Annotated in this window: 122 protein-coding genes (2 of these 122 only partly in view); 59 read left to right on the top strand and 63 right to left on the bottom strand. The window is 65.0% G+C overall.

Translation table 11 applies throughout. The features are described from left to right. A protein-coding gene (locus tag WI560_RS17455; RefSeq protein WP_375304183.1) for a phosphodiesterase crosses the window boundary here: on the bottom strand, positions 1 to 539 show its 5' portion. Its footprint begins 310 nt before the window's first position; the window shows 539 of its 849 coding nt (coding positions 1-539); its start codon is at positions 537 to 539; its stop codon lies beyond the left edge, outside the window. A 202-nt stretch (positions 540 to 741) separates the two neighbouring features. Then, on the bottom strand, positions 742 to 2,214 hold the full coding sequence (locus tag WI560_RS17450; protein ID WP_375308861.1) for a YdiU family protein: 1,473 nt from the start codon (positions 2,212 to 2,214) through the stop codon (positions 742 to 744). Between the two features lie 196 nt (positions 2,215 to 2,410). Here WI560_RS17450 and aspS point away from each other — a divergent pair, with 196 nt between their 5' ends. Next, complete coding sequence (gene aspS, locus WI560_RS17445; RefSeq protein ID WP_375304182.1) at positions 2,411 to 4,183, top strand: aspartate--tRNA ligase; 1,773 nt, start codon at positions 2,411 to 2,413, stop codon at positions 4,181 to 4,183. A 131-nt stretch (positions 4,184 to 4,314) separates the two neighbouring features. Here aspS and WI560_RS17440 read toward each other — a convergent pair whose 3' ends face one another. Beyond that, positions 4,315 to 6,279 carry a hypothetical protein gene (locus WI560_RS17440; RefSeq protein WP_375304181.1) on the bottom strand — a complete coding sequence of 655 codons (1,965 nt, stop codon included), beginning with the start codon at positions 6,277 to 6,279 and terminating at the stop codon, positions 4,315 to 4,317. Between the two features lie 245 nt (positions 6,280 to 6,524). Here WI560_RS17440 and WI560_RS17435 point away from each other — a divergent pair, with 245 nt between their 5' ends. Together WI560_RS17435 and WI560_RS17430 are read left to right on the top strand one after the other, a co-directional pair. Continuing rightward, positions 6,525 to 8,834, top strand: a complete 2,310-nt coding sequence (locus WI560_RS17435) for an NADP-dependent malic enzyme (RefSeq protein ID WP_375304180.1) — start codon at positions 6,525 to 6,527, stop codon at positions 8,832 to 8,834. 287 nt (positions 8,835 to 9,121) lie between these two features. After that, entirely contained in the window at positions 9,122 to 9,574 is a 453-nt protein-coding gene (locus WI560_RS17430) for a DoxX family protein (RefSeq protein ID WP_375304179.1), read from the top strand. Between the two features lie 3 nt (positions 9,575 to 9,577). Here the strand turns inward: WI560_RS17430 and WI560_RS17425 are convergent, their stop codons facing one another. The 5 genes from WI560_RS17425 to WI560_RS17405 all read right to left on the bottom strand — a co-directional run bounded on the left by WI560_RS17425 (position 9,578) and on the right by WI560_RS17405 (position 15,106). After that, positions 9,578 to 10,696, bottom strand: coding sequence for a helix-turn-helix domain-containing protein (locus WI560_RS17425; protein WP_375304178.1), 1,119 nt, complete (start codon positions 10,694 to 10,696; stop codon positions 9,578 to 9,580). 408 nt (positions 10,697 to 11,104) lie between these two features. Further along, positions 11,105 to 11,656, bottom strand: a complete 552-nt coding sequence (locus WI560_RS17420; protein ID WP_375304177.1) for a dihydrofolate reductase — start codon at positions 11,654 to 11,656, stop codon at positions 11,105 to 11,107. Between the two features lie 7 nt (positions 11,657 to 11,663). Then, positions 11,664 to 12,683 (bottom strand): polysaccharide deacetylase family protein, encoded by a 1,020-nt coding sequence (locus WI560_RS17415; RefSeq protein ID WP_028136784.1) that lies wholly within the window; start codon positions 12,681 to 12,683, stop codon positions 11,664 to 11,666. A gap of 165 nt (positions 12,684 to 12,848) precedes the next feature. Next, on the bottom strand, positions 12,849 to 13,418 hold the full coding sequence (locus tag WI560_RS17410) for a glutathione peroxidase (RefSeq protein ID WP_375304176.1): 570 nt from the start codon (positions 13,416 to 13,418) through the stop codon (positions 12,849 to 12,851). A 92-nt stretch (positions 13,419 to 13,510) separates the two neighbouring features. Continuing rightward, entirely contained in the window at positions 13,511 to 15,106 is a 1,596-nt protein-coding gene (locus WI560_RS17405; RefSeq protein ID WP_375304175.1) for a L,D-transpeptidase family protein, read from the bottom strand. A gap of 208 nt (positions 15,107 to 15,314) precedes the next feature. On the opposite strand from WI560_RS17405, the gene WI560_RS17400 reads away from it, so the two are divergent. Beyond that, positions 15,315 to 15,863: a CreA family protein gene (locus tag WI560_RS17400; RefSeq protein ID WP_375304174.1), complete on the top strand. Its 549-nt coding sequence runs from the start codon at positions 15,315 to 15,317 to the stop codon at positions 15,861 to 15,863. On the opposite strand, the gene WI560_RS17395 is transcribed toward WI560_RS17400, so the two are convergent. Both WI560_RS17395 and WI560_RS17390 read right to left on the bottom strand, forming a co-directional pair. Beyond that, on the bottom strand, positions 15,853 to 16,038 hold the full coding sequence (locus tag WI560_RS17395; protein ID WP_375304173.1) for a hypothetical protein: 186 nt from the start codon (positions 16,036 to 16,038) through the stop codon (positions 15,853 to 15,855). The two genes, WI560_RS17400 and WI560_RS17395, sit on opposite strands and share 11 nt — an antisense overlap. Positions 16,039 to 16,050: 12 nt before the next feature. Then, positions 16,051 to 16,476, bottom strand: a complete 426-nt coding sequence (locus WI560_RS17390; RefSeq protein WP_375304172.1) for a hypothetical protein — start codon at positions 16,474 to 16,476, stop codon at positions 16,051 to 16,053. On the opposite strand from WI560_RS17390, the gene WI560_RS17385 reads away from it, so the two are divergent. Then, entirely contained in the window at positions 16,457 to 16,621 is a 165-nt protein-coding gene (locus WI560_RS17385) for a hypothetical protein (protein ID WP_375304171.1), read from the top strand. The two genes, WI560_RS17390 and WI560_RS17385, sit on opposite strands and share 20 nt — an antisense overlap. A 34-nt stretch (positions 16,622 to 16,655) precedes the next feature. After that, complete coding sequence (locus tag WI560_RS17380) at positions 16,656 to 17,021, top strand: hypothetical protein (protein WP_257180315.1); 366 nt, start codon at positions 16,656 to 16,658, stop codon at positions 17,019 to 17,021. Here the strand turns inward: WI560_RS17380 and WI560_RS17375 are convergent, their stop codons facing one another. Beyond that, positions 17,022 to 17,267, bottom strand: a complete 246-nt coding sequence (locus tag WI560_RS17375) for a DUF6719 family protein (protein ID WP_135165335.1) — start codon at positions 17,265 to 17,267, stop codon at positions 17,022 to 17,024. It lies immediately after the preceding gene. A 67-nt stretch (positions 17,268 to 17,334) separates the two neighbouring features. Further along, on the bottom strand, positions 17,335 to 18,807 hold the full coding sequence (locus WI560_RS17370) for a PLP-dependent aminotransferase family protein (RefSeq protein WP_375304170.1): 1,473 nt from the start codon (positions 18,805 to 18,807) through the stop codon (positions 17,335 to 17,337). Positions 18,808 to 18,882: 75 nt separating this feature from the next. On the opposite strand from WI560_RS17370, the gene WI560_RS17365 reads away from it, so the two are divergent. The 7 genes from WI560_RS17365 to WI560_RS17335 all read left to right on the top strand — a co-directional run bounded on the left by WI560_RS17365 (position 18,883) and on the right by WI560_RS17335 (position 25,533). After that, complete coding sequence (locus WI560_RS17365) at positions 18,883 to 19,608, top strand: pyridoxamine 5'-phosphate oxidase family protein (protein WP_375304169.1); 726 nt, start codon at positions 18,883 to 18,885, stop codon at positions 19,606 to 19,608. A gap of 53 nt (positions 19,609 to 19,661) precedes the next feature. Continuing rightward, positions 19,662 to 20,939: an ArgE/DapE family deacylase gene (locus WI560_RS17360; protein ID WP_375304168.1), complete on the top strand. Its 1,278-nt coding sequence runs from the start codon at positions 19,662 to 19,664 to the stop codon at positions 20,937 to 20,939. 253 nt (positions 20,940 to 21,192) lie between these two features. Beyond that, complete coding sequence (locus WI560_RS17355) at positions 21,193 to 22,002, top strand: alpha/beta hydrolase (RefSeq protein ID WP_375304167.1); 810 nt, start codon at positions 21,193 to 21,195, stop codon at positions 22,000 to 22,002. A gap of 37 nt (positions 22,003 to 22,039) precedes the next feature. Beyond that, complete coding sequence (kynA, locus tag WI560_RS17350) at positions 22,040 to 22,879, top strand: tryptophan 2,3-dioxygenase (protein WP_126258400.1); 840 nt, start codon at positions 22,040 to 22,042, stop codon at positions 22,877 to 22,879. 20 nt (positions 22,880 to 22,899) lie between these two features. Then, entirely contained in the window at positions 22,900 to 24,102 is a 1,203-nt protein-coding gene (gene kynU / locus WI560_RS17345) for a kynureninase (RefSeq protein ID WP_375308860.1), read from the top strand. Positions 24,103 to 24,376: 274 nt separating this feature from the next. Continuing rightward, positions 24,377 to 24,775 (top strand): PaaI family thioesterase, encoded by a 399-nt coding sequence (locus tag WI560_RS17340; RefSeq protein WP_028136770.1) that lies wholly within the window; start codon positions 24,377 to 24,379, stop codon positions 24,773 to 24,775. A 152-nt stretch (positions 24,776 to 24,927) separates the two neighbouring features. Next, positions 24,928 to 25,533: a GNAT family N-acetyltransferase gene (locus WI560_RS17335; protein WP_257180305.1), complete on the top strand. Its 606-nt coding sequence runs from the start codon at positions 24,928 to 24,930 to the stop codon at positions 25,531 to 25,533. 81 nt (positions 25,534 to 25,614) lie between these two features. Here WI560_RS17335 and WI560_RS17330 read toward each other — a convergent pair whose 3' ends face one another. The 5 genes from WI560_RS17330 to WI560_RS17310 all read right to left on the bottom strand — a co-directional run bounded on the left by WI560_RS17330 (position 25,615) and on the right by WI560_RS17310 (position 28,794). Further along, positions 25,615 to 25,920, bottom strand: coding sequence for a hypothetical protein (locus WI560_RS17330; RefSeq protein WP_028136768.1), 306 nt, complete (start codon positions 25,918 to 25,920; stop codon positions 25,615 to 25,617). Between the two features lie 95 nt (positions 25,921 to 26,015). Next, positions 26,016 to 26,702, bottom strand: coding sequence for a DUF2161 domain-containing phosphodiesterase (locus WI560_RS17325; RefSeq protein WP_375304166.1), 687 nt, complete (start codon positions 26,700 to 26,702; stop codon positions 26,016 to 26,018). 116 nt (positions 26,703 to 26,818) lie between these two features. Further along, positions 26,819 to 27,499, bottom strand: coding sequence for an SDR family oxidoreductase (locus tag WI560_RS17320; RefSeq protein ID WP_375308859.1), 681 nt, complete (start codon positions 27,497 to 27,499; stop codon positions 26,819 to 26,821). After that, positions 27,499 to 28,269 carry a tyrosine-protein phosphatase gene (locus tag WI560_RS17315; protein WP_375308858.1) on the bottom strand — a complete coding sequence of 257 codons (771 nt, stop codon included), beginning with the start codon at positions 28,267 to 28,269 and terminating at the stop codon, positions 27,499 to 27,501. Before WI560_RS17315 ends, WI560_RS17320 begins: the two co-directional genes overlap by 1 nt. A gap of 321 nt (positions 28,270 to 28,590) precedes the next feature. Beyond that, complete coding sequence (locus WI560_RS17310) at positions 28,591 to 28,794, bottom strand: DUF2735 domain-containing protein (RefSeq protein WP_028136764.1); 204 nt, start codon at positions 28,792 to 28,794, stop codon at positions 28,591 to 28,593. A gap of 541 nt (positions 28,795 to 29,335) precedes the next feature. Here WI560_RS17310 and WI560_RS17305 point away from each other — a divergent pair. The 6 genes from WI560_RS17305 (at position 29,336) to WI560_RS17280 (ending at position 33,988) form a co-directional block, all read left to right on the top strand. After that, positions 29,336 to 30,370: a glutamine synthetase beta-grasp domain-containing protein gene (locus WI560_RS17305; protein WP_028136763.1), complete on the top strand. Its 1,035-nt coding sequence runs from the start codon at positions 29,336 to 29,338 to the stop codon at positions 30,368 to 30,370. Positions 30,371 to 30,565: 195 nt separating this feature from the next. Then, a complete protein-coding gene (locus WI560_RS17300) occupies positions 30,566 to 31,267 on the top strand; it encodes a GrlR family regulatory protein (RefSeq protein ID WP_375304165.1) in 702 nt (233 codons plus the stop codon). Between the two features lie 17 nt (positions 31,268 to 31,284). Further along, the gene (locus WI560_RS17295; RefSeq protein WP_375304164.1) at positions 31,285 to 31,968 is read left to right on the top strand and encodes a substrate-binding domain-containing protein; all 684 of its coding nucleotides are present in this window, start codon (positions 31,285 to 31,287) and stop codon (positions 31,966 to 31,968) included. A 32-nt stretch (positions 31,969 to 32,000) separates the two neighbouring features. Continuing rightward, complete coding sequence (locus tag WI560_RS17290; RefSeq protein ID WP_375304163.1) at positions 32,001 to 32,822, top strand: tetratricopeptide repeat protein; 822 nt, start codon at positions 32,001 to 32,003, stop codon at positions 32,820 to 32,822. Positions 32,823 to 32,893: 71 nt separating this feature from the next. After that, positions 32,894 to 33,043 (top strand): hypothetical protein, encoded by a 150-nt coding sequence (locus WI560_RS17285; protein ID WP_007609497.1) that lies wholly within the window; start codon positions 32,894 to 32,896, stop codon positions 33,041 to 33,043. 240 nt (positions 33,044 to 33,283) lie between these two features. Next, positions 33,284 to 33,988 carry a GrlR family regulatory protein gene (locus tag WI560_RS17280; protein WP_375304162.1) on the top strand — a complete coding sequence of 235 codons (705 nt, stop codon included), beginning with the start codon at positions 33,284 to 33,286 and terminating at the stop codon, positions 33,986 to 33,988. A gap of 109 nt (positions 33,989 to 34,097) precedes the next feature. Here WI560_RS17280 and WI560_RS17275 read toward each other — a convergent pair whose 3' ends face one another. Then, positions 34,098 to 35,027: a LysR family transcriptional regulator gene (locus WI560_RS17275; protein WP_375304161.1), complete on the bottom strand. Its 930-nt coding sequence runs from the start codon at positions 35,025 to 35,027 to the stop codon at positions 34,098 to 34,100. Positions 35,028 to 35,134: 107 nt separating this feature from the next. On the opposite strand from WI560_RS17275, the gene WI560_RS17270 reads away from it, so the two are divergent. Then, the gene (locus WI560_RS17270; RefSeq protein ID WP_375304160.1) at positions 35,135 to 36,103 is read left to right on the top strand and encodes a Bug family tripartite tricarboxylate transporter substrate binding protein; all 969 of its coding nucleotides are present in this window, start codon (positions 35,135 to 35,137) and stop codon (positions 36,101 to 36,103) included. Between the two features lie 46 nt (positions 36,104 to 36,149). Next, entirely contained in the window at positions 36,150 to 36,395 is a 246-nt protein-coding gene (locus tag WI560_RS17265; RefSeq protein WP_375304159.1) for an MBL fold metallo-hydrolase, read from the top strand. Positions 36,396 to 36,573: 178 nt separating this feature from the next. Here WI560_RS17265 and WI560_RS17260 read toward each other — a convergent pair whose 3' ends face one another. Further along, the gene (locus WI560_RS17260; RefSeq protein ID WP_375304158.1) at positions 36,574 to 37,350 is read right to left on the bottom strand and encodes a DUF3750 domain-containing protein; all 777 of its coding nucleotides are present in this window, start codon (positions 37,348 to 37,350) and stop codon (positions 36,574 to 36,576) included. Positions 37,351 to 37,430: 80 nt separating this feature from the next. Between WI560_RS17260 and WI560_RS17255 the strand changes: the two genes are divergently transcribed. The 3 genes from WI560_RS17255 (at position 37,431) to WI560_RS17245 (ending at position 39,994) form a co-directional block, all read left to right on the top strand. Next, positions 37,431 to 37,685, top strand: a complete 255-nt coding sequence (locus tag WI560_RS17255; protein WP_375304157.1) for a hypothetical protein — start codon at positions 37,431 to 37,433, stop codon at positions 37,683 to 37,685. A 77-nt stretch (positions 37,686 to 37,762) separates the two neighbouring features. After that, entirely contained in the window at positions 37,763 to 38,116 is a 354-nt protein-coding gene (locus WI560_RS17250; RefSeq protein WP_375304156.1) for a hypothetical protein, read from the top strand. Between the two features lie 255 nt (positions 38,117 to 38,371). Next, positions 38,372 to 39,994: an ABC-F family ATP-binding cassette domain-containing protein gene (locus WI560_RS17245; protein WP_028136757.1), complete on the top strand. Its 1,623-nt coding sequence runs from the start codon at positions 38,372 to 38,374 to the stop codon at positions 39,992 to 39,994. Here WI560_RS17245 and WI560_RS17240 read toward each other — a convergent pair. After that, positions 39,991 to 40,974, bottom strand: a complete 984-nt coding sequence (locus WI560_RS17240) for a glycerophosphodiester phosphodiesterase family protein (RefSeq protein ID WP_375304155.1) — start codon at positions 40,972 to 40,974, stop codon at positions 39,991 to 39,993. The two genes, WI560_RS17245 and WI560_RS17240, sit on opposite strands and share 4 nt — an antisense overlap. 147 nt (positions 40,975 to 41,121) lie before the next feature. Here WI560_RS17240 and WI560_RS17235 point away from each other — a divergent pair, with 147 nt between their 5' ends. Then, positions 41,122 to 41,997, top strand: coding sequence for an MBL fold metallo-hydrolase (locus WI560_RS17235; protein WP_375304154.1), 876 nt, complete (start codon positions 41,122 to 41,124; stop codon positions 41,995 to 41,997). Positions 41,998 to 42,136: 139 nt separating this feature from the next. Here the strand turns inward: WI560_RS17235 and WI560_RS17230 are convergent, their stop codons facing one another. Further along, positions 42,137 to 42,385: a hypothetical protein gene (locus WI560_RS17230; protein WP_049820148.1), complete on the bottom strand. Its 249-nt coding sequence runs from the start codon at positions 42,383 to 42,385 to the stop codon at positions 42,137 to 42,139. 160 nt (positions 42,386 to 42,545) lie between these two features. Here WI560_RS17230 and WI560_RS17225 point away from each other — a divergent pair, with 160 nt between their 5' ends. Beyond that, positions 42,546 to 43,010, top strand: a complete 465-nt coding sequence (locus WI560_RS17225) for a cupin domain-containing protein (RefSeq protein WP_375304153.1) — start codon at positions 42,546 to 42,548, stop codon at positions 43,008 to 43,010. A 6-nt stretch (positions 43,011 to 43,016) separates the two neighbouring features. On the opposite strand, the gene WI560_RS17220 is transcribed toward WI560_RS17225, so the two are convergent. Beyond that, on the bottom strand, positions 43,017 to 43,979 hold the full coding sequence (locus WI560_RS17220; RefSeq protein WP_375304152.1) for an alpha/beta hydrolase: 963 nt from the start codon (positions 43,977 to 43,979) through the stop codon (positions 43,017 to 43,019). 141 nt (positions 43,980 to 44,120) lie between these two features. Here WI560_RS17220 and WI560_RS17215 point away from each other — a divergent pair, with 141 nt between their 5' ends. Then, entirely contained in the window at positions 44,121 to 44,798 is a 678-nt protein-coding gene (locus WI560_RS17215) for a nitroreductase (protein WP_375304151.1), read from the top strand. Positions 44,799 to 45,160: 362 nt separating this feature from the next. On the opposite strand, the gene WI560_RS17210 is transcribed toward WI560_RS17215, so the two are convergent. Genes WI560_RS17210 through WI560_RS17200 form a run of 3 tightly spaced genes read right to left on the bottom strand, consistent with a single transcriptional unit; the run spans position 45,161 to position 47,776 of the window. Next, positions 45,161 to 46,282 carry an HD-GYP domain-containing protein gene (locus WI560_RS17210; RefSeq protein ID WP_375304150.1) on the bottom strand — a complete coding sequence of 374 codons (1,122 nt, stop codon included), beginning with the start codon at positions 46,280 to 46,282 and terminating at the stop codon, positions 45,161 to 45,163. Between the two features lie 58 nt (positions 46,283 to 46,340). Then, a complete protein-coding gene (locus WI560_RS17205) occupies positions 46,341 to 46,670 on the bottom strand; it encodes a PilZ domain-containing protein (RefSeq protein WP_375304149.1) in 330 nt (109 codons plus the stop codon). Further along, positions 46,667 to 47,776: a DUF2336 domain-containing protein gene (locus WI560_RS17200; protein WP_375304148.1), complete on the bottom strand. Its 1,110-nt coding sequence runs from the start codon at positions 47,774 to 47,776 to the stop codon at positions 46,667 to 46,669. Before WI560_RS17200 ends, WI560_RS17205 begins: the two co-directional genes overlap by 4 nt. 299 nt (positions 47,777 to 48,075) lie before the next feature. On the opposite strand from WI560_RS17200, the gene WI560_RS17195 reads away from it, so the two are divergent. Further along, positions 48,076 to 49,023 carry a helix-turn-helix domain-containing protein gene (locus tag WI560_RS17195; RefSeq protein ID WP_375304147.1) on the top strand — a complete coding sequence of 316 codons (948 nt, stop codon included), beginning with the start codon at positions 48,076 to 48,078 and terminating at the stop codon, positions 49,021 to 49,023. A gap of 51 nt (positions 49,024 to 49,074) precedes the next feature. Then, positions 49,075 to 49,665 (top strand): NADPH-dependent FMN reductase, encoded by a 591-nt coding sequence (locus WI560_RS17190; protein ID WP_375304146.1) that lies wholly within the window; start codon positions 49,075 to 49,077, stop codon positions 49,663 to 49,665. Positions 49,666 to 49,734: 69 nt separating this feature from the next. On the opposite strand, the gene WI560_RS17185 is transcribed toward WI560_RS17190, so the two are convergent. Both WI560_RS17185 and WI560_RS17180 read right to left on the bottom strand, forming a co-directional pair. Then, positions 49,735 to 51,816 (bottom strand): methyl-accepting chemotaxis protein, encoded by a 2,082-nt coding sequence (locus WI560_RS17185; protein ID WP_257194415.1) that lies wholly within the window; start codon positions 51,814 to 51,816, stop codon positions 49,735 to 49,737. A 102-nt stretch (positions 51,817 to 51,918) separates the two neighbouring features. After that, positions 51,919 to 52,365, bottom strand: coding sequence for a DUF1810 domain-containing protein (locus tag WI560_RS17180; RefSeq protein WP_375304145.1), 447 nt, complete (start codon positions 52,363 to 52,365; stop codon positions 51,919 to 51,921). Between the two features lie 202 nt (positions 52,366 to 52,567). Between WI560_RS17180 and WI560_RS17175 the strand changes: the two genes are divergently transcribed. The 3 genes from WI560_RS17175 to WI560_RS17165 all read left to right on the top strand — a co-directional run bounded on the left by WI560_RS17175 (position 52,568) and on the right by WI560_RS17165 (position 55,069). Continuing rightward, complete coding sequence (locus tag WI560_RS17175; RefSeq protein WP_375304144.1) at positions 52,568 to 53,536, top strand: DUF2778 domain-containing protein; 969 nt, start codon at positions 52,568 to 52,570, stop codon at positions 53,534 to 53,536. A 68-nt stretch (positions 53,537 to 53,604) separates the two neighbouring features. Continuing rightward, entirely contained in the window at positions 53,605 to 53,862 is a 258-nt protein-coding gene (locus WI560_RS17170) for a hypothetical protein (protein WP_024338019.1), read from the top strand. 115 nt (positions 53,863 to 53,977) lie between these two features. Beyond that, the gene (locus tag WI560_RS17165) at positions 53,978 to 55,069 is read left to right on the top strand and encodes a TRAP transporter substrate-binding protein (RefSeq protein ID WP_375304143.1); all 1,092 of its coding nucleotides are present in this window, start codon (positions 53,978 to 53,980) and stop codon (positions 55,067 to 55,069) included. Between the two features lie 149 nt (positions 55,070 to 55,218). Here the strand turns inward: WI560_RS17165 and WI560_RS17160 are convergent, their stop codons facing one another. The 6 genes from WI560_RS17160 to WI560_RS17135 all read right to left on the bottom strand — a co-directional run bounded on the left by WI560_RS17160 (position 55,219) and on the right by WI560_RS17135 (position 60,424). Next, positions 55,219 to 56,001 carry an ABC transporter ATP-binding protein gene (locus WI560_RS17160; RefSeq protein WP_375304142.1) on the bottom strand — a complete coding sequence of 261 codons (783 nt, stop codon included), beginning with the start codon at positions 55,999 to 56,001 and terminating at the stop codon, positions 55,219 to 55,221. Beyond that, the gene (locus WI560_RS17155) at positions 55,989 to 57,044 is read right to left on the bottom strand and encodes a dihydrodipicolinate synthase family protein (protein WP_375304141.1); all 1,056 of its coding nucleotides are present in this window, start codon (positions 57,042 to 57,044) and stop codon (positions 55,989 to 55,991) included. The genes WI560_RS17160 and WI560_RS17155 overlap by 13 nt, the downstream gene beginning before the upstream one ends. A gap of 6 nt (positions 57,045 to 57,050) precedes the next feature. After that, entirely contained in the window at positions 57,051 to 57,872 is an 822-nt protein-coding gene (locus tag WI560_RS17150; RefSeq protein ID WP_375304140.1) for a GNAT family N-acetyltransferase, read from the bottom strand. Then, positions 57,859 to 58,896 (bottom strand): NAD-dependent epimerase/dehydratase family protein, encoded by a 1,038-nt coding sequence (locus WI560_RS17145; protein WP_375304139.1) that lies wholly within the window; start codon positions 58,894 to 58,896, stop codon positions 57,859 to 57,861. The genes WI560_RS17150 and WI560_RS17145 overlap by 14 nt, the downstream gene beginning before the upstream one ends. Positions 58,897 to 58,922: 26 nt before the next feature. Further along, positions 58,923 to 59,693 (bottom strand): ABC transporter permease, encoded by a 771-nt coding sequence (locus tag WI560_RS17140; protein WP_375304138.1) that lies wholly within the window; start codon positions 59,691 to 59,693, stop codon positions 58,923 to 58,925. 83 nt (positions 59,694 to 59,776) lie between these two features. Continuing rightward, complete coding sequence (locus WI560_RS17135) at positions 59,777 to 60,424, bottom strand: TetR/AcrR family transcriptional regulator (RefSeq protein WP_375304137.1); 648 nt, start codon at positions 60,422 to 60,424, stop codon at positions 59,777 to 59,779. A gap of 100 nt (positions 60,425 to 60,524) precedes the next feature. Between WI560_RS17135 and WI560_RS17130 the strand changes: the two genes are divergently transcribed. From WI560_RS17130 to WI560_RS17110, 5 genes are all read left to right on the top strand, one after another. Then, entirely contained in the window at positions 60,525 to 61,529 is a 1,005-nt protein-coding gene (locus WI560_RS17130; RefSeq protein ID WP_375160106.1) for an ABC transporter substrate-binding protein, read from the top strand. 370 nt (positions 61,530 to 61,899) lie between these two features. Further along, the gene (gene minC / locus WI560_RS17125) at positions 61,900 to 62,598 is read left to right on the top strand and encodes a septum site-determining protein MinC (protein WP_375304136.1); all 699 of its coding nucleotides are present in this window, start codon (positions 61,900 to 61,902) and stop codon (positions 62,596 to 62,598) included. Between the two features lie 19 nt (positions 62,599 to 62,617). After that, positions 62,618 to 63,433: a septum site-determining protein MinD gene (minD, locus tag WI560_RS17120; protein WP_028136733.1), complete on the top strand. Its 816-nt coding sequence runs from the start codon at positions 62,618 to 62,620 to the stop codon at positions 63,431 to 63,433. Continuing rightward, a complete protein-coding gene (gene minE / locus WI560_RS17115; RefSeq protein WP_028136732.1) occupies positions 63,430 to 63,711 on the top strand; it encodes a cell division topological specificity factor MinE in 282 nt (93 codons plus the stop codon). Before minD ends, minE begins: the two co-directional genes overlap by 4 nt. 208 nt (positions 63,712 to 63,919) lie before the next feature. Next, entirely contained in the window at positions 63,920 to 64,105 is a 186-nt protein-coding gene (locus WI560_RS17110) for a hypothetical protein (RefSeq protein ID WP_028136731.1), read from the top strand. Positions 64,106 to 64,126: 21 nt separating this feature from the next. Here WI560_RS17110 and WI560_RS17105 read toward each other — a convergent pair whose 3' ends face one another. Beyond that, complete coding sequence (locus WI560_RS17105) at positions 64,127 to 64,372, bottom strand: hypothetical protein (RefSeq protein ID WP_375304135.1); 246 nt, start codon at positions 64,370 to 64,372, stop codon at positions 64,127 to 64,129. Between the two features lie 104 nt (positions 64,373 to 64,476). After that, entirely contained in the window at positions 64,477 to 64,890 is a 414-nt protein-coding gene (locus WI560_RS17100; protein WP_257180259.1) for a hypothetical protein, read from the bottom strand. A 128-nt stretch (positions 64,891 to 65,018) separates the two neighbouring features. On the opposite strand from WI560_RS17100, the gene WI560_RS17095 reads away from it, so the two are divergent. Next, on the top strand, positions 65,019 to 65,804 hold the full coding sequence (locus WI560_RS17095) for an SDR family NAD(P)-dependent oxidoreductase (protein ID WP_375304134.1): 786 nt from the start codon (positions 65,019 to 65,021) through the stop codon (positions 65,802 to 65,804). Position 65,805: 1 nt separating this feature from the next. On the opposite strand, the gene WI560_RS17090 is transcribed toward WI560_RS17095, so the two are convergent. After that, positions 65,806 to 66,036, bottom strand: coding sequence for a DUF6894 family protein (locus WI560_RS17090; RefSeq protein ID WP_028136727.1), 231 nt, complete (start codon positions 66,034 to 66,036; stop codon positions 65,806 to 65,808). Between the two features lie 464 nt (positions 66,037 to 66,500). Beyond that, positions 66,501 to 67,547 carry a hypothetical protein gene (locus WI560_RS17085; protein ID WP_375304133.1) on the bottom strand — a complete coding sequence of 349 codons (1,047 nt, stop codon included), beginning with the start codon at positions 67,545 to 67,547 and terminating at the stop codon, positions 66,501 to 66,503. A 362-nt stretch (positions 67,548 to 67,909) separates the two neighbouring features. On the opposite strand from WI560_RS17085, the gene WI560_RS17080 reads away from it, so the two are divergent. After that, on the top strand, positions 67,910 to 68,518 hold the full coding sequence (locus WI560_RS17080; RefSeq protein ID WP_257180255.1) for a L,D-transpeptidase: 609 nt from the start codon (positions 67,910 to 67,912) through the stop codon (positions 68,516 to 68,518). Positions 68,519 to 68,545: 27 nt separating this feature from the next. Here WI560_RS17080 and WI560_RS17075 read toward each other — a convergent pair whose 3' ends face one another. Together WI560_RS17075 and WI560_RS17070 are read right to left on the bottom strand one after the other, a co-directional pair. Beyond that, complete coding sequence (locus WI560_RS17075; protein WP_375304132.1) at positions 68,546 to 68,977, bottom strand: hypothetical protein; 432 nt, start codon at positions 68,975 to 68,977, stop codon at positions 68,546 to 68,548. Between the two features lie 115 nt (positions 68,978 to 69,092). Then, the gene (locus WI560_RS17070) at positions 69,093 to 69,557 is read right to left on the bottom strand and encodes a MarR family winged helix-turn-helix transcriptional regulator (RefSeq protein ID WP_257180253.1); all 465 of its coding nucleotides are present in this window, start codon (positions 69,555 to 69,557) and stop codon (positions 69,093 to 69,095) included. Between the two features lie 106 nt (positions 69,558 to 69,663). On the opposite strand from WI560_RS17070, the gene WI560_RS17065 reads away from it, so the two are divergent. From WI560_RS17065 to WI560_RS17045, 5 genes are all read left to right on the top strand, one after another. Further along, positions 69,664 to 71,586, top strand: coding sequence for an FAD-binding monooxygenase (locus tag WI560_RS17065; RefSeq protein WP_375304131.1), 1,923 nt, complete (start codon positions 69,664 to 69,666; stop codon positions 71,584 to 71,586). 157 nt (positions 71,587 to 71,743) lie between these two features. Next, a complete protein-coding gene (locus WI560_RS17060) occupies positions 71,744 to 72,796 on the top strand; it encodes an SH3 domain-containing protein (RefSeq protein WP_375304130.1) in 1,053 nt (350 codons plus the stop codon). A 170-nt stretch (positions 72,797 to 72,966) separates the two neighbouring features. Further along, positions 72,967 to 73,245, top strand: a complete 279-nt coding sequence (locus WI560_RS17055; protein ID WP_028136719.1) for a hypothetical protein — start codon at positions 72,967 to 72,969, stop codon at positions 73,243 to 73,245. A gap of 183 nt (positions 73,246 to 73,428) precedes the next feature. After that, entirely contained in the window at positions 73,429 to 73,635 is a 207-nt protein-coding gene (locus WI560_RS17050; RefSeq protein ID WP_375304129.1) for a hypothetical protein, read from the top strand. 71 nt (positions 73,636 to 73,706) lie between these two features. Further along, positions 73,707 to 74,027 carry a hypothetical protein gene (locus WI560_RS17045; protein ID WP_375308857.1) on the top strand — a complete coding sequence of 107 codons (321 nt, stop codon included), beginning with the start codon at positions 73,707 to 73,709 and terminating at the stop codon, positions 74,025 to 74,027. Positions 74,028 to 74,052: 25 nt separating this feature from the next. Here WI560_RS17045 and WI560_RS17040 read toward each other — a convergent pair whose 3' ends face one another. After that, positions 74,053 to 74,397: a multidrug efflux SMR transporter gene (locus WI560_RS17040; protein ID WP_257194438.1), complete on the bottom strand. Its 345-nt coding sequence runs from the start codon at positions 74,395 to 74,397 to the stop codon at positions 74,053 to 74,055. Between the two features lie 401 nt (positions 74,398 to 74,798). Between WI560_RS17040 and pdxY the strand changes: the two genes are divergently transcribed. Then, positions 74,799 to 75,617, top strand: coding sequence for a pyridoxal kinase (gene pdxY / locus WI560_RS17035; RefSeq protein WP_375304128.1), 819 nt, complete (start codon positions 74,799 to 74,801; stop codon positions 75,615 to 75,617). A 5-nt stretch (positions 75,618 to 75,622) separates the two neighbouring features. On the opposite strand, the gene WI560_RS17030 is transcribed toward pdxY, so the two are convergent. After that, positions 75,623 to 76,936, bottom strand: coding sequence for a hypothetical protein (locus WI560_RS17030; RefSeq protein ID WP_375304127.1), 1,314 nt, complete (start codon positions 76,934 to 76,936; stop codon positions 75,623 to 75,625). Positions 76,937 to 77,058: 122 nt separating this feature from the next. On the opposite strand from WI560_RS17030, the gene WI560_RS17025 reads away from it, so the two are divergent. Next, a complete protein-coding gene (locus WI560_RS17025; protein ID WP_375304126.1) occupies positions 77,059 to 77,400 on the top strand; it encodes a hypothetical protein in 342 nt (113 codons plus the stop codon). Positions 77,401 to 77,571: 171 nt separating this feature from the next. Then, complete coding sequence (locus WI560_RS17020; RefSeq protein ID WP_375304125.1) at positions 77,572 to 77,826, top strand: hypothetical protein; 255 nt, start codon at positions 77,572 to 77,574, stop codon at positions 77,824 to 77,826. Between the two features lie 70 nt (positions 77,827 to 77,896). Here the strand turns inward: WI560_RS17020 and WI560_RS17015 are convergent, their stop codons facing one another. Together WI560_RS17015 and WI560_RS17010 are read right to left on the bottom strand one after the other, a co-directional pair. Beyond that, positions 77,897 to 78,247, bottom strand: coding sequence for a zinc ribbon domain-containing protein YjdM (locus tag WI560_RS17015; RefSeq protein ID WP_375304124.1), 351 nt, complete (start codon positions 78,245 to 78,247; stop codon positions 77,897 to 77,899). Positions 78,248 to 78,367: 120 nt separating this feature from the next. Continuing rightward, on the bottom strand, positions 78,368 to 78,541 hold the full coding sequence (locus WI560_RS17010) for a hypothetical protein (RefSeq protein ID WP_164718698.1): 174 nt from the start codon (positions 78,539 to 78,541) through the stop codon (positions 78,368 to 78,370). A gap of 169 nt (positions 78,542 to 78,710) precedes the next feature. Here WI560_RS17010 and WI560_RS17005 point away from each other — a divergent pair, with 169 nt between their 5' ends. The 5 genes from WI560_RS17005 (at position 78,711) to WI560_RS16985 (ending at position 81,383) form a co-directional block, all read left to right on the top strand. Next, on the top strand, positions 78,711 to 79,163 hold the full coding sequence (locus WI560_RS17005; RefSeq protein WP_375304123.1) for a pyridoxamine 5'-phosphate oxidase family protein: 453 nt from the start codon (positions 78,711 to 78,713) through the stop codon (positions 79,161 to 79,163). A 124-nt stretch (positions 79,164 to 79,287) separates the two neighbouring features. Next, the gene (locus tag WI560_RS17000) at positions 79,288 to 79,647 is read left to right on the top strand and encodes a c-type cytochrome (RefSeq protein ID WP_375304122.1); all 360 of its coding nucleotides are present in this window, start codon (positions 79,288 to 79,290) and stop codon (positions 79,645 to 79,647) included. A gap of 195 nt (positions 79,648 to 79,842) precedes the next feature. Then, positions 79,843 to 80,247 (top strand): VOC family protein, encoded by a 405-nt coding sequence (locus WI560_RS16995; RefSeq protein WP_375304121.1) that lies wholly within the window; start codon positions 79,843 to 79,845, stop codon positions 80,245 to 80,247. Between the two features lie 23 nt (positions 80,248 to 80,270). After that, the gene (locus tag WI560_RS16990) at positions 80,271 to 80,933 is read left to right on the top strand and encodes a cell envelope biogenesis protein TolA (RefSeq protein WP_375304120.1); all 663 of its coding nucleotides are present in this window, start codon (positions 80,271 to 80,273) and stop codon (positions 80,931 to 80,933) included. A gap of 168 nt (positions 80,934 to 81,101) precedes the next feature. Beyond that, complete coding sequence (locus tag WI560_RS16985) at positions 81,102 to 81,383, top strand: hypothetical protein (RefSeq protein ID WP_375304119.1); 282 nt, start codon at positions 81,102 to 81,104, stop codon at positions 81,381 to 81,383. Positions 81,384 to 81,555: 172 nt separating this feature from the next. Here the strand turns inward: WI560_RS16985 and WI560_RS16980 are convergent, their stop codons facing one another. Then, positions 81,556 to 82,338 carry a class I SAM-dependent methyltransferase gene (locus WI560_RS16980; protein WP_375304118.1) on the bottom strand — a complete coding sequence of 261 codons (783 nt, stop codon included), beginning with the start codon at positions 82,336 to 82,338 and terminating at the stop codon, positions 81,556 to 81,558. A gap of 109 nt (positions 82,339 to 82,447) precedes the next feature. Here WI560_RS16980 and WI560_RS16975 point away from each other — a divergent pair, with 109 nt between their 5' ends. Continuing rightward, positions 82,448 to 82,714: a DUF2312 domain-containing protein gene (locus WI560_RS16975; RefSeq protein ID WP_025575662.1), complete on the top strand. Its 267-nt coding sequence runs from the start codon at positions 82,448 to 82,450 to the stop codon at positions 82,712 to 82,714. Positions 82,715 to 82,815: 101 nt separating this feature from the next. On the opposite strand, the gene WI560_RS16970 is transcribed toward WI560_RS16975, so the two are convergent. Continuing rightward, a complete protein-coding gene (locus WI560_RS16970) occupies positions 82,816 to 83,508 on the bottom strand; it encodes a DUF1236 domain-containing protein (RefSeq protein WP_375304117.1) in 693 nt (230 codons plus the stop codon). A 484-nt stretch (positions 83,509 to 83,992) separates the two neighbouring features. On the opposite strand from WI560_RS16970, the gene WI560_RS16965 reads away from it, so the two are divergent. Both WI560_RS16965 and WI560_RS16960 read left to right on the top strand, forming a co-directional pair. After that, entirely contained in the window at positions 83,993 to 84,298 is a 306-nt protein-coding gene (locus tag WI560_RS16965; RefSeq protein WP_375304116.1) for a GlsB/YeaQ/YmgE family stress response membrane protein, read from the top strand. Positions 84,299 to 84,367: 69 nt separating this feature from the next. After that, positions 84,368 to 84,604 (top strand): hypothetical protein, encoded by a 237-nt coding sequence (locus WI560_RS16960; protein ID WP_375308856.1) that lies wholly within the window; start codon positions 84,368 to 84,370, stop codon positions 84,602 to 84,604. 224 nt (positions 84,605 to 84,828) lie between these two features. On the opposite strand, the gene WI560_RS16955 is transcribed toward WI560_RS16960, so the two are convergent. The 7 genes from WI560_RS16955 to WI560_RS16925 form a co-directional block, all read right to left on the bottom strand. Beyond that, positions 84,829 to 85,326, bottom strand: a complete 498-nt coding sequence (locus WI560_RS16955) for a DUF421 domain-containing protein (protein WP_375304115.1) — start codon at positions 85,324 to 85,326, stop codon at positions 84,829 to 84,831. Further along, positions 85,320 to 85,910: a hypothetical protein gene (locus WI560_RS16950; RefSeq protein ID WP_375304114.1), complete on the bottom strand. Its 591-nt coding sequence runs from the start codon at positions 85,908 to 85,910 to the stop codon at positions 85,320 to 85,322. Before WI560_RS16950 ends, WI560_RS16955 begins: the two co-directional genes overlap by 7 nt. Positions 85,911 to 86,049: 139 nt before the next feature. Then, positions 86,050 to 86,562 (bottom strand): ParB N-terminal domain-containing protein, encoded by a 513-nt coding sequence (locus WI560_RS16945; RefSeq protein ID WP_375304113.1) that lies wholly within the window; start codon positions 86,560 to 86,562, stop codon positions 86,050 to 86,052. A gap of 135 nt (positions 86,563 to 86,697) precedes the next feature. Continuing rightward, the gene (locus tag WI560_RS16940) at positions 86,698 to 87,645 is read right to left on the bottom strand and encodes a restriction endonuclease (protein WP_375304112.1); all 948 of its coding nucleotides are present in this window, start codon (positions 87,643 to 87,645) and stop codon (positions 86,698 to 86,700) included. A gap of 157 nt (positions 87,646 to 87,802) precedes the next feature. Next, positions 87,803 to 88,252 carry a hypothetical protein gene (locus WI560_RS16935; RefSeq protein WP_375304111.1) on the bottom strand — a complete coding sequence of 150 codons (450 nt, stop codon included), beginning with the start codon at positions 88,250 to 88,252 and terminating at the stop codon, positions 87,803 to 87,805. Between the two features lie 271 nt (positions 88,253 to 88,523). Next, positions 88,524 to 89,408: a toll/interleukin-1 receptor domain-containing protein gene (locus WI560_RS16930; RefSeq protein ID WP_375304110.1), complete on the bottom strand. Its 885-nt coding sequence runs from the start codon at positions 89,406 to 89,408 to the stop codon at positions 88,524 to 88,526. A 131-nt stretch (positions 89,409 to 89,539) separates the two neighbouring features. After that, positions 89,540 to 93,310 carry a vitamin B12-dependent ribonucleotide reductase gene (locus WI560_RS16925; RefSeq protein ID WP_375304109.1) on the bottom strand — a complete coding sequence of 1,257 codons (3,771 nt, stop codon included), beginning with the start codon at positions 93,308 to 93,310 and terminating at the stop codon, positions 89,540 to 89,542. Positions 93,311 to 94,071: 761 nt separating this feature from the next. Here WI560_RS16925 and WI560_RS16920 point away from each other — a divergent pair. Continuing rightward, the gene (locus WI560_RS16920; protein WP_375304108.1) at positions 94,072 to 94,968 is read left to right on the top strand and encodes a DMT family transporter; all 897 of its coding nucleotides are present in this window, start codon (positions 94,072 to 94,074) and stop codon (positions 94,966 to 94,968) included. A 49-nt stretch (positions 94,969 to 95,017) separates the two neighbouring features. Here WI560_RS16920 and WI560_RS16915 read toward each other — a convergent pair whose 3' ends face one another. From WI560_RS16915 to WI560_RS16905, 3 genes are all read right to left on the bottom strand, one after another. After that, positions 95,018 to 97,258, bottom strand: a complete 2,241-nt coding sequence (locus WI560_RS16915; protein WP_375304107.1) for a CHASE3 domain-containing protein — start codon at positions 97,256 to 97,258, stop codon at positions 95,018 to 95,020. Further along, positions 97,255 to 97,671 carry a response regulator gene (locus WI560_RS16910; protein WP_375304106.1) on the bottom strand — a complete coding sequence of 139 codons (417 nt, stop codon included), beginning with the start codon at positions 97,669 to 97,671 and terminating at the stop codon, positions 97,255 to 97,257. Before WI560_RS16910 ends, WI560_RS16915 begins: the two co-directional genes overlap by 4 nt. Before the next feature lie 245 nt (positions 97,672 to 97,916). Further along, complete coding sequence (locus tag WI560_RS16905) at positions 97,917 to 98,642, bottom strand: BA14K family protein (protein WP_375304105.1); 726 nt, start codon at positions 98,640 to 98,642, stop codon at positions 97,917 to 97,919. Positions 98,643 to 98,886: 244 nt separating this feature from the next. Here WI560_RS16905 and WI560_RS16900 point away from each other — a divergent pair, with 244 nt between their 5' ends. Further along, positions 98,887 to 99,294, top strand: coding sequence for an NADH:ubiquinone oxidoreductase subunit NDUFA12 (locus WI560_RS16900; protein WP_375304104.1), 408 nt, complete (start codon positions 98,887 to 98,889; stop codon positions 99,292 to 99,294). Between the two features lie 375 nt (positions 99,295 to 99,669). Here WI560_RS16900 and WI560_RS16895 read toward each other — a convergent pair whose 3' ends face one another. Further along, positions 99,670 to 100,356 carry a DJ-1/PfpI family protein gene (locus tag WI560_RS16895; protein ID WP_375304103.1) on the bottom strand — a complete coding sequence of 229 codons (687 nt, stop codon included), beginning with the start codon at positions 100,354 to 100,356 and terminating at the stop codon, positions 99,670 to 99,672. Between the two features lie 94 nt (positions 100,357 to 100,450). Between WI560_RS16895 and WI560_RS16890 the strand changes: the two genes are divergently transcribed. Then, on the top strand, positions 100,451 to 101,389 hold the full coding sequence (locus WI560_RS16890) for a GlxA family transcriptional regulator (protein ID WP_375304102.1): 939 nt from the start codon (positions 100,451 to 100,453) through the stop codon (positions 101,387 to 101,389). 82 nt (positions 101,390 to 101,471) lie between these two features. On the opposite strand, the gene WI560_RS16885 is transcribed toward WI560_RS16890, so the two are convergent. From WI560_RS16885 to WI560_RS16875, 3 genes are all read right to left on the bottom strand, one after another. Further along, positions 101,472 to 101,726, bottom strand: coding sequence for a PepSY domain-containing protein (locus WI560_RS16885; protein WP_028136685.1), 255 nt, complete (start codon positions 101,724 to 101,726; stop codon positions 101,472 to 101,474). A gap of 124 nt (positions 101,727 to 101,850) precedes the next feature. After that, positions 101,851 to 102,858, bottom strand: a complete 1,008-nt coding sequence (locus tag WI560_RS16880) for a Na+-dependent transporter (RefSeq protein WP_375304101.1) — start codon at positions 102,856 to 102,858, stop codon at positions 101,851 to 101,853. Positions 102,859 to 102,871: 13 nt separating this feature from the next. Further along, entirely contained in the window at positions 102,872 to 103,819 is a 948-nt protein-coding gene (locus tag WI560_RS16875) for an alpha/beta hydrolase (RefSeq protein WP_375304100.1), read from the bottom strand. A gap of 224 nt (positions 103,820 to 104,043) precedes the next feature. On the opposite strand from WI560_RS16875, the gene WI560_RS16870 reads away from it, so the two are divergent. Next, positions 104,044 to 105,069, top strand: a complete 1,026-nt coding sequence (locus tag WI560_RS16870) for a DUF2155 domain-containing protein (RefSeq protein WP_375304099.1) — start codon at positions 104,044 to 104,046, stop codon at positions 105,067 to 105,069. A 38-nt stretch (positions 105,070 to 105,107) separates the two neighbouring features. On the opposite strand, the gene aat is transcribed toward WI560_RS16870, so the two are convergent. The 4 genes in view from aat to WI560_RS16850 are tightly spaced (at most 60 nt apart) and all read right to left on the bottom strand, a layout consistent with a single transcriptional unit that may run on beyond the window. After that, a complete protein-coding gene (aat, locus tag WI560_RS16865; protein WP_375304098.1) occupies positions 105,108 to 105,788 on the bottom strand; it encodes a leucyl/phenylalanyl-tRNA--protein transferase in 681 nt (226 codons plus the stop codon). A 60-nt stretch (positions 105,789 to 105,848) separates the two neighbouring features. Then, positions 105,849 to 106,952: a sensor histidine kinase gene (locus tag WI560_RS16860; RefSeq protein ID WP_375304097.1), complete on the bottom strand. Its 1,104-nt coding sequence runs from the start codon at positions 106,950 to 106,952 to the stop codon at positions 105,849 to 105,851. Then, the gene (locus WI560_RS16855; protein WP_028136679.1) at positions 106,949 to 107,389 is read right to left on the bottom strand and encodes a response regulator; all 441 of its coding nucleotides are present in this window, start codon (positions 107,387 to 107,389) and stop codon (positions 106,949 to 106,951) included. Before WI560_RS16855 ends, WI560_RS16860 begins: the two co-directional genes overlap by 4 nt. Beyond that, a protein-coding gene (locus WI560_RS16850) for a CHASE3 domain-containing protein (protein WP_375304096.1) crosses the window boundary here: on the bottom strand, positions 107,386 to 107,935 show its final stretch. Its footprint extends 977 nt past the window's final position; the window shows 550 of its 1,527 coding nt (coding positions 978-1,527); its start codon lies beyond the right edge, outside the window — the gene reads right to left on this strand; the stop codon is at positions 107,386 to 107,388. The genes WI560_RS16855 and WI560_RS16850 overlap by 4 nt, the downstream gene beginning before the upstream one ends.

The following is a 107,935-nucleotide window of genomic DNA, read 5'->3' as shown; positions in this document are numbered from 1 at the left end:
ACCTCGGCGAACTCCGCGCTTTGCTTCAGCCCGATGTCGTCCATGGCGTGGACGCCAAGCGGGAAGGGCGGATGGTGCATGAAGACGACGAATTCTTGGTCGGCTGGCGCGGCCGCCAGCGTGCTCGCGAGCCAGCCGAGGCGCTTGGCACACATCTCGCCGGCGTGGCTGGTCTCGTCCAAGGTGTCGAGGAAGACGAACAGGCCGTGCTCGGTGGTCTTCGTGCCCTGCACGAAACCGTTGGCATCGCGCGGCGCGGCCTTCAGCGCCTCGAGGCAGATGACGCGGCGGTCGTGATTGCCGACCATGGCGATGTAGGGAATTGTCAGCGCGGCCATCGCTTCGGCGAAATTGGCATAGGACTCAGCCTCGCCCCAATGGGTGAGGTCGCCGGTCACCACCGCAAAGGCGGCGTCGGACTGATGCTGGTTGATGTCGGCAATCGCCGCATCCAGCCGGGCGCGCGGATCGAGGCCGTAGAGCGTCAAGCCGGGATTGGCGAGATGCGTGTCGGTGAGGTGGATGAATTTGAAGGGCATGGCGCTTGTCAGGATCGTTGGAGGACGGGCGCCTCCGGCAAGACGACCCTGACAGGCGGTTAGAGCGCGTGTGTTTCAGTTTGATGACAGCGGCTCCGGCGGGCGGGACGCGTCCACAACGCCTGCGCGACAGGGTTGGACCGCGCAAGGCGCAATCATGCCCTGGATCAATTAGAGATGGTGGTGCGCGGTCGAACCCGCCTCACGTCCCGCAGAACGTCTGCAACACCCGCTGGTCCGGCAGCGGCGGATCGGCATATGCCGCATATTCCGGCTGGTTCTCGAACGGCCTCGCCAGCACCTTAACCAATTCTTCGAACGGCGCGTAATCGTCGTCATTCACCGCGGCCTGGATCACGGCTTCGACGCGGTGGTTGCGCGGGATGAAGAGCGGATTGACGGCGTGCATGGCGGCCTGCCGCTCGGCTGCGCTCTGCGGCTCCAGCGCGATGCGCGCGCGCCAGCGTCCGGCCCATTCGTCGAAGGCGGCGGGCTCCATGAACTGGGCGCGCACGTCGGTGCCATCGTCGGCCGCGGCATCGCCGAGCTTGCGGAAGGTGAGGGTGAAGTCGGCCTGGTTCTTGGCCATGGCATCCAGCAGGTCCTGGATCAGCGCCTCGTCGCCGTCGCGCTCCGTGAACAGGCCGACCTTCCGGCGCAGGCCCGCCTGATAAGCGGCGCTGAACTGGTCGGAGAAGGCGCCGAGAATGTCCTGGGCTTCGGCGACCGCCTTTTCCTGCTCGTCCGCGAACAGCGGCAGCAGGCATTCGGCGAGCCGGGTCAGATTCCACAACGCAATGCGCGGCTGGTTGGCATAGGCGTAGCGGCCCATCTCGTCGATCGACGAAAACACCTGCGCGGGATTGTAGGCATCCATGAAGGCGCAGGGGCCGTAATCGATGGTCTCGCCTGAAATGGAGCTGTTGTCGGTGTTCATCACGCCGTGGATGAAGCCGACCAGCAGCCAGCACGCGACGAGGTCGGCCTGGCGCGCGACGACCGCCGCGAGCAGCGCGTGATAGGGCCGCTCCACCTCGCGCAGCTCAGGGTAATGTCGCGCAATGACGTGATCGGCGAGGGCGCGGATCGCCTCGGTGTTGCCGCGCGCGGCGAAGAACTGGAAGGTGCCGACGCGGATGTGGCTGGAGGCGATCCGGGTCAGCACCGCGCCGGGCAGCGCGGTCTCGCGGATGACGTGCTCGCCGGTGACGACGGCGGCGAGCGAGCGCGTGGTGGGAATGCCCAAAGCGAACATCGCTTCGCTGACGATGTATTCCCGCAGCACCGGCCCGAGCGCGGCGCGGCCGTCGCCGCGGCGGGAGAAGGGGGTCGGGCCCGAGCCCTTGAGTTGGATATCGCGCCGGACGCCCTCCCTGTCGATGACCTCGCCGAGCAGGATGGCGCGGCCGTCGCCGAGCTGAGGCACGAAATGCCCGAACTGGTGCCCGGCATAGGCCATGGCGATGGGATCGGCGCCTTCGGGAACCGTCTTGCCGGCCAGGATCGCCGCGCCCTCCGGCGTCTCCAGCAGGTCAGGATCGAGCCCGAGCTGGACCGCCAGCGGCCGGTTCAGCTTGATCAGCCGGGGGGCGGCGACCGGCGTCGGCGCGACGCGGGCAAAGAAGCTGTCCGGCAGCGCCGAATAGGAGTTCTGGAAGGGGAAATGCACCGTCATGGTCTCAAGATAGGGCTGGAACGCCTGATGGCAAAGGATCGGTCCCTGATAAGCCAAAAAGGGGCCCTCCGGGTCCAAAACAGCGCGTTCCCTTGGTTGCCGCCTCGGGCCTCGTCGGGTAAACCCTGCCGCAATCTCGGACCGGCCGTTTCCGGCGGTCCGATTCGACTCCTCAGACATCGATTTTGGGACGACCATGCATCGCTACCGGTCACATACATGCGGCGCGCTCCGCGAGAGCAACATCGGCGAGACGGTCCGGCTTTCGGGCTGGGTCCATCGCGTCCGCGACCATGGCGGCGTGCTGTTCATCGACCTGCGCGACCATTACGGCCTGACCCAGTGCGTGGTCGATCCGGACTCGCCGGCGTTCTCGCTGGCCGAGAAGCTGCGCTCGGAATTCGTGGTGCGGATGGACGGCAAGGCCCGCCGCCGCCCCGACGGCACCGACAATGACGACCTGCCGACAGGCAAGGTCGAGGTCTATATCAGCGAGATCGAGGTGCTGGGCCCGGCCGGCGACCTGCCGCTGCCGGTGTTCGGCGACCAGGAATACCCCGAAGACATCCGCCTCAAGTATCGCTTCCTCGACCTGCGTCGCGAAAAACTGCACCAGAACATCATGACGCGCGTCGCGATCATCAAGTCGATGCGCCGGCGCATGGAGGAGCAGGGCTTCTTCGAGTTCAACACCCCGATCCTGACCGCGTCCTCGCCGGAAGGCGCGCGTGACTTCCTCGTCCCGTCGCGCATCCATCCCGGCAAGTTCTACGCGCTGCCGCAGGCGCCGCAGCAATACAAGCAGCTGCTGATGATGTCGGGCTTCGACCGCTATTTCCAGATAGCGCCGTGCTTCCGCGACGAGGACCCGCGCGCCGACCGTCTGCCCGGCGAATTCTACCAGCTCGACGTCGAGATGAGCTTCGTCACGCAGGACGACGTGTTCGCGGCGATGGAGCCGGTCATCACCGGCGTGTTCGAGGAGTTCGCGAAAGGCAAGCCGGTGACCAAGGGCTGGCGCCGGATTCCGTTCGCCGAAGCCTTGCGCAAATATGGCAGCGACAAGCCGGACCTGCGCAACCCCATCGAGATGCAGGACGTCTCCGAGCACTTCCGCGGCTCGGGCTTCAAGGTATTCGCGCGCATGCTCGAGGATCCCAAGAACCAGGTCTGGGCGATCCCGGCGCCGGGCGGTGGCAGCCGCGCGTTCTGCGACCGCATGAACTCGTGGGCGCAGGGCGAGGGTCAGCCCGGCCTCGGCTACATCATGTGGCGCGAGGGCGGCGAGGGCGCAGGCCCGCTCGCCAACAATATCGGTCCCGAGCGCACCGCTGCGATCCGCGCGCAGCTCGGCGTCAAGGAAGGCGATGCCGCCTTCTTCGTCGCCGGCGATCCCGACAAGTTCTGGAAGTTCTCGGGCCTTGCCCGCAACAAGGTCGGCGAGGAATTGAATCTCACCGACAAGGAGCGGTTCGAGCTCGCCTGGATCGTCGATTTCCCGATGTACGAGTACAACGAGGACGACAAGAAGGTCGACTTCTCGCACAACCCGTTCTCGATGCCGCAGGGCGGCCTCGAGGCGCTGAAGGGCCAGGATCCGCTGACCATCAAGGCGTTCCAGTACGACATCACCTGCAACGGCTACGAGATCGCCTCGGGCGGCATCCGCAACCACGTGCCGGAAGCAATGGTGAAGGCGTTCGAGATCGCAGGCTACGGCGAACAGGAGGTGGTCGACCGCTTCGGCGGCATGTACCGCGCCTTCCAGTATGGCGCGCCGCCGCATGGCGGCATGGCCGCAGGCGTCGACCGCATCGTGATGCTGCTCTGTGGCACCACGAATCTGCGCGAGATATCGCTGTTCCCGATGAACCAGCAGGCCATGGACCTCCTGATGGGCGCCCCGTCGGAAGCGACGACCAAGCAGCTCCGTGAGCTGCATGTGCGGGTGAACCTGCCGCAGAAGTAAGTGGCGCGTGCCGTCCCCACAGCGTCATTGCGAGCGTAGCGAAGCAATCCAGAATCTTCCCGCAGGGACAGCCTGGATTGCTTCGTCGCAAGAGCTCCTCGCAATGACGAGCAGAGAGCTGCGCTTCTCTCCTACAGCCCCGTCGATGCCTCGATCCTGAACTGCGCCAGCGCGCTGTCCGGGGCGGTCTGGATCAGCTGCATCAATTGCATCAGCGGCACCTTGGCGCGGGGCGCGAGCTTGAGGCTCAGCGTCTGTCCTGACGTCTCGACGAAGCCGGCGAGCGCATCCACCACGCCCCTCGCGTCGACGCTGGATCCCGCGATCTTCTCGCCCTGCGCGCGGATCATCTCGACGATGGCGCTACGCGCGGTGTCGCGGCGGACATTCTGCATGCGTGCGAACTGCGCCACGACCAGATCGACCACGCCGCTATCGCGCAGCGAGAGCTCGAACGCACCGGTCTCGACCTGCGCCGCCTGACCCATCGCCTGTACCGGATCGGTGGTGAACAGGCCGCGCGGCACGTTGGCGAGCGCGAGGCGGGCCTGTGCCTTGGCAAGGTTGCCGAGATCGATGGTGGCGGGCGCAAGCGCGAATGCGCCGGACGATTCCGTCCAGGCCGCGCCGAGATCGAGGTCGATCGCGAGCTTGTCCACGCCCGCCATGATCAGCGGCTGCAGCGCCGGATTGGCCGGATCGGTCGGCGTGACCATCTTGACGACCAGATTGGCCCGGCTCGGGATCGGCCCGACCAGCTGGCCCCAATTCAGGCTGATCGTGTCGATGGTGAAGAGCTGCCGCGTATTCTTGTAAGGCGACACCACCCCCTTGACCTCGGCGCCTTCGAGCACACGGAACAGGCCGAGCATTTGATCCGGCGAGGGCGGCTGCCCGGACGTCTGGAGGCTCGCCGCCCAGCGCATCAGATTCGGCATGCTGAAGGACTTCAGCGCGAAGCGCTCGATCTTGAGCTGCCCCTGCGGCAGCGGCATGTCGATGCCTTCCAGCGCGACCTTGTCCGGATCGTATTTGACGGCGCTGAGCCGCCACGTTCCTTGCGGCATCTCGACCGTCTGCTTGCCGATTTCGACCTTGCCGATCTGAAAGCCTTCGAAGAAGTCCGCCACTCTCGCGATCATGTCGCGCGACTGCGCCGGCGTCGGGATCGCGCCGTCAGCCGGCACCAGCGCGATGATTTCGGCCGGCCGGAATTTCGAGGGCCGGATGGCAATGTCGTCGAAGGTGAAGCCGTCCACCTGCATGCGCATGCCGGGCGCCGCCGTCACGACATAGGAGTTGACCGAGATGCGCCGATAGATCTTGTGAAAATTGTCGTCGTTCGATCCTTGCTGATCGAGCGCGGCTCTCACAGCGGTTGCGTCGAAATCGTAGATCGCCAGACCGGACAATTCGCCGGTCATCTTCGCGGGCTTGCCCGGTTGGGCCAGATCGATCGCATAGGTGACCCGGTCCATCTTCGCCGTTTCGATCTTGCCCCGGTTGACGTTCTGGACCGATAGACCTGAATAGACATAATCACCGCTGCCGGCATTCCTGCCCGCATCGACGTTGACTGCGAGGGTCGGCACCGCGATCTCCGACGCCGAGATGGTCGCGTATTGCGCGAGGATGAAGCGGTACATGTCGATGATTGAGCCGGACAGCGGCGAGCCGTCTGCGCGGGTCGAGCCGGAAAAATCTCGCGCGCTGATCTGCGGGATCTTGTAGTTCGCCTTCACGGTCATCCGCTCGGTGGATGTGAAGCCGACCTCGACCCCTGACGCCTCGATGCTGTCGGCCGAGAAACGGGCCTCGTCCGGCTGGCGCACACCGACGGCCGTGATCTTGGCGACCTTGAAGGTGGCGACCTGCGGTTGGGCAGGCTCGACATTGATGTCCTCGATCGTCAGCGTCCGGGTCGACAGCGCAAACGTGATCTTGCCGTGGCTGGCTTTGCTGCCGCCAGCGCGAAGCCGCTCGAAGGCCGCCTCGACCTCGCTGCTCGCCCGGTGCTGGACATAGAAATTGAAGCCGAACCACCCGCCCGCGCCGAGCGCGGCTGCCACGATCAGGCCGATCAGGATTCGCTTCATTCCGTGGCTCCAGTTGCTCTTTTGCGCCGCGCAACCTGCCATATTCGGGAAACAGCGCGCGGTCCAGGGAAAGCTTTGGTTTTCAAATATTTGAGCGCGCGCCTTGTTGATGGGCGGGCAATCGGATGTTGCCACCGGGGCACCCGGCGTGCTTCATCCCGTGTCCATGACCCGGAGATCCGGTCCGCTTGGATGGCGGCCCCGGATCGTGCATTTGAGGCCGGTAACGCGAGGCGAGACAAGGCATGTCGTCCTATTCTGATGATCTCCACCAGGCGGCGCTCGCCTACCATCGTCTGCCGCGCCCCGGCAAGCTCGAGATCCAGGCGACCAAGCCGCTTGCCAACCAGCGCGACCTCGCGCTGGCCTATTCGCCGGGCGTCGCCGCGGCCTGCACCGAGATCGCCAAGAATCCGGCCGAGGCCGCCAGCCTGACCACCCGCGCCAATCTGGTTGCCGTGGTCTCGAACGGTACCGCCGTGCTCGGCCTCGGCAATATCGGGCCGCTGGCCTCCAAGCCCGTCATGGAAGGCAAGGCGGTCCTGTTCAAGAAGTTCGCCGGCATCGACGTGTTCGACATCGAGATTGCCGCTGACACCATCGACCGCGTGGTCGAGACCGTGGCGGCGCTCGAGCCGACCTTCGGCGGCATCAATCTGGAGGACATCCGGGGGCCCGAGTGCTTCGAGATCGAGACGCGCTTGAAGGAGCGCATGAAGATCCCGGTCTTCCATGACGACCAGCACGGCACCGCCATCATTGTCGCCGCTGCCATCACCAATGGCCTCAGGCTGAACGGCAAGAAGCTGTCCGACGTCAAGATCGTGGCGTCCGGGGCAGGGGCCGCGGCCATCGCGACGCTCAATCTCCTGGTGTCGATGGGCGCGCAGCGCAAGAATATCTGGGTCTGTGACATCGACGGGCTCGTGCACGAGGGCCGCAATACGTCGATGGACCGCTGGAAGGCTGTCTATGCGCAGAAGACCGACAAGCGCACGCTCGGCGACGTCATCGGCGGCGCTGACATCTTCATCGGTCTCTCGGCACCGGGCGTGCTCAAGCCGGAAATGGCCAAGGCGATGGCGGACAAGCCGTTGATCATGGCGCTCGCCAATCCCACCCCGGAGATCATGCCGGAGGAGGCGCGAAAGGCGCGGCCCGACGCCATGATCTGCACCGGGCGCTCGGATTATCCGAACCAGGTCAACAACGTTCTCTGCTTTCCCTTCATCTTCCGCGGCGCGCTCGATGTCGGCGCCACCGCGATCAACGAGGAGATGAAGCACGCCGCGGTCGAGGCCATCGCGCAGCTCGCACGCGAGGCGCCCTCCGATGCGGTGGCGCTGGGGGTCGAGACCAACGAGATGGGCGGTTTCGGTCCGGGCTCGCTGATCCCGAGCCCGTTCGATCCGCGGCTGATCCTGCGGGTGGCGCCGGCGGTTGCGAAGGCGGCCATGGAGTCGGGTGTCGCGACGCGTCCCATCACCAATTTCGACGAATATGCCGCGCAGCTCATGCGCTTCGCGTTCCGCTCCGGCCTCGTCATGAAGCCGATGTTCGCCAAGGCCAAGACCCAGCCGGTGCGCGTGATCTACGCCGAAGGCGAGGACGAGCGCGTGCTGCGCGCCACGCAGGTGGTGCTGGAGGAGAACCTGGCGCGGCCGATCCTGGTCGGTCGTCCTTCGGTGGTGGAGGCGCGCATCAAGCGCTTCGGCCTCTCGATCCGCGCCGGCAAGGATTTCGACCTCGTCAATCCCGAGGACGATCCGCGCTACCGCTCCTACGTGCAGTCCTATGTCGAGGTCGCCGGCCGCCGCGGCGTGACGCCGGATGCGGCCCGCACCGTGGTGCGCACCAACAACACGGTGATCGCCGCGCTCGCGGTTACGCGCGGCGAGGCGGACGCCATGCTGTGCGGCGTCGAGGGCCGCTATATGAGCCATCTGCGCCATGTCCGCGAGATCGTCGGCTTCTGTCCCGGCATCAGCGACTACGCCGCGCTGGCGCTGCTGATCACGACCAAGGGCGCCTTCTTCATCGCCGACACGCAGGTTCGCCCCAATCCGAGCGCGGAGGAACTGGCCGAGATCGCATCGCTCGCCGCGGTCCACGTCCAACGCTTCAACATCAAGCCGAAGATCGCCTTCGTCTCGCATTCGGATTTCGGCAGCTACGACACCGATTCCTCGCGCAAGATGCGGCTGGCGACCCAGCTGTTGAAGGACAAGCATCCCGAGATCGAGGCCGACGGCGAGATGCAGGGCGATACCGCACTCTCCGCTGCCGCGCGAAGAATGGTGCTGCCACATTCCAAGCTGGAGGGCGAGGCCAACATCCTGATCATGCCGACGCTGGACACCGCCAACGTCGCCTATCAGATGATCAAGTCGCTGGCGGACGCGCTGCCCGTCGGCCCGATCCTGGTCGGCCCGGCGCGCCCCGCACACATCCTCACGCCGTCGGTGACCGCGCGCGGCATCCTCAACATGACAGCCGTGGCAGTGGTGGAAGCGCAGGAGCGCGCCGCAAGGCAGCAGCCGACGTTGTTTACCTGAGGGCGGGCTCTTCGCCTCTCCCCGCTTGCGGGGAGAGGCCGGATCGCATCGATAGATGCGATCCGGGTGAGGGGGACTCTCCGCGAGTCTAGCTCTCACCGCCTCCGCGGAGGCTCCCCCTCATCCCAACCCTCTCCCCGCAAGCGGGGCGAGGGAGCACACCTCCGGCGCATCGGCACTTCAATCTTTTCAAAACCCTTCTCCATTTCCCCGTTTGTAAACCGGCGCACGACTCTTCATAATCCTGCCGAGCATTCCCGCGCTTTGAGCTTGCCAAGAGGCCGATCATGCCAGCGTTCGTGACTTTCGGGCGAATTCTGTTCGCCGTGCTGTTCATCTACACGGGCGCGACCAAGCTCTTTGCCATCCAGGCGACGGCTGACTTCATCGCCACCAAGGTCGCGGTGCCCGACGTCGTCGCGCCCTATGCCAGCCAGATCGAGACCGCCACCGCCATGACCACGCCGCAGCTGCTGGCGATCGCGATAGGCGGGCTCGAGATCCTCGCAGGCCTGATGATCGCGCTGAATTTCGGCGCCCGGTTCTTCGCACTGCTGATGATCGTCTACGTCGCGGTTGCGACCGTGCTGTTCTATGACTTCTGGAACCAGGCGGCGCCCGACAATGCGAAGGTGGTGGTCGACGCGCTGAAGAACCTCTCGATCATCGGCGCATTGTTCATGCTGATGGGCTACGGCCGCACCACGCGTCCGGCCGACGCGGCCTACGGAGACGTGTAGCGATCAATCTGCACTTGGAGGCGCGATCTCGCGCATCCACCGCGAAATCGTTGCGTTGCTCGTTGCGTCCGTGCCCCGGTGCACACCGAGCAGGGCGGCTTCGCGCGCGGCGCGTGGCGTGATGCCATAGGCTGCCTTGAAAGAGCGTGTGAAATGCGCGTCGGTGCCGAGCTGCCAGCGCCGCGCGACTTCGCTGATCCTCAGGGTTCTCGCATCTGAACCGGCGAGGTCGAAGAAGGCGCGGTGCAGCCGCCGGCTGCGGATGTAGTCGGCAATGCCGCCGACCGGTGCGAACAGCCGGTACAGCGAAGCTCGGGACAGTCCGAAATGGGCCGCGATCGAGCCGGCCGACAGCTCCTCGCTGGCAAGGCCGGCTTCGATATATTGGCGAATCCGCATCAAGGATGGACCCGCCGTGACGGCACGGTCGGCGTCGGGATCGCTGCGCTCGAGCTCGTTGCGCAGGCACGCCGCCAGCAGCGAGACTGTGCCCTCGACCACCGATTGGCATTCGTCGAGGCTCATGCGCGGGGCAAATTCGAACAGGGCGGTGAGATGCCCCGCAAGCAGTCTCGCGACCACGCTGCTGCCCGGCAGGACGAGACCATGCAAATCGTCAACCCGCAGCAGATGCGTGCCGAACATCGGGCGCGGAACCACCAGCGTGACATTCTCGAAGGCCGTCGCCTTGGTCTCCAGCGTCTGCGCCAGGTCGAACAGGCAGATGTCGCCGGCGCGCACGCGGATCGGACGATCGCTGGCGATGCCGTCAAAGCCGCCCCTGAGATAGAGCTGGAGGATGATGTGGTCGACTCCGCTGCGCGCGATCGTCTCGGCGGTCCGGCGGAAGCGCTGGCCGCTGGCCCGGCTCAATCCGATCAGCACCGGCCCCATCGCGTAGGAGCTGATGTCGGCGCGGAACGGGCCCGGTTCGTCGGCGGCGAGCTCGTCGACGTCGAACAGCGTGGCGACAGCCTCCCGCCACGCCGCGACGTTGGCACTGGCCTCCATCAGGTCGGCGCGGAAGCCGAATGCCGGAAGCAGGGCTGAAATCGGCGCTGCTTCAGCGGCCGCCCCGGAGGCGTCAGTCGACCCCGTCGTCGTAATAGCGTCGTCGCTCATGGTGGTGGTCGCGTTTTGATCGTCAGTGAAGGAGGGGGAGCCGCAGCGCCGGGACAATCATGCCCGGCTGGAGGTTGATATCCGGCGAAGGGTAAGGGTTCGTTTGCGTGGAAGCCCTGCCGCCTGCGCGGCGGCAGCCGCGGACCGAAGCCGTCCGGTCTTGCGCTTTTGTCTCAGTCTATTGATGCGGTGTTTCGGAATGGTCGGCCCGTATTGACGCAGCGCCACAGAGGTTGGCTATAGCGCCATCACCGCCGTCGGGGCCGATTATCGGTTCTCGGCAGATTTGCTAGCCGGCGTTGCGCTGGCCGGCGGCGGGACCAATTTCAGCATGATATGGGCAGGGTACGGAAAGGTGTCATGATGCCGGTACTGTGCATGGGGTTGTTTTCCCGATTTTGATGCGGGCTAGCCCGGTCGCCACGGCGTCACGGTCACCTCATGCGCCGCGTCGAGCAGATACGGCGCGCCCGGCTTCAGTCCGTGCGAAGCCAGCACCTCGTGCGGCGTCCGCTGGGGCACGCCGACGAAGCAGCCTTCGCCGCCGGGCAGGCGCACATGCGGGGCTTCCGACAGCCAGAACGTGTCGTAGCGGTCCATGAATAGGTCGAACACGACGGGGCCGCCGATCACGGCGACCATGCCGGCGGCGACGTCGGCAAAGGCACACGCGTCCTCGAAGCTCGCATGTTCCGGATTCCACAGCGTCGCGTTCGGCAGTTCCGGATCGACGGTGAGCGCCTTGATCTTGCGGGTCAGGATCAGCCGCTTGCGATTCGGCGAGTTCGGCTGCTGCTCATGCGAGTTGCGGCCATGCACGATCAGCGCGGCGCGATCGAGTGCCTGCTCGAAGAACAGCTTGTCGCCCTCGAACTTCAGGCTGTCGGGCATGACGTGACCGGCGTCGGCAAGCATGCCGTCCGCCGAGACGATGACGTAGCCTTCGATCCGGACAGACAACGGCCGTCTATTCGGAAACGGTCGTCACCACGGAATTGACCGGGCGCTGGCTCACCGTTGGCAGCTTGAGGTCCTTGATCAGCTCCTGGTCGTATTCCGGCAGCGTCGAGGCCGGGAACTTGGCGCGCATCGCCACCACCTTGTAGCCGCCGGCCTTCAGCCGCTTGAGCAGCTCGGGCAGGGCCTCTGCAGTGTGCTTCTGGAAGTCGTGCATCAGGATGATGCCCTTGCCCTTGGTGTCGAGCTTCTTCATCACGGTGTCGACGATCTTCTCCGGCTTGGAGGCCTTGAAGTCGAACGAGTCGATGTCGCAGGAGAAGCTCGCGACATTGCGGTTGCCGAGATAGGTGACCATCTCCGGCGGATGCTGCAGCGCCGGGAAGCGGAAGAACGGCGCGGGCGAGATGCCGCCGAGCGCCCACTTCACCGCTGCAAAGCCCTTCTCGATCTCGTCCTTGCGCTGCGCTTCGTTGAGCTTCTTGTTGTTGAGATTGGCGTGCGACCAGGTGTGGGCACCGACGGTGTGGCCGGCGGCATAGACCTGCTTGAGGATCTCCGGCTCGTAGGTCGCGTGCTTGCCGATGATGAAGAAGATGCCGGTGGTGCATTCATCGGCCAGCGCCTTCAGCACCGCGGGCGTATTGCGCGGCCATGGGCCGTCGTCGAAGGTCAGCACCACCTCCTTGTCGCGCAGGAAGTCGAGCTCCTTGAAGTGCTCGAAGCCGAAGCCCGGACCGCCCGTGGTGTCGATCTCGACGGTGCGGGCGACACCGAGCGCGCCCGGCGTGGTGCAGGCCGCGCGTGCCGGCTGCGGTGCCTGTTTGGGCGGCGGCGGATTGACGAAGCCCGCCGGCGCGGCGCCTGCCGCGGGAGCTGCGGGCGGAGCGGCAGCAGCCGCCGCAGCCGGCGTTGCCGCCGGTGCGGCTTGCGCCGCGGCTGCGGGCTTTGCCGGGGTCTGCGACCACGCCGCGCCGGTCATGGCCAGAGATATCGCGCTTGCCAAAATCAGTCCTGCCGCCACGCGCATAATATTGTCCTCGAGATTGATCCCGTTGTTCCGCCGCGGCTTTTCGCCACCGGCAAACCATCCTGCCCCAAACCAAACCTAGCCTAGATGGTAGGCCATCGCCATTGCAACGGCTGTTTGGCACCTCGCCACGATTGTGCCCAACCCGATTGGGTGCGGCTCGCGTCAAGCGGCGGCCAGCGCCTTGGCAACGGCCGTCTTGATCCGCGTGTCGGCCGGCTCGACCGCCGAGGGAAACACGTCGGCGATATAGCCGTCGCGGCCGATCAGGTATTTGTGGAAGTTCCAGCGCGGAACTTCGCGAGGCCTCGCCTCAGCGGCCCATTTGTAGAATGGATGCGCCTTGGCGCCGACTACCGCAGCCTTGGCCGTGATCGGAAAGGTCACGCCATATTGGTGGTGCGCGGTCGCCGCGATCTCGCTGGTGCCGCCCGGCTCCTGGCCGCCGAAATCGTTGGAGGGCACGCCGATCACGGTGAAGCCGCGTTCGCGAAACTCGTTCCAGAGCTCCTGCAGGCCGGCATATTGCGGCGTGTAGCCACAGAGCGAGGCGGTGTTGACGACCAGCACCGGCTTACCGGTGAAAGCGGCGAGGCGGATGTCGTCGCCGGACAAAGCGGGGAAAGAAAAGGCATAGGCCGAGATGCGGCTCATGCCGCCATCGGCAAACGCACGCGTCGCCGGCGCGAGCACGCCCGCCAGCGCGGCGGTGAGCATGGTCCTGCGGTTCACCATGACGGCATCCCCCGAAATGATCCGGGCCGCATGTTACTCCGCGGCAGCGCCCCGCCTCGTCAACACCGCGTTATCGGACGCCGTGAGGCAGGCTAGTACAAGCGAACGATGAAGTCGGTGCCTTCGCCGGTCTCGCCCTGGTTGATGCCCTGGTCGGAGATGATGATGGAGCCGCCCGACGTCAGCATCTCGTTGATCTTCGCCATGGTGTCGGCGGGGATCGAGATGCGGTCGAGGGCCTGGGCCGGGCTGTCGGGCGTCACCACGGGCTTGGCGACGGGCTTGGCGGCGACGGGGATCACGGCAGCGCCCACCTTGCGGCGCGTGAGGCGGCTGTCGTCCTCGCGTGCCGCGGCACGGGCGGACATGGGCAGCGACACCACCGACCAACGCAGCGTATTGGAATCGGTCTTGTCGAGCTCGGCGGTGAAGACATGCGTGCCGAGCGGACGGTCGCTGGTGGCGATCGTGACCGGGACATCGAACAGCGGCGCAAAATTCTGCCGCACGTAGAGCTTGGAATCCTTGCGGCTGATGAAGACGGCGATCTGGCCGGCTCGCTTGGGGGCTTCCGGCTTCGCAGCCGGCGCCGGTTCGGCAACGCGGCTCTCGTCCTTACTGGCGTCGGGCGAGACGGCGGCCGAAGGTGCCGGTGCATCGGGTGTCTTCGCGGCGTTCGGCTTAGCCCCTTCAGATTTGGCCGGCTCGGCCTGATCGGCGGGCTTGTCCTCATTCGCAGGCTTGGCGGCTTCTTCCGATCGAGGCCTGGCCGCATCGGATGCTTCGGCCGTCCTGACCTCGTCGGCCGCGGCGGCGGCATCGTCGCGGACCGACGCATTGCCCGTCGTCACATCCGACATCACGGTGTGGCCCACGGAGGCGCGCAGCTGGAGCGCGGCATCGGCGCTGGCGGTCTTGGTTTCGATCGGCTTGGTTTCGGTCGGCTTGGCTTCGGCGGCCTTGGTTGGCGCCGTGCCCTTGTCGGCCTTGTCGCCGACATTGGTCTGCGGCTCGAGGCTGACGGTGGGCTGCGGCGGCACGCGCACGGAGGCGAGCAGGGAATGGGAGAAGTTCTGCGGCGTCATCTCGCCGGGCGCGACGATGACGCGCGCGCCCATTCTGGTCCAATTCCACATCTTCATCGCGAACGACATCGGCATGCGGATGCAGCCATGCGAAGCCGGATAGCCCGGCAATACGCCGGCATGCATGGCGACGCCGGACCAGGTGATCCGCTGCATGTACGGCATCGGCGCGCCGCTATAGAGGTTGGAACGGTGGAACTTGTGCTTCTGGATGACGCTGAACACGCCCATCGGCGTCGAATGGCCCTTCATGCCCGTCGACACCGGAGATTCCGCGAACACGCCATTGTTGTCGTAGACCGTGACCTTCTGCCGGTCGATCGAGACCACGATGACCAGCGGTCCTTGAGGCTTGGTGCCTGCTTGCTTCTCGGCGACAATCTGTTTCTTGTCGGTCGCGCTGCGCTTCTGCGGCTTTTGGCGCGGAATCTCGGGAGGCCGGCTCTGACGGGGGTAATAGGATCCGTCGGAATAATCCGTCCAATAGTAAAATGCTGCGTCTGCCTGGCTGGTCGCGCCGATCACACCCGCCGCCGTCAAGATGGCGAGCTGCCAAAGCCGCGCCGGCTTGGCCGAAAAACCCGACCCGATCACGCTGTTCATCCTCGAATCCATAATCCAAATCAGACGTTAGTCTCGCAAAGGGGATACGCGTTCACCAGCAGGGTGGTTCTGCCGTCGGCTACTTTTGTTCAAGACGTAACAAAAAAGCCTCACAGAGCGGTAAACAGCGGCCAGCTCTGGCTGCGCGTCGTCTTCCTGTCGGGCTGACGCGTTCCTACATTGCGGGGACTTGTTAGCGGAGAACTTCATGTCATCTCGTTTCCCTGGTCTTGCCGGCATCCGCTTGAAAGGCTTCGTCTTATTGCTCCTGGTCCTGGCTGTGCCGGCTGCGCCCGTCCAAGCCGCCGACGAGCCCGATCTGATCTTCCGCCGCTCCACCGTGTTCAAATGGATGAGCCCGAACGACAAGCTCGCGACCTATGGTCTCGACGATCCCGAGGTCGAGGGCGTCGCCTGTCATTTCACGGTGCCGGAGAAGGGCGGCTTCAAGGGCTGGCTGGGCCTTGCCGAGGAGGTCTCGGATATCTCGCTGGCCTGCCGCCAGGTCGGCCCGATCAAGTTCAAGAACAAGATGGAGCAGGGCGACGACATGTTCCGCCGGCGCCGCTCACTGTTCTTCAAGAAGATGCAAATCGTGCGCGGCTGCGACACCAAGCGCAACGTGCTGGTCTACATGGTCTATTCGGACCGGATCATCGAGGGCTCGCCGAAGAATTCGACCTCGACGGTGCCGATTATGCCGTGGGGACCGGCGGACGCAAACGTTCAGAAGTGCGGCGAGTTCTTCACGGACTGACGCGCTTGGCGAGATGCGAGCCGGTCAGCCGCACGAAGGCTTGCGGCGCGGCCTCGAAGCCGCGGCCGGACTGCAGCGACATCGCGCCGGCCGAGGCGACGCGGCTGGGCCGTTGACTTCCGCCGTCGGTCCGTTGCTCCGCCTCGCGCGGCGTTGCGCGATCTTGCCCCATCATGATGGCCATCCCTCAGCTGAACGCGCCCGGTGATCCCGGCGTCTCGGTTTCGATGGCTTGGGTCGCAGCCGACGCGCGCTCGGTTCGACGGCCCAGCCTTCGTTCGTCTCTCCTCTTCAGCAGAAAAACGTAAAATGCGTGTGAAGCGCGCAAGGCTGGATCGTGACGACGGCGGCGTAGCACGCGCTCATGCGCCGAATGTGGAACCTGGCAGGCCGCTTTGAGCTCCGGTGCGACCTGTCTGAAATGATTGGCTGTTTTCGAGAATTGTGTCGTCGCCTCGGAGCCGACGAAACAATTCTCAGGCAAGATGAAACCATTTTGCGCTTTTGGCGCATCACGCGCGAAACCGCCCATGGTTATCAACTTCACAACGACGAACGGCGCACCGCCGGCCACGGAATTCGGAGACGACACCATGCGCGCGCTCAGCTTCATCCTTGCTTTCGCTTTCGTGGTTGCCGGCTCCTCGTTCGCAGGCGCGCCGGATGGCAATCTCCCGGGTATCGGCACCTTCCAGTACACCGGCTCGCCGGTGACCGTTGCGACGTCGCAGCCGATCGTGGTTGCCGCGCGCTTCTGATCGACAATAAGAAAATCAGCCGATAAAGGCCGTCATGCTCGTTCGATTTTGCGCCGCTGCTTTCGTGTCCATTCTGACGATCAGCGCCGCCGAGGCGCAGGTGCGGGCGCCCTCCAGATTACCGGATCCCCGCACTGAGTTCGTGCGCCAATGCGCGCCGCGGATGCTTGGGCGCTGGGCCCATCCCGAGGAAGTCTGCGGCTGCCTGCACGACCACGCCGCGGCGGCGGTTGAGGACCGCGATCTGCGCGAAGCGTTGCTGCGCGGCATCAGCGAAACCGGCGTGCCCACCATCGAGACCGACTGGGTGCCGGCTTCGAAGCAAAGCGAGATCGGCCCGACGTTCACCAAGATCGCCAAGCCGACCTTGCAGTGCATGTTCGATCCGGCGAAGCCGTAGCTATTTCGTCTTCGGACCGTATCGCGGCACACAGGTGCTGGTGCGCGCGACGCCCTTGTCGGTCATCCTCGCTCCACGCACTTCCTTGACCTGTCCGGCGGGACAGGTTCCGTCATCCACCTGCACGCGCTGACCCAGCTTGAGATCGACGATGTCCTGCTCGCGTCCAACCGAGCCGGCATGCGCCGTCGCGGCAAGCACGATGGAGATCAGGAACGAGAGGCAGGTCGTCCGTCGTAGCAGCATGGCGAAAGATCTCGGAGACGATGCGGCAATGTAGGGACTGGCCGGCGATTCTCATAGTGAAGCTTCATCACTTGCGCCGAGCGGCTCTGGTTCCCGCGCGCAGGGCTGCGCGCGATTCCCGCGCGAGCCGTTCGGCCGAGGCTTTGAGCTGCGGAACCGCATGGCCGGAAAATCCCAGCACGAAGCCGGGCAGAGGGCGCGCGCGCGAATAGGTGTCGGCCAACAGCCAGCCTTCCGCGTCGCACGCCTGCTTGGCGCGCGCGGCCACCGACGGGTCGACCGACGGATCGAACCTGGCGACCAGATGCAGGCCTTGTGACGGCACCGGCACCGAGAGCGCGCCGTCGGAAGCGGCTTCCAGCGTTTCGGCCAGCACGTCGCGCGCCTCGCGGTAGAGCTTTCGCACCCGCTTGAGGTTTGCGGCGAATGCGCCCGAGTTGAGCATGTCGGCCACCGCGCCTTCCATCAGCGTGCCGGGGAAGCGATCGAGCGCCGCGCGCGCAGCCGTCACGTCGCCGATGAGGCGTTCGGGCAGGGCGCAATAGCCGATACGCAGGCCCGGAAACAACGTCTTGGCGAAGGTGCCGAGGTAGATGACGCGCTGGAGACGGTCGATGCCGGCGAGCGACATCAGCGGTGCGCCGTCGTAGCGAAACTCGCTGTCGTAATCGTCTTCCAGCACGAAGGCGCCGGCCTGCCTGGCCCAGTCCAGAAGCTCGAGCCGCCGCGGCATCGACATCTGCACGCCGAGCGGAAACTGATGCGACGGCGTGACGTAGGCCGCGCGCGCAGACGGCGCCGAGGCGCGGCCCTTGGCGATACGCATGCCGTGCTCATCGACGGGAACGGGCACGGCGCGATAGCCGCAATGCGTGAAGGTCTTTCGCACAGCGGGATAGCCGGGGTCTTCGCACCAGACCTGGTCGCCGGCCTTCAGGATCGCGCTCAGCACGATGCGCAGCGCATGCAGGGTGCCTGACGTCAGCATGATCTGATCGGGATCGCAGCGCAGCCCGCGCGCTGACAACAGATGATCGGCGATGGCGGCGCGCAGCTCGCGGCTGCCGCGCGGATCGCCATAATGCAGATGCTCGGACCCGAAGGCGCGCATGCGCCGGCCGACGAAAGCGCGGAACCGCTGCACGGCACGCGCGTCGATATGGGTGCAGCCGAGGGAGAATGCACCTTGCCTGGGCGCTTCGACAACCGCCTTCGGCTTGTTCGGCGCGGCCGCGCGCGCTGGGATACGCGCGGCGACGAAGGTGCCGGAGCCGACTTTGGCCTCGGCAAAGCCGTCGGCGATCAGGCGCTCATAGGCGATCACGATGGCGTTGCGCCGGAAGCCCGTCTGCCTGGCCAGCGTGCGCGAGGGCGGCAGCGGCTCGCCAGGCTTGACGAGGCCGGAAACGATCATCTCGCACAAGGCCTGATAGAGCCGGTGCGCGGCGGAGAGGCCGGCCGTGACGTGGGGGCCGGCGAGGTCGAGCGGCAGCTCCGTCTTGGCCGGTGACGGCCGGGAATTGGTCGGAATTTTTCGCATGGAATTGGAACTATCGCAGACCAAATGCGCCGCTACAACTCTTCCCGATCTCCCCTAATCCGATCAGGAGCGGCCGTGAGCCAGACCGAGACCTCGAATTCCTATCCGACATCGGCGCGCAACCAGGTGAAGCGCCGGCACGACCGCGGCTTCTACGATCACGAAACGGTCCATCGCATCCTGGATTCCTCGATGCTCTGCCACGTCTCCTACGTGATCGACGGCCAGCCCTATTGCACGCCGACCTTCTTCTGGCGCGAGGGCACCAAGCTGTACTGGCACGGTTCGAGTGCCAGCCGGATGTTGCGCAACCAGACCAAGGGCGAGCGCGTGTGCCTCACGGTCGCTCATCTCGACAGCCTCGTGCTGGCGCGCTGCGGCTTCAACCATTCCGCCGACTACCGCGCTGCGATGGCATTCGGCACCGCCTATCTCGTCACCGATCCCGCGGAGAAGGAACGCGCGGTGATCGCGATGGTCGACCGCTTCTTCCCGGATCGCACGGCGAGCCTTCGGGCCAGCACCGCCCAGGAGGTCAAGGCGACATCCTTCATCGCGATGGAGATCGAGGAAGCCTCGGCCAAGATACGCGCCAAGGGTGTTGCTGACGACGACGAGGACTACGCGTTGCCGATCTATGCCGAGCGCATCCCGGTTCGAACGGTGCTCGGCGCGCCGGAGCCGTGTCCGCGCCTGCTCGACGGCGTGAAACGCCCTGCGACACTGGACGGCTATGCCGAAGGCCGGCTGCTCGAAGATGCATTGCGGGATGCATATTTTGTGGAGTACCCGAACGGCTGAAATCGGCTAGCTTGCGCACTCCTTGGGACCATTGGAATGCCTGGAGTTGCCTGATGAATGCCGAAACGCAGCAGAGGATCCTCGACGCCGTCGATGCCGGCTTCGAAGCCCAGCTAGCCACCACGCGCGATTTCGTCGCGATCCCTTCGACCCGCGGGGCGGAGGGGCCGTGCCAGGACATGATCGGCGATCTCCTGCGCCAGCGCGGCTACGAGGTTGACGATTGGCACATCGACGTCGACGATCTCAAGGATCTGCGCGGCTTCGGCCCGATCGAGCATGATTTCTCCAAGGCGCGTTCGGTGGTGGGGACCTACCGTCCGCAAACGAATGGCGGCAAATCGCTGATCCTGCAGGGCCATTGCGACGTGGTGCCCGCTGGCCCGCTGGAATTGTGGGACACGCCGCCGTTCTCGCCGGTCATCAAGGACGGCAAGATGTTCGGCCGGGGCGCCTGCGACATGAAGTCGGGCACCATCGGCGCCCTCTATGCGCTGGATGCGATCAAGGCCGCGGGCTTCAAGCCGACGGCGCGGATCCATTTCCAATCCGTGATCGAGGAGGAGAGCACCGGTGTCGGCGCGCTCTCGACGCTGCAGCGCGGCTACCGCGCCGATGCCTGCTTCATTCCGGAGCCGACCGGCGGCAAGATGGTGCGCTCGCAGGTCGGCGTGATCTGGTTTCGCCTGCGCGTGAAGGGGCATCCGACCCATGTCGCCTTCGCCGGCTCCGGCGCCAACGCCATCATGGCGGCCTATCATTTGATCCAGGCGCTGCAGAAGCTTGAGGTCGAGTGGAACGAGCGCGCCAAGGCCGACAGGCACTTCAAGACGCTCAATCATCCCATCAACTTCAACCCCGGCATCATCAAGGGCGGCGACTGGGCCTCCAGCGTGCCGGCCTGGTGCGACGTCGACTGCCGGATCGCGGTGTTGCCGGGCTGGTCGATCGCCGATCACCAGAAGGAGATCACGGCCTGCGTCGCGGCCGCGGCGCGCAACCACCGCTTCCTCGCCAACAATCCGCCCGAGATCGAATGGTCGGGCTTCCTGTCGGAAGGCTATGAGCTGACCGACGCCGCCGCCCCCGAAGCTGCCTTCGCCAAGGCGTTCGGCAAGGTCTATGGCGGCATGCCGGAGGATCTCGTCTTCACCGCGCTCACCGACACCCGCTTCTACGGCCTCAACCACGGCATCCCCAGCCTCTGCTTCGGCGCCAGCGGCGGCGAAATGCACGGCTTCAACGAATTCGTCGACCTGGACTCGCTGAAGAAGACCACCAAGGCGATGGCGCTGTTCATCGCGGAATGGTGCGGAGTCGAGAAGGCGTAGCCGCCGCCTCAAATCGCAGCTGTCGTAGGGTGGGCAAAGGCGCGTTAGCGCCTTGCCCACGAGTTGTCTCGAACATGACCAAAGTCGTGGGCACGCTCCGCTTTGCCCACCCTACGGCACCGTGGTTGACGCGCTTGCTTGCACAATCATCAGCCCTCCAAAATCCTTTAAGCTTAAAATAAGCACTAGGATGCGGCTTTGACCGGTGGCAGACTGACGCCTGATCGCAGAGCCCCGAGTCCGAGGAGTGACAATGCGCGATTGGGATGATGCTTACGCCAATTCGGCCCATATCCCCGGCTCTGACAAGATGCCCGGGCTGTGGGCGGAGCGGGCGGCGGCCTACCGGGCCGGGCTGAAGAAATTTCGCGCTGATATCGCCTATGGCGCCGGTGAGCGCCAGAAGCTCGACCTGGTCCTGCCCGACGCCGACAGCAAGGGCCTCGTCGTCTTCGTGCACGGCGGCTACTGGATGCGCTTCGACAAGTCGACCTGGACCGATCTCGCCGAAGGCGCGCGCCGTCACGGCTGGGCCGTGGCACTGCCGAGCTACACGCTTACCCCGGCTGCACGCATCTCCGACATCACTGCCGAAATCACCGCCGCGATCGCGAAAGCGGCGTCGCTCGTCGCAGGACCGATCCGGCTTGCCGGCCATTCCGCCGGCGGCCACCTCGTCACGCGCATGCTGTGCGACGACAGCCGGCTGGAGCCCGCCGTCTATGACCGCATCAGCGGTACGGTCTCGATCAGCGGCCTGCACGACCTGCGGCCACTACTGAAGACCAAAATGAATGACACGCTGCGCATGACGATGGAGGAGGCGGCGCTCGAAAGCGCGGCGCTGCATCTGCCGCGCGGGCGTTCGCCCGTGACCGCCTGGGTCGGTGGCGGCGAGCGGCCCGAATTTATCCGCCAGTCTGATCTGATGGCCAATATCTGGACCGGTTTCGACGTACCGACCAGTCTCGTCGTCGATCCCGGGCTGAACCATTTTACCGTGATCGACGGACTGAAGGATCCGGCCTCGCCGATCACCGCGCGCCTGATCGGCCTCGACTGAGCATTGGCCGGGGAAGATCGATCGAAAGGGCCTGCCCATGACGTCCAGCGATTATGATCCCACCAGCGAAGGCGCTGAGACCGATTTTGCCCGTCGCATGTCCTACGGCGACTATCTCGCGCTGGACGCGATCCTCGGTGCGCAGCATCCGCTGTCGGAAGCACATGACGAGATGCTGTTCATCATCCAGCATCAGACCACGGAGCTGTGGATGCGCCTCGCCATCCACGAGCTCAGTGCCGCACGCCGGGCCATTGCCAGGGACGATGTGTCGCCTGCCATGAAGATGCTGGCGCGGATGTCGCGCATCTTCGAGCAGCTCAACAACGCCTGGGACGTCCTGCGCACGATGACGCCGAGCGAGTACACGCGCTTCCGCTCGCAGCTTGGCCAGTCGTCGGGCTTCCAGTCGCGCCAGTACCGGCTGATCGAATTCCTGCTCGGCAACCGCAACCACGCCATGCTCAAGCCGCACGCGCACGATCCGGAGACGACCAAGCTGCTGGAAGCCGAGCTTGCGACCCCAAGCCTCTATGACGAGGTGCTCAGGCTCGCCGACCGCAACGGGCTGAAGATGCCCGCCGCGGTATTGGCGCGCGATGTCCGTGAGACCCACAGCTTCAACGAAGGCGTGCTGCAGGCCTGGCGCGTCGTCTACGAGGCGCCGGAGACGCATTGGATGCTTTACGAGCTCGCCGAAAAGCTGGTCGACTTCGAGGATTATTTCCGACGCTGGCGTTTCAACCACGTCACCACGGTCGAGCGCGTCATCGGCTTCAAGCGCGGCACCGGCGGCACCGGTGGCGTCAGTTATCTCAAGCGCATGCTGGAGGTGGAGCTGTTCCCCGAGCTCTGGCGCGTCCGCACCATTCTGTAGAAATGCCCAAAGCAATGTCTATGACCAGATATCGCGTCTATGACGAGACCAAAGCTCTGTTCCATCTGCCTGACGGCGTGATCTATCTCGACGGCAATTCGCTCGGTGCGCTGCCGTCGGGCGTTGCCGAACGGGTCAACCGCGTCATCACGACGGAGTGGGGCAATGAGCTGATCCGCGCCTGGAACACCGCGGGCTGGTACGTCCAGCCGCGCCAGCTCGGCGATCGCATCGCCCGGCTGATCGGTGCGGAAGCCGGCTCGGTGATGGTCGGCGACACGCTGTCGCTCAAGGTCTACCAGGCGCTCGCCGCCGCGCTCGACATGAATCCGTCGCGCAAGATCGTCCTGTCGGATACCGGCAATTTCCCGACCGACCTCTACATGGCCGAGGGCCTGATCGCGACGCTCGGGCGGGGTCACCAATTGCGTCTGGTGGCGCCGGATCAAGTCGCGGCGTCGTTGTCGGAGGAGGTCGCGGTGCTCTACATCACCGAGGTCGACTATCGCACCGGCCGCCGCCACGACATGGCGGATCTGACCGCGAAGGCGCACGCGCTCGGTATCGTCACGGTCTGGGATCTCGCGCATTCCGCCGGCGCGCTGCCGGTCGATCTCGCCGGGACCGGCGCCGATTTCGCCGCAGGGTGTACCTACAAATATCTCAACGCCGGGCCGGGCGCGCCGGCCTTCCTCTACGTTGCGCCGCGCCACGCCGACACCGCGCGCGCCGCGCTGTCGGGGTGGATGGGGCACGCCAAGCCGTTCGCGTTCGAGCTTGCCTATGCAGCCGCCGGCGGTGTCGAGCGCATGCGCGTCGGCACGCCACCGGTGCTGGCGATGGCGGCACTGGAGGCTTCGCTCGATATCTGGGACCGCGTCGATATCGCCGAAGTCCGCGCACGCTCGCTGGCGCTCGGCGACTTGCTGATCGCCGAGGTCGAGCGCCGCTGTCCGTCCCTGAAGCTGGTGACACCGCGTGCGCATGACCACCGCGGCTCGCAGGTTTCCTTCGCCTTCGGCGGCGGTTACGCCGCCATGCAGGCGCTGATCGCCCGCGGCGTCATCGGCGATTTTCGCGCGCCTGACATCATGCGGTTCGGGATCACGCCGCTGTACATTGGCGAGGGCGAGATCATCCGTGCCGCCGAAATCATCGAGGAGGTGATCGCAGGCGAGCTGTGGCGGCGGCCGGAATATCAGGTCGTGAATGCGGTGACGTGAAAATCCATCACCGTCACCCTGAGGCGTGAGTTCGGTGGCGCTGATGCGCCGCCGAGCGAGCCTCGAAGGGCGACGGCCCGGCTGCATCGCGGCCGTTCATCCTTCGAGGCTTTCTGCACGGCGCTGCGCACCGCGCAGCTCGCGCCTCAGGATGACGGAACCGAGAAGCCCATGCACTGTGCCGCCGATGTCAGCGCGGCCATTACCTCGGACGTCATTGCTTTGCCGCGTGAAGCAATTCACGCTGAGACAACAACGAATGGGAGAAGATCTGATGACGCCGCTCGAGAAACTCAAAGCGATGAAGATGCCGTTCGCCGAGCTCAAGGGCGTCGAGTTCATCGAGGCCGGGAAGGACCGTGTGGTGGCACGGATGACGGTCCGCCCCGATCTCTGCACGCTGCACCACACCATCCATGGCGGGGCGGTGATGGCGCTGGCCGATTCCGTTGGCGCGGCGGCGACTGTGATCAATCTGCCTGACGACGCCAAGGGCACGACCACGCTGGAGAGCAAGACCAATTTCATTGGCGGGGCCAAGGAGGGAACCACGATCCTTGCCACCGCGACCCCGGTCCATCGCGGCCGGCGGACCCAGGTCTGGACCACCCGCCTGGAGACAGAGGACGGCAAGCTGGTAGCCGTGGTGACCCAGACCCAGCTGGTCCTGTAAGACTACGGGACTTTGATATCATTAACGAATTAGTCGTCTCCCGTGCCTTTAACTTAAGCAGGTCCCTGTCTTGCAAAAGATGCTGCGATGCACAATATAGGGGACCTAGGGATTCGAACGCCTCCTCGAGGGTCACCAAGAGGAGTTTTGACGTGGTACTTGAAGAGACCGTCCGCACTGCTCGGGGCTATGTACGGACCCTGATCCAGCAGGAAGAATTGCCGCTCCTGCGTGATCATTTGCTGAGGCTCGATGCCGCAAGCCGGCACGACCGTTTCAATGGCTATCTCGACGACAGCTTCATCGAGCGTTACGCCGCCCGCTGTGCCGAGGACGGCACCGTGATCGTTGCCTATATCGTCGACGGTGTGGTCCGCGGCGCGGCCGAGCTGCATCCGCCGGAGGCTGACGCCTTGCCTGAAGTCGCCTTCAGCGTCGAAGCTTCGGCGCGGCGCCAGGGTGTCGGCACCGCGTTGTTCCGCCGCCTGATCGCGGAGGCGCGCTGGAAGGGCTACAAGCAGCTGCGCATCACGACCGGCGCCGACAATCACGCGATGAGGGCGCTCGCCAGAAAGTTCGGCGCGCACCTGGCTTTCCGCCAGGGCGAATCGACTGGCACGATCGATCTTGCCAAGACGCCCGAGGCAGAGCTTGCCGATCTCGCGGCTTCGCCCTTCGCGGCCGGACGCGCGCTGCTCAGCCTCAACTCGACCTGCTGGAAGATCATCTCCAGCATGTACGACAATCGCGCGGCCTGACTTCAAATCGCAGGCTGAATCAAAAAAAGCGGACCGGCAGGGCCGGTCCGCTCCGTATTTCGCAGGTCGTGAACGAACGCCTCAGGTGCCGGTGCGCTTGTCGTTGCCGAAACGGCGGACGACGCGGCGTTCGACCACGACGGAGCGCTGTGCACCCTGTTCGCCGGCGATCACGCGCGTCGCAGTGATGCGGCTGTTGGTGCGCGCCTGCTTCTTCACCTCGGCCTGCACGACGTCGAGCGGCATCCCCATCAAGGCTGCGGCGATCTCGGCCTGCTGCCCCTGGTCGTCGGTGATGCCGATGGCGGCGAAGATCGCCTCATCCAGGGTGGGCGGATCGTGGCGCACGCGCCGCGTGCCATATTTGGTATTCCAGTCTGCGCTCATAACGGCCTCGTTTCGATGCCGGGATACCTAGTGCCGCCAATGTTGCATTGCAATATGAAATTGGTGTGGCATCTCAGCTATGCACCGGTCGGGTGTCATGGCGGCGACGCAACAGCGGAATCGACCTCAACCCGCTGCTGTGGCCAGCGTTTCAGGGCGGCGTGTCCGGCCTCGGTGAGCCCGTAGATTCCCCGGTCGGCCCGTTCGAACCAGCCATACACATTGTTAAGCAAGATCTTGCCGGCGTCAGGACAGTGCTCGCGCAATTCGCGGACGCGCCGCGGTCCGTCGGCGAGCGCGGAGGCGCAGGCCAGCGCCTGCTGCCGATAGGCCGTCATGATCGGCGCGCGGGTGCTGCCGCCGAGCACGGGATCGCCCTGGCGGCGCTGATGCTCGATGACGAGGCGCGAGCGCAGCTTCGGCTCGCGGCGCGGCGCTGCCGTCGGCGGCTTCACCAGCACCTCGACCTGGCCGCGATCGGTGACGCCGAGCATGCCGAAGCCGAGGCGGCGGCAGAGATTGCGATAGCGTGCATCGCTCTCGCGCCCCTTGCCTCGGGCCGACATCTTCGCCGCGATCCAGACCTCGTCGCCCGCCGGCGCGCGGTCGACCGCCTGGAGGATCAGCTCGAGATTGAAGGCGAGCTTGAGCTCGCCGATCACCACGACCGGCGGATCGCCCGCGCTGAGGCCGACGAGGTCGCAGCCGCTGATCTCGCCCTTCACGGTGAAGCCGAGCTCTTCGAGGAAGCGTTTGACGGGCAGGTAAAGCGCGGTTTCCAAGGGAAGGTTCCGGGGGCGATGTTCGATCGGAGAATCACTCGCGGCAGTCTAGAGCCTTCTGTGGTCCGATTGAATCAAAGCCGTCGCGCAGGATGATGTGATCGGAAGGCGCGCGCCTAGATCCGCCCGCCCACCGGGATCAGCGCGCCGGTGACGCCGCTCGCGGCGTCGCTGGCGAGGAACAGGATAACCTCGGCGAGTTCCTGCGGCGTCACCCATTTGGAGAAGTCCGCCTTCGGCATGTCGGCACGATTGGCCGCGGTGTCGATGATCGAGGGCAGCACCGCGTTGACCGTGACCTTGCCTTTCCACTCGTTGGCGAGCGCCTCGGTGAGCCGGTGCACACCGGCCTTCGATGCGGCGTACGGGCCCATGCCGCTGCCGGCCTGAAGCGCGCCCATGGCGCCGATATTGACGATGCGGCCTGCCTCGGAAGCGGCGAGATACGGCAGCGCCGCGCGCGAGGTGTTGAGCGCCGTCAGGACATTGAGCGCGTACATGCGCTGCCAGGTCTTGACGTCGCCGTCGCCGACGGCCTCGAATGCGAAGCCGCCGGCGATGTTGATCAGGACATCGAGCCGGCCGAAGTGCTTTGCTGCCACATCCACCGCCGTCTTCGCCTGCATCGCGTCGGACAGGTCGATGCCGCCGATCTCGATACGCTTGGCACTTGCGGGAATCTGCGACGGCGCGTGATCGATGCAGGCTACGCGCGCTCCGCGCGACTGCGCGATCTCGGCGACCACCTTGCCGAGTGCGCCACGTGCGCCCGTCACGATCAAAGCCTTGTCTTGCATCATCGCTCTCCCGCCGCGGCCGCCCCAGGATATTCCAGATAACGCTCCTTCAGTGCGGTCCGTTCGGCCGCGCCGAGCTTGAGTCCATCGCGCAAGTAGGTTTCGAGATCACCGTATTCTTCGCCGACGGCCTCGAAAGCCGCGGCGAGATACGAGGCCTCGACGCTGCCGATGGCGTTGCGGACATCCTCGGGCAGGTCAGCGGCGGCCGTCGCATCGCGTTTGTAGTGACGGTTGGTCAAGAGATAGTCCTCGGCGATGATGTCATCGGGCACGCCGAGCGCATGCAGGATCAGCGCGCTGGCAAAGCCGGTACGGTCCTTGCCGGCGGTGCAGTGAATCACCAGCGGCGCACGGTCTTCCAGCAGATGGCCGAACAGGCTGCGAAAGCTGTGCGTATGGTGGCGGACGTAGTTGCGATAGGACTCGCGCATCAGCTCGAGTGCCACCGGCGCGGTCAGCGTCCCCTTCGCGATCTCGGCGCGCAGCGCAGCCACGACACTCGGCTCGATCGGCAGCGAATGCACATTGATCTCTTTCACCACGCAGACGCCAGCTGTGCGCTCCTCCGGCCCGCGGAAATCGAAGGCGCTTCGCACGCCCAGCGCGCGGACGATCTCGACATCGGCGGCGGTGAGCTGGCCGAGATGGTTGGAGCGGAAGATGTGGCGCCAGCGCGTGGTGCGGCCATCGGCGGTCGGATAACCGCCGAGATCGCGAAAATTGCTGGCGCCTTGCAGGGCCAGGTGACGGGCAGGGGAGTCTCTCAGAGAGGAGTCTTGCATGGGATCGGCTTCGGTTATGGTTCCATTGGACGCGCGAGGGGCGTCCTTGAATCCATTACAGGGGGCGATCATGAGCCGGCACAAGGCCGTTCTTTTGCTGCCGGCTCGATCAGGCTGACCATCGGCAAGGGCGGCGCGCTCGCAGTCAAGCCTCTGAAGTCGCCGGCGACAGCCAGCGCACGGTCCGAACCGCGCGGGCTCACCCGGGAATCAAAAAGGGCCGAAACATTGCTGTTTCGACCCTTTTTTCTTTAACTGCCGCCAGGCGGCTGCGCGAGCGCGGCGGTTTCAAACCGAGCACAGGCATCAGCGATCCCATTTCGGCTTGGCGTCGTCGACCGCGTCCTGGTGATACCAGCTGTCGCTGCAGATCGAGACATTCGCGGGATGCGAGGCATGATCGGCGGGGAGGCGGGTCTCGCCATAGCGGCGTCCGGCGAGAGCTGCGCGGCCCCCGACCGGGAATTGGTAGATCGTTGCCGATCCGTGACTCAGACCATTGTTCATCATTGCGATTCTCCTTGGTCGAAGCGCATCGGCCTCCATGGTGCGCCCGACTCGTTCGATTGTGGTTACCGGAATCCCCATATCGGCCGCGTCCCGTGGATTGGAAAGTGCTGAAAAGGAAATCAGTTGCCGCTCAATTTGTAGGCAGATGGAGGTCTGCATCCCCAAAGGCAGCTTGCCCAAGGCCAACGCGGAGGCCATTCCAAAGGTTGCGGCAAAGGGGCGTAAGACTTTGCAAAAATTGCCGGCGGTTGATGCGCGTTTCATCGGCAACTTCCGGGGAAGCGCCGCCTGCTGCAGAAACGGGCGATTTCCGCAGGGTTTTTGCGTTGCAGCTTCACGCGAAGGTGCGCGGCTATGACGCATGTCGCCGGGGGCGGTCTGCTCGCGCCGAGGAGACCTCGGTCACGATGGAAAACGGCCCGCATCTGCGGCTTTTTGGCACGCAAAATGCTTGTAAAGGGCCGGCCGATGATGGCCGGGTACAAAACGTTCAGGGGCCTCCGGGCCCCCAAACCTTTCGCATCATCTACAGAGAGGCTCAATGACCAAGTATAAGCTCGAGTACATCTGGCTCGACGGATATACGCCGACTCCGAATTTGCGCGGCAAAACCCAGATCAAGGAATTCGCGTCGTTCCCGACGCTCGAGCAGCTTCCGCTCTGGGGCTTCGATGGTTCTTCCACCCAGCAGGCCGAAGGCCACAGCTCCGATTGCGTGCTGAAGCCGGTCGCCGTCTTCCCGGACGGGGCGCGCACCAATGGCGTCCTCGTGATGTGCGAAGTCATGATGCCCGACGGCAAGACCCCGCATCCGTCCAACAAGCGCGCCACCATTCTCGACGACCCCGGCGCCTGGTTCGGCTTCGAGCAGGAATATTTCTTCTACAAGGACGGCCGTCCGCTCGGCTTCCCCGAATACGGCTATCCGGCGCCGCAGGGCCCGTACTACACCGGCGTCGGCTACAAGTTCGTCGGCGACGTTGCCCGCAAGATCGTCGAAGAGCATCTCGACCTCTGCTTGGCTGCCGGCATCAACCATGAAGGCATCAACGCGGAAGTCGCCAAGGGTCAGTGGGAATTCCAGATCTTCGGCAAGGGCTCCAAGAAGGCCGCTGACGAAATGTGGATGGCCCGCTACCTGATGCTGCGCCTGACCGAGAAGTACGGCATCGACATCGAATTCCACTGCAAGCCGCTCGGCGACACCGACTGGAACGGCTCGGGCATGCATGCCAACTTCTCGACCGAGTACATGCGCACCGTGGGTGGCAAGGAGTATTTCGAGGCGCTGATGGCCGCCTTCGACAAGAACCTGATGGACCACATCGCCGTCTACGGCCCGGACAACGACAAGCGTCTGACCGGCAAGCACGAGACCGCGCCGTGGAACAAGTTCAGCTACGGCGTTGCCGACCGCGGCGCGTCGATCCGCGTTCCGCACTCGTTCGTCAACAACGGCTATAAGGGCTATCTGGAAGACCGCCGTCCGAACTCGCAGGGCGACCCCTACCAGATCGCTTCGCAGATCCTGAAGACGATCGCGTCCGTGCCGACCGACAAGAAGGCCGCGGCCTAAGATCCTCCCGGCCCGGGCTGGGGGCTGGCCCAGGTTGGTCTCAATCCGCCGGAGCTGCAAGGCTCCGGCGGATTTTTGCATTTGGATGACGGCCGTCCTCGGACCTGCCGCGCTCGGCTGCGCGAAACTTCTCCATTGCCACCGAAAGCGCGATAGAATGTCTTGGGATGCGCGCAAGGGCCGGGGACACGGCTGGTGATTGAAGGCTTCTACAAGGTGAGATTTCAGCTCGGCGATGCCATCGGGCGCAGCGTGATGCATGCTGCCAACGGCATGTTGCTCGGCGGCAATTCGGCGTTCGCCCATATCGGCACTTACGAGCAAACCGACAGCGGCGTCGACGTCGTTATCAACACCGTCCGTCACAACCCCGATCCGAACTACCGCGCCATGGCCGGCACCGACGACGCCACCTTGCTCGCCAAGGGCTGGGCGGACGGCGATCTCTATCGCTTCAAGGGCGAACTGAAGGAGCTGCCGGGCATTCCCTTCCAGTCGGTGATGACGCCGATCACGGACGACGAGGTGCCGATCGCCGGTGGCATCGGCGAAGCCGGCATCGCCGACGGTCTCTATTCCATCCACCTGCGCATGCTCGACGGTCTCGACGGCGGCCTCACCGGCGTGATGCTGCTCAACCGCGGCCGCATCCTCGGCGGCGATGCCTCGTTCTACTATCTCGGCAGCTACACCGCCGCGAACGGCCGCTGGAAGGGCCAGATCCTCAACCAGGAGCACACGCCGGCCAAGGACGATCCGATCTTCGGCGGCCACGAGGTCGGCATCGGCTTCTCCGGCCGCTACGACGCGGAAGAGGCGGTGCTGGAGGCGGCTGCGCTTGCCGGCAAGCGCAGCCTGCGCCTGACCGCCGCGCTCAAGCTGATGCACCGCGCCTGATCGTGACGGGAAGCCACATGGAAAAGGTTCGCATGCTGTCGACGCTCGGCCTGATGGGCGCGATGCGGAGCCTGTCCTCGGCCTTCGAGGCTGCAACAGGCATCCATGTCGAGGCGGACTTCGCGCCGACCCTTGCCCTGCTGAAGCGCTTGCGCGACGGCGAGGCCGCTGATCTCGTCATCCTGACCCGCGAAGGGCTCGACGAGATGATCGCGGAGGGCCGCGTGCTTGCCGATGGCGCGGCCGATCTGGCGCGCTCCTATGTCGGCATCGCGGTGCGGGCCGGGCAGCCGCATCCCGACATCGGAAGCGAAGCGGCGCTGCGCAAGTCGCTGCTCGCGGCGCGGTCCGTCGCCTATTCGCGGCTGGGTGCGAGCGGCGTCTACTTCGCCCAGCTGATCGTGCGGATGGGCATTGCAGCCGAGATCAACGCCAGGGCCACCATCGTCGAGCAAGGGTTCACGGCGCAGCGCCTCGTCAGCGGCGAGGCCGATCTGGCCGTGCAGCAGATCAGCGAGCTGAAGCAGGTCGAAGGCATCGAGGTGGTGGGACCGATCCCGCATGAATTGCAGACGCCGGCCGTGTTCTCCGCCGGCCGCGTGGCGAATGCGAAACATGCGGAATCCGCCGACCGGCTGCTGCGCTATCTGGCATCGCCTGATGTCGTGCCCGTGCTGTGCCAATCAGGACTCGAGCCTTGAATTTGCCGGAACGGGGACGCAACGTGGTGCTCATGCGGTCTTATCTCCTTGGCATGCTGTTCGCGCTCGCCGTGCCCCTGACGGCGCAGGCGCAATCGGCCGATCTCGTTCTGTGCGACCGGGTCGCCGCCGATCCCAGCGATCCCGACAAGCCGGCCGACGTGAGGGGCGTGGCGGAGATCGCGGCCTCCGACATTGCAACCGCGATCAGGTTCTGCAAGCAGGCCGCGCCATCCTCGCGGCGTGCGATGTTCGCGCTCGGCCGCGCCTATGCGGCCAACCGGCAGACCGGCGAGGCGATCGCGGCCTGGCGCAAGGCCGCCGACAAGGGATCTAGCGCGGGCATGGTCGAGCTCGGCATTGCCTATGCCACCGGCGCGGGCGTTGCCAAGGACGAGGCACAAGCGCGAAAGCTGTTCGAGAAGGCGGCGCAGGCCGGCAACCCCCGTGGCGTCAGCAATCTCGCCGCGCTCGGCGGCGCAGGTGGTGCCGCGCCGGCCGATCCCGCGCAGGCGCGCGCGCTGCTCGGCAGGGCTGCCGAGACCAACGCGGAAGCGCAGTACCAGCTCGGCCTGATGCTCTCCGAAGGCACGGGTGGCGCGAAGGACGAGGTCGCGGCGCGTGCGCTGTTCGAGAAGGCGGCGGCACAAAACCATCCCGGCGCATTGGAGCGGATGGGCGCCTTCGCGCAGGAAGGCCGCGGCGGGCCCAAGGACAAGGACGCCGCGAAGGCCTATTACGAGCGCGCTGCGGCGCTCGGCGACGAGGACGCGAAGAAGGCGCTGGAGCGCATTCGCTGTCCCTATGCGATCAAGGACAAGCAGGGTAAGCTCGTCACCACGCTGTGCTTCTGAGCAGAGCCAGGACCCCACGGAACCTGGCTCGCGCATACGTCGTTGACGTCAGCATAAGATGGAGCGCGATCATGATCCGTAAGCTGGCATCAGGCGAATATCGTCTCTATTCGCGCAAGGTGAATCCCAAGACCGGCAAGCGTCGCAATCTCGGCACCTTCAAGAGCCGTGCGGCCGCCGAGAAGCACGAGCGCGAGGTGCAGTATTTCAAGCGGCACTGACGCGCGAAGAGCCCCGCGGCACCAAAAAACGCGAAAACAACCCCATGCACAGTAGCCAAGTCCTTGAAATCGTTGACTGCGGATTAAGCGAATTTGTGGGTTGACCCGGCCGGAAGGGAGCATGAGATCTCATGGCCGCTGAGACCCGCAATGCCCCCGCGCGCAAAAGCCGGGTGGCCGAGATGCGGCGGCAATGCTAGGTAGCCCGGAGCACTTTTCCGATTTTGTGGGCTAATTGCGTTGCTGGACGGACTCTACAAGGTCGAATACGGGGTCAACGATGCATTCGGGCGCAGCATCATGTGCCTGCATGACGGCAAGATGCTGGGCGGCAATTCGGGCTTCGCGCATCTCGGCACCTATGCCGAGCAAGGCGGCGAGATCGTCGCCGAGGTCATTACCGAGCGGCATAATGTCGATCCCAATTACAAGCCGCTGATGGGCGCGGACGTCGCCTCGATCGGGGCGCGCGGCCGGCTTCACGGCGACCAGATCCGCCTGCAGGGCGGCGCCGACACCATGCCCGGCGCGCATTTTTGGGCCAATCTCACCCGGCTCGATGATGGAGCGCTGCCGCCGCGCGGCACGATCGGGCAGGGCGGCATCGCCAACGGGCTCTACGGGATGAGCCTGCGCGCGCTCGACGGCGTCGATGCCGGTCTGTCCGGCGTGATGCTGCTGATCGACGGCCGCATCCTCGGGGGCGATGCGTTCTTCTACTATCTCGGCTCCTATTCCTCGGCAGACGGCCGCTGGAAGGGCGAGATGCTGAACCAGGAGCACACGCCGGCGAAGGGTGAGAACCCCGTGTTCGGCGGCTTCGAGGTCGGGATCGGCTTCTCGGGGACATGCACGGCCGATAGCGGCGAGCTCGAAGGCATCGCACTGGCGGGGAAGCGCAGCCTGCGGCTGGCGGCGTCGCTCAAGCTGATGCGAAGGGCGTAGGACGTGTCCTCATCGAGACCGCGCCGTTTATCGGCAAAAAGCGAACATCGAAGCGGGACTGGATGAATATCATCCCCGGGCCCAATTGCGGTCGGGACGCAATGCCGCCTTATCGCATTTTCGCAGCCGCTTCACGCGCCACGCGGGTGAAGAGGCTGACGGTTGGACTCACATGGCGATGCGTCAGCCGCACCAGGCCGACCGGCCGGCGCGTCGTCGGCAATCGCAGGCGAAGCGGAACCAATGTCGGGTGTGGCGTGGGATAGCGGAGCGCGGCCCTGGGCAGGATCGCGAGGAAGCGACCGGCCGCAAGCAGATTGATCTGCATCGCGTATGAGCCGCACGTCACCGTTGCCTCCGGCACATCCAGTCCTTCGGTCCGGAAGGCCTCCTCAATGAAGGGACGCAGGAACGAGGCTGCCGGCTGGCCGAGCAGCCATCTCTCGTTGATCAGGCTCCGCAGCGTGAGGCGCCTGCAGCGCACGAGCGGATTGTGCTTTCCCGCGATCACGGCAAGCTCGTCCTCGAACAACGCCTCTCCGGTCAGATCCTCGTAGCGGTCGAAGTCTGCCGCCATTCGCGTCACCGCGATGTCGATCTCGCGCTGACGCAACCTCTCATGCAGCGCCAGCGTATCGTCCGCTCTGATGACAAACCTGATCTTTGGATACACCTCCGAGATGTTCTGGATGATCGTCGCCGTCAGCGCCGTCATGGGCTCCGTCGTGCCGATACGAATCTCGCCCTGCGTCGGGTCCGCCAGAAACGCCAGCTCGCCGAGGCCTTGCTTGAGCTCGTCGGTGACGATGTTGGTGCGGCGGCGCAGCGCCCGGCCGAATCTCGTCAACTCCACGCCCGTCGATGTCCGATCAAACAGGGGCACGCCAAGCAGGTGCTCCATGTCGGCTACCACGCGCGACACGGCGGGTTGCGACATGCCGAGCCGTGGCGCAGCCTTCGCCATGCTTCCGGCTTCGGCGACGGCGTCGAGAATGTGCAGATCGCGGAGCTTCAGCCGCCGCAGGCGCAGATCGTCCATCCGGCCTCCTATCTGGTTTTCTGATAGCCATATCCGATAATCGAGCTTCCCGGTATACCCCGAACCGGACCAAGGTGAACCCGCTTCTGCTCAGGAGGGAGACCAACATGCGGTTCATCCGAATTGCTTTCGCGGTCGCCGGCTTCGCTGTGCTGATGCTGGAGCCTCTCACAGCCCAGAACCGCACCACGCCCCTTCGCATCATCTACCCGTTTGCCGGAGGAGGGTCCGGCGACGTCCTGACCCGGTTGGTTGCCGATCGGCTGGGCGTGGTGCTCGAACGTCCGGTGATCGTGGAGCCACGTGCGGGAGCCGCCGGCCGCCTCGGCGTGCAGGCTGTCAAGACGTCCGAGCCGGACGGCAACACGCTGCTGGCCACTCCGATAGCTCCAATGGCGGTGTATCAAAGCGTCTATCCCGCCCTCGACTACGATCCGGTCAAGGACTTCGCGCCGGTCTCACAGATTGCCACCTTTGATTTCGGCATTTGCGTCGACCCGAAGATTCCCGCCAGCAACATTTCCGAGCTCGTCACTTGGCTGAAGGCAAACCCCGACAAGGCGAACTTTGGCACACCGGGCGCAGGCACGCTTCCCCATTTCTTCGGATTGATGTTCGCGAAGGCCGCCGGCGTGCCGCTGCAGCACATCGCCTACAAGGGAGGCACGGTCGCCCTGACCGACCTGATGGGTGGCCAGATCCCCATCGTCTTCCTGTCGACCAATGAATTGGCCGAGTTGCACAAGGTTGGTCGGATACGCGTGCTGGCGACCTCCGGCGTGCAACGATCGACATTCCTGCCAGATGTTCCAACGTTCAGGGAGATCGGATACGACATCGAAGGTGGCGGTTGGTGGGGGTTCTTTGCACCTGCCGGCACTCCGGCCGCGACGGTATCCAAGCTGAGCGGTGCAATCGCGCGGATTGTCCAGGAGGACGACGTCAAGGCGCGCATTGCGCAGATCGGACTGAGGCCGACCGGTACATCGCCCGAGGAATTTGCCCGCATTCAGCGCGAGGATATCGAACGCTGGGCCGTGCCGATCAAGGCGTCGGGCTTCAGGCCGGAGCAGTAGGACCGGCATCGATGCGCCATTCAAGGTGACGCTGCTGGAGACCGGCATGCCGTTACCCGATCCGCTCAGATTTGGACCTTCGACCCTGATTGAAGCTGGTTCGCAGAAGATCCTCGCCGATGCCGGCCGCGGCGCGACGATGCGCCTGTTCCACTCAGAATCGATCGGCAGTATCGACCTGCTGCTGCTGACTCATTTCCACTCCGACCACGTGGTCGGTCTTCCCGATATCTGGCTGACCGTTGGCTCGGCGGCAAATTCGGACAGCTCCGTCGGTACAGGAACTCATTGACGCAACGCGGCGGGACTACGACAGTGCTTTCGTTGTCGGGGAGGATCTCATGACGTTCTGTCCCGGGAGCCGGCGGCACGATTGGGCAGGGCGGCATCGCCAACGGACTGCGGAATGGGTCAGCGCCTTGCAGCCTTGCTCGAGCTGATGCGGAAAATCTTGGGTCGAAATCGCGCTCTTACACGCCGGGGCGAAGCCCAACGCGGCCGAGGCCGGGTAGCTTGAGCGCCGGGCGCCGGATGTCGAAGCCGAGCACGACACCGAAGAAATTGATCTCCAGGCCTTCGACCCAGCCGATCGAGAAGCCGAGATATCCGGCAAGCGAGGCATAGATGCCCGTACCCGAGGCGGTTATGCCGGCCCATCTGCCGGTGTACGGGAAGTCCTTGCCGATCGCGGTCGGCGGCAGGACGGCGCGAAGCTCGGGGACGGCGTCGAGCGCGGCCTGCACGAAGGTGTTGGAATTGGGACCAGGCCAGACGCTGTAATCGCCATAGGATCGAAACTTGTAGTTTTCAATCACATGCCTGATCTTGGGGATCAGCGCCTCCGCGCGCGCTCCATCGACGGCGACAATGGTTTCCGGCGCGGCGCCGAACCATCGACCGTCCGGAGCAAAGCCGTTGGTGCGGATCGGCTCGCCCCACGCCGTGTAGTCATACCGGGTGTAGGTCGGCGCATTCTTCTCCTTGACGACGATCCAGGTGTGAACCGCGAAGATGCTGCGCCATCTCACCGTTCTCGCCCCGAACACCCTTATGACGGCTTCGGAATTGGCGGCAGCGGCGGGCAGAAGGCCGGCGCTCGACCGATCGGCGGTTTGCCAATTCTCGCGGCCATCGCCCAGCCAGAGATATCTCACCGCTGAGGCGGCAAGCGGTGCCAAGACGAGGAACAGAAGGATGAGCAAGGGCTTCTTCAAGGGAGTGATACGGCGGGGCTTGTGATCAACCATATAGTTCGCATGAACGCTGGCACCATAGCACCTGAGATCAGGATGTTGGTTTGCAACCGCGGCAGGATTGGAGTTCGCGCATGGACATCAAGGAAGCAGGGGCGATGACGGAGGCATCCGGGCTCACGGAGCAGCAGGACCGCGGGAACCAGACCACGAGCCAGCGATTGGGTTCCGAAGAGAAAGCAGGAACGGTCCGGTCGCAGCTCAACTCGCCTTCGCCGGAGGCCGCGACGCGATGGGTCGACCAGCTGCGCGAGATGGCGGTGAGGGCGCCGTTACGGTCGTTGCTCGTGGCTTTTCTCGCCGGGGCATGGATCGCTCGCCGGCGTTAGGAGCGGGAGCTGGGCGCGACTGCCGCAAAAGAAAACTGCAGCGACCTGAGCGATCGCTGGTGCATGGAGGGACGGACATGAAGCTTCTTGCCATCGCGGCGACGATCCTGCTGGGCAGCATTTCATTCGCCATGGCGCAAAGCTCGGGGGGCGCTTCAGGCGGTTCTTCATCCGGCGGCGGCACGAGCGGAGCCGGCCCGGGCGGTACCGGCGGTTCGACGCTCTCGAATGGGACCACGCTGAGCGGAACTGGGGGTTCGCCAGGCCCCAACACGTCCAATGCAAAGAACAAGGGAACGACAGGTGAGCGACTGGGCGTAACGCCTTCTGGTCAGGACGGCGGCGGATCTCGACCGACTTACAACACGCCGGCCGCGAATGCTGCCATCCAGCAGCTTGGAAATACCAATCCGGGCGTCCTCAGGAAGTGACGGCCATCCTGCACGCGGGCGCCGCGCGCAGGATGGCCGGACGATACGGGGAATGTGACGGCGGGACTGATGCCTTTCTGAAGCGTGGATGTGCGAGCTCACGGCGCTGGTGGCGTCGGGTCCAAGCCCTCAAGCTTGAGGGACGACCAGCGAATTGACGCGCGGGCAGGCCGGATCCCGGCCTGTCCCGGGCTTCCCCTCGCGCTCCGCATGCCCTATGACGCTGCAACGCAAAAATCCCCCCAAAAGACACTCATGATCCGCCTCGACAACGTCAGCAAGCAAGCCGGCCACCAGATCCTGTTCATTGAAGCCTCCGCCGCCCTCAACAAGGGCGAGAAGATCGGCCTCGTCGGCCCCAACGGCGCCGGCAAGAGCACGCTGTTCCGGATGATCGCCGGCCAGGACCTGCCCGACGAGGGCCAGGTCTCGATCGATCGCGGCATCACCATCGGCTATTTCAACCAGGACGTCGGCGAGATGTCCGGCCGCAGCGCCGTGGCCGAGGTGATGGACGGCGCGGGTCCCGTCAGCGAGGTCGCCGCCGAGTTGCGCGCGCTCGAGACCGCGATGGCCGACCCTGACAAGGCCGACCAGATGGACGAGATCATCGCCCGCTACGGCGAGGTGCAGCACCGTTTCGAGGAGCTCGACGGCTATGCGCTCGACGGCCGCGCGCGCGAGGCGCTGGCGGGCCTCGGCTTCAGCCAGGAAATGATGGACGGCGACGTCGGCAAACTCTCCGGCGGCTGGAAGATGCGCGTGGCGCTGGCGCGCATCCTCCTGATGCGTCCCGACGTCATGCTGCTCGATGAGCCGAGCAACCATCTCGACCTCGAAAGCCTGATCTGGCTGGAAAAATTCCTGCACGATTACGAAGGCGCGCTGTTGATGACCTCGCACGACCGCGAGTTCATCAACCGCGTGATCTCGAAGGTGATCGAGATCGATTCAGGCTCTCTTACCACCTACACCGGCGACTACGAGTTCTACGAGCAGCAGCGCGCCCTGAACGAGAAGCAGCAGCAGGCGCAGTTCGAGCGCCAGCAGGCGATGCTCGCCAAGGAGATCAAGTTCATCGAGCGCTTCAAGGCGCGCGCCTCGCACGCGGCGCAGGTGCAGAGCCGGGTGAAGAAGCTCGACAAGATCGAGCGGGTCGAGCCGCCGCGGCGCCGCCAGAGCGTGGCGTTCGACTTCCCGCCGGCGCCGCGCTCGGGCGAGGACGTCGTCGCGCTCAAGAGCGTGCACAAGGGCTACGGCTCAAAGCGCATCTACGACGGCTTCGATTTCATGATCCGCCGCAGGGAGCGCTGGTGCGTGATGGGCGTCAACGGCGCCGGCAAGTCGACGTTGCTCAAGCTGGTCGCGGGCGCGAGCGAGCCCGACCAGGGCACGGTGGCACTGGGGGGCAGCGTCAAGATGGGCTATTTCGCCCAGCACGCCATGGATCTGCTCGACGGCGAACGCACCGTGTTCCAGTCGCTGGAAGATGCGTTTCCGACCGCGGGGCAGGGCTCCTTGCGCGCGCTCGCCGGCTGCTTCGGCTTCTCCGGCGACGACGTCGAGAAGCGCTGCCGGGTGCTGTCGGGCGGCGAGAAGGCCCGCCTCGTCATGGCCAAGATGCTGTTCGATCCGCCGAACTTCCTGGTGCTGGACGAGCCGACCAACCATCTCGACCTCGCCACCAAGGAGATGCTGATCAATGCGCTGTCGGATTTCGAGGGCACCATGCTGTTCGTCTCGCACGACCGGCATTTCCTCAGCGTTCTGTCGAACCGCGTGCTGGAGCTGACGCCGGAAGGCATCCACCAGTTCGGCGGCGGCTACACGGAGTACGTCGCGCGAACCGGGCAGGAGGCGCCGGGGCTGCGGAGCTAGTCTTTGCTCTTGCCCGCGATCCTGGCGACGGTCTCGATTTCGTTGGTCCAGATGCCGCCGGAATAGCCTTGCGGCAGCCGGGCGAACAATTCGGGCGTATCGATGCCGGTGGAGAATTCGCCGCCGCTGTAGGGGCCGAGCACGAAGACCGCGCTGCCAGCATCGGTCATCCGATTGAGGAAGCGATTGGGCCAGCCCCATAGCCAGGGCGCGACGTTGACCGGGACCAGCACCATCGCGTTGCGGCAGGCCGGCGGGACGAGACCGGTCCAGCCATAGGCGATATAGCGGATCAGGCAGCTTCGGATCGCCGCGCGCGAAATGGTGCGGACATCAGGGGTCAGGCGACGGATCATCTCGATCGGCTCGTCACCACCATAGACCATGATGGTCCGCCGTCGCTCGGCCGGCAACGCGTTCAGCGCGGCGGCGAGTGTCTCGCCTTCGCTCGCGTCACGGCTCTTCACGTTGATAAGGAGTCCCTTGTCAGGGAAGGTGGCAAGCACCTCCGACAGCGTCGGCATCATCCCGATTCCCTTGCCGCGAAACGGGAATGTCTTGCCGCCGTCGGCGGTGTAACCGTAGCCGATGTCGAGCATTTTCAGCTTCGCCATGCTCTGCTCGCGTGTGACACCCCGGCCGTCGGTGCGGCAGTCGACCGTCCAGTCGTGGAATACGGCGAACTGGCCATCGGTGGTCGGGTGCACGTCGAGCTCGACGATGTCGGCGCCGGCCTCGAAGCTCGCGCGCATCGAGGGCAGGGTGTTCTCCAGATAATCGTGCGTCGGCGGCAACATCCGTGTGGCGGTGCAGGTATCGCTCTTCACGCCGCGCTCATCGAAGCGCTGCGCCATGCCGCGATGGGCGAGCAGGACCGGCTTGCTGCCGGGATGCGGCGTCAGAAGACTGGTGTTGTTGACGTAGACGCCAGCCGCGACGGCAATCAGGGCCAGCGCGGCGAATTTGAGTTTTCTTCCCACGCGATCTTTCCAATTTCGCGATCACCGTCGACCGAGTTTGAGGTTGATTTGCGGCAATCGTCGCGCATGAGCGCGTGCGCGTTGCACGGCTTGAATGGTCCCATGCCGGCCGCTACGCTTCCCTCAAAAAAGGGGAGCGAAACAGCGATGCGGCAACTCAGGATCGGGGACATCACCATCGATGCGGTGATCGAGCGGGAGGGGCCATGGCGGCGGCCGCAGGATTTCTTCCCGGCCTATGACGAGGGCGTGTTCAAGCGCCATCTGCCGACGATGGAGCCGGAGGTGTTCGACGCCGCGCGCGGCATGATGGTGATCACCTATCAGACCTTCGTGGTGCGAACGCCGCGCTATACCATTCTCGTCGACACCTGCACCGGCGAGGACAAGGGTCATCCGCCGCCGTTCGATTTTCCCGGCAAGGAGCGCTGGCGCAACGAATTGCTCGCGCTCGGCATCTCCTTCGAACAGATCGACTACGTGTTCTGCACGCATTTGCATATCGACCACACCGGCTGGAATACGACCTTGCGCGACGGCCGCTGGGTGCCGACGTTTCCGAACGCGAAGTACGTCTTCCACAAGAGGGAATACGCGGCCTGGGAGGCCGAGCATGCCAAGGGCAACAATCCGCCGGGCACGGTCTTCCGCGACAATTGCCTGCCGATCGTCGAGGCCGGGCAGGCGCTGCTCGTCGACGATGACTACGCGCTCGACGACACCGTGACGCTGACGCCGACGCCGGGGCATTCGCCCTGCCATTGCTGCGTGAACATTTTTTCGAAGGGGCAGCGCGCCGTGGTCGCGGGCGATCTCATGCATCACCAGATCCAGTGCCGCGAGCCGGACTGGTCGGCGCGACCCGACTGGGATCCGAAGCAGTCGGCGCTGTCGCGACGCAAGTTTTTCGCTTCCGTTGCCGACACCGACACGCTGATCCTGCCGGTCCATTTTCCGGCACCGACGGTGGGATGGATCAGACCGCTGGGCGACGCGTTCGATTATCGGTTCAGGCGGGCGTGAAGTCCGCCGTCATGGCCGGGCTTGTCCCGGCCATCCACGATCTCCAGCGCTGCACGAAGAACGTGGATGCCCGGGACAAGCCCGGGCATGACGAGTGCGGAGAGCGATTACACGCCAAAAAGCAGCGAATCCGCTGCGATCAGGCACCGGTCTCGCACTTCTTCATGAAGCTGTTCTTGGCGGCGCCGGCGAGCGGCTTGCCGTCGGCGCTGACGGCCTTGGGCGCGCAGGCATCGGCCTTGCATTTCTTCAGGAACGACGTCTTGGCGGCGCCGGCCAGCGGCTTGCCGTCCTTGCCGACCGCCTTGCTCTCGCAGGTTTCTTGCGCGAAGGCCGAGCCTGCTGCAAAGGTGGCAACGATCGCAGCCAGAAAAATCCGCTTCATCATGGGTGTCTCCGTCAGCCAGAAATGGCGGAGGGATTGGAGCCGGGAATCGTGGCGCAATCAAGCTGGATGACGGCCCTGTTGCCTGGCCTGTTGCACTGCTCGCTGACCCCGGCGGGCAATCCTGCTAGGCTTGGTCAGCCGAGCTGGATGGAGCATCGTGATGGACGCCGTGATCTCGAAACACCAGGAAGCCGCCGACCAGCATTCTCACCTGGTTCGGCCTCAAGACATGGAATGGCAGACCACGCGTTTTCCGGGATGCGAGGCCAAGACGCTGCTGTTCGACCGGCGCACGGGCCTGATGACCGCCTTGATGCGGTTTGCGCCGGGAGCGGTGCTGCCCGACCACGAGCATGTCGGCATCGAGCAGAGCTGGGTGATCGAGGGTGCGCTCGTCGACAAGGAGGGGCCGGCCCAGGGCATCGCCTGCAAGGCCGGTGAGTTCATCTGGCGCGAGGCGGGCAGCCGGCATGCCGCGTGGTGTCCGGACGGGGCCCTGATCCTCGCGATCTTCCAGGTGCCGAACAAGTTCTTCGAAGCCGACGGCCGCGTCGTCGACGCCGCCGGTCAGGATTGGGACGAGGCCTGGGGGCATACCGGCGCGCAGCGCGCGCGGAGCGCCTGACGTATCCTACGCGCCACGCATCAGCAGCGCCTTGAAGTCGGCCCGGGCGGCTTGGGCCTCGGCGCGCGCGGCGTCCGAAGCGTCGCCCATGCCGAAATAGCCGTGGATCAGTCCGGGGCCCTCATGGTGCTTGACCCGCACGCCGGCCGCCTCCAGCGCCCGCGCATAGGCTGTGCCCTCGTCGCGCAGGGGATCGAACCAGGCGGTGGTCACGACCGCAGGTGCGACACCGGCGAGGGTTGTTGTGCGCAGCGGCGAGACACGCCAGTCGGAGGCATGGCCGGGATCGGCAAGATAATGGCCGCAAAACCATTCCATCGTGGCACGCGTGAGGAAGTAACCCTCGGCATTCTCGGCGCGCGAGGGATAGCGCGCATTCTCGCGTTCGTCGGCGTAGGCGCCGAGGACGTCCGTGACGGGATAGACCAGTAATTGCGCGGCGAGCTTGATGCCGGCGTCGCGGCAGGCGATCGCGGTGGTCGCGGCAAGGTTGCCGCCGGCGCTGTCGCCGGCAACGCCGAGGCGTTTTGCGTCGCCGCCAAATTCCGCGAGGCGGTTGAAGATGTCGCTCACTGCGGCATAGGCGTCCTCAAACGCACCGGGAAAGCGCGTTTCCGGCGGGCGCCGATAGTCGACGGAGACAACGACGGCGCCGGTCTCGATCGCAAGGTTGCGCGCCTGCCGGTCGTGGGTCTCAAGGTCGCCCGCGACCCAGCCGCCGCCATGAAAGAACACCACGGTCGGCGCCGGCGTGGTGCCGACCCGGTAGACCCGCGCAGAAAGCGGGCCGGCGCCGCCTCTGACCTCGATATCCTCGACGCTATCGACGGGCGGCGGCGGGATGGCGGCGCGCGAGGCAGCCAGTGCGCGCAAGGAATCGCGGGCGCTCTGTGGCGTCATGACCGTGGGATCGCGCATCGGCATGAGCGGAATGATCTCGGCGATAACGGGATCGAGTGGCGCGGCCATGTTTCAGTCCTCACGGGGTGCGGCGGCCCCCTCCAGGGTTCTTGGTCTTGCTTGCGGGTTAGCATAGATTTTGCGCGCCGCATCGGCAACCGGCCTCGTGTCGTCACGCCGGCGGATGAAGAGGTAGGGAGATTCTGCGAGGTGGAATTCGAAACGCTGGTCCAGTCGCGCCGCAGCGTGCGTGGCTTCAGGAAGGAGCCGGTGCCGCGCGCGGTTATCGAGGCGATCATCGAGAGCGCCAAGCGCGCGCCGTCGTCGATGAACACCCAGCCCTGGCATGTCCACGTGCTCACAGGCAGCCCGCTCGAAGAGGTGCGCCGCCGCAACATGGAGGAGATGGTCGGCGGCGCCAAGGTCAAGCGCGACATCGTCAGCCACGGCGAGTACCAGGGCGTGCACCGCACCCGCCAGGTCGACATCGCCAAGAAGCTGTTCGGCGCGATGGGGATCGCGCGCGACGACAAGCCGATGCGGCAGGACTGGGTGCTGCGCGGTTTCCGCCAGTTCGACGCGCCGGTCTCGCTGGTCCTGACCTACGACCGCGTGCTCGATCCCGGGGCGGTCTGCCATTTCGATCTCGGCGCGCTCTGCTACGGCATCGTGCTCGCGGCGTGGGACCGCGGCCTCGGCTCGGTGATCAACGGCCAGGGCATCATGCGCTCCGACATCGTGCGCGAGGTGGCGAAGATTCCGGAGGACGAGGTCATCATGACGTGCGTTGCGATGGGCTATCCGGACGACGGCTTTGCCGCAAACGCGGTTCGTTCGGATCGCGAGCACAATCAGGAGTTTGTACGCTACGTGGGTTTTGCCGACTAGCGTGTCCGAGAGGAGATTATTCTCTCGCGAAATTTTTGGTGCGGAGCCCCAAGCGGCCTCTTGCAATCTCGAAGGTGCGGGAGGAACAATATGTCCGGTGAGAGGTTTGTTGCTGGCGCGAGGGAATTGACATGCGGCGGCTGGCTAGCCTGGTTCGGCGTTTCTTCGGCCCGCGACTGCGGCGCCCGATCGATGAAGATCCAAGTCTTCCTTTCACACCCGAAGAGTTCGGTCGGCTGATTCGCAGCGGCCGGCACGAGGACATGAAGCTGCTGGCCGATGGGCTGGCGTGCCGGTCCATCCCGCGCCGCGCCAGCTATCGTGCTACTCATTAGGCCGCGGTCGAGAACGGTCTGCCGCGCTCACCGCGTGAGCGCGACCTGCTGGAATGAGCGGACCAGCGCCTTCTCCAGCTTCCCGTTCATCCCGCACAGAATGTCGTAGGCCTCCGCGCGCGGCATGGTCGGCTTGTAATGCCGGTGCTCGATCAGCGCAGCGAAAATGTCCGAGATCGTCAGAATTCGCACGATGTCGCCAATGCTCTCGGCGCAGAGCGTGTCGGGATAGCCGCTTCCATCGAGGTACTCGTGATGATGGCGAACGGCATCGAGTATCTCCGGCGAGATCCCGTCATGCCCCTGCAGAAACTCGTAACCGGCGGCCGGATGCGTTTCGATCATCGCGCGTTCGGCGGCATCAAGGCGGCCCGGCTTGTCGAGGATGGCGAGCGGAATCTGTGCCTTGCCGATGTCGTGGAACATGGCAGCCGAGTAGAGACGTTCCAGGTCGGCCCTGCCGACGCCGAGGCTTAGTCCGAAGTCGATGGCCACGCCGGTCACGAGCAGGCAATGCTGATAGGTTCCTTCGTGATGGCGCCGCACCGTCATGAGCCACTCCGTCAGGCCATGCCGGGTGATACGATCGGCAATCTGGCGACCGGCTTCCTTGGTGCCCTCGACGTCGAGCGGCTGGCCGAGGGTCATGGCCGTGAACATCGATGCGATCGCGGTCGCGGCGGTCTCGACGGCGTTGTCCGGTTGCGACGTGTCGCCTGACGATGCGGATACCCCGCCGGCCGGATCGGACAGCGCCGCCAGCAGCCTGGTCCGGGTGACCGTGCCGGAAAGGACCAGCGTCGCCCCGAGCGCGTAGGCTTGCGAGATGCAGACGTGGGAGGCGTGATCGAGCAGGAAGATGCGCTTCCTGGCCTTCGCCAGCTTGCTGGCCCGCTTCTTGATCGCGGCGATGTTGTCGACATCGCGCAGCTCGGCGCGGATGACGATTGCGGCTGGCGTCTGCGACAGCCTGGAATCGGCATCGAGTCGCTCGCCGGCAATGGTGAATTTCTCGTCGAGGATCGAGCAGATGCCCGAGAGTTTGTCGGACGTGTCGGCCAGCACATGCAGGAAGGGGCGATCGGTTCGTGTCTGACGGATGCCGCCGTCACTATCGATCGGGCCGGATCTTGTTGGCGCGTGCTGCACGATCTGACCTACACTTTGCGACCGTCTGAATGTCAGACGCCAGGTGGAATGTTCGAATCTATTTGCCTTGAACCGCGGTCTGCGCAGGCGCTGGTGCGCCTGCAGGCTTCTTCTTGCCGTCAGTCGTAATGAACTGGATTCCAGCCATGGTGCCGTCGATCCAGACCAGTTCGCAGCGCCGGTAGGCGAGGCCGGTCGACGACAGCACCATGAAGAATTCCTTGGCCTGGAGCACGTCGAGCGTGCCCTCGACCTCGACCTTGGCGCCGCTTTGCGACACGTCCAGCAATACGCAACGGCGTCGCCAGGTGCCGTCCGAACCCATGAGATTGATCGGCTGCCTGTGGTCCATTTTCACGCGAAAGGCTTTGCGACCGTCGAATTTCATCGGCTAATCCCCATCTCTGCGCCGCGATGTTCCCGACTGCTCTCCTTGGCGCTTGCCGCAATTTCCCCCCAACGCACCGTCCACTGGCTGGTCGACAGAAGCAGTGACTCGAACATGTGCTGCGCGCGTTCGCGCTCGGCGAGGGAAAGCCTTCTGCCGTAGCGATTGCCCAAGATGGCCAACGTGGTCTGCCAGTTCAGCCGCGAGGCGCGGCAGGCCATCACGAGACCCTCGCAATCGTCGTCGGTCATGAGATGCTCGACGATTTCGATGGGAGCCCCCGAAAGCACCGATAGGGCCGTGACGAGGTTGGCGGTCTCGCCGCGGATGGCGAAGCGGTTCACCGTGGAATCGTTGAGCTTGCCGATGCGGTTGAGCGCGACGATCTCCGGCCGCGCGCCGGCATAGGCGGCCGCGCAGGGCAGCTTGGGGACGATTGGCGCGGCCGCTACGGCTTGAAGTGAGACGGTCGCCTTCGGCCCTGCGCCGGATTTTGGAGCCGGTGAGGCCGACAGCAACTTCCGCATGACCGTGTCGGGCGTGTCCGGCCTGACGGCCAGCGCCTTCGTGAGCTCATCATCCGCCAGGCACTTCCCGACCAGCGCGGCGTAAGCGGCGTCAGGGAATCGCGCCTCCGTATTGGCGATCAGCGCGGCACAAACGCTGCGGGAGCCGGCCTCGATCAGCGTCTCGATCAGCGGCGGATCGATCGGCGCGCGGGCGGCGATCGCGCGTTGCTGCCGTTCGCCGCTCGAGGCCGCGATCGATTTGAGATCGGCTGTGGACAGTGACTGCGATCTCAGCAAGAGGGGGCACGCCACCTCCGGATCGTGGTGTGAGGCGAGACGCCGCACGGTTTTCGGCGGAGCCACCGCGAGTTCCGCGAGTGCTGTGCTGAGCTCGATCAACGCATTGGCCTCGACCCGCTCCGTCAGCCGCAGCAGAACGCCGTCGACCACGTTGGCGAGCAATTCCTGAGGCCGGTCGCGGCTGCTGGTGAGCAGCTGCATGATGCCGGAAAGAATGCGGGCGCAGCGATCCAGTGGACACGTTGCGACCGCGTCCTCCAACTCGACCAGAACATCAGCAGGCGAATTTGCCGTCATGGCAGGGGCCCGAAATTTGAAATAACTTTGACGATCAAACGACCCTACTTCGCCTCAAAGTTGTTAATATTGAATTTTAGGTATCGAAACTTGGGTATTTAAGTACCATCTAAGGCGCGGGAAACGCTATCGAAATTCGGCGAGACCGGACGTGCCCGCTTGTTCTTCCAACGAGCTCCGTACCAATTGCTCGGGACACGTTAAGATTGATCCTTTTCGGGGAGGATCGAAAACCGAGGGGGGAACGAACCGGAGCCGCGGCCTGACGCAGTCCGCGCGACGTTGCGTTTCCCGTTGTCATGAACAGCATTGACGATGTACCGAGATTGGCAATCCAAACATTTCGCTTCTCAGACGTCGACGAATTTCGAAGTGCCATACGCGGGCTGAATTTCGAATTCACGCCTTTCGTACGGAGGATTTCGGCTGAGCAGACAATCCTGTCGTTGCCCGGCTGCGACGTGAATTTGACGCAGACGTTTCCGCGAATGGTCGATGCGCAGCTGGTCGAGAATTGCACGGCGATCGGCTTCACGATGGACGACCTCGACGTACCCGTTCGCTTCAATGGCTCGCAGCGCGCCCGACCGGTCGTGGTCATTGGCAGCGGCGGCGCTGCCTACACCACCATTGAGGAGGTGCAGCGGCAAATCGCCTCGGTGGTTTTCAGGCCGGAGGTGCGGGACCGCGGCTGGCCGGCCACGCTCTCGAGCTTCAAGATTTTTGAAGTCTCAGCGGCCGGCTTGCACCGGCTGCGCACCGTGGTTCGTGAGGTGCTGGCCAAGGCGTCCGACCCGGCCGAGGCGCCGGAGCTCTCATTGAAGGGCGCGGCGATGAAGGAGTCTCTGCTCGGAGCCGTCGACGAGGCCTTCGAAAGCGTCGTCTCGGCCCGCTGGACCCTCGGCCCCAACGACGAGCGGAAATTCAGGATGTTCCAGGGTATCCGCGCACTGCTGACCGAGGATTTATCGCAGCCGATCTACAGCGATGAGATCGCGCGCAAGCTCGGGCTGTCGGTTCGCACCATGCACGACGTCGTTCGCCGCTATCGAGGCATGAGCCTGCACCGCTATTTGCGCCTGCGTCGGCTGTGGCTGGTGCGGCGGCAGCTTCTCGCCGGCGCCGATAGCGTCAAGGCGATCGCGCTGGCGTTTGGCTTCTGGCATCTCAGCGATTTCTCCAGAAGCTACCGCGTCCAGTTCGGCGAGTCGCCGTCGCAAACGCTGGGCCGCGGTCGCGGACGATAGTCCGACAAAGCGAGTACCGACGGGGCGCCGGTTTCGTGCTACCGTCCGGCCATGAGCAATCGCATTCTCGTCCTCTACGGTTCCTACCGTTCCGACCGCATGGGCATCCGCCTTGCGAATTTCGTCATCAATGGTCTGCGTGACCGCGGCGACGACGTCGAGTTCATCGATGCCAAGGCGGTCGGCCTGCCGATGCTTGACCGCATGTACAAGGAATATCCCAAGGGCGCGGCACCCGAGGCGCTGGAAAAGCTGGCCGGACAGATCCGCGGCGCCGACGGTTTCGTGTTCGTCACCGGCGAATACAATTGGGGCATCCAGCCCGGCCTGAAGAATCTCACCGACCATTTCCTCGAAGAATGGTTCTGGCGCCCGGCCGCGATCGTGAGCTATTCGGCCGGCCGGCTGTCCGGCGCGCGGGCAGCAACCGCCTGGCACGGCACCCTGTCGGAGATGGGCATGGTGGTGGTGTCGAGCACCATCGGCGTCGGCCCGATCGCGCAGACATTGTCGGCCGAGGGCGAGCCGATCGGCGAGGGCGGCAAGGCGCTGGAGCGCTCGTTCCCGCGCTTCGCCGACGATCTGACGTGGTGGATCGAGGCGGCGAAAGCACAGCGGGCACGCAAGCCGCCGCCTTATTGATGTCGTTCGCCGCGAAGACGTGCCGCAGCCCCGATCGTGCGCGGCGCGAGCCGGGCTACCGATCTGCTCCTACGCCGCCCTGACCTCGCCGAGGAAGCGGTCGAACTGTCCGGCGAGATCGCGCGACTGGGTCGAGAGCTGCTCGGCGGCGACCAGCACTTCCCGCGCCGCGGCGCCGGTGTCGTCGGCGGCACGCTGCACGCCGGAGATGTTGCTGTTGACCTCCTGGGTGCCGCGGGCGGCTTCCTGCACGCTGCGGGCGATCTCCTTGGTGGCCGAGCCCTGTTCCTCGATCGCCGCGGCAATCGCGGTGCCGATCTGGTCGATCTCGCCGATGACGTCGGCGACGTTGCGGATCGCGGCCACGGTCTCGTCGCTCGCGGTCTGGATCGCCGCGATCTGCTCGGAGATCTCGGTCGTCGCCTTGGCGGTCTGGCCCGCCAGCGATTTCACTTCGGAGGCAACCACGGCAAAGCCGCGGCCGGCATCGCCGGCGCGGGCGGCCTCGATGGTGGCGTTCAGCGCCAGCAGGTTGGTCTGCTCGGCGATGCTCTGGATCAGCGTGACGACGTCGCCGATCTTCTGCGCGCCCTCGGCCAGCGTGCGTGCGGTGTCGCCGGTGCGGCGGGCGTTGTCGACGGCGCGGGCCGCGATCTCGGTGCTTTGTGCGACTTGGCGGCCGATCTCGGAGATCGAGGAGGTCAGCTCCTCGGTGGCGCTGGCGACCGTCTGAACGTTGGTCGAGGTCTGCTCGGAGGCGGCGGCGACGACCGCGGCCTGGCTGTTGGTCTGGGCCGCCGTCGAGGTCATCGACTGCGCGGTGCTTTCCATGGTCGAGGACGCCCGCGACAGGCCACCGACGAGTTCGCTGACCTTGGCCTCGAAGGCGCGGGTGAGCTCGTCGAGTGCCTGGGCGCGGCGCATCTTGCCGTCGCTCTCGGCCTGCTTCTCGGCCGCGAGCCGGTCGGCCCGGATCATGTTGTCCTTGAAGACCTGAACGGCCGCAGCCATCGCCCCGATCTCGTCGGAGCGCTCGGCGCCGGGAATGGCGTCCGCAACCTCGCCCTCGGCAAGCCGCGACATCCGCGTCGTCAGGTTGACGATCGGAGCGCAGACGCGGCGGCGGACCATCACGATGAGCCCGATGCTCGCAATCAGCACGGCGGCAAGGCCCGCAAGCGCGATGGTGAAGCTGGTGCGCGCGGCGGAGGAGGCGCCGGCGAGGATCTGCTCGGCATTGTCATAGAACGCGTCGCGGACCTCGATGATGGTGCTGAGGCCGCGCTGCGTAGCGGCGTAATAGGTCTCCATGTCGTGTTCGTACTTGCCGCTGACCGCACCGTCCTTGACCAGCTTGAGCTCGCGGCCGAACTCCTCGACGTAACTTGCGTTGAATTTCTCGAGCGCGGCGGCGACGTTCGCCGGCGTTGTTGGATTGCCGCGCAATTCCTGCAGCGACATCACGATCTGATCGTTGCGGCCCTGCGAGCGGGCAATGTCGGCCTTCTCGGCATCGGTCGCCGGCTTCTTGCCGCCGACGAGATTCTTGTGCAGGCTGGAGTTGAAGCCGCCGACGTCGCGCAACGTCATTGCGATGTTGGCGTAGCTGGCCTGGCGGTAGGCGTCGCCGTTGAGGATCGCCATGCGGCGGACCTGCTCGTTGAGCAGCGCGGTCACGCCGCTGTTGAGCACGACATTGTCGGCGACGATCTTCTTGGCCGCGTCCTTGCGCGCCTCGACTGGGCCTGCCAGCGCCTTGTCGATGGCCTCGCGCAGCGCGGTGAATTTCGCACTGATGCCGTCGATGTTGCTGCCGATGGCCGCGCCGTCGTCGAACGAGCCGGGCAGCTCCTTGCGCAGCGCGTTCATCTTGTCGCGGGCGCCGTTGGTCTGCTTGCGCAGCTTGTCCTGCTCGGCGAGCAGCGCGGGGTCGATGCTGGCCGGTCCATAAAGGATGTTGGTGGAGAAGCCGCGCTCGGGATTGAGGTAGCGCGGGATGTCGCTGACGGCGCGGACGATCGCCAGCCGGCCTTGCGCCTCGGTGATACGCTCCATCGTCTGGTATCTGGTCACGGCGACGTAGACGGCGAGGCCGCCGCCCACGGTCGAGAGCGAAACGATGGCGGTCGTCAGGAGCGTACCGATTTTCATGATCTGTCCGGCAAATAACGGAGAATTATTTTGCCCGGACGATAGTTTGCCGGCGTTAATCTCGGGTTTACGCTCTCTGCCGCTACCCGCCAGGGGCGTTGATCACCCGCTCTGGGCCTGCCGATCCAGCTTCGACAGGATTTCCAGCGTCGCGGCGTCGCGCTCGCCTGCGAAATAGCGGGCGAGCGCCGCGCCGAAAATGGGCTCGTCGGACACCGCGCCGAACAGCGTCATCGACGAGCGGAATTTGGCGTCGTCCGGCGCGCCGAGGATCGCGTTGATGCTCCGCCCCTGGACGGCGAGCACGAGCCCGGTGCATTCGATCAGGCGGGCCCCCAGCACGGGATGGGCGAAATAGGCCTTGGCCTCGGCGCGGGAGCCGATGGCGTAGCGCTGCGACATGGCGCTGGAGCCGAGGCCGGTGATTTGCGGGAAGACGAACCACATCCAGTGAGTCTGTTTCCGGCCCCGGGCCAGCTCGGCCTCGACGGCGCGAAAAACCGGGTCCTGGGCCCTGACGAAGCGCTCGAGATCGAAAGGATCGGTCATTGGATACCCCGGAGATGCCTTGTCGAGCCCTTGCCGGCCGCGATTATGCCTAACTTTTGGCTCCCAATGTGGTAGCTGATATAGAGTCTCCGGGTGGGGGTTGGGCCCCCCGGGGAATCGATTTGGGGATCTGATGGTTTCCGACCGCGCTCGCGCCGAGAGGCTGTTGCCGCGCCGCCGTATAGGGCGGGCCGAGCGCGTTTTGCTGTCTCTGGCTGCCGTCGCGCTGGCGCTGGGCGCCGCCGCCTGGGTCGCGGACATCGGAGCTTCGAGCTTGAGCGATTCCAGCGCGCTGGTCTCCGCCGCCCTGCCGCCGGCCAATACCCCTTCCTTTGAGGACCGCTTCGCTTCGGCGTCCGGCAATCCGCCGGCCCGGGACCTCGGGCTGCGGACGGTGGAGCGCTCTGCCCTGAATGCGGTCCAGCTCAAGCTCCGCGACGCCAAGGCGATGCTGGCGCAGAAGCTTCAGGGCGGTGATTGGCGTTCGACCCTGACCGACGACGACCGTCACCTGACCGAGGAGGCCAGGGCCTCGCAGCATGCCGACGCCATCCCGATGCCGCGCTCGCGCCCGGTTCAGGCGGACCTCTCGGCCCAGATCGCCTCCAGTCAGGCCTATGCCGACACCACCAATCCCAGGGCCGACAACCGCAACTTCTTCGAGAAGTTCAGCGACAAGATCCGGCTGGCCTCGCTGACGCCCGGCGACGGCCTGTTCGGCAAGGCGCCGGATCTCGCCGCCCTCGGCTACGATTCGCGGACCGCAGTCTATGACATCAAGGCCAAGGCGGTTTACCTGCCGAGCGGCGTCGCGCTGGAAGCCCATTCCGGCATGGGCGCGCTGATGGACGATCCCGATCATGTCGATCAGCGCATGGTCGGCGCGACCCCGCCCGCGATCTACGATCTGAAGCCGCGCGAGAAGCTGTTCCACGGCACCCGCGCGCTGCGCTTGACGCCGACCGAGGGCACCAGCGCGCTCGGCCGCGTCGGCCTTCTCACCCATGGCTACCTGCTCGGGCCGCGTGGCGATTCCAACGGCTGCGTCTCGATCAAGGAGCATGATCGTTTCCTCAAAGCCTACGACAACGGCGAGTTCAACCGCCTGGTCGTGGTGCCGAGCCTGAGCGGGGCGACGACCGCCTCGCGGCGCGCGAGCACCGATTCCTGATATTCTTGCCTGCCAGGGCAGGGCTGCCGTTTCCCCTTCGTTAAGCCGTCATCGTCCAGAAGCAGCCCATGAGCGATCCATCAAGTTCCGAGACCCCGCTGCGCACGACGTTCAAGATCAAGCTGAACGGCGACACGCTGGCGATCGCGACTGTCGGCCAGGCCTATCAATTCCTCACCAACTTCAAGTCGGTCGAGTGGATGGAATTCCGCTCCCTGCACGAGGACGCCGTCGCGGCCCTGGAAGGCGCGGCCGGTAATGCGATGCTGGCGGTGCAGGCAACCAACGCCGTGCGCGCGCTGTTCGTCAGCGCGAAGCTGCTCTGAAGGCCTGCGGGCCTGGTCCGCACAGCTTGAACTCCGCTGCAGGAACGGGCAAACGATCCGCGACGATTGTTGCCGCAAGCCCGTATGTTGAACCTTACTTTCAGGAGAGCCCATCATGAAACGCCGTACATTCCTCAAGGGCGGCGCGGTTGCCGGCGCGACGACGCTGGTTGCCGCGCCTGCGATCGCGCAGAGCATGCCCGAGATCAAATGGCGCCTGACCTCGAGCTTCCCGAAGTCGCTCGATACCATCTACGGCACCGCGCAGACCTTCGCGAAATACGTCGCGGAGGCCACCGACAACAAATTCCAGATCCAGACCTTTGGCGCCGGCGAGATCGTTCCGGGCCTGCAGGCGCTCGATGCCGTCAGCACCGGCTCGGTGGAGATGGCGCAGACCCCGCTCTATTTCTACATCGGCAAGGAGCCCGCTCTGGCCTATGCCACCGGCGCGCCATTCGGCATGAACCATCGCCATCAGGAATCGTGGTGGCACTTCGGCGGCGGCGCCGACCTCACCAACGAGGCGCTCAAGCCGTTCAAGGCCCATGCGATCCTCTGCGGTAATTCCGGCACCCAGATGGGCGGCTGGTTCCGCAAGGAGATCAAGACCGTCGACGACCTCAAGGGCCTCAAATTCCGCATCGCTGGCATGGGCGGCCACGTGCTGGCAAAGCTCGGCGTCGTCCCGCAGCAGATCGCGGGCGGCGACATCTATCCGGCGCTGGAGAAGGGCACGATCGACGCGGTCGAGTTCGTCGGTCCCTATGACGACGAGAAGCTCGGCTTCTACAAGGTCGCCAAGTACTATTACTTCCCTGGCTGGTGGGAAGGCGGCGCCATGCTGCACATGATCGTCAACGACGAGAAGTGGAATTCGCTGCCCAAGCAATACCAGGCGATCGTCAACCAGGCGGGCTCGGCGGCCGGGGCGTGGATGGTCGAGAAATACGACAGCGTGAACCCGGGCGCGCTGAAGCGGCTGATCGCGAACGGCACCGAGCTGAAAGCGTTCCCGCAGCCGGTGCTGGAGGCCTGCTACAACGCGACCCAAGACCATCTGAACGAGCTCGCCGCCAAGAGCGACCTGTTCAAGCGCACCAAGGAGAGCCACGACGCGTATATGAAGGAGTTGCTGTTCTACACGCAGATCGCGGAAAACTTCTACGACAATTACCTGCTCAGCAAGATGCGCAACAAGAGCTGACGTGAGGAGTGGGCGCGGTGTTCATGCCGCGCCCGGCTCTCGTAGGGTGGGCAAAGGCGCACTTGCGCCGTGCCCACGTTCTCTCACTTCATGGGCAATGGTGGGCACGCTTCACTTTGCCCACCCTACGGGACTAATCGTGTGGCGAACTACGCCGCGCCTAAGCCCAGTTTCGCATAGATCCGCCGTGCGTAGGCGCCGAACGCATCGGTGGTCTTCAGCGGAAGGTCGCGCGGGAAGGGCAGGTCGATTGGAAAATAATCGGCCATCTTCGCAGGTCCAGCCGTCAGCACCGCGCAATGCGAGGACAGGAAAACGGCCTCCTGGATCGAATGCGTGACGAAGATGATGGTCTTGCCGCTCTCGCGCCAGATCCGCAGCATCTCCAGGTTCATCTGCTCGCGCGTCAGCGCATCCAGCGCGCCGAACGGCTCGTCCATCAGGATCAGCTTGGGATCGTGAATGAAGGCGCGCGCGATGGCGGTGCGCTGCTGCATGCCGCCGGACAGCTGCTGCGGATATTTGTGCTCGTAGCCGGCGAGCCCGACCAGGTTGAGCAGGTCGCGCGCCCGCTCGCGCGCGGCCTTCATCGGCAGCCCGACGATCTCGGCCGGCAACAGCACGTTGTCCAGGATCGTCCGCCACTTCAGCAGCAGCGCCTGCTGGAACACCATGCCGATGTCACGGGTCGGATCGAACGGGCTGTCGGCATTGCCGATCCTCACCGTGCCGCCGTCGGCGCCGTGCAGGCCGGCCAGAATCTTCATCACCGTGGTCTTGCCGCAGCCGGACGGGCCGACCAGCGAGACGAGCTCGCCTTCCTGCACGTCCATGGTGACGTCGGACACCGCCAGGAATTCGGCGCCGCCGCTGCGATAGACCTTGCGGACGCCTTGCAGGCTGATGAAGGGGTCTGGGCTCATGCCAGCCATTTGTTCAGGTTCGCGGCGACGAAGGCATCGTCGCTGAGGTCGGCGTGATCGCGCGTGACGCGGTCGATCTCCTCCTTCTGGCCGGGGCTGAGGTCCTCGTTCGGATCGAGGCACCACAGGCCCTGCATCAAGCCCTGGCGGCGCAGGACCTCGTGGCAGCCTGCGATGCAGCCGTGAAAATTGTTGGCGACATCGAAGAAGGCGCTGTTGCAGTCGGTGACCCGGGCATCGAGTGCGAGAAGATCGGCCGGCACGCTGTCCTTGTGCCGTGCCGTCTTGCAGCGCTCGAACTGCTCGATCGCGCTCGCGGTCCATACCGACCAGTGGCCGAGCAGGCCGCCCCTGAAGTAAGTGCGGGTGGTGACGCCGTTGTCGCGCAGGTCGAAGGGCAAGGTGAGATCGAGCAGGATGTGATCGTCGTTGCCGGTGTAGAGCGCGACGCGGTCGAGCGCGCCTGCCGCCGCAACACCGCGCAGCACATCGAGCGTCCGGTAGCGGTTGAACGGCGCGATCTTGATCGCGATGACGTTGTCGATCGAGGCGAAGCGCTGCCAGAACCGGCTCGACAGGACGACACCGCCCACGGCCGGCTGGAGATAGAAGCCGACCAGTGGGATTTCGGCCGCGACCGCCGTGCAATGCGCGATGATCTCGTCCTCGGAGGCGCTCTTCATCGCGGCGAGGCTGAGCAGGCCGGCGTGATAGCCGATGTCGCGCGCGGTGCGGGCTTCGGTGACCGCCTGCGTTGTCGGACCGGCGAGGCCCGCAACCATCGCCAGCGGACGCCTGGTCCAGTTCGCCGCGGTCTCGGCGGCGAGCTCGAGCACGGGGCGGTAGAGGCCGACATCGCGGATCGCGAACTGCGTGGTGTGCACGCCGACTGCAAGGCCGCCTGAGCCTGCGTCGATGTAATAGCGCGTCAGCGCCCGCTGATGCTTTTTGTCGAGCTGACGTTCGGCGGTGAGCGCGAGGGGATGCGCTGGCAGCACAGTGCCCTCATTGATCAGCCTGCGGACGTCGCTGTTGATCTGGCTGTGGTGCATGATGTCCTATCCGAATTCGGGGCCGGCGACGGCGAATGGGGGTTCCTCACCCGTGACGGTGGCGGGGCCGAACCGCATGCGCTGGAACGGGCGCTCGACGGTCCAGCCGGAGGCAGCCAAGCCTTCGAGGAACGCGGCTTGCGAGGCGACGGCGTCGAGCAGGAGCGGGCTGGTCTCCGAGCGCATGATGGCGTCAACCAAAGCCAGGGCTGCCGCGACATTGTCGGCCAACAGCGGACCGATATGGCGGGCGGTGCGGCCGTCGCGCACCAGCGCGATGGCGCCTTCCGTGCCGACGATGCGCGAGCCGGGACGCTGGGCGAAGGCGGAGAGGAGCGCGGTCCGGTCAAAGCCGCTCGCGCGCCGATCCCGCATCGCAAGCGCATCGAGCGTCGCTAACGACAATGGCGGCGCTTCCGCTCGCGCAGGCCTTGCCAGCTTCAACCGGCGCAATTGCAGCGTCGGCGTGAACCCAAGCGGGCCGTAGACGGCAGCGCCGTCGGGCGTAGCGTCGAGCCAACTCGTCAGGCCGTTCTTCCGTGCAGTGTCCAGGCACGCATCGACGAGGCGTGTTGCAAGGCCGCGGCGGCGATGCGTTGCCGAGACCAATACCATGCTGATCCAGGCGTTGTCGCCGGAATAGGGCAGCAGGGCGGCGGTCGCGACCAGCCGCGCGCCGTCACGGATGCCGAACACGATGCCGTCGCGCAGGAAGATGCGCCAGTCCTCTTCGGTCTGATTCCAGTGCGCCTCGGTCGAGAGCGCCAGCCCCGCGATCGCGTCCTGCACGCCGAGCTTGAGGACAAGCGGAGCTTCAGTAGCGTCCATCGCGCACCTCGTATTTGGTGGGCTTGCCGAGGCTCGGCATGGCGCGCGCGACCCAATCGGCGGTCCAGGCGATCAGCTGCTCGGTATCAACCACCGGCAGGCCGAACAGCTCGACCGCTCTTGACGTATCGGTCAGCCAGGCCGTCGGCTCTTCCTTGCCCGTCAGCACCGGCGTGCGGCCGAACCTTGCGCCGAACTTTTGGGCGAGATCGCGTACCGCCAGGATCTCGTGGCCGCTGACATTGATCGGCGAGGTCGGCGTCGTGCAATGGGCGAGACAGCGGAGCGCCTGCGCGGATGCATCGCCCTGCCAGATGAAGTTGACATGGCCCAGGCTGACGTCGATCGGCGCGCCGTTGAGCACCTTCGTCGCGATGTCGTGCAGCACGCCGTAGCGCATGTCGATCGCGTAATTGAGACGGAACAGCCGCCCCGGCGTTCCAAGCTTGCGCGAGAAATATTCGAACATGCGCTCGCGGCCGACGCAGGACTGCGCGTATTCGCCGGGTGGATTCGGCGCCATGTCCTCGGTCGAGCCCTTGCCGTCGACCGGGACGAAGGGATAGATGCAACCGGTCGAGAACGCCACGATGCGCGAGGACGGGAAGGCCTGTGCCACCAAGGCGGGCACATGCGCATTCATCGCCCAGGTCAGTGACAGGTCGCCCTCGGCGCCGAACTTGCGGCCGGCCATGAAGACGATGTTCGGTGCCTTCGGCAGCGTCGCAATCGCCGTCTCGTGCATCAGGTCGCAATTGATCGTCTCGACCCCGCGCGCGTGCAGCCAGTCCTTCACGCCGGAGTCGCTGAAGCGGGCGACGCCGATGACGCGCCGATCCGGCGCCGCGGCTTTCGCAAGGCCCGCCAGCGTCGGGCCCATCTTGCCGGCGACGCCGAGGATCATGATGTCGCCCTCGACCTTGGCAAGGTCGTCGATCAGTGCCTGCGTCGGCCGGCACAAGAGGTCGTCAAGGGCTGCGATATCGGGGATGGTCTTCGGCAGCGTCTGGCGGGTGAGCAGCATGGATTGGGTCCTCAGGTCTGCCGTTGTCAGGTCTGTCTTGCGTCGCCGACCACGAACATACGTTCGAGGGCCAGCACCAGGCCGTAGAGCGCGACGCCCAGCAGCGTCAGCAGCACGACCGCCATCACCATCGCGGGCGTGTCGAGCGAGGACTGCACCTGGATCATGAGGTAGCCGAGCCCGCGCTCGGAGGCGATGAATTCGCCCACGATGGCGCCGGCGACCGCCAGGATGGCACCGACCTTCATGCCGGAGAAGATGTAAGGCAGCGAGCCCGGGAGCTGGATCTTGCGGAACAGAGTCCAGCGCGAGCCGCGTAGCGATTTGACGAGATCGAGCAGATCCGGCTCGACCTCGCGCAGGCCGCGCGCGGTGGTGAGCAGGATCGGGAAGAAGCAGATGCTGAAGGCAATCAGGATGTTCGGCACGATGCCGTAGGAGAACCAGACGATGAAGAGCGGGCCGAGCGCGACCTTCGGGATCATGTTCAGCGTCACGAACAGCGGCAGCAGCACGAGGCTCAGTAGCGGCGCCCAGCTGAAGATCACGGCGAGCGCGACGCCGACGAGGGCGCCGAGCGCAAAGCCGCCGAGGATCTCGACCGCCGTCACCAGCGTGTTGGCGCCCCAGGCATAGCCTGCGGTGCCCAGCGTCTGAATCGTCGCCAGCGGGGAGGGCAGGATGAATTTAGGGACCTGGAAGGCGTCGACCGCGACCTGCCAGAGCACGAGCACGGCGAGATGCACGATCAGGATGATCGCGAAGCTGCGCGGGATGCGGGCCCTGTCTCCTGCCACCGATGGCTCCCTGTTGCCGCGGCAACGCGGCCGCAGGTCGCGAGCCTAGCCGCGTTCGGGGAAAGTTTCAACCAGTTGGTTGATTATGGCCGGAGCGAGTGCAGCACGAGGTCGGCGACGTGGCGGCGGCGGGCGCGGCGCTGGGCGCGGCTCGACAGGTCCTTGCCGAAGATCGCCGACAGCGTCGGCGTGTTGGAAAAGAAGAAATAGGACAGGCCCGCAATGGAGATATAGAGCTGAACCGGATCGATCCCCTTGCGGAACACGCCGGCGCGCACCCCTTCGTTGAGGATGTGCGAAACGCTCTTCACAAGCGGGGAATGCATCGCTTCCAGCCGCGTCGAGCCGCGGACGTGGCGGGCGCCGCCGCGGTTCTCGTCGTTCAGGAGCACGATGAAATCGGGGTTTGCGGCCAGATGGTCGAACGAGGCCTCGATCAGCTTGCGGATCGCCTTCTCCGGCGGCAGGCCTTCGAGGTTGAGCCTGCGCTCCTGCTCGCGAATGTCCTCATAGACCCATTCCAGCACGGCGAGGTAGAGCGCGTCCTTGTCGCCGAAATAGTGGTAGACGAGCTGCTTGTTGACGCCGGCGCGCTCGGCGATCTCGTCGACGCGCGCGCCTGCGAAGCCGTGCCGGGCGAATTCCAGGCGCGCCGCGGTGAGCAGCTTGTTGCGGGTGGCGACGGGATCGCGGCGCTGCGGCACGGTGTCGCCAGATCGTTTTGCGGACATTTCCAACCAAACAGTTGACAAGTGGAAGGCGGGCTTGTTGCATTGGTATCCTCACAAGAGGAGAGCGACAAGCCGGGTCGCTGGCATGAGGAGAGATGCGATGAAGCGTTTGCAGGCGGCTGTTGTGGCCCTGATGCTCGGCTTGCCGGCGGTGCCGGCGAGCGCGGGCGAGGCGGTGAACCTGATCCTCAACTGGACGCCGACGGCCGATCACTCGCCGTATTATTACGCCAAGGCGCAGGGCTGGTACGAGAAGGCGGGGATCGATCTCACGATCGAGACCGGCAAGGGCTCCGGCGTCTCCGCCGCCAAGGTCGGCTCGGGCGGCTCGCCGTTCGGCGTCGCCGATCTCGCCACCATGCTGGTGGCCAAGAGCAAGGGCGCCGACACCGTCGCGGTGATGAGCGTCTACGCCAACACCGGGCAGACCTTCTACTGGCTGAAGAGCTATGGCGTGAACGGGGTAAAGGATTTCGCCGGCCACAAGATCGGCAATCCGCCCGGCGATGCCTCGCGCGTCATGTGGCCTGCCTTCGCCAAGGCCGCAGGCCTTGCCCCGGACTCCGTCGGCTTCGTCAATGTCGGGCCGACGGCGAAGATCGCGGCGCTGAAGAGCCACACCGTCGATATCATCAGCGACTTCTACAACGAGCACGATCTGAAGGTGATCGAGTTCGGGCCCGACCTCGGCTACGTCAATTGGAAGGACATCGGACTCAATCCCTACGGCAATTCGCTGATCGTCAATGGCGCGTACCTGCAGAAGAATCCGAAGGTCGTGGAAGACTTCGTGCGCGTCACGCAGAAGGCCTTTGCCGCCTGCGTCGCCGACGTCACGCCGTGCCTGAAGGCGCTGCTCGACCAGGTCTCCGGGCTCGACAAGGCGAACCAGGAGCGCCAGTGGGAGCGCATCAAATTCCTGATGACGGACGAGTTCACGACGACAAAGGGGCTCGGCTGGATCGACGGCGAGCGGATGAAGAAGGATTACGAACTGGTCCAGACCTATCTCGGCATGGAGAAGCCGTTCGATGTCACGACCGCGTTCACCACCAAAATGCTGGATCCCAGTATCAAGATGGATGCGAGCAAGGTGAAGAAGTAGGGCCTCTCTCCTCGTCATTTGCGAGCGCAGCGAAGCAATCTAGAATCTTCCGCGGAGACAGCCTGGATTGCTTCGTCGCGAGGGCTCCTCGCAATGAGGCTGTGAGCAGGATGGGCCTGACTCTCTGATGCCCCGGACGCAGCGCAGCGTCCTTCGACGGTGCGCTGCAGAGCCGGGGCCCTCGCCGAGAACATGACCCTGGCGGCATGGGTCCCGGCTCTGCGCAGCAGCGTTGCACGCTGCAGCGCGTCCGGGACACGAGCGCGGCGCAACCGGCCCCATCCCACGGATTCCCACGGAGAATTAACCGGCCGTTAACCATATCCGCCGCATCGTTAACCATTCAATAACAGGGAACGAGTCGGCCGTTATGGAGGCTGCAGTCAAACCTCAACGCCAAATGGTGCGCCTGCGCGGGCGCTCCTACGTGGCCTTCGTGTTTACGCCGACGGTTCCGGTGCAGGACTGGCTGCACGAGATCGACGCCACCATTGCGCGCTCGCCGGGCTTCTTTGCCGGCCGGCCCGTGGTGATCGATTTGTCCTCGGTCGACCTCAGCCAGTCCGGCATCGGCCATCTGCTCACCAGCCTGCAGGACCGCAATATCCGCGTGCTCGGCATCGAGGGCGTGGAGGAGGCGAAGCTCACGCCCATGATGCCGCCGCTGCTGTCGGGCGGGCGCAGCTGCGTGGTCGAGCCGACGGCGCCGAAGAAGCCCGAGGCGAAGCCCGAGACCAAGCCATCCTCGCTGCTGCTCGAAAACCCGGTGCGGTCGGGGCAGACCGTGATCTTCCCGGACGGCGACGTCACCATCCTGGGCTCCGTCGGCTCCGGCGCGGAAGTCGTCGCCGGCGGCTCGATCCACGTCTATGGCGCCCTGCGCGGCCGTGCCATGGCGGGCGTCAACGGTCACACCAGCGCGCGCATCTATTGCCAGAAGATCGAAGCCGAACTGCTTGCGATCGATGGGTTTTATCAGACCGCCGACGATATCGACGCCGCGCTTCGCGGTCGGCCGGCCCAGGCCTTCCTGCAGGGCAACATTATGCGAATTACCGCGCTGAACTGACCAGAAGGAGACAATTGAGATGGCCAAGGTACTGGTCGTGACATCAGGCAAGGGCGGGGTCGGCAAGACCACGACCACTGCCGCGCTGGGGGCCGCGCTGGCGCAGCGCGGCGACAAGGTCGTCGTCGTCGACTTCGACGTCGGCCTGCGCAACCTCGACCTCGTGATGGGCGCCGAGCGCCGCGTCGTGTTCGACCTCATCAACGTGGTGCAGGGCGTGGCGAAGCTGCCGCAGGCCCTGATCCGCGACAAGCGGCTGGAGAACCTCTGGCTGCTGCCGGCTTCCCAGACCCGCGACAAGGACGCGCTGACGGAAGAGGGCGTCGGCAAGGTCATCGCCGATCTGCGCGAGCGCTTCGACTGGGTGATCTGCGACAGCCCGGCCGGCATCGAGCGCGGCGCCTCCATGGCCATGCGCTTCGCCGACGAGGCCGTGATCGTCACCAATCCGGAAGTGTCCTCGGTGCGCGATTCCGACCGCATCATCGGCATGCTCGATTCCAAGACCGTGCGGGCCGAGAAGGGCGAGCGGGTCGAGAAGCACATCCTCATCACCCGCTACGATCCCTCCCGCGCCGCGCGCGGCGAGATGCTGACGATCGACGACATCCTCGAGATCCTGGCAACGCCCTTGCTCGGCATCATCCCCGAGAGCCAGGACGTGCTGCGTGCCTCCAATGTCGGCACGCCGGTCACGCTGTCGAATGCCGACGGCGCTCCGGCGCGGGCCTACATCGACGCGGCACGCCGGCTGTGCGGCGACACCGTGCCGATGCAGGTGCCGACCGAGCGCAAAGGCTTCATGGATCGCCTGCTGCGACGGAGGGCGGCATGAGCATGGGTCTGCTTCGGCTTCTCCGCGGCAACAAGGCCTCTGCACCGGTCGCGCGCGAACGGCTGCAGATCCTGCTTGCCCATGAACGCGGAATGCGCGGCCAGCCCGATTTGCTCGGCGTGCTGCGCGAGGAAATCCTTGCCGTCGTCTCCAAACACGTGACGCTGGATCCGACCAAGGTCATCGTCCGGCTCGAACGCGGCGACGAGGTCTCGACCCTGGAGGTCGATATCGAGGTGCCCAACGATTTCGAGCGCAAGAAAGCCGCGGTCGCGTAGGGGGCGCGGCCGACGGCGGGCCATTTTGGGGTGGGTGAGAAGGCGGTCCGCTGGGCATAGCGGGCCGCCTTTGTCCTTCGCGTCACTCCGGCTCCCGGCCAGCCGATGTGATCGATGGCGGGCGGAACGGGACCCGCGGCGAAGTCGTTACCGAAAACCGCGGAGCGCCGAGCCATGCCCCCGCGGTTTCGTCAGACGGAGAGCGCCCATGATGTCCGAGGTCCAGGTCCATACCGTTGCGCGGCAGATGCTCGAGCAGCACGGTTTTGCTGCGATCGCGAAGGCCGCCGAGCAGGCCCAGGCCTGCGAGAGCCGCGGCGAGGGCGACGAGGCCAGGGAGTGGCGTCACATCGCCGACGCCATGAAGATCATGCGTGGGCCCCACCAGGGCTGACCGCCGCCGCAGCAAGCTGCGTCAACGGCCGTCGCGCTCGGTTCCGTGCGATTGGGATCGGCGGGTTTGCGACGGGTTGCGGTCCCCTGCCTCCTTGCAGGGCAGCGGCTCCCAGGTCCCGTCAGGCGCCTGCTGATACGCGCTGCACCCGGAAGAGGGCGAATTGCCCTCTGCTTTCTGGCTGTCTGAATTCTTCGCCAGCACAGGGCCGGTCAGCACCGTGGCGGCCGCGAGCGTGCCGGCGAAAACGAAATGGATCATCCGCATGAGAGGTTCCTGTTCGAATTCGAAGAGGCCCCGCATGCTTGCCAGAATTGTGACAATTGTTGGCCGGCGGACAATCTCCCGGCCGTGTGCTTAACACGTCCTTGTCAACCGCCCTTGGCGCGGATCAGGCCCGCGAGGTTGGTCTTCTGCACCTCGCACCAGCTCGGCATGCCGAGGCGCCGCTGGTTGAGATCTGTCGCCTGGGTCGCCACCGCGACCTCGGCCATCAGATCGTCATCCTGCTTCTCGCCCATCTTGCCGCCGGTGTGCATCCAGGCGATCGCCTTGCGCACCTTCTCGGTGGTGCCCTCCGGCAGGTGCATCTGTTCCGCCCTCTGCACGAGGTCCTGGTAGACGACGTCCGTGCCCGGGCATTGAACCTTGGCGGCGAAGGCCTGCAGCATCAGGGTCACATAGGTCGAGCGTGTGTGGTCCTTAGCCGGGTCCTTAGCCTGGTCCTGGGCCTGGGCGGGAGCTGCGCTCAGCAACAGGGCAGCGATCAGCAAACCGTAGCGCATCCTGGTCTTTCCTCCGATTTTTGGCGAGGCTAGCGTCCGGCGCGCGGCTCTGCAATGGTGCCGAGGCGGATTTGTCGCAACCTGCTGGAGTGCGCTATCGTGGCTGGCCCCTCGCCTTGGAGAGCGACATGAGCCTGTTCAGCACGCCGTTCGATCCCACCCACGATACGGCACTCGTGACTGGCGCGGGCAACGGCATCGGCCGCGCCATCGCGCAGGCTCTGGTCGGCGAGGGCGTGCGGACCGTGTTCGCCGACGTCGATGCCGGGCGGGTGAGCGCCGCGATCGGCGCCAGCCCGCGGCCCGAGTTCGCCGTGCCCTGGGTCGGCGATCTCGCCGAGCCGGTCGCATGCGAAGCGTTGCTCGAAGCGGCCAAGACGGCATTGGGCGAGATCACGCATTTCGTCCACAGTGCGTCGCCGCCGCGGCGCGAGGCCGATCATGCGCTCGCGGTCGATCGCAGGACCTGGCAGCAGATGCATGCCGTCAATCTCGACGCCGGCTTTCACCTGGGGCGCGAACTCGCCAAGCGCCTGATCGCGGCGAAACGGCCGGGCTCGTTCCTGTTTCTCACCTCGCTGCATGCAGGCACGCCGCGCAACCTGCCGCATTATTCAACGGCGAAGGCAGGGTTGGCGATGCTGGTGAAGGAATTGGCCAGGACGTTCGGCCGCTACGGCATCCGCGTCAATGCGCTGGTGCCTGGTGCGATCGCGGCCGGCGGGTTCGTTGCGGATCCCGCGCTGGCGCGGCACATTCCGCTCGGGCGTCTCGGCGAGGCGAGCGACCTCGCACCGATGGCGCTCACGGTGCTGTCGAACAAGCTGTCCGGTTACGTCACCGGCGCGGCTTTCGTCGTCGACGGCGGCTTGGCGCTGACCAACTGGTTCGAGCCGCCGTCGCTCGACGCCTAAGTCAGCGGCGCCAGGCCGGCACCGGATCGAGCGGCGTGCGATAGAGCTCGTTGTGATCGCGATCGGTGACGCGCACCGCGCATCCCTTCTGCTGCAGCTCCGGCTTCACCTGCGACAGCTCGCATGCGAGTTGATCGGCGCGGTCGGAGGCGACCTCGATGTCCTCGAGAATGATTCCGCCCTGGTTCCTGAACTCTTCACCAACCACGAGGTCGAAGGAGTAGTAAGGCATCCGAATTCCCCGATATGACTACCCGACTTTGAAAACAAATCTTCAATGGAAATCTCGACACGTCCGGATGGTACCACTGAGTCGATATCTATCGAATGAACGGGCCGCGCAATCTCTGTGCTTATGGCGCAGAAATGATGTGCAGCCTGCGGAGCCGTTAAGAGTCTATTAAATACGTGGCGCAATCATCAAGGCATGGAATTGCAGCAGAACCGGGCTCCGGGAACCGGCAGCTGCAAGAGAAGGCCGCCGGCATAGATCCCGACGGCCTTTTCTCTTGAGCGTGAAATATCGCTTCCCGTAATTGCCCGGACTCAACCCATCACGTCGACTCGGACAGCGTGTGCGACGCTGTCGCGCGCGTCAAAGCGCGATGCGATTAGGATGAAGCGTCATCGCGTTTTCGATTGTTGTTTAAGCATGATCTTTTCGGAAAACCGCTGCGCACTTTTCCGGATCATGCTTTAGCGCAACGGCATCGGCGGACGCACGATCGGGCCGTCGTCATCGGCAACGGCTTGCGTCGTGGTGACAGGTGGCGGCGCGGCCGCGGCAGCTTGCGACTGCGGCGGCGGAGGTGCGAGCGGCTGGGGCGAATAGGCCGGCATGTAAGTTTGCGAAACGGCCGGCTTCGGTTTACGAACCGGCGGCGGCGCCGGAGGTTTCGGCGGCACCGCGGCTGCGCGTGTGCGCGGGTCGACCGGCTTGGCCTCGGCCACCGGTTTCGGTGCAGGCGGCTTCGCGATCTCGCGCGCCATCTGTTCCTGTCCGGCCTTCAGTTCGGCGATGTTGGCCTTGAGTTGCTCGATCTGTTGCGCCATCGCGGCGAGGTCGCGCGTCATCGATTGCACCGATTGTGCTGAATCGGAAGCTGTTGCCGCAGGCACGGCCGCTGCAACCTGCGTCGCAGGCGGGGTAGCCGATTGATCAATGGCTTGATCGATCGGCGCCTCCGCTGCGGACGGCGCAGCCTGCTGCGCAGGCGCCGCGGCCTGCGCGGGTGCGACTGACGCGGTCTGTGATGCCGAGGGCAACAGCGACGTCAGCGACGCCAGAGCAGGCGTCCATTCCGCGAGCATCTGTTTGGCCGTATCGCCGTGCCTTTCCCAGGCGATGGTGGCGGCCGCGCTTCCTCCGGCAAACAGGAACGCGACGAACGCACCGCGCAGCCACTTGCGCATTGCCGATCGCTTCGGCCGGACATGATCGTTGCTCGCTGCGACGCGCACGGCCGTGTCGACCGAGGGCGGCGGCGCCGCCGGCGGCTCCGAGACCGGTGCGAATCTCGGCTCCAGAGAGCGTTTGGGTTCCAGAGAGATTTTGGGCGGCGGCGCGAATTTCGGCTCCGGACGGGTCGTGACGTCAGGCGCCAACGCGGGTGCCACGCTGGCGGGGCGCGAGGCCAGCACGATGTCGGGCGAAATCTGAATCGCGTCGTGCGGATCGTTGTCCTTGACCGTGTCCTTCACGATCTCATCGACTATTTGCTTGGGGTTCAGCGTCGCGAGCATCGCAGCTCCTTTGAAGCCCAGGCGTTGAGGCCCGGTGTTAGTTCCTGGTCGCTCGCATTGGCGCGCGCCGATCTGTCTAGGGGAGCCCACCCAAATCCGATGAGCCCGGCCCATGACGCACGAGTCCAGCCGGGTTTGACCAAAGCAAGGCGAGGGGATGGAGATGATGCGACGCTCTTCCGCCGTTTGTGGTGATGGAACCGGATTTGTCGAACACGTGCACGTGTTCCCCATTGCCTTGTTTTCAGCACGATTTTGGCAACATCTGGTAACGCTGGGGGTGCTATCCGCTAGAGGGGCCGGCGGTGCCAAAATCTTTGATCGCTTTATTCGCTATTGCCTTGCTGCCGCTGGGCGGCTGCATGCAGACCACGCTTTCACCTTCGAGCGATGCGAGCATGACGCCGCGCGACCGGCAGCTGCTCGCGCATACGCCGTATGCGAAGGCGAATGTGCCCGAGCAATATCTCCGGCACATCGTCGATTATCACCGCAAGGAGCAGCCCGGCACCATCCTCGTCGATACCGACGCCCGCTACCTCTATTTCGTGCTGCCTGACGGCAAGGCGATCCGTTACGGCGTTGCAGTGGGCGAGGAAGCCATGGCGTTCTCTGGCGTCGCGCGGGTCGGCCGCCTGGCCGAATGGCCGGACTGGGTTCCGACGGCAGATATCCAGGCGCGGCTCGGACCATATCCGGCAAGGGTTCCCGGCGGTCCCGCCAATCCGCTGGGCGCGCGCGGCATCTATCTCTATGTCGGCAACAAGGACACGCTCTATCGCATCCACGGCACCAACCAGCCTGAATATATCGGCCAGGCGATCTCGTCCGGCTGCATCCGGATGCGCAACGAGGACGTGATCGACCTGTACGACCGGGTAAAGCTCAATTCGATGGTCGTGGTGCTGCCGCCCGGACAGAGCGCGCGGGCCGAGGCGGGCGGTGGCTGGCAAAGCCTACGCGCGCTCTGACGTTCACATGTTTGCGCTGATCGCGCGTCAGTTTTCAGGCCGCGCGATTCGCCATTGCAGCGTCATGGCGTTGCCGTTGGCGTCGCCGGGCGCCTTGTCGGCGGGCGAGGTGTAGAGCGGACGATAGCGGTACGCCCACATCCTGCTGCCGTCGCTGCGGCTGATCACGGTGAAGTCGCCGACCGCCTTGGCGTCGGCTGTTGCGGGCAGCGGCACCCAGCTCTCGGTGCACTTGCCGTTGCAGTTCGACGTCTTTCCGGTGGTGTCGCGCTCGTAGGTATAGAGCGTCATGCCATTGAGATCGACGAGCTTGGGACCCTGCTTGGTCAGGATGACCTTGGCCGGAGCCACCGGCGCCTCGACCTTCGGCGGAGGAGGGTCACCGCCGCCATGGCCGCCCGCCACCGCATGACTGACCGTGAGCGTCATGGCTGCGGCCACAACGAGGAACCTGAACATTCCGAACTCCGTCCCGCAAAGTTAATCGCGCGTTAAGCGCCCAATGCGGCGGACGTTAGCAGCCGAAAGTTAGTTCCTGGTTTCGTGCGCTGCGACAATTGCGGCACGTGCGGCATCAGACCGGCGCATCGCGCAGCGGAGCGCGGCTCAGATCGTTGCCGGCGGCAATCGCCTTGCGCAGCAGTCGCATCAAGTCCTCGGCCTCTTTTGCGCTGAGGCCGCGCAGCATGATGCGTTGGGCCGATTCGACCGCCGGCGTGATCTTGCGCAGCGTGCGCCGGCCTTCGTCGGTGATGACGAGCTCGCGGGCGCGGCGGTCGCGGCTGGAGGCGCGCCGCTCGGCGAGGCCCTTCTGCACGAGGCGGTCGATCACGCCGGTGATGGTGGTGCGGTCGTAGGCAATGAGGCCCGCAAGCGTCACCTGGTCGAGTCCCGGATTGGCCTTGATGGTCGCAAGCGCGGCGTATTGCACCGGCGTCAGGTCGAACCCGGCATCCTCGACCTCCGCCAGGAAGACCGCGACGGCGATCTGCTGGAACCGGCGCGCCAGATGTCCAGGCATGTCGTTGTTGTCTTTCACCGAATTCTTCTCCTGGGACGAGGACGCTGCGGCTCGTTGACAAGTATACTGATAGTCAGCATACTGAGCAATATCCAAAACAGAGCGTTGCCGGGGAGAGGTGCTCATGCAATTCCATCTCAATGGATTTCAGCCGGGCGATCCCGAGATATCCGATCCCGCCGACCGCATTCAGGCTTCCGGCGCAGCGGGCGCCGTGCCCGACGAGGTCGATGTCCTCATCGTCGGCTGCGGGCCGGCCGGCCTCACGCTCGCGGCGCAGCTTGCGCAATTCCCCGATATCAAGACCTGCATCGTCGAACAGAAGCCCGACCGTCTGCTGGTCGGGCAGGCCGACGGCATCGCCTGCCGCACCATGGAGATGTTTCATGCCTACGGCTTCAGCGAGCGCGTGCTGAAGGAGGCCTATTGGGTCAACGAGACGACGTTCTGGAAGCCGGACGAACGGCGGCCCGACACCATCATCCGCAGCGGCCGGGTGCAGGACGTCGAGGACGGCCTGTCTGAATTCCCGCACGTCATCCTCAACCAGGCACGCATCCATGACGGCTTTCTCGACGTCATGCGCAAATCGCCGGCCAAGCTCGAACCCCATTACAGCCGTCGTCTTCTCGACCTCCAGGTCGATCCGGTCGCAGGTCCCGGCGATCATGCCGTGACGGTGCGTCTCGAGCGCGTCGATGCGGCGAACCAGGGCAAGGTCGAGACCGTGAAGGCGCGCTATGTCGTCGGCTGCGACGGCGCGCGCAGCACGGTGCGCAAGTCGATCGGACGCGAGCTGCACGGCGATTCCGCCAACCACGCCTGGGGTGTGATGGACGTGCTGGCCGTGACGGATTTTCCGGACATCCGCTTCAAGTCGCTGATCCAGTCGGCCAAGGACGGCAGCCTGCTGATCATTCCGCGCGAAGGCGGCTACATGGTCCGCATCTATGTCGAGCTCGCCAAGCTCGACGTCGGCGAGCGCGTCGCGAGCCGCAACATCACCGCCGATGACGTGATCGCCAAGGCGCAGCGGATCCTGAAGCCGCATACGCTGGAGGTGAAGGAGATCGCCTGGTGGTCGGTCTACGAGATCGGCCAGCGCCTGACCGACAAATTCGACGACGTGCCGGACGCGGAGACCGCAACCCGTCTGCCGCGCATCTTCATCGCCGGCGATGCATGCCACACCCACAGCCCGAAGGCGGGACAGGGCATGAACGTCTCGATGCAGGACGCCTTCAATCTCGGCTGGAAGCTCGCGGCCGTCATGCGGAAGCAGTGCGCCCCGCAGCTGCTGCATTCCTATTCGGCCGAGCGCCAGGCGGTCGCCAAGGAGCTGATCGATTTCGACCGTGAGTGGGCGGGCATTCTTGCCTCCGCCGCCAAGGCCGGCGGCGCCGATGCCGCCAGGACCCAGGACTATTTCGTCCGGCACGGCCGCTACACCGCGGGCACGGCGACGCATTACAGGCCGTCGCTCCTCACCGGCGCGGCGTCGCATCAGCACCTCGCGCAAGGCCTCGTCATCGGCAAGCGCTTCCATTCCGCCCCGGTGATCCGGCTGGCTGACGCCAAGCCGGTGCATCTCGGTCATGCCGGGCAGGCCGACGGCCGTTTCCGGATCTATGCCTTCTCTCCCGCGGAAGATCCTGCAGCCGCAGGCTCGGCCATTCGCGCGCTCTGCAATTTCCTGACCGAGGCGCGGGAGTCGCCGGTGAGGCGCTATACGCCTGGCGGCGCCGACGTCGACAGCGTGATCGATCTGCGTGCGGTGTTCCAGCAGAACCATCGTGAGCTCGCCGTCGAGGCAATGCCGCCGCTGCTGCTCCCGCGTAAAGGCCGTTACGGCTTGCGCGACTACGAGAAGATGTTCTGCCCGGACCTCAAGAGCGGTCACGACGTTTTCGCCATGCGGGGCATCGATCGGAAAGCCGGTTGCATGGTCGTGGTGAGGCCGGACCAGTATGTCGCGAACGTGCTGCCGCTCGACGACTTTGCCGGGCTTGCATCGTACTTCGACGCGTTCATGTTGCAGGTCAACTGACGATCGGACAGCGACGCTGGCGCGTTGCGCCGATGAACGGCGAATGAATATTGAACCGCACGCCGTCTGCGTTTGAATCTTTCGGGCGGATGCGGCTCCCGCGCACGGAACGCCCGTTGCGCCAGCGCTTTCCGACTTGAAAGAGGAGGAACACGCCATGAAATTCAAGAGCGTTTTGATTGCTGCTTTGCTGCTCGCGCCAACGGCTGCACTGGCCGCGCCGGGCATCGTGACCGTCTCGACCGGCCTGCGGGCCGGCCCGGGCGCAGGCTTCCCCCTGGTCGATCGCATCCCCGGAGGCGCCCGCGTCAACATCCATGGCTGCCTGCGCGGCAACGCCTGGTGCGACGTCAGCTTTTCCGACGATCGCGGCTGGGTGTCATCGCAATATCTCGAATATCTCTATCGCAACCGCTACGTCTATCTGCCCGACTATGTCGACGAGATCGGCGTGCCGGTCGTCCCGTTCGTGCTGACATCGTACTGGTCGAGCCACTATTCGGGACGTCCCTGGTATCGCCGCCACGCCTACTGGAGCAGTTACTGGACCTCGCATCGGAGCATCGCGACCCGAATGACGCTTGATCCGCGCGCGGCCCGCATCGGTCGCGCGGCGACGCGCGATGCGGCGCTTGCTTTGGAGCGGGAAGGCGTGCGGGGCAAGGGCGCCGCGATCTCCGGACGCAACGCCGCGAACCCGCGGCCCGACGCCGCGATCGGCACGCGCGACGCCGCCATCGCGAAGCGTGACGCTGCGATCACAAGACGTGACGCTGCGATCACGAGACGTGACGCTGCGATCGCAAAGCGCGACGCGGCTGTTGCCGCCGAACGGACGCGTGTCGGACGGAGCGAGCGCATCGTGCAGGAGCGGACCAATGTGCAGACTCGCAGTCCGCGCGATGCCCAGGCCCGCATGATGCACGAGCGGGCCGCAAGCCCCGCTGCGGTGCGGACCCGGCCGATGGCTCGCGGGCATGAAGCCCCGCGTGTCTCGGCCGCACCTGCCGAGCGACGCGCGATGCCGCAGGTCGCGCAGCCGAATGTGAGCCACGGCGCGCCGATGAATGCCCGAGCGCAGATGCCGGCGCCCCGTGCCGCTGCGCCTGCAATGCCGCAGGGCGGTGGCGGCGCTCCGCACGTCAACGCCGCGCCCCGCGGCGGTGGTGCTCCGGCCGGCGGCCCCGGCGGCGGCCACCAGAAGCGCTAAGAAGCCGGAAGGAAAGCCCGGCCCGCGCGCCGGGCTTTCTGCTGGATTTAGTCGGGTTCCCTGCGCGTACAATTTAAGAAGGTTCTTCGCTGGCAGATTTCATCGATCGTAAGATGTGTACCCAAAGATGCAAGCATCCACTCGGGGCAGCGGGGCACGGGAGGATGACGATGAGACAGAGCCAGGCGGAGACGCGCCGCCACAACGTCGCGAAGCGGTCGATGACCAAAGAGGCCAAGCAGCTGGCCGCTCTGATTGCCGGGCTGCGCGAATCCCTGGAAGGGATTCACAAGGAGCGGATGGGCGCGAAGCTCACCGGCGCCGAAATCGGCATGCTCGACGAGCGCCGCAACAATCTGCTGCTCACCATCGCAGCCCTCGACGACCGCCTCTCGGCGGTGCAGGGACTGATCGATCTCGGCCGTCCCCATATCATCCGCGTGCACTAGCGGAGCACGAGGTTGGGACGCTCGGTTCCGTTGCAGCTGATGTGACGGACCAGCTCCCGTGCCCGATTCAGGACGACATGAAGGCGGCTCGGCGTCGGCCGCCGGCGTCGTACCTGCGGATGGCACCAAATTGCCATGCTCCGGGCGAATTGCCGCCAAAGCCCGCTGCCACGAGGAAGCAGGGTGCAGGGCGACGCAAGGGGACGCGAATTGGCCTACAAGATGGTCGCAGAACGCGACAACGAAAAGTACAGTTTCGCCCGCGAGAGCCGGCTGCTCATCGTGGCGAAGGCCAGGGTGTGGGCGAGCGAAGGGTGGCGCGTCGTCATCACCGACCAGGATGGCAAGGCCTACGCGCCGCCCGAATTCGATCAGCTGTCGGCGGCGTAACCGACGCGCGGCCGAGGGGACGTCATTTGACATCGCTGTCTGGACCGGGGCGCGCGCCGATCGCGGCCCTGATGAGCCTTGCAGCCGCGGCCGTTTTCACGGCGACGGTCGCGGCCGCGCAAAATCTCGACGCCGGCAAGCCGCCCGCCAAGCTCTTCGCTGACAGCTGTGCGACCTGCCATCGCAGTCCGCGCGGCCTTGCCAAGGGCCGCTTTACCCTGACTCTGTCCTGGTTCCTGAAGGACCATTACGCGACCAGCTCGGACTCGGCGAGGATGCTCGCCGCCTATCTGGAATCGGTCGACGAGCCGCGGCCGCGCGCTGCGGCCAAGCCCGCGAAGAAGCCGGCGCGATCCACCCCGCATCAGCCCAAGCCGGTGCAGAGCCAGTAGCTCTGCGCGCCGCAGCTTGCCGGGATCAACGCACCGCACTCTCCGAGAACAGGTTGATGATCACGACCCCTGATACGATCAGGGCGATACCGACGAAGGCTGCGGAGTCCAGGATCTGGCGGAACAGCACGAAGGAGACGGTGGCGGTCAGGATGATGCCGACCCCGCCCCAGATCGCATAGGCGATGCTCAAAGGAATGACCCGGATCGCGACCGACAGCGCATAGAACGAGGCGACGTAGAACATCACCATCGCCAGCGTCGGCCAGGGACGGGTGAACTGCGCGGACTGCTGCAGGAGCGCCGACGCGGTGACCTCGAACACGATGGCAAGGGCGAGGGCCGCGTAAGCATTGAAAGCGGAGGTCATGAGCCTCTCGGCGCAAGAGAGAAACCGCAGGGGCAGCCAAGTCAGCCCCATGGATGGCTTTTTGCCGCGAGCAGATATCATGTGTGAGTGACGAACCTGCGACACCGGTTGGAATGCGCGGACCGGTGTTGAGTCCATACGATGCCGCTGCGCGATGGTGCGGCGGCTCGAGATCCTGCGCTGCGTCGATCCGGCGTTAGCTGATCCGCACGGAGAGTTCGATGTCTTCGGCGAAGGGCGTCGACATATAGCCGCTTCCGCGCAGCACCGCCGAGATCACGCGTTACGCCGACGGGCTGGCCGACATGTTCTGCGCTTATCTCGGGGAATTGACGCGGCGCTGAAGCTTCAGGTCCGGGCTCCTGTTGCATCGCCGGACGTTTGTCCGTACGGAGCTTTTCATGCTTGTCATCTCCATTCAAAGCCAGGTGGTTCACGGTCATGTCGGCAACAGCGCGGCCGCCTATGCGATGCAGGCGGAGGGCGTGAACGTTGCGGCGGTGCCGACGACGCTGCTGTCCAACCATCCGCGCTATCCGAGCCTGCGCGGCCGGGTGCTGGAGACCGAGCTCGTCGCCGATCTCCTGAGGGGTGTCGAGGAGCGCGGGCTGGTCGACGAGGCCGCCGTGCTCGTGACCGGCTATCTCGGCTCACCGGGCAATGCCGCCGTGATCGCCGATTTCGTCGAGCGGGCACTGACGCGGAATCCGAAACTCGTCTATCTCTGCGATCCCGTGATCGGCGATGACGGCCGCGTGTATGTCGCCGACGGCATTTTGGACGTGGTCCGGCACCGGCTGCTGCCGGCGGCGAAGCTGACGACGCCGAACCAGTTCGAGCTCGAGCTGCTTTCCGGCCTCACGATCGCGGATGCGCAGGGCCTGCGCGCGGCGTGTGTGGCGCTGGCGGGGACCGGCCGCATCGACGTCGTCGCGACCGGCTGCACGCTCGCCGATACGGCGGCAGGGCAGGTGGAGACGATCCTGTGCGCCGGCGGGCAATTGTCGCGCTTTGCGACTTCGCGCCTGCCGATCCGGCCTTACGGCACCGGCGATCTGCTCACCGGCCTGATCGCGGCACATTTGGCCAAGGGCCAGGCGACGGAGGCAGCGGTGCGGCTTGCGGTCGACACCATCTTTGCGGTGCTGGTGCGCACACAGGACGCCGGCACGGCCGAGATGCGGCTGGTGCCGCTGCCGGCGCCGGGATGCGCGCCGTAACGGCTTCAGGTCGCGGGCTTGCCGGCCGATTGCGCCGACTTCTGCGGCTTGGCCGGACTCTTCTGCTCGCGCGCGACCTGGGCCTTTGGCGGCTTGGCATGCGATGCGGCACGCACCGCCTGCTTGGGCTTCACGCTGGCGACTTGCTTGCCGTCGCCGGTGCCGCGGCGCGAGATGTACTCCTTGCCGTCGATGGGACCGACATGCGGCGGATCGCGGCCGAGATAGGGCCGGCCGATGCCATACGCCTTGCCGTTGGCGTCGACCCACTTCCACAGGATTTCGGTCGAGACCCAGCGCTGCGCACGGTTGTTGCCTTGCGTGCTGACGATGTCGGCCGCCATGCCGTGGCCGTAGCCGCCGCGCAAGCTGCCGCCGTGATAGGACCGGTCGGAAGCGGCCTTCAGGCCGCTCGCGATCGACTGGCGATAATCGTCGCGGAACGCGCTGGTGATGCCGGGCGAGAGGCCGGCGGCCTCCGCGGCGAGCAGCGTGCGGAACAGCTTCAGCTTGAAGCTCTTGTCCATGCCGCCGATGACGTAGTCCATCATCGACATGCCGGCGTGCTCGGCCGCCTTCGGATCCTTCCAGGTGAAGTCCTGATCGACCAGCTTGGTGAAGTTGCGCATCACCGTGACCGTCTTGCCCTTGCGCTTGATCGTGACGGCGCGGCGCTCCTGGACCTTGATCGTGTCTTCCTTGGCGGTGCGCTGATAGAGCGCCCAGAGATAGCGGTCGACGCAGGCCTCCATAACGAAGCATTCGTCGAGCACGGCGACGGTGTCGGCCGGCGGCGATGGCTTGCTCGCGGGCGTGACCGGGCCGCTGGCGATCGCCGCGGGGGACAGCGCGTCCGTCGTCACGATCTCGGTGGGATCGGCCGAGGCAAGCTTGATGGGCTCCGGCACAGCGACCGGGGCAGCCTCGCCGACGACGGGCTCCGGCTCGGGCGAAATCTGCAACGCCGGCGGCGCCTCCACCGGCAGGATCAGCGCCGGATCGGCCGAGGCGAGCTTGATGGCGGGAGCGGGCGTCTCAGGTGCTGCTTCGCTCGTGGGAGCCGGTGCCGCGGCCACGGCAGCCGCGATGTCGGCGGTCAAGGCGATGCCGTCCTCGATCGTCGCAGCGCGGGGCACGTCGGCGAGGTCGAGCCGGCTGACATCCTTGACAAGATCTTTGGCGCGCGAGACGGCAGCCGCATTGGCACCGCTGTTCTCGATGAGAGCAGGGGCATAGGCGGAGAGGGAGAGCGCCAGCCAGCCGGCGAGCACGGCCGAGGGGCATGTGACCGCCACCAGAAGAGACTGCCGATCGTTCATGATCCCTGCCTCCAAACGGTTCTGCCCGAACCCGTCTTGTCCGGACAGTCATGATGCAAACAGCCTGACGCAAACAGTCTTGCACGGAAAAGGCACGCAGTACGTCGATTGTTCGGAGCGCCGTGTGGCAGCGCAATGGCGCAAATCGGCAAAAATGGGCTTTTCGCAGCACTGTTGCTGAGGCGCAACGCCGGTTCCACGAAAGCAGCCTGATCGCCGCGTCGCGGCAACTTTGTTGCGGCTGGCACGTTTGGTCGGCCATGACGCATACCTCGCTTCGTCCCATGGACGCCTTCGATCCCACCGAACCCGCCATCCTGCACGACCGCCTCACGGACACGATCATCACCTGGACGGCTGACCAGGCCGACGATTACAAGCGGGCCAGCCGGCCGGGCCCCGAGGGAACGGTGGCCTGGAAAACCTATCTGTTCGATGGCTGGGGCAACGTGCTCGGTGGCTGAGCACCATCCGCCGATGCGCATGTCGCGGCGAGCGTGATTTGGCCAAGGCCTTGGACACATTAAATATATTGCCATGCGCCGGACGCGATGTTGCAATGCGACAAAGCATGTCGCAATGCAGCAAAGTCGGCCTAAATATGCTCCGACTCTTCCACTTCCGGAGCATCACCAATGAACAAGAAAACTTTGTCGATCGCCGCCGCCATCCTGACGATCGCGGGCAGCACCGTGGCTTTCGCCGCCGAGCTGCCGACTTACGAGACCAACGGATTTGCGGTCTCGCCCTTGCAGGTTCGCGTTCTCGGCGCCGCCCATGTCGAGCAGCAGGCTGCTGCACCGACCACGGTCGCCTCGGTTCACCAGACCAACGTCCTCGGCCCGCGCAAGCTGACGACCGCCAACGTCACCACGGGCGCTGCCCGCTGAACTGACAAGTCATGAAGGCAGGTGGGTTCCGCGGAGAGGCGGGATCCGCCGCCTCGGCGGACGTCCGCCGCTACGCCTTCCTGACGAACTCCGACTTCAAGTTCATGGCGCCGATGCCGTCGATCTTGCAGGCGATGTTGTGGCCGTCGCTGGCTTCCTGGAGGCGGATGTTGCGCACCTTGGTGCCGCCCTTGACCACCGAGGACGAGCCCTTGATCTTGAGATCCTTGATGACGATGACGCTGTCGCCGTCGGCGAGCGCATTGCCGTTGGCATCGCGCACGCCGGCATCCGGAGTACTCTCCGCGGCCGTCTCCGCCGCGCCGCTCCATTCATGGCCGCACTCCGGGCAGACCCAGAGATCGCGGTCCTGATAGGCGTGCTCGGAGTTGCAGGCGGGGCATTTCATCGCGTCGGTCATGGCAAGTCTCGTCTAACCCTTTGCTCGTCTCACGTTCGCGGCGCGACCGTAGGGGCCGGGAACAGGAAAGCAAGGGAAAGCTGCCGACGGCGCGGCCGACCATCGCCTGCCGGTGCGATATCACCGAAACAGCGCGACGAAGATCACGTAGAGCCAACCCAGGATGCCGTGGATGATCGCCCACAGGATCGAATGGTTGTCGGCATAGGAGATCGCGATGGCGAGCGCCGAGCCGAAGCCGACGCCGTATTTCGCGCCCTCGACGCGCACGCCGTAATAGCGATTGCCGTTCATGATGATGATGCCTCCTGACGTCGCCTGAGCGCGAGCTTATGCATTCGCCTCGACGCTGGCGAGCGGCATGATCGATGAGCCAATGTCGCGCGCGCGGGTTGAGCTGCGTCAACGGCATCGCGCGCGGGGATCGTATCTTTTTCCGGCAATGACCACCGGAGGCAGTGCGATGGACGACACTCTCAGACGAAAGATCCAGGCCTTGCTGGACCAGCACCGCACGATGCGGATCGCAACCGTGCGCCCGGACGGTTGGCCGCAAGTGACGACGGTCGGCTACGCCAACGAAGGTTTCACCATCTACTTCCTCTGCGGCATCGACAGCCAGAAGGCGCAGAACCTGTCGCGCGACGACCGCGTGTCGCTGGCGATCGACGAGGACCCGGCGCAAGTGATGGAGATCACCGGCGTCTCCATGGCGGCGCGGGCGGTGGCCGTGACCGACCCGGCCGAGGCCGAGAAGGCGATCGCGCTGTTGATGGCGCGTTATCCCGAGCAGAAGGCCTCCGGCCTCTCGGTGCCGAAGCCTTCCGAGGTGCGGCTGATCCGTCTCACACCGACGGTGATCTCGCTGCTCGATTACTCCAAGGGATTCGGCCACACCGATCTCGTGACGTGCTGAGGACGCGGCGGCGGTTCCTGCGCAGACGCGAGCCCTGATCGGCGCCGTCCTTGACGCAGATCAAACTGGCCTTGCCGTGCAAATCTAGGCTGGCTCCATGATTCAATCACGGTGAGGTTGGGCGATGTCGCATAGTGCTCGAATCTATCTCGGCATCGCTCTCCTGATCGCGTTGTCGCTGCTGTTCCTGTTCAGCGTGGTCCACACCGCCGCGGGCGCGCCGCGGTCCGGCCCGCGCGCGGTCGCCGAGGGGCATCGCCTGGCGCAGGCATGGTGCCAGAGCTGTCACGCGGTCGAGCCGGGCATGGCCGGATGGTTCGACGAAGCCCCGAGCTTCCAGGCCATCGCTGACCGCAGCGGCACCACCGCGCTGGCGCTCAAGGTGTTCTGGCGCACCAGCCACCACAACATGCCGAACCTCGTGATCTCACCGGAGCAGGCGGACGTGCTGTCGGCCTATATCCTCAGCCTCAGGCGCAGGTGAGCACCTCGCCGACTCGGCCGACACGATTTTTGCGAAAACAACCCCATGCACAGTAGAGCGGGCCTTGATAAGGCTCGCGTTTTCGGCTGCGCCGAAATCTGGTTGCGGCGTCGGGCAAAGCAGCGGCATCATCCCGGATGACGTTGACGCGCCTTCCGGGCTAGGCTTGCGACGCAACCGCGCAGCGAGTCCGACATGAGCTTCCTTCTCAACATCGACGTCCCCGATATCGAGCAAGCCACCAGCTTCTACACCGAAGCCTTCGGCCTCACGGTCGGCCGCCGCTTCGGCACCGGCTTCGTCGAGCTGCTCGGCTGGCCGGCGCCGGTCTATCTTCTGACCAAGCAGGCCGGCACGGTCGGCGCTGGCGGCGATCGCCGCCGCTACGCCCGGCACTGGACGCCGGTGCATGTCGACGTCGTCGTCGAGAATGTCGATGCAGCCGTCGAACGCGCGCTGCGGGCCGGTGCGGTCCTGGAGGTGCCGGCGCGCGATGCGCCCTATGGAAGGATCGCGATGCTGGCCGATCCGTTCGGGCACGGCTTCTGCCTGCTGGCGTTCAGCGCAAAGGGATACGATGCGCTGCTGGAGAGTTCGTAGTTCGGGACGACAATCGGGGCGGCATGGCAAAACGAGCGACAAGCAAACCGACACGGAAGCTGAAGACCTATCAGACCTCGCTCGGCTTTTACGACCAGGCCATCGCGGCGCCCTCGATGAAGGCGGCGCTCGAGGCCTGGGGCGCCAGCTCCAATCTGTTCCATCAGGGCGCCGCGAAGGAGACCGATGACCCCGACATCGTCGCGGCGACGCTGGCGAAGCCGGGCGTCGTGCTCAGGCGCCCGGTCGGATCCGACGGTCCCTTCACCGAAAGCGCCGAGCTGCCGACCGATCTTGCCGAGGACGATTCCAGGCCCAGGCGAAAATCCGGCAAGCGTCCGGCCAAGACCGCAAAGAAGTCCGCCAAGTCCGCAAAGACGCCGTCGCGCAAGGTCGACGAGCAGGCGGCCCGCAAGGCCGCGGCGGCGTTCGAGAAGCAGGAGCGCCAGCGCGAGGCCGCGCGCCGCAAGGAGGAGGCCGCCCGCGCCAAGGCGCGCGCGCGCCGCGACAAGGCCGTCGCCGCAGCGGAAGCCGCGCTGGACAAAGCGCGGCGCGAGCACGAGGCGAAGGCGGAGGAGATCGACGCCGCCCGCGCCGCGCTCGACGAGCGCTCTGAAGCGGAACAGTCGCGATGGGACAAGCAGCGGATGAAGCTGCAGGAGGCGCTGCGCCGCGCGCGTGAATGAGGCTGAGCGGCAATCGCGCCTGCCGAACCTGTTGCCGCGCACTCCGCTCTCATCCCGAGGAGCCCGCCCAAGCGGGCGTCTCGAAGGACGGCCGCGCAAAAGCTCGCGCGAAATTCGCTTGCCTTGCCTGACATCCTTTTGCACTCTTCGCTGCAAAGGAGACAACGCATGACAAGAATAACCACCGCCTGCGCGCTCGGAACCGCCCTGGTGCTGTGCAGCCTTGCAACCTCCAGTGCCGAGGCGAAGCCCCGCAAGGCCGTCGTCGTTCGCGCCCCGCAAGAGCGGCTCATCGTCACCGCGCCCGTGCTGAGGCCGACGCCGTGGGATTACAACATCGTTCCGCGCTATCGCTATCGCCCCGAGGACGACAAGGTCGATCCCTACGGCCCGCCGCTGGTGCCGTCGTATGTGCGCTACGAGGGCTGGCGCTGGCCGTATTGGTGGTAGGTCACGACAATTCGTGAGGTGGGCGCAGGTGCGCTTGCGCCGTGCCCACGCATTGTCTCCGACATGATCAAGGTCGTGGGCACGCTTCCGCCTTCGCTCTTCGAGCTACGGCGGACAAGTCGCTTTGCCCAGCCTACAGTGCCGCGCAAGCGCAGTGTAATTCTCTACATTTTCAGCCCGGCTTGCGGCCGCTGATGGCGTGTGCGCGGGCGCTGTAGGTGATGCTTCCGTCCGCATCAGCGGGCAGTCGCGCCCTCACGCGCTGCATAAGCGCGGTGACGTCGGCCGCCGGCATGGCCGCGATCACAGGCGCGATGGAGGGGGATTTCGTCTCCACGTTCCAGAATTCGTCGAAACCGGCAAACGTCCGCTGCACAATGATCTCGCGGGTCGCGATCTCTAGCAGTCCGGCCGCGCGCCAGAAGTCCTGAAGCGCCGCGAGGCTGGACACCTCCATATGCGGCGGACGCGTCGGCGCCAATTCCATCGCGCGCATCTCGTCGAGGATCGGATCGAGCGGAAATCCGCCGCCCAGCATGTCCCACATGTAGGTCGCAACCAGGCCGCCGGGACGAACGACCCGCGCCAATTCCGCGACGCCTTTCGACGGGTCCGGCACGAACACGAGCACCAATGCCATCACCGCGACATCGAAGCTTGCGGCCGGAAACGGCAGTGTCATGGCATCGCCGGTCTGGAACACGGCGCCGCGCGCACCGGGGCGCGAGCGGGCAAAGGCGAGTTGTCCCTCCGAGGGATCGATGGCCTGCACGTCGAGCGGCGCGCAGCGCGCCACGATGAGCTCGGTGAAGGCGCCGCTGCCGCAGCCGACATCGATCCAGCGCAGCCCTTGCTTCGGCCTCAGCCAATCGAGAAAGACCTCGCCGACCGAACGGCTCCAGACGCCCATCACCTGCTCATAGGCGGCACCGTCATCGAAGCGAAGCTCGGGCATGGAACGGCTCCCTCGGCGTTGTCCACAGGGCACTGCGCGGGCGGCGAGGTTAACACATTGGTTATGTCTTTGCGGGCATTTTCGCGACCTCAGTCAGCGAGGAGGCACCATGTCCGACATCACCATTCCCGGCGGCAAGATCCGTTCCTTCGTCGAGCGGATCGAGAACCTCGACAGCGAGATGCAGGAGCTCAGCGAGCAGAAGAAGGAAGTCTTCGCGGAAGCCAAGGGCGAAGGGTTCGACGTGAAGATCCTCAAGGAGATCATCAAGCTGCGCAAGGAAGACAAGAACGAGCGCGACGAACGCGAAAGCCTGCTCGACCTCTACATGCGCGCGATGGAGACGGCTTCGCCGGAGCAGGCGAAAGCGGCGTAAGGTTCGGGTTGATCGGCGAGGTGAGGTGGATCGCCTCGGGCAGAACGACGAAAGGGCGGCTATCGGCCGCCCTTCCGGTTTGCGCGTGAGCCGTCGGATGTTCAGCCCTCGATGATATAGACGATCTCGTGGGTGTGCGGACGAAGGATGACGTACCTGCCGTTGACAAGGATGAACTCGTATCCGCGCCACTGCGGATAGATTTCGACGATACGGCTCGGCAACGCATGATAACGGACGCTTGTCGGGACGACGGTGCCGATCGATACGTTGAAGTTCACGTTGGTGACTTCCTCGACCTTCACCTGCTTGATGGCCGAAGTGATCTGGGTCCGCTTTTCGGCCGGAGGCGCGGCGACTGCCGCGGTCGCGGCATTGCCGGTGGTCTTGCCTTCCGGCGCGGCAGGCTTGCTCTCGGCGGTCGGCGTCTTCAGGTCCTTCGATGTGGTGGCGGAATCGGTCGCCTTGGTCTTCCCATCGGCCTTCATCTCGCCGGTCGCCTTGCTGTCGGCGGTCGACTTTGTTTCGGAAGGCGAATTCTTCACGTCCTTCGACGTGGTCGGCGGGGCCATTCCTTCCGCGGCCTTCGGCTTGCCGTCGACCTTTGCGTCACCGACGTGCTTTGCATCGGGCGCGCCCTTTGCGGCGGGCGCATTCATCGGTGCCGCGCTGTCAGCTTTCGGCGAAACGGCCGCGGGAGATTCCGCACCCTTGGCTCCGCCTTGAGCCATCGCAAGACCGGTCGCTGCAAACAGGGCTGCGACGGCGACCGAAGCCATCAAAGTATGCTTCATCTGATTTTTTCCAATTCAATTTGAATATTGATGCCGACGAAGGTCGGCCATGGAGAGCAAACGGGTCCGACCTGCGGAGGTTCCGTTTCTATTTATGGTTTAATGGCGATCGATGCCACGTTTCGAAAACACCCGCAAAAAGCTGGAAAATCAGTGACGTTCGCGGTGTCATTTCCGGCGCTGACTCGGGCGCAACGACATATTCAAATATAAGTTGTGTGCGGAGGAACCGTTGGCGCCTGCACCTGTTGAGCCGATGATCCGGTGCGCAGCCGGAGCGAACGTCCGGTCCTGAATCCCTGCAGCGACAAAAAGACCGTATTCGCCTTGCTGGAGCGGCTGAGGCACGAGGCCTTTGCACTCCGTAACGTACCAATCGGAAAAAACTGTCCGGACGGCGCGATGCGGCAATGCGATTCAGGTCGGCCGCAGATCGGCTTGCGCAGACCCACCGTCATTCGGACCAAACGATTGAGGTAGCAAAATGCATATGTCGAGCGAAAGTCTTTTGGTCATCCTGCTTGTAGGTCTCGTCGCTGGCTGGCTGGCGGGCCAGATCGTTCGCGGCACCGGCTTTGGGATCGTCGGTGATATCATTGTCGGAATCCTCGGCGCGTTTGTCGGCAGCTGGCTGTTGCCTCAGCTCGGCGTGCATCTTGGCAGCGGCATCATCAGTGCGATCGTCAACGCCACCATCGGCGCGGTGCTGCTGCTCCTCCTGGTCCGGCTGCTACGCGGCGGCGGTGGATGGGGAAGCAGCTGGCGCGGGAGCTGGGGGCGGCGCTGGTGACCCATGTTCAAAGCGCCATCGCGCGCCGGCGAGATGGGGGCGCGCGGTGACCTCCGGATTGGTGCCACCATGCTAGATTTTTCGAATGCATCGTTTTCGCCTGAAACGATCGACGTCATGAAAGCTGCGCTGGAGGCGGCGGTGGCGTCGCTGCCTGCCCCGGTCGGCTCCGCGCATGTACAGGCGATCGCGGAATCGATCCTCCGCACCGCGAAGGAGGGCGAGCGGGACCCCATGGTCCTGCAGCGCATGGCGTTGATGGAGCTTCAGATCTCGACGCGGTGTGATGCCGGCCCCCGAACTTGAGCGCTGGCGCCAGAACGAGCGCGAGAGCCTGCTCGATCTCTCCATGCGCGCGGTGGGATGGGGACGGCGTCGCCGGAGCAGGCGAAGGCGGCGTGAGGCGATCGGGTTGATCGGCGAGGAGAGGCAAAGTTCAGGATTCATTCTCGAGCGAGAGATGGCCGATCTCGGCCAAGGCGTTCGGATCTCCTGAATGGCTTTCCTCTCGGCCGCCGCGACCTCGCGCGTCACTTTTCCTTCTTTTTCACGCTGATGTTGCCGTCGCCTTCGATATAGGCCTCGATGACGTCCGCGGGGCTATCGACGCCTTCTTCCCGGAGCTTGCTCAGCAACTCATCCATCGTCACCAGCTCCTGTCGCAAATGGCGGCGAAGGACCTTTCCGTTCTTGATCAGAAGCAGCGGCGGGGGCCGAACAAGCCGCTCCACGAAGGGCACGTGATAGCCGAGCCAATCGATGGCAAAGTTCCAGAAGATAATGGTGGCAACGAGCACCAGGCCTTCCGTGATCGATCGGTATTCGCCTGCCATGCCGTTCTGTGCGGCGTCGGCCAGAAGCACGACGAGGAGCACATCCGGGATGCTGATTCCGCCGGTTTGCCGCTTCAGGATGAGGCGCATCAGCACGAAGATGCCGAAATACATGATGGTGCCCCGCACGAGCATTTCCATGAGCGAATGCGTCGGAGCAAAGATCTCGTGCCATGGCAGCTCGAAGTTCAACATGGGGCCTCGCATCTGGGATCTATCGGACGTGGTTGATTGGCCGCAGTCCAGCCCGGCGGAAGTGGCTCACTGTAGCCCTCCGCTCTGGAGTAAGAAGGGCCGTAGGCGAATTGCCCGGTCGCACCCTTGAAGCCCAGGATGTACCAGACCTCTATGAGATAGCCGCCGGTCCGGTCGCGATCCTCCGTTGCAAGCTGGGAGACCCGGCTCATGCCTTTCCCGATGAGGCGCGAGACCTCGCGCGCCTGAACGGGGCCGTCTGGCTGGGCGAGAACCGCGTCAATGACTCCGTTGACAGCGTCCGTTGCTCGCCTGCGTTCTTCGGGCGTTTCGGCGCCGGCATAGCCGAGGGGCGGAAAGCCATGAGGCTGAAATTTGGTCTCCCGCCTCAATCGCTCCAGCAGCGCGCGCTTCTCCGGCGTGAGCTGTACCACCTCGGCCGACGGCTCGGGAAACAGCTGGATGTATTTCCAGTAGACGAAGCCCCCGGCTGCGAGGACGCAGATGGCGAGAGCGCCGACGAAGAGGACGAGGAATTTCATTGAGCCAAGGTGGATTTGATCGACCCAATCGATAATGGCCAATATGGCCGAAAAGCCAGTTTAGCTCGTAGGATGGGTAGAGCGAAGCGAAACCCATCGATAGCAGTCGCGGAATGATGGGTTTCGCAAGGGGCTCAGCCCATCCATCCTACGAACGGCTTCTTTGGCAACAACCCGACCATCAATACCGGCTGCCGCTGCCCTTCTGCTGCGTGATCCAGTCCGACAATGATTTCGGTTTCGCTTTCACCATCCGGACGGGTGCGGCCTTCGGATTGTTGCGCAGGCCCTTCGTCGAACCTGCGCGCGGCGCTTGCGTCGCGTTGCCTCTCGAGGCCGCCGTCGATGCTTCCGCGGCTTCCTTCTCCAGGCGCAACTGTTTCAATCGCGCCATTTTGATGCGCTCTGCCTCGACTTCGGGTCGCTCCGCGAGCAGCGGCTTGGGTTGAGCATGCTCGGCCGGGACTAGAACGCCGAGAATGGTCGTCTCGCCGAGCGCCTTGCAGGCCTCTAACCGATGCAATCCCTCGACCAGAATGAGGCGGTCTCCGTCGAGCCGAACGGAAATGGGGGTCTGTTGTCCGATGTCCAGCATGCTTTCCGCGATCTCCGCGACGATCTCGGGCTTGATGGCCTTCTTCTGCTTCGTCTGAACGAAGATCTTCTCGATCGGGAAGCTTTCCGGTTTGGGCATAATTCGACTCCGCGTTTACCGGGCCCGTCCGAACCCATGCCGGCGGGGTTGGGAGTTTAGGAGGGAAAGGCTCGACCGCAAAGGCAATCTCAGTGGGGTATAGACCGAGTTGGGATCTATGGTTCCCTGTAGTAGTTACTCATCGCCCTCATCAAAATAGTCCAGATCAATTCTCTTTAGCTCAACTGTTCGTTCTATCCGGACCCCAACACCGTACTGAACCATAAGCCGAGCTAGTTCCTTACCGTCGATAAGGATTATTCTCTGGGGTACCTTCAAGGCGTATTCGATGGCTCCTCTTGAAAATGAGCTGGTCGTTACAAATACGCCTTTCGACGCGCCTTGTCCCACCAACGCTCCGGCAAATTGCTGGATACGCTCGCGTCCGATCGTATTGTCCGCGGCATATCTCTTTGCCTGGATGTAGACTACGTCGAGACCCAGCGGGTCTTCATTTACAACGCCATCTATACCCTCGTCGCCGCTTTTACCCAGTCTTTGAACTACGTTTGCTCTGGAGCCGCCGTAGCCCATAGCGACAATTAGGTCGACCACTAACCTCTCGAAAAAGCTCGGTGACAGCTCCCATATTCGATTTAAGAGTTGGCCTTTGAGGCTCTCAAGGATTTGAGTCTCTGCTTGCTGAACGGCTTCCTCAGGAGTGACCGAAGACTCACTGAAATCAACGTTGCTGACGTCTGGAGTGGAAGCCTCATTTTCCTCGACCCCGGCACTGGGCTTAGGCGCCTGGAATGCGATGAACTCGGGAAACTGCTTCAACACTTGCACACTGATTCGAGTTGGGTTTTCGGCAAGAAGCTTTGATCCGCGCTCAGTAATCTCAAAGTGAGATCGACGCGTCCGCTTAATCGCGCCAGCTTTGTCTAGATAGGTTCGTGCCCAATGCACTCTGTTCGCAAAAATCGGCTGCTTCCCGCTTGGCAATAGCTGACTTCGCTCTTCTGCAGTTAGCTTCAGCTGTTCTGCAATGCCATGGATAGCATCATTTATGTTCTGCTCGCGTCCATCAGATGCAAGCGCTAGCAGCGGGCGCATAAGTGATTGATAATCGGGAATGGACATCGAGCGACTTCTTCCTGATTCAACTATTCCGGATTTCGTCTATTCGGTGCAACCAATCATAGTTCCGCAGCGCGTAAGATGGGCTGAGCCTTTGCGAAACCCATCACCGTCTTAGTTGCGATGATGGGTGTCGTTCCGCTTTACCCATTCCACGAGCTCAGTCCGCAAGAAGGGCTGCAATGTCATCCTTTCCCACGCATTTTTTCTCGATAACTGCCATTGCCAACCGATCAACCTTTGCTCGGTGCAGTGAGATTAGATCAAACGCGCGTTCGCGCCCACGGTGCATCATTTCTAGCTGTTTGTCTTCCTCTCGGTCTTCCAGTAATTCCACCATCTTACCATAATCGCCCCAGCCGGCTCCGTGATGCGTAGGGGCATCGAACAGTCTCTGAGCCTCTAGACCAGCTGCACAGATAGCGATTTGATCGATGAGGTCGAGCGCTGGGTTGTACTCGATGTCAGCAGCGCCTTTAGCATCGTCAGCATTGATGGCTATCTCAACGCGCTCTACAGCCAATCCCAATGCCCAAGCTACAACGGCGTGCCCAGCCTCGTGGAATGCAGCGCCACGCTGATCTCTCTCTGATTTCGAATTCTCAGGCAAGCTTGTTCCCATGTCAGGAATTACGATGACAGTGTACTCAATCCAAATTTGCAGGCCAGTTATGTGCACTGTCACCGCAATCTAAAGGAAGATGCTTGTTCGAGCGGTGGCCTACGATATGGAAAGTTGGAGTCACATTTTGGAAAGGCGCGGGAGCGGACGCTAGTGGTCTAGATCGGTTTGGCTGCGCTTACCGGTCGGTCAGCTGGAGGTGCACCTTCTGTTTGCCGGCAAGGAGACGAAGGAGGTGGTTTATACCTTCCTGTCCGCCCTAGGTATTCTGCTCAGATTCGGCTTCATCCTTGGCGTCGGTTTCAATTTGAATATATGCATCAATCTCGGATGAAAGCGCAGTCAGATCGGCGGATAGACCTTTGCGTATAGTTCCAGACGAAACGCGTCTTTGCACTTGATTGATTGCTCGATCCACAGAGGTCTTGATGGCTGTTAGTTCGTCATTTTCGAATCCTCCTAAATCAAAAAATGTTTTGGCAAGCCCTACAAGCAGCTTGTGAATGCTGGTTTCATAATTTGCGCTTCCAAATATAGGTTGCGGCTTCGCCTCGACCGCGCTTGTTTTGGCGCTAGCCTCCGAGAGTTTTCGAGTTAGGAGTAGCAGCTCTTCAATTATATCTCGGTCGGATCGAACATCCTTGGTCGATTTCGAAGTCTTATGGTCATTCATCACTTTCGTGATCTGAGTCTCAAGGTCCGGCCACCATTTTTCAAAGACCGCGCTTGCAACGCTATCGGACAGCTTTTGTTCTGCAGCAGCGCCATTGATTGTGAAGAATAGCTTGCGAACGTCCTCCTTGAAAAATCTTGTCGCTTGAAATTGCGCGAGCGGTCCTTGCAGGTCTGTCTCCTCCAGATCAAAAATTACTGGGCAAACCTTTGCTCGATCGATTGTGGTAGAAATTGCCCCAGCTTCAAACATGATCCAATTGCTGGCCAGGTTGTCGCGGGTCAGAACCAAAACGCAAATTGACGATGCCGAAAGTTCCTTAAATATCTCGGTCGCCCACTTCGAACCCTTTTCTATATCTGCCGGTGTGAAATAAGGCTTGACGTATTGGAGTGCGCTAGGGAGCCAATTTCGAAAGGCTTCAGCGAGCTCTCGGCTCAATTCTCCCGACCAGCTCATGAATACCCGCATCACAACTCTCTTAATGCAATCAAAGAATGTGGCAGCCTAAACGGCAACCTGAAACGTGTAAAGAGGCGGCCTCTTGGCCGCCCCTTGTGGTGCCCGTGGCTAACGTTTGTTCGTCGGGACGCTCTACCGCGTCACGAACACCCCGTCGTGCTCCCGCAAGTATCGCACTTCATGCAGGTCCCATTCCGCACCAGCGTGAAGTTGCCGCACTCTGAGCACATCTCGCCCTCGTAGCCCTTGGCCTTCGCTTCGGCACGGCGCTCGGCCTTGGAGGGCACCGCAACCGCGGCGCTGCCGGCCTTGCTCCACTGCAGGGCTTCCAGCTTCTCCGTCGGGGAGAGGTCGTGCTGGACTTCCTGCTTCAGCGCGACGGCGCCTTCGAGGGCATCGCCGACACGGGCGCTCGCGCTGTGCGAGGCCATCGCCGTGACCTTGCTGCCGCCGCTAGGCGCGCTGTCGTTTCCTTGCGTGACCGCGGTTGAGCCGCCGCGCATCACGACCAGGTTGTCGGTGCGCGAGCGGGTGAGGCCGCGCGAGACCAGGCGGGTGGCGTGGTGGCCGCCGTCCTCGTCCGGCTCCTTGCCTTCATCGACGCCCTTGCCGAGCGCGTCGAAGCCGGTCTCGTTGGGGTCGACATGGGCGAGGTCGAAGCGCGACATGTAGCTCACCGCGAGCTCGCGGAAGACATAGTCGAGGATCGAGGTCGCGTACTTGATGCTGTCGTTGCCCTGCACGGGGCCCGCCGGCTCGAAGCGGGTGAAGGTGAAGGCGTCGACATATTCGTCCAGCGGCACGCCGTATTGCAGGCCGAGCGACACCGCGATGGCGAAGTTGTTGATGAAGGAGCGCAGCGCCGCGCCTTCCTTGTGCATGTCGATGAAGATCTCGCCGAGACGGCCGTCGTCGTACTCGCCGGTGCGCAAGTACACCTTGTGGCCGCCGACGACCGCCTTCTGGGTGTAGCCCTTGCGGCGGTCCGGCATCTTCTCGCGCTCGCGCATCACGATGATGCGCTCGACCAGCTTCTCGACGATCTTCTCCGAGACCTGGGCGGTGCGCGCCGCCATCGGCTTCTCGTAGAGATGGTCGACCGCGTCGTCCTCGTCCTCATCGTCGCTGATGAGCTGCGAGTTGAGCGGCTGGGAGAGCTTGGAGCCGTCGCGATAGAGCGCGTTGGCCTTCAGCGCGAGCTTCCACGACAGCATGTAGGCGGACTTGCAATCCTCCACCGTGGCGTCGTTCGGCATGTTGATGGTCTTGGAGATCGCACCCGAGATGAAGGGCTGAGCCGCCGCCATCATCCGGATGTGGCTCTCGACCGAGAGGTAGCGCTTGCCGATCTTGCCGCAGGGGTTGGCGCAGTCGAACACCGGATAGTGCTCGGCCTTGAGGTGCGGGGCGCCTTCCACCGTCATCGCGCCGCAGATATGGACGTTGGCCGCCTCGATCTCGCGCTTGGTGAAGCCGACGGCCTGGAGCAGGTCGAAGCCAGGGGCCGCGATCGCCTCGGCGCCGATGCCGAGCTGGTCGCGGATGAAGTCCTCGCCGAAGGTCCACTTGTTGAAGGCGAACTTGATGTCGAAGGCGGTCGGCAGCGCCTTCTCGACCTTGGCGATGGCTTCATCGGTGAAGCCCTTGGCCTTCAGGGTCGAGGCGTTGATGCCCGGCGCGTTGGAGAGCGAGCCGTGGCCGACGGCGTAGGCCTCGATCTCGGCGATCTCGGCTTCGCGATAGCCGAGCGCGCGCAGCGCTGCGGGGACCGCGCGGTTGATGATCTTGAAGTAGCCGCCGCCGGCGAGCTTCTTGAACTTGACCAGGGCGAAGTCGGGCTCGATGCCGGTGGTGTCGCAATCCATCACGAGGCCGATCGTGCCGGTCGGCGCGATCACCGTGGTCTGGGCGTTGCGATAGCCGTGCTGCTCGCCGAGCTGAAGCGCCGCATCCCAGGCCGCCTGGGCGTGGCTGACGAGATCTGCCTGCGGGCAGGAGACGAGGTCGAGCGGCACCGGGTTGACGCTGAGTGCCTCGTAGCCGTTGGACTGGCCATGGGCGGCGCGGCGGTGGTTGCGGATCACGCGCAGCATATGCGCCGCGTTCTTCTTGTAGCCGGGGAAGGTGCCGAGCTCGGAAGCAATCTCCGCCGAGGTCTTGTAGGTGATGCCGGTCATGACGGCGGTCAGGGCGCCGCACAGCGCGCGGCCTTCCTTGCTGTCGTAGGGCAGGCCCATGGTCATCAGGAGGCCGCCGATATTGGCGTAGCCGAGGCCGAGCGTGCGGAACTCGTAGGAGAGCTCGGCGATCGCCTTCGACGGGAATTGCGCCATCATCACCGAGATTTCGAGCACGATGGTCCAGAGCCGGCAGAGATGCTCATAGCCCTCGACGTCGAAGCGCTTGGTCTCGATGTTGTAGAACGTCAGCAGGTTGGCGGAGGCGAGGTTGCACGCCGTGTCGTCCAGGAACATGTATTCCGAGCACGGATTGGAGGCGCGGATGTCGCCGGACGCCTTGCAGGTGTGCCAGTCGTTCATGGTGGTGTTGAAGTGCAGGCCGGGATCGGCCGAGGCCCAGGCGGCGTAGCCGATCTTCTCCCAGAGGTCGCGCGCCTTCAGCGTCTTGGTGATCTTCTTCGTCGTGCGTCCGACGAGATTCCAGTCGCCGTCGGTCTCGACCGCGCGCAGGAAGTCGTCCCGCAGCGAGACCGAGTTGTTGGAGTTCTGGCCCGAGACCGTGAGGTAGGCTTCAGAGTCCCAGTCGGTGTCGTAGGTGTCGAACTGGATGTCCTTGTAGCCTTGCTTGGCGAACTGGATGACGCGCTTGATGTAATTGTCGGGCACCAGGCTGCGGCGGGCCAGCTTGATCTCGCGGCGGAGCGCCGGGTTCTTCTCGGGGTCGAAGCAATCATCGCCCGAGCCTTCGCAGTTGACGCAGGCCTTCAGCACCGCCTTGAGGTGCTTCTGGTTGATCTTGGATCCGGTGACGAGGGCGGCGACCTTCTGCTCCTCCTTCACCTTCCAGTCGATATAGGTCTCGATGTCGGGGTGATCGACGTCGACCACGACCATCTTGGCGGCGCGGCGCGTGGTGCCGCCGCTCTTGATCGCGCCGGCGGCGCGGTCGCCGATCTTGAGGAAGCTCATCAGGCCGCTGGAGCGGCCGCCGCCGGAGAGCTTCTCGCCTTCGCCGCGCAGGCGCGAGAAGTTGGAGCCGGTGCCGGAGCCGTATTTGAACAGGCGGGCCTCGCGGACCCAGAGGTCCATGATGCCGCCTTCGTTGACGAGGTCGTCACCGACGCCCTGGATGAAGCAGGCGTGCGGCTGCGGATGCTCGTAGGCGGATTTGGACTTGGTCAGCTTGCCGGTGAAGGGGTCGACGTAATAATGGCCCTGGCCGGGGCCGTCGATGCCATAGGCCCAGTGCAGGCCGGTGTTGAACCATTGCGGCGAGTTCGGCGCGACCATCTGCATCGCGAGCATGTAGCGCAGCTCGTCGTAGAAGGCCTGGGCGTCCTCGTCGGACGAGAAATACTTGCCCTTCCAGCCCCAATAGGTCCAGCAGCCGGCGAGGCGGTCGAACACCTGCTTGGCGCTGAGCTCGCTGACATAGCGCTCCTTCTCAGGGAGAGCGGCGAGGGCCTCGGTGTCGGGCACGGAGCGCCACAGGAAGGAGGGGACGGATTCCTCCTCGACCTTCTTCAGGCGCGCGGCAACGCCGGCTTTGCGGAAATATTTCTGGGCGAGCACGTCGGAGGCGACCTGCGACCATTCCGTGGGGACCTCGACATTGTCGAGCTTGAACACGACCGAGCCGTCGGGATTCCTGATCTCCGACGTGGTCAGCCGGAAATCGATCCCGGCGTAAGGTGACTGTCCCTGGGTGGTGTGGCGCCGCTCAATCCGCATCGTCTTGCCCCGTCCTTAAGTTTTGACCGGTCCCGCCTCCGTTCAGGCGTGCCGGTCGACATTTCGTTCGCGGCGCCTTCGGCCGTTCGGCCTTGGAGCTCCGCAGTTCAGCCGGTGGACCCGGCCCTTGTTCTCCCGACGCGATGGCTGGTGCGCGCACCTGACATCCCGCCTGCCTGTCCAGGCCCCTCCGCCCCCAAGGGGATGAGCCCGACACGCGTTCAACGCCCCACCGTCACGACGTCTTTCCTTGCCATCCGAGCCTGTCGCCGGCCCATTCTGGCGCCCGAAGAGCCCGCCTTTCGCGGGCAGACAAGCCCTCATCCGCTGCCTTTGGCTGGCCTGGCGGAGTGCCGATTTGCGAGACCCTTTGGGGGAGTGCCGGCGGGACGCAAACTCACTCGCGCCGAACGGATCGAAAGCTAGGACTCTCCGCTGCGCCCGTCAAGAACTAGTGCGGGTTCCTGAATCAAATACTAAATATGGTGGATTGTGGGGGATAACAGGGGTCTTGGCCGCGCCTGCTGTGGAGACAAGTATCAGTGAGTCCTCACGGATTCCCAACTGAAAAAATTTGTATCTGATCATGCTGCGCAGGCTTCATCCCGCTGTTCACAGGGCAGGTATATTTTTGGGCGGAGGGATTGCGTCAGCAGGACTCACGTAGCCCTACGGAAGGTGAGGGCAGGCATGCCCGCCGAGATGGTGGCTTGGGCGGCGAATCCGCGCCAAGCTGAGCTCGATTTTGCCGGATACCCCACATGCTTGATTCGACTCGTCGGGATGCGCGGCCGCGCATCGCCCCGGCCGGCCTGATGTTCCTCGCCATCACCTCGATCGGCTGGGGCTTCAACTGGCCGGTGACGAAATTCCTGCTCGCCGAGCTGCCGCCGCTGACCTTGCGCGGGGTCACCGGCGTGCTCGGCGCCGTGCTGCTGGCGGCGCTGGCGGTGATGCGCCGACAGAGCCTGCATGTGGACGCCGCGACCTGGCCGCGCCTCGTCACCTCCGCCGCGCTCAACGTCACCGGCTGGATGGTGCTGATGGGCCTGGCGCTGCTCTGGCTGCCGGCGAGCGAGGCGGCGCTGATCGCCTACACCATGCCGGTCTGGGCCTCGATCATCGCCTGGCCGGTGCTGGGCGAGCGGCCGACGCTGCTGCGCACGCTCGGGCTGGTGATGGCCTTCGTCGGCCTGGCCTCGATCATGGGCGGCAACGGCATCGCCGCCAGCGTCGAGAAGCTGCCGGGCATCATCATGGCGCTGGGCGGCGCGTTCGGCTTCGCCGTCGGCACGGTGTTCTCCAAGAAGTATCCGATCCACCTGCCGCCGATCGCGGCCGCGGCCTGGCAGATCGGGATCGGCTGCCTGCCGATCTCGATCATCGGCCTCCTGGTCGAGACCACGCATCTGGACAAGGTCACGCCGCTCGGCTGGTGGCTGCTGGTCTACTCGACCGTGGTGCAGTTCTGCATCGCCTATGTCAGCTGGTTCGCCGCATTGGCGCGGCTGCCGGCCTCGGTCGCCGCGATCGGCACCATGGCGGTGCCTGTCATCGGCGTCGTCGCCTCGGCGATCGCGCTGGGCGAGCCGCTCGGCGCAGGGCAGATCGCCGCGCTGATCTTCACGCTGGCGGCGGTGGTGCTGGCGACGCGCTAGCTTTTTGTTTGAGCATGATCTTGCCGGAAAACCGCTGCGCACTTCCGGATCATGCGCCCAGCGCCTTCCGGATCATCTCGGCGAGCTGGTTGCGCCGGTAGGGCTTGGTCAGCAGCATCACGCCGTCGTCGAGCTTGCCGTGATGGACGATGGCGTTGTCGGTGTAGCCGGAGGTATAGAGCACCTTCACACCCGGCCGCAGCCTGGCCACCTCGTCGGCGAGCTCGCGCCCGCTCATGCCGCCGGGGATGACGACGTCGGTGAAGAGCAGGTCGAAGGTCTGGCCGGCCGCGATCAGGTCCAGCGCGGTCTTGCCGTCGGGCGCGGCGATGGTCTTGTAGCCGAGGCCCTGCAGCTGCGCGGTGACGAAATTGCGCACCAGCGGATCGTCCTCGACGACGAAGATGGTCTCGGCGCCGCCCTCGGCCGGCGGCGCGGCGGCGACCGCGACCTCCGCCGTGCCTTCGCCCGGCGGCAGATAGAGCTTGATCGTGGTGCCGTGGCCTTCCTCGCTGTAGATCTTGATGTGGCCGCCGGACTGCTTGACGAAGCCGTAGACCATGGAGAGGCCAAGACCCGATCCTTTGCCGACCTCCTTGGTGGTGAAGAAGGGCTCGAACGCCTTGTGCTGGGTCTCCAGGGACATGCCGGTGCCGGTGTCGCTGACCGCGAGCATGATGTAGGGGCCGGCGGTCACGTCCGCATGGGCCTGGGCATAGGCCTCGTCCAGCACGACGCGGTGGGTCTCCAGCAGCAGCTTGCCGCCGTTCGGCATGGCGTCGCGCGCGTTGATGGCCATGTTGAGCACGGCATTGGTGAGCCGGGACGGGTCGATATGCGCGGTCATCGGCCCCTGTTCCAGCACGGTCTCGATCTGGATCTGCTCGCCGAGGGTGGGGCGCAGCAGCTTGGCGATGTCCGCGATCGCGGCGTTGATCTCGACGTTGCGCGGCTGCAGCGGCTGCCGGCGCGCAAAGGCGAGCAGATGCTGGATCAGCTCGGCGCAGCGCTCGGCCGCATCGTCGATCAGCCGCGCCACGCGCTGCAGCTCGGGCTGCTGCTTCAGGCTTTCCACCAGCGTCTCGGTGTTGCCGGAGATCACGGTCAGCATGTTGTTGAAGTCGTGCGCGACGCCGCCGGTCAGCTTGCCGATCGCGTCCAGCTTCTGCGACTGGTACAGCTGCCGCTCGGTCTCGCGCGACATGGTGGCGTCGTGATAGACCAGCACCGCGCCGGAGATCTCGCCGTGCCCGTCCAGCATCGGCCGGCCGCTGACCATGAGATGACGGGGCGGGTTGCCGCTGTGCGGGCGGACGATCATCTCGAGGTCCTCGAACTTCTCGCCCCGCAGCACGCGCACCGATGGCAGCTCGTCGGCCTGCATCGGCGTGACGCCGTCGCCGTGGAAGACGTCCGACAGCGCCCGCAGATTGCGCAGGTTCATGCCGGTGCGATGCAGCAGCATGCGCCCCGCGGCCGGATTGGACAGCAGCACGTTGCCGTCGGCATCGATCACCAGCACCGCCTCCGCCATGCTGTCGAACGTGCTTTGCAGCACGTTGACCGACAGGCGCAGCTCGTCATGCGCGGTCACCAGATGCTGCGTGCGATCGGCCACCGCCGCCGCCAGCGCGTCCTTGGCGGCCGAGGTCTCGCTCAGCGTGCTTTGGAGCTGCACCGTGGCGCGCCGGCTCTCGCGCATCACCAGCGCGACCAGCAGCAGGATCAGCACGGCGCCCGCGACATCGATGCCGAGCAGCACGACTCCCGTGCGGCGCGAATCCTGGGAGCGCGCGGCGAGCAGGCGTTCCTCCTCCGCGCTCAATCGGTCGAGGTTGCCAATCACCGTGTCCATGAGACCGCGGCCCTCGGCCCTGCCGTTGAGCGCGGCAATGCCGGCCTGGTCGTTCGCCGCGCGCAGCCGCATCGCCTCGGCCGCGATCTCGACCCGGCGGAGCGCCAGCGGTTCGGTGCCCTCCAGCAGCGCGACCTGATCGGGATTGTCGCGCACGCCGCGCTTGAGGTCGGCCAGCGCCGGCGCGATCTGGGCCTGCACCGCCTGGAACTCGGCGCTGAAGCCGGGAGTGCGGTAGAGCTCGTAGCCGCGCGCGGCGCTCTCGGCGCGGCGCAACAGCACGCGCAGATCAGAGATCTTCTTCTGGACCTGAACCGTCTGATTGACCCAGGCCGCATCCGAGCGGGATTTGACGTCGAGGGCGATCGAGGCCGCGGTGATGATCAGGAGGATGGCAAGTCCGGCACCCAGAATGACGCGCTGCGTTGGAATCAAGGGGCTTCTTTCTTGTCCTTCGGCTGCGCGCTCTCGCTCGCGAGGCATTCCCGGATCGCGGTCAGCAACGCGTCCGGCGTGAACGGTTTGCGCAGGCAGCGCGTCGCGCCGAGCTCCAGCGCCATGCGGAGGAAATCGGGAGAGGGCGAGGCGGATGACGCGAAGGCGTAGCCGGACATCGCGATCAGCGGAGTTGCCGGTGCGCGCTCGTGAAAGATGCGGATCGACTCGAAGCCGCGCATGTGCGGCATGAAGATGTCGACCAGCATCACGTCGAAGGTCTGCGTTTCCAGCGCGGCCAGTCCAGTTTCACCACCGTCGGTCAGCGTGACGTCGAAGCCCTGACGTTGGAGGAGGACCTCGATGGTCGCGCCGACCATCGGATCGTCATCAACCACGAGAATACGCGGCATGACACTTCCCAGTAGATCGAAGTCCCCACTGGGATTGGTGATATCCGCGAATCGTGTGTCGGGTCAATTTTGGATTGGGTCCGGGTAGATATGCACGGTGCGGTGCATACAGGTCCATTTACATGCAATTGTACACATCATCGCCGGCGATGGGCTCGCTGGAGGCGACATCACGAAGATGTGCCCGATGCACGGAAAAGGCGTCGCAGTGCTGCGACGCCTTCCGTTACGCGAGGCTCGAGTGGTTACGGGCAGGGATGCCGCCGGCCGTCATAACCGAGATAGGTGCCCGAAGCCGGGTCATAAGACCTGTAGCGCTGTGCGCAATAGGCTGAGGAATCGCCGCCGCCCGGGACCACCGCGACCGTCGGTTCGTCATAATAGCTGTCGTAGTAATAGGGGTCGCCGTAATAGCCATAGTTGCTGCCGTAATAGGCGTATGAGCCCAGGCCGCCGATCGCCGCGCCGGTCGCGAAGCCCGGCCAGAAGCCGCCGCGATGATGGTGATGGTGCCGGCCTCCGCCGCTCCAATGATTTCCGCCGCTCCAGCTGCCGCCGCGGTTTTGCCAGGTGCCGCCGTTGGCGGCTGCGAAGTTGCGGGCTGCGCCACCGGTGAAGGACGTGCCGCCGCTCGGGCGAACCGCTGCACCGGCTGCGAACGTGTCGCCGCCGGAACGTGCCGCGGCACCCGCGGCGAAACCGCCGCCACCGCCGTGCATCGCGGCGCCGCCGCCCATCCGGGCTCCACCGCCCATGCCGCCGCCGCCGACATGCGCACCGCCGCCGCCACCGCCGACTTGCACGCCAGCACCGCCGCCACCTCCGTGCATCGCGGCGCCGCCGCCCATCCGGGCTCCACCGCCCATGCCGCCACCGGCACCTGCTGCGCGATCCTGCGCGAAGCTCGGTGAGGTCATGGGTAGAACGAGCGCCAGCGTAGCGGCTGCGCTCAAAACTTTCAGATTGTTCATGGTAAAACTCCTTTCCCGGAAGCAAACCCTATGAAAGAGCTATGGTTCCTGGGATCACGCGGGTTTGCGCGTCAAAGGAAGCCTCGCGCGCGGTCGCTGTACCCGGCATGAACGTATCGCGTCCGATTTGCGGCAACGGCCTGGGTCGCCGCTGCCCATGTGCCGAGGGCAGCAGCGCGCCGCCGAACTGGACATTTCGCCGGCCGGATGGCATCAGGGCCCGACGAAGCAGGGCCCTTGCCGCATGAAACAATTCTTCCTCAAGTTCTTCACCTGGTGGAATGGCCAGACCTTTGGCACCCAACTCTGGACCAAACGGTACGGGGAGCTGGTCGGCCAGGATGAGCAGGGCAATCTCTACTATCGCACCCGCGGCGGGGCGATCGATCCGGCGCTCGGCTTTGAGCGGCGCTGGGTGATCTATAACGGCTATGCCGAGGCGAGCCGGATCCCGCCGTCATGGCACGGCTGGATTCATCACACCGTCGATGTGCCGCCGACCGAGGACAATTACCAGCCGCGCGAGTGGGAGAAGCCGCACCAGCCGAATCTCACCGGCACGGCCAAGGCCTATCGTCCCTCGGGATCGACCCTCGCCAGCGGCAAGCGTCCGAAGGCGACCGGCGACTATCAGCCCTGGACCCCTGGCTAGTCCTTCAGCCCGCGATCTTCATCGTTCAATTGGATGCACCCGCATCCGCCTCACGCCGCTGTGGACAACGGGAACAGCGGGGATGGCGTCTGCGCGGACGTTGCAGCCGCGCAAGCGATGCGGCTCAATGAGCCCATCTTACGGAGATGGGAGACCATTGCGTTCGGTTCGGGCAACAGTTCGCGACTGTCCCGAGATGCAGCGGCCGCCGAGTAGGACTCGATCGGGAGATAGGCCCCCGGTCTGGAAGCTCCGACATCGCCCGATGTGAATGTGCAGCCGCCGTAAGACAGGAAAGGCCGCTTGGGAAACCGAGCGGCCTTTTTCTGTTGTTGTCGCCATGACGCGTCCGGGACACGAGAGCATCGACGCGTGCTACACGACCCGCTCGGCCGCGCGCTTCACTGCCTCCAGCCGCCGCGCGTGGTTTTGCGCGCCGCGCTCGCGGAGCAGGGCCATCACCTCGGCCGGCGCCGTATCGGGCGAGCCGGAATTGAAGGGCGGAGCCGGGTTGTATTCCATCTGGAGCTGGATCGCTTGCGCGGTGGTGCGATCGATCAGGATCGACACCAGCGTCAGCGCGAAATCGATGCCGGCGGTGACGCCGCCGCCGGTGATGCGGTTGCGGTCGATGCAGACGCGCGTCTTTGTTGGCGTCGCGCCGAACTGGGCGAGCATCTCCATCGCGCTCCAATGGGTCGCGGCGCGGTAGCCCTTGAGCAGGCCGGCGGCGCCGAGCGCCAGCGATCCCGTGCAGACGGAGGTCACGTATCTTGCGCCCTCGGCCTGCCGGCGCAGGAAGTCGAGCACCTCGTCATCGCCCAGCAGGTCGTTGGTGCCGCCGCCGCCGGGCACGCAGATCACGTCGAGCTGCGGGCAGTCGGCGAATGTCGTGGTCGGCGTCAGCGTCAGCACGGAATCGCTCGGCACCGGCTCGATCCGCTTCCAGATCAAGTGCAGCTTTGCGCCGGGCACCATGGAAAACACCTGCAAGGGGCCGGTGAAATCGAGCTGGGTCACGCGCGGGAATATCAGAAGTCCGATCTGGAGCGGGGACGACATCGGCGGATCCTCCAAAGATGAGCTTGACGGGCGAAGAATGGCATGCTGCCTTCGTGTCCGAAATGGCATAATTCCCACTATTTCGGACAGAGCTATGATCGGCATCCTGATCTTCCCGGATTTCCAGCTGCTCGATGCGGCCGGCCCGATCTCGGTGTTCGAGGTCGCGGCACGCTGCGCCGGCAAGCCACTTGCGCTGCGGGTGCTGGCGCTGAATGCGGGACCGGTGCGCAGCTCGTCAGGCGTCGAAATGATGGCGCGCGATTTCAAGGCGGCGAATGCGATCACCACGCTGGTGATCGCGGGCGGCGTCGGGGTTGCGGATGCCGCGCGCTGCGAGGCCACGCGGGCCTTCGTGCAGCGGCTGGCGCGGCGCGGCGTGCGGGTCGCGAGCGTCTGCTCGGGCGCCTATGTGCTGGCTGAAGCGGGTCTGCTCGACGGCCGCCACGCCACCACGCATTGGGGGCGGACGCGCGACTTCGTCGCGCGCTATCCGAAGGTGAAGTTCGAGCCCGACCAGATCTTCACCCGCGACGGCAATGTCTGGACCTCGGCCGGCATCACCGCGGGCATCGACCTCGCGCTCGCGATGGTCACCGAAGACCATGGCGAGGAGGTCGCGCGGGCCGCCGCGCGGCAGCTCGTGCTCTATCATCGCCGCAGCGGCGGCCAGTCGCAGTTTTCCTCGCTGCTGGAGCTGAAGGCGCCGAACGGCCGCTTCGGCGCGCTGTTGTCCTGGGCCCGTGAAAATCTCGACGCGCCGCTGACGGTGGAGGATCTCGCCGACCGCGCCGGCATGAGCGCACGGCATTTCGCCCGCGCCTTCGCCGCCGAGACCGGCACGACGCCATCCAAGGCGATCGAGCGGCTTCGGCTCGAGGTCGCGCGCGAGCGCGTGCAGTCCTCGCGCGAGGGCATCGAGCTCGTCGCGGAGGCGACCGGCTTTCGCGATCCCGAGCGCATGCGCCGCGCCTTCATCCGCGCCTTCGGCCAGCCGCCGCAGGCGCTGCGGCGTGCGGCGCGGGCGGGCTAGGGCGTGTACTCCTGAACTCGGTGCGCCCCGCGGAATGGCCACGTCCGCAGCCATGTCTGGCAGCCACATCGAGCAGAGACGCCTAGCGATCCGGCTTTTCGCTCACGATGGCGCCGGACTTGGGGTCGGCATGGAATTCCATCTTCTGTCCGTTCTTGACGCCTTCGCCCTCCCATCGGCCGTCGTCGGCTTCAAGCTTGGTCACCTGCGAATAGCCGGATTCCATGACCTTGGCCTTGACCTGCTCCATCGGCATCCAGTCAGGCCCGGGTTGATCTGCTCTTGCTGCCGAGGCCATGGCGAGCGAGCCGAGAACCAGGATTGTGGCAAACTTCATCGCGAACCTCCTTGCGGTGAGAGGCTTCAACGGGATCGCCGAATTGAGGTTCCTCGACTGCGGCGGTGCAAATGAGGGAACAGCCGTGGCTCACCTCGACATCCCAGAATTGATGAGGGCATCCCTATGGGGTGCCCTTTGCCGGCACGCGGCGGGATGCATCTGCGCGCGCGGTCAGGCGCCGTGCGATCGGCATCAGGATGTACGGCGCAAGATGAATGGGAAACTGCGTCAGTGCGAAATAGAGCCAGGTCGTTGGCGGCAGCACCCCGGCGGTGGCTGCCAGCATCAGGCCGAGATTGCGCTGCGACACCATCAGTCCCAGTGCCAGCGCGCGCTCGGTGCCGACGCGGCGGAATAGCAGCGTGGTGATGGCGAGCAGGGTGAAGTAGATCGCGAAGGACAGGGCAGCGAGGCTGATGGTGAGAAGCGGCTGCGCCAGGAGGTCGCTCACGACGTCGCCCATGATCGCCGCGGCGAAGATGAAGAGGATGATGATGTTGAGACCGTCGATCGGCGTCTTGTGACGCTGGATCGCCTCCGCGCCGAAGATCCACCGGATGGCTGTCGCGGCCAGCAGCGATGCGGCGAGGATGCCCAGCAGTTTCAGGCCGAGTGTGAGCGGCGTGATGCTGAGCATGTCACCGAGGAAGAGGCCGGCGAACAGGGAGGCCGTGAAGGGCACCAGCGCGGTCGAGGTCACCAGCGTGATCAGCACGAGCGTGGCATCGAGCCCCATCAGCGCGGCAAGGGCAGGCGAGGCCATCATCGGCGAGGCCATGCTCTGCAGCATCAGTGCGAGCGACAGCCCGGGCGCGCGAGCCGTGAGGCCGGTTGCATGCGCGATTAGGCCGACGATCAGCGGCACGCCGATCGTGGTCCAGGCCGTGGCGGTCGCAACCAGCGCCGGTCGGCGCAGATGGCTGTAGAGCGCGGCCAGATCTACCCGCATGAAGGAGATGCAGAGCAGGCAGAGGATCGCCTCGGTGAGATAGGGACGCAGCAATGCGCCGAGCGGCGGCACCGCGGCCGCGATGAACACGATGGCGGCGACCCCGCGCGTGCCCTGGCTGCCCAGCCAGGTCAGGACGCGCAGCGGCAGGGCGGCGATGGTTTGGAGCGGAGAAGCCATGCGGAACGGCGTTTCAGCCCAGCCCCTTCAACCACGCACCGATCTCGCCGACGGCAACATTGGCCTCTCGCAACAGCTTGCCCATGGTGAAGAAGCCGTGGAATTGGCCGGGATAGTGCCTGGTCGTCACGGGCACGCCGGCCTGCTTCAGCCGCACGGCATATTCGTTGCCTTCGTCGCGCAAGGGATCGGCGCCGGCGGTCAGCACATAGGCCGGCGGCAAGCCGGCCAGGCTTGGCGCGCGCGCAGGCGAAGCGCGCCAGTCGTGGATGTCGGCTGCGCCATTGAGATAATGGTCGCGAAACCAGCGGATCACCGAATGCGTCAGCAGCACGCTGGTCTCGGGCTCGCTGTGGGAGCCGTGCGTCATGGCGAAATCGGTGGCGGGATAGATCAGCACCTGGCCCGCGAGTGCAGGGCCGCCAGCGTCGCGCGCGGCGAGCGCGACGACCGCGGTAAGATTGCCGCCGGCGCTGTCGCCCCCGATCGACAGGCGTGAAGCGTCGATGCCGAGCTCGCGCGCGTTGGCGGCAACCCATTGGGTCGCGGCCACCGCGTCCTCGGTGGCGGCGGGAAATTTGTGCTCGGGCGCGAGTCGGTAGTCGACCGAGATCACGATCAGCGCGCCTTCGACCGCGAGCTGACGGCAGACGACGTCGTGGGAGTCGAGATCGCCGATCACCCAGCCGCCGCCGTGGAAGAACACCAGGGCCGGCGACAGGCCGTCGTGCCGGCGCGGCTCCTTGGGAACGTAGAGACGGGCGGGAATCGCGCCGTGCGGGGCCGGGATCGAGAGCGAAGCGACGCGGGCAAGCTCGGGGGCGTCAGGATTGGTGGCAAAGCGCGCCTGCGAATAATAGGCGCGGGCCTCCGGCGCGGTCAGGGTCTCGTAGGCCGGGCGGCCGGCGTCCTGGAAAGCCCTGTAGACGGCGGCGGCATCGGGATCGAGCACAACGGGCATGGGGGCGACCTCGGGGTTTCCAGTCTGGTTGGATGTCGTTGGGGGGCGATGCCGGCCCCGCGCCCCTGGGAGGGGCTGATTGACTATCCCATTCGGGACCCGGTCTGGCCAGATGGGGCCGGGAAGGGCAGGGATGCCGCCCTTCCCCCGCCGTATTCGCCGTGTTAACCGGATGGTTCGCCGTGTTAACCGGATGGCCTGCGAGCGGCGGTAACCCCTATAGAATGTCCAACAAGCCCGATTCGCTGTTGAAGCCGCGCGAGATGTTTCGAACCATTACCCTGACAGGTCTTGCGGCGCTTTTGGCCGCCACCGCGCTGACGGTTGCGACGCCGGCTCAGGCGCAAATCGGCACGATCTTTTCCGATCCGCCGCCGCCGCGGCCGCCCGGCACCATTCCGCGCGGCCAGCCGCAGCCGCAGCAGATCCCCGACGACGACGAGGAGGTGCCGGAGCTGCCGCCGCAGGGCCGCGTGCTGCCGTCGCGCCCGATGCCGCCGCCGCCGGGCCGGCAGGGGAACGTGATGCCGGGACCGGTCGAAACCCAGCCGCTGGCGCCGCCGCCGGGCTCCAGTGTCGCTCCGCCGAACCAGCCGCCCTCCGCGGCGATCGCACCGCCCGGTGTGCCGGGCGCGCCCGGTCGTCAGCCGCAGCAGAAGGGCGCTCCGGGCGCCGTGCCGCAGACCCCGGCAAGTCTCCAGCCGGGCGACGAGGTCGTCACCGAGCCGCCGGCGCAGAAGATCGTGAACAAGAAGGCGACCTTCTCCGGCCTCGACAAGATCACCGGCCGCATCATCAATTTCGACGAGGAGATCGGCGAGACCGTTCAGTTCGGCGCGCTCAGGGTCAAGACCGACGCCTGCTACACGCGGCCGGCCACGGAGGCCACCAACACCGATGCCTTCGTCGAGGTCGACGAGATCACCTTGCAGGGCGAGGTGAAGCGCATCTTCTCCGGCTGGATGTACGCGGCCAGCCCGGGCCTGCACGGCGTCGAGCATCCGATCTACGACATCTGGCTCACCGACTGCAAAGAGCCGCAGCAGACCATTGCGACGGCGGCGCCGGATCCGGCGGCCAAGCCGCCGCCACCGCCGCCGGCACAGAAGAAGGCTGCGCCGAAGCAGGTGCAGCAGCGTCCGCCGCAACCTCTGCCGCCGATCCAGCAGCAGCAACCGGCGCCACCGCCGCCCCCGCCGCCGCCCGAGCAGCGGCCGGGTCTGTTCGGTATTCCCGGGTTTGGCCGCTAGGCCAAATCTCCCGGCTTCGGCCGTAAGCCGGCGATCGACTATTGCCTTGAAGCGACGATCTCGAGTGCGCGCGCGCCCGGGATGGCCTCGCCGGGTGAGAGCCTGAGGAAATCGCCGGGCTCGCCGGCCAGCGCCTTGTCGAGCAGCGCGGTGTAGCGCCGCCGCGAGATCTCGACCGCGCCAAAGCTCTTCAGGTGCTCGGTGACGTACTGAGTGTCGAGCAGCTCGAAGCCGCCGTAAATGAGCCGCGCGACCAGATGCACCAGCGCGACCTTCGAGGCGTCGCGCGCGGTGTGAAACATACTCTCGCCGAAGAAGGCCCGCCCCAGGCTGACGCCGTACAGCCCGCCGACGAGATCATCGCCCTGCCAGGCTTCGACGCTGTGGCAATGGCCGAGCTGGTACAGGCCGCCATAGAGGTCGCGGATGCGCTTGTTGATCCAGGTGTCCTCGCGCCCGGCCTGCGGCGCGGCGCAGCCCGCGATCGTCGCCTTGAACGCGGTGTTGACGGTGACGCGAAACACGTCCGAGCGCACCGTGCGCGCAAGCCGCGAGGCGACACGAAATCCGTCGAGCGGGATGACGCCGCGAAATTCCGGCTCGACCCAGAACAGGGTCGGATCGTCGGCGCTTTCCGCCATCGGGAAGATGCCGCAGGCATAGGCGCGCAGCAGCACGGCCGGGGTGATTTCAGACGGAGCGGAGTCGCGCGAAGTCATGGTTCGCGATGATAGCAGGATCGCGAGGCCGTTGCGATGGGGCGCAACGGCAGCGCGAGGTCAGCCGGCGGCAGCGGTGCTGGTCTTGCCCGGGCTTGCGGGCACGCGCGCGAACTTCAGCACGACCCGGGTTCCGGAATGCGCGGGATCGCGCTCGACCGAGGCGTCGAGCTTGGCGGCCATGGCCGCAACGATGCGCTGGCCCATGCCGGTGGAGCGCGGATCGGCCTTGACGGCGTCACCGACGCCGTTGTCGGCGATCGACAGCAGGAGATCGTCGCCTTGCGCGGTCAGATCGACATGGATCGGGCCGGCGCCGTCGGGATAGGCGTATTTCACGGCGTTCATCACCAGCTCGTTGACGATGATGCCGACGGCGACCGCGCGGTCCGGATCGATCTCGATCGGCTCGGCCTTCAGGGTCAGGCGCGACATCCGGTTGCCTTCGGCCGAGCGGCGGAGATCCTCAAGCAGGGACTCCAGATATTGGTTCAGCACCACGCTCTTGAGGTCCTGCGAGGTGTAGAGGCGCCGGTGCACTTGCGCGACCGCGGCGACACGGCCCATGGCGTTGGTCAGCGCTGCCTTGACCTCGTCCTGCGCGGCAGAGCTTGCCTGAAGGTGCAGCAGGGAGGCGATGATCTGGAGCGAGTTGCCGACGCGGTGATTGACCTCGCGCAGCAGCAGCTCGCGTTCGGCGGCAAGAGCTGCGTAGCGGTCGCGCGAGGCATGGATCTCGGCTTCGGCTTCCTCGCGCGCCTTCTGCAATTCGGCCTGGCGCAGCGCGCCCTCGGCCGCGACGTGGAGGAGGGGGATGAAATCGCCGGTGACGTCCTTGACGAGATAATCGGCAGCGCCGGCCTTCAGCGCGGTGACGGCGATGCTGGAATCCTGCGAGGCCGTGACGAACACGACGGGCGGTGCGTCCGGGATCGCCATGATCTGCTCGAGCGTCTCCAGGCCGTCGAGACCTGGCATGTACTGGTCGAGCGCGACCACGTCGATGCCGCCCTCGGCACGAGCGCGGCGGATGCGCTCCAGGCCTTCCTCGCCGCTCGCGGCATGGACGACCCTGTAGCCGCGCCGCGTCAGGCCGCGTTCGACCAGGTGCGCCAGTGCACGGTCGTCGTCGATGTAGAGCAGGGTTGGCGTGCGCTGGTTCATGGGGCGGCGGGCGGGACCTGGATGACCGAGAAGAACAGGCCGAGCTGCCGGATGGCATTGGCGAAATTCTCGTAGTTGACGGGCTTGGTGATGTACACGTTGCAGCCGAGCTCGTAGCAGCGCTTGATTTCCTGGGAATCGTCGGTGGTGGTCAGGACCACCACGGGCGAAGCCTTCAGATATTTGTTTTCCTTGATCTGCCTCAGGATGTCGATCCCGGTCATGTCGGGCAGGTTGAGATCGAGCAGGATCAGAAGCGCATTGCCCTTCTGCACGAGGCCGCTGCCGTCGGCGCCGAACAGGTGCTGCATCGCGTCGGTGCCGTTGGTGAAGGAGACGATCTCGTTGTTGACGCCCGAGCGGCGGATGTTGCGCTCGATCAGGCGGGCGTGGCCCTCGTCGTCCTCGATCATGATGATGGTGACAGGCTGGGTCATCGATCTCTGTTCCGGTTGTTCACGTTCCAGGCGATCGGCAGCGTGATCGTGAAGGTGCTGCCCGCGTTCAGTTCCGATGATACCGACATGGTGCCGCCGAGACGACGCACAAGTGCACGCACATGCGCAAGACCAATGCCCTGGCCGGGCTTGTCCTGGGTTCCGGCGCGGCGGAACAGGTCGAATATCCGCTGGTGATCCTTCGGGTCGATCCCCCGGCCGTTGTCGCTGATCTCGAAGATAGCGTACCCGAGCTTGGTCCGCCCGCGAATTCTGATCTCTCCGGGCACGCCGGGCTTGAGATATTTGATCGCGTTGTCGATCAGATTGGAGAAAATCTGCTCAAGCGCGAGCCGGTCGCTCACGACATTCGGCAGCGGCTCGACATGAATCTGGGCCTGCGCCTCGTCGGCCTGGTGGGCCAGCGTGGTCACAATGGCCTCGATCAGCTCGCGTGTGTCGATCTTGACCGGCTGGAATTCGCGGCGGCCCTCGCGGGTGAGGTTGAGGATCGCCGAGATCAGCCGGTCCATCTTGGCGATCGAA

The organism is Bradyrhizobium sp. A11 (genome assembly GCF_042077125.1).
GTDB lineage: Bacteria > Pseudomonadota > Alphaproteobacteria > Rhizobiales > Xanthobacteraceae > Bradyrhizobium > Bradyrhizobium japonicum_B.
The sequence above is the reverse complement of the archived record's forward strand: the minus strand, read 5'-3'. Positions and strand labels throughout refer to the sequence as shown.

Bases quoted from the DNA above. Each gene is read 5' to 3' on its own strand.
- WI560_RS16895 (WP_375304103.1), bottom strand. From the start codon at position 100,356: ATGTCGTCCCCGCTCCAGATCGGACTTCTGATATTCCCGCGCGTGACC.
- WI560_RS16900 (WP_375304104.1), top strand. From the start codon at position 98,887: ATGAAACAATTCTTCCTCAAGTTCTTCACCTGGTGGAATGGCCAGACC.
- WI560_RS17370 (WP_375304170.1), bottom strand. From the start codon at position 18,807: ATGCGAAAAATTCCGACCAATTCCCGGCCGTCACCGGCCAAGACGGAG.
- WI560_RS17250 (WP_375304156.1), top strand. From the start codon at position 37,763: ATGAAGCTTCTTGCCATCGCGGCGACGATCCTGCTGGGCAGCATTTCA.
- kynA (WP_126258400.1), top strand. From the start codon at position 22,040: ATGACGTCCAGCGATTATGATCCCACCAGCGAAGGCGCTGAGACCGAT.
- minC (WP_375304136.1), top strand. From the start codon at position 61,900: ATGGAGGCTGCAGTCAAACCTCAACGCCAAATGGTGCGCCTGCGCGGG.
- WI560_RS17305 (WP_028136763.1), top strand. From the start codon at position 29,336: ATGACCAAGTATAAGCTCGAGTACATCTGGCTCGACGGATATACGCCG.
- WI560_RS17230 (WP_049820148.1), bottom strand. From the start codon at position 42,385: ATGATGAAGCGGATTTTTCTGGCTGCGATCGTTGCCACCTTTGCAGCA.
- WI560_RS17265 (WP_375304159.1), top strand. From the start codon at position 36,150: ATGCCGTTACCCGATCCGCTCAGATTTGGACCTTCGACCCTGATTGAA.
- WI560_RS17205 (WP_375304149.1), bottom strand. From the start codon at position 46,670: ATGAAATTCGACGGTCGCAAAGCCTTTCGCGTGAAAATGGACCACAGG.
- WI560_RS17150 (WP_375304140.1), bottom strand. From the start codon at position 57,872: ATGGACGCTACTGAAGCTCCGCTTGTCCTCAAGCTCGGCGTGCAGGAC.
- WI560_RS16880 (WP_375304101.1), bottom strand. From the start codon at position 102,858: ATGGCTTCTCCGCTCCAAACCATCGCCGCCCTGCCGCTGCGCGTCCTG.
- WI560_RS17110 (WP_028136731.1), top strand. From the start codon at position 63,920: ATGATGTCCGAGGTCCAGGTCCATACCGTTGCGCGGCAGATGCTCGAG.
- WI560_RS17170 (WP_024338019.1), top strand. From the start codon at position 53,605: ATGAGCGATCCATCAAGTTCCGAGACCCCGCTGCGCACGACGTTCAAG.
- WI560_RS17160 (WP_375304142.1), bottom strand. From the start codon at position 56,001: ATGGCTGGCATGAGCCCAGACCCCTTCATCAGCCTGCAAGGCGTCCGC.
- WI560_RS17030 (WP_375304127.1), bottom strand. From the start codon at position 76,936: ATGAACGATCGGCAGTCTCTTCTGGTGGCGGTCACATGCCCCTCGGCC.
- WI560_RS17410 (WP_375304176.1), bottom strand. From the start codon at position 13,418: ATGGTGAACCGCAGGACCATGCTCACCGCCGCGCTGGCGGGCGTGCTC.
- WI560_RS17135 (WP_375304137.1), bottom strand. From the start codon at position 60,424: ATGTCCGCAAAACGATCTGGCGACACCGTGCCGCAGCGCCGCGATCCC.
- WI560_RS17090 (WP_028136727.1), bottom strand. From the start codon at position 66,036: ATGCCTTACTACTCCTTCGACCTCGTGGTTGGTGAAGAGTTCAGGAAC.
- WI560_RS17450 (WP_375308861.1), bottom strand. From the start codon at position 2,214: ATGACGGTGCATTTCCCCTTCCAGAACTCCTATTCGGCGCTGCCGGAC.
- WI560_RS17355 (WP_375304167.1), top strand. From the start codon at position 21,193: ATGCGCGATTGGGATGATGCTTACGCCAATTCGGCCCATATCCCCGGC.
- WI560_RS16980 (WP_375304118.1), bottom strand. From the start codon at position 82,338: ATGCCCGAGCTTCGCTTCGATGACGGTGCCGCCTATGAGCAGGTGATG.
- WI560_RS16975 (WP_025575662.1), top strand. From the start codon at position 82,448: ATGTCCGACATCACCATTCCCGGCGGCAAGATCCGTTCCTTCGTCGAG.
- WI560_RS16875 (WP_375304100.1), bottom strand. From the start codon at position 103,819: ATGCCCGTTGTGCTCGATCCCGATGCCGCCGCCGTCTACAGGGCTTTC.
- WI560_RS17395 (WP_375304173.1), bottom strand. From the start codon at position 16,038: ATGATGGGGCAAGATCGCGCAACGCCGCGCGAGGCGGAGCAACGGACC.
- WI560_RS16905 (WP_375304105.1), bottom strand. From the start codon at position 98,642: ATGAACAATCTGAAAGTTTTGAGCGCAGCCGCTACGCTGGCGCTCGTT.
- WI560_RS17155 (WP_375304141.1), bottom strand. From the start codon at position 57,044: ATGCACCACAGCCAGATCAACAGCGACGTCCGCAGGCTGATCAATGAG.
- WI560_RS16860 (WP_375304097.1), bottom strand. From the start codon at position 106,952: ATGAACCAGCGCACGCCAACCCTGCTCTACATCGACGACGACCGTGCA.
- WI560_RS17400 (WP_375304174.1), top strand. From the start codon at position 15,315: ATGTCATCTCGTTTCCCTGGTCTTGCCGGCATCCGCTTGAAAGGCTTC.
- WI560_RS17040 (WP_257194438.1), bottom strand. From the start codon at position 74,397: ATGACCTCCGCTTTCAATGCTTACGCGGCCCTCGCCCTTGCCATCGTG.
- WI560_RS17385 (WP_375304171.1), top strand. From the start codon at position 16,457: ATGCGCGCGCTCAGCTTCATCCTTGCTTTCGCTTTCGTGGTTGCCGGC.
- WI560_RS17330 (WP_028136768.1), bottom strand. From the start codon at position 25,920: ATGAGCGCAGACTGGAATACCAAATATGGCACGCGGCGCGTGCGCCAC.
- WI560_RS17375 (WP_135165335.1), bottom strand. From the start codon at position 17,267: ATGCTGCTACGACGGACGACCTGCCTCTCGTTCCTGATCTCCATCGTG.
- aat (WP_375304098.1), bottom strand. From the start codon at position 105,788: ATGACTTCGCGCGACTCCGCTCCGTCTGAAATCACCCCGGCCGTGCTG.
- WI560_RS17100 (WP_257180259.1), bottom strand. From the start codon at position 64,890: ATGCGCTACGGTTTGCTGATCGCTGCCCTGTTGCTGAGCGCAGCTCCC.
- WI560_RS17080 (WP_257180255.1), top strand. From the start codon at position 67,910: ATGCAGACCACGCTTTCACCTTCGAGCGATGCGAGCATGACGCCGCGC.
- minE (WP_028136732.1), top strand. From the start codon at position 63,430: ATGAGCATGGGTCTGCTTCGGCTTCTCCGCGGCAACAAGGCCTCTGCA.
- WI560_RS17075 (WP_375304132.1), bottom strand. From the start codon at position 68,977: ATGTTCAGGTTCCTCGTTGTGGCCGCAGCCATGACGCTCACGGTCAGT.
- WI560_RS17245 (WP_028136757.1), top strand. From the start codon at position 38,372: ATGATCCGCCTCGACAACGTCAGCAAGCAAGCCGGCCACCAGATCCTG.
- WI560_RS17425 (WP_375304178.1), bottom strand. From the start codon at position 10,696: ATGAGCGACGACGCTATTACGACGACGGGGTCGACTGACGCCTCCGGG.
- WI560_RS17435 (WP_375304180.1), top strand. From the start codon at position 6,525: ATGTCGTCCTATTCTGATGATCTCCACCAGGCGGCGCTCGCCTACCAT.
- WI560_RS17260 (WP_375304158.1), bottom strand. From the start codon at position 37,350: ATGGTTGATCACAAGCCCCGCCGTATCACTCCCTTGAAGAAGCCCTTG.
- WI560_RS17195 (WP_375304147.1), top strand. From the start codon at position 48,076: ATGAACAGCATTGACGATGTACCGAGATTGGCAATCCAAACATTTCGC.
- WI560_RS16925 (WP_375304109.1), bottom strand. From the start codon at position 93,310: ATGCGGATTGAGCGGCGCCACACCACCCAGGGACAGTCACCTTACGCC.
- WI560_RS17360 (WP_375304168.1), top strand. From the start codon at position 19,662: ATGAATGCCGAAACGCAGCAGAGGATCCTCGACGCCGTCGATGCCGGC.
- WI560_RS17275 (WP_375304161.1), bottom strand. From the start codon at position 35,027: ATGGACGATCTGCGCCTGCGGCGGCTGAAGCTCCGCGATCTGCACATT.
- WI560_RS17190 (WP_375304146.1), top strand. From the start codon at position 49,075: ATGAGCAATCGCATTCTCGTCCTCTACGGTTCCTACCGTTCCGACCGC.
- pdxY (WP_375304128.1), top strand. From the start codon at position 74,799: ATGCTTGTCATCTCCATTCAAAGCCAGGTGGTTCACGGTCATGTCGGC.
- WI560_RS16885 (WP_028136685.1), bottom strand. From the start codon at position 101,726: ATGAAGTTTGCCACAATCCTGGTTCTCGGCTCGCTCGCCATGGCCTCG.
- WI560_RS17380 (WP_257180315.1), top strand. From the start codon at position 16,656: ATGCTCGTTCGATTTTGCGCCGCTGCTTTCGTGTCCATTCTGACGATC.
- WI560_RS17220 (WP_375304152.1), bottom strand. From the start codon at position 43,979: ATGGCCGCGCCACTCGATCCCGTTATCGCCGAGATCATTCCGCTCATG.
- WI560_RS17405 (WP_375304175.1), bottom strand. From the start codon at position 15,106: ATGAACAGCGTGATCGGGTCGGGTTTTTCGGCCAAGCCGGCGCGGCTT.
- WI560_RS17065 (WP_375304131.1), top strand. From the start codon at position 69,664: ATGCAATTCCATCTCAATGGATTTCAGCCGGGCGATCCCGAGATATCC.
- WI560_RS16920 (WP_375304108.1), top strand. From the start codon at position 94,072: ATGCTTGATTCGACTCGTCGGGATGCGCGGCCGCGCATCGCCCCGGCC.
- aspS (WP_375304182.1), top strand. From the start codon at position 2,411: ATGCATCGCTACCGGTCACATACATGCGGCGCGCTCCGCGAGAGCAAC.
- WI560_RS16910 (WP_375304106.1), bottom strand. From the start codon at position 97,671: ATGCCGCGTATTCTCGTGGTTGATGACGATCCGATGGTCGGCGCGACC.
- WI560_RS17010 (WP_164718698.1), bottom strand. From the start codon at position 78,541: ATGAACGGCAATCGCTATTACGGCGTGCGCGTCGAGGGCGCGAAATAC.
- WI560_RS17415 (WP_028136784.1), bottom strand. From the start codon at position 12,683: ATGCGCGTGGCGGCAGGACTGATTTTGGCAAGCGCGATATCTCTGGCC.
- WI560_RS17165 (WP_375304143.1), top strand. From the start codon at position 53,978: ATGAAACGCCGTACATTCCTCAAGGGCGGCGCGGTTGCCGGCGCGACG.
- WI560_RS16870 (WP_375304099.1), top strand. From the start codon at position 104,044: ATGTCCAACAAGCCCGATTCGCTGTTGAAGCCGCGCGAGATGTTTCGA.
- WI560_RS16990 (WP_375304120.1), top strand. From the start codon at position 80,271: ATGGCAAAACGAGCGACAAGCAAACCGACACGGAAGCTGAAGACCTAT.
- WI560_RS17145 (WP_375304139.1), bottom strand. From the start codon at position 58,896: ATGCTGCTCACCCGCCAGACGCTGCCGAAGACCATCCCCGATATCGCA.
- WI560_RS17255 (WP_375304157.1), top strand. From the start codon at position 37,431: ATGGACATCAAGGAAGCAGGGGCGATGACGGAGGCATCCGGGCTCACG.
- WI560_RS16930 (WP_375304110.1), bottom strand. From the start codon at position 89,408: ATGCGGGTATTCATGAGCTGGTCGGGAGAATTGAGCCGAGAGCTCGCT.
- kynU (WP_375308860.1), top strand. From the start codon at position 22,900: ATGACCAGATATCGCGTCTATGACGAGACCAAAGCTCTGTTCCATCTG.
- WI560_RS17055 (WP_028136719.1), top strand. From the start codon at position 72,967: ATGAGACAGAGCCAGGCGGAGACGCGCCGCCACAACGTCGCGAAGCGG.
- WI560_RS17235 (WP_375304154.1), top strand. From the start codon at position 41,122: ATGCGGCAACTCAGGATCGGGGACATCACCATCGATGCGGTGATCGAG.
- WI560_RS17440 (WP_375304181.1), bottom strand. From the start codon at position 6,279: ATGAAGCGAATCCTGATCGGCCTGATCGTGGCAGCCGCGCTCGGCGCG.
- WI560_RS16960 (WP_375308856.1), top strand. From the start codon at position 84,368: ATGCTAGATTTTTCGAATGCATCGTTTTCGCCTGAAACGATCGACGTC.
- WI560_RS17225 (WP_375304153.1), top strand. From the start codon at position 42,546: ATGGACGCCGTGATCTCGAAACACCAGGAAGCCGCCGACCAGCATTCT.
- WI560_RS17185 (WP_257194415.1), bottom strand. From the start codon at position 51,816: ATGAAAATCGGTACGCTCCTGACGACCGCCATCGTTTCGCTCTCGACC.
- WI560_RS16970 (WP_375304117.1), bottom strand. From the start codon at position 83,508: ATGAAGCATACTTTGATGGCTTCGGTCGCCGTCGCAGCCCTGTTTGCA.
- WI560_RS16985 (WP_375304119.1), top strand. From the start codon at position 81,102: ATGACAAGAATAACCACCGCCTGCGCGCTCGGAACCGCCCTGGTGCTG.
- WI560_RS17270 (WP_375304160.1), top strand. From the start codon at position 35,135: ATGCGGTTCATCCGAATTGCTTTCGCGGTCGCCGGCTTCGCTGTGCTG.
- WI560_RS17015 (WP_375304124.1), bottom strand. From the start codon at position 78,247: ATGACCGACGCGATGAAATGCCCCGCCTGCAACTCCGAGCACGCCTAT.
- WI560_RS16890 (WP_375304102.1), top strand. From the start codon at position 100,451: ATGATCGGCATCCTGATCTTCCCGGATTTCCAGCTGCTCGATGCGGCC.
- WI560_RS17290 (WP_375304163.1), top strand. From the start codon at position 32,001: ATGCGGTCTTATCTCCTTGGCATGCTGTTCGCGCTCGCCGTGCCCCTG.
- WI560_RS16965 (WP_375304116.1), top strand. From the start codon at position 83,993: ATGCATATGTCGAGCGAAAGTCTTTTGGTCATCCTGCTTGTAGGTCTC.
- WI560_RS17105 (WP_375304135.1), bottom strand. From the start codon at position 64,372: ATGCGGATGATCCATTTCGTTTTCGCCGGCACGCTCGCGGCCGCCACG.
- WI560_RS17285 (WP_007609497.1), top strand. From the start codon at position 32,894: ATGATCCGTAAGCTGGCATCAGGCGAATATCGTCTCTATTCGCGCAAG.
- WI560_RS17180 (WP_375304145.1), bottom strand. From the start codon at position 52,365: ATGACCGATCCTTTCGATCTCGAGCGCTTCGTCAGGGCCCAGGACCCG.
- WI560_RS16955 (WP_375304115.1), bottom strand. From the start codon at position 85,326: ATGTTGAACTTCGAGCTGCCATGGCACGAGATCTTTGCTCCGACGCAT.
- WI560_RS16945 (WP_375304113.1), bottom strand. From the start codon at position 86,562: ATGCCCAAACCGGAAAGCTTCCCGATCGAGAAGATCTTCGTTCAGACG.
- WI560_RS17130 (WP_375160106.1), top strand. From the start codon at position 60,525: ATGAAGCGTTTGCAGGCGGCTGTTGTGGCCCTGATGCTCGGCTTGCCG.
- WI560_RS17390 (WP_375304172.1), bottom strand. From the start codon at position 16,476: ATGAAGCTGAGCGCGCGCATGGTGTCGTCTCCGAATTCCGTGGCCGGC.
- WI560_RS17340 (WP_028136770.1), top strand. From the start codon at position 24,377: ATGACGCCGCTCGAGAAACTCAAAGCGATGAAGATGCCGTTCGCCGAG.
- WI560_RS17200 (WP_375304148.1), bottom strand. From the start codon at position 47,776: ATGACGGCAAATTCGCCTGCTGATGTTCTGGTCGAGTTGGAGGACGCG.
- WI560_RS17430 (WP_375304179.1), top strand. From the start codon at position 9,122: ATGCCAGCGTTCGTGACTTTCGGGCGAATTCTGTTCGCCGTGCTGTTC.
- WI560_RS16940 (WP_375304112.1), bottom strand. From the start codon at position 87,645: ATGTCCATTCCCGATTATCAATCACTTATGCGCCCGCTGCTAGCGCTT.
- WI560_RS17005 (WP_375304123.1), top strand. From the start codon at position 78,711: ATGGACGACACTCTCAGACGAAAGATCCAGGCCTTGCTGGACCAGCAC.
- WI560_RS17060 (WP_375304130.1), top strand. From the start codon at position 71,744: ATGAAATTCAAGAGCGTTTTGATTGCTGCTTTGCTGCTCGCGCCAACG.
- WI560_RS17045 (WP_375308857.1), top strand. From the start codon at position 73,707: ATGAGCCTTGCAGCCGCGGCCGTTTTCACGGCGACGGTCGCGGCCGCG.
- minD (WP_028136733.1), top strand. From the start codon at position 62,618: ATGGCCAAGGTACTGGTCGTGACATCAGGCAAGGGCGGGGTCGGCAAG.
- WI560_RS17295 (WP_375304164.1), top strand. From the start codon at position 31,285: ATGGAAAAGGTTCGCATGCTGTCGACGCTCGGCCTGATGGGCGCGATG.
- WI560_RS17310 (WP_028136764.1), bottom strand. From the start codon at position 28,794: ATGATGAACAATGGTCTGAGTCACGGATCGGCAACGATCTACCAATTC.
- WI560_RS17020 (WP_375304125.1), top strand. From the start codon at position 77,572: ATGAACAAGAAAACTTTGTCGATCGCCGCCGCCATCCTGACGATCGCG.
- WI560_RS17000 (WP_375304122.1), top strand. From the start codon at position 79,288: ATGTCGCATAGTGCTCGAATCTATCTCGGCATCGCTCTCCTGATCGCG.
- WI560_RS16995 (WP_375304121.1), top strand. From the start codon at position 79,843: ATGAGCTTCCTTCTCAACATCGACGTCCCCGATATCGAGCAAGCCACC.
- WI560_RS17320 (WP_375308859.1), bottom strand. From the start codon at position 27,499: ATGCAAGACAAGGCTTTGATCGTGACGGGCGCACGTGGCGCACTCGGC.
- WI560_RS17095 (WP_375304134.1), top strand. From the start codon at position 65,019: ATGAGCCTGTTCAGCACGCCGTTCGATCCCACCCACGATACGGCACTC.
- WI560_RS16855 (WP_028136679.1), bottom strand. From the start codon at position 107,389: ATGACCCAGCCTGTCACCATCATCATGATCGAGGACGACGAGGGCCAC.
- WI560_RS17085 (WP_375304133.1), bottom strand. From the start codon at position 67,547: ATGCTCGCGACGCTGAACCCCAAGCAAATAGTCGATGAGATCGTGAAG.